Origin of the sequence: Immundisolibacter sp., assembly GCF_050250495.1 — a bacterium.
Taxonomy (GTDB): Bacteria; Pseudomonadota; Gammaproteobacteria; order Immundisolibacterales; family Immundisolibacteraceae; genus Immundisolibacter.
On sequence record NZ_JBFWOM010000008.1, the window covers coordinates 1 to 113,535 of the forward strand.

At 69.9% G+C, this 113,535-nt stretch carries 97 protein-coding genes and 2 tRNA genes (1 of these 99 only partly in view); 47 read left to right on the forward strand and 52 right to left on the reverse strand.

What is annotated here, in order from left to right:
- The first annotated feature begins 206 nt into the window (after positions 1-206).
- The gene (locus tag AB7F93_RS07445; RefSeq protein ID WP_428302263.1) at positions 207-1,178 is read left to right on the forward strand and encodes an IS481 family transposase; all 972 of its coding nucleotides are present in this window, start codon (positions 207-209) and stop codon (positions 1,176-1,178) included.
- Positions 1,179-1,333: 155 nt separating this feature from the next.
- On the opposite strand, the gene AB7F93_RS07450 is transcribed toward AB7F93_RS07445, so the two are convergent.
- Together AB7F93_RS07450 and AB7F93_RS07455 are read right to left on the reverse strand one after the other, a co-directional pair.
- Positions 1,334-1,717: a hypothetical protein gene (locus tag AB7F93_RS07450; protein ID WP_428302264.1), complete on the reverse strand. Its 384-nt coding sequence runs from the start codon at positions 1,715-1,717 to the stop codon at positions 1,334-1,336.
- Positions 1,718-1,782: 65 nt separating this feature from the next.
- Positions 1,783-3,072, reverse strand: coding sequence for a Rieske 2Fe-2S domain-containing protein (locus AB7F93_RS07455; protein WP_428302265.1), 1,290 nt, complete (start codon positions 3,070-3,072; stop codon positions 1,783-1,785).
- A gap of 202 nt (positions 3,073-3,274) precedes the next feature.
- Between AB7F93_RS07455 and AB7F93_RS07460 the strand changes: the two genes are divergently transcribed.
- Complete coding sequence (locus AB7F93_RS07460) at positions 3,275-3,556, forward strand: DUF427 domain-containing protein (protein ID WP_428302266.1); 282 nt, start codon at positions 3,275-3,277, stop codon at positions 3,554-3,556.
- A gap of 108 nt (positions 3,557-3,664) precedes the next feature.
- On the opposite strand, the gene AB7F93_RS07465 is transcribed toward AB7F93_RS07460, so the two are convergent.
- Both AB7F93_RS07465 and plsY read right to left on the reverse strand, forming a co-directional pair.
- On the reverse strand, positions 3,665-4,126 hold the full coding sequence (locus tag AB7F93_RS07465; protein WP_428302267.1) for an EVE domain-containing protein: 462 nt from the start codon (positions 4,124-4,126) through the stop codon (positions 3,665-3,667).
- A complete protein-coding gene (plsY, locus tag AB7F93_RS07470; protein WP_428302268.1) occupies positions 4,123-4,728 on the reverse strand; it encodes a glycerol-3-phosphate 1-O-acyltransferase PlsY in 606 nt (201 codons plus the stop codon). Before plsY ends, AB7F93_RS07465 begins: the two co-directional genes overlap by 4 nt.
- A 71-nt stretch (positions 4,729-4,799) precedes the next feature.
- On the opposite strand from plsY, the gene AB7F93_RS07475 reads away from it, so the two are divergent.
- The 9 genes from AB7F93_RS07475 to AB7F93_RS07515 all read left to right on the forward strand — a co-directional run bounded on the left by AB7F93_RS07475 (position 4,800) and on the right by AB7F93_RS07515 (position 13,557).
- Entirely contained in the window at positions 4,800-5,954 is a 1,155-nt protein-coding gene (locus AB7F93_RS07475) for a class I SAM-dependent methyltransferase (RefSeq protein WP_428302269.1), read from the forward strand.
- 173 nt (positions 5,955-6,127) lie between these two features.
- A complete protein-coding gene (locus AB7F93_RS07480) occupies positions 6,128-7,375 on the forward strand; it encodes an aromatic ring-hydroxylating oxygenase subunit alpha (protein ID WP_428302270.1) in 1,248 nt (415 codons plus the stop codon).
- 10 nt (positions 7,376-7,385) lie between these two features.
- A complete protein-coding gene (locus AB7F93_RS07485) occupies positions 7,386-7,895 on the forward strand; it encodes an aromatic-ring-hydroxylating dioxygenase subunit beta (RefSeq protein ID WP_428302271.1) in 510 nt (169 codons plus the stop codon).
- 121 nt (positions 7,896-8,016) lie between these two features.
- Entirely contained in the window at positions 8,017-9,192 is a 1,176-nt protein-coding gene (locus AB7F93_RS07490) for a thiolase family protein (RefSeq protein WP_428302272.1), read from the forward strand.
- Positions 9,193-9,202: 10 nt separating this feature from the next.
- Positions 9,203-9,622, forward strand: a complete 420-nt coding sequence (locus AB7F93_RS07495; RefSeq protein ID WP_428302273.1) for a Zn-ribbon domain-containing OB-fold protein — start codon at positions 9,203-9,205, stop codon at positions 9,620-9,622.
- A gap of 76 nt (positions 9,623-9,698) precedes the next feature.
- Positions 9,699-11,270, forward strand: a complete 1,572-nt coding sequence (locus tag AB7F93_RS07500) for a class I adenylate-forming enzyme family protein (RefSeq protein WP_428302274.1) — start codon at positions 9,699-9,701, stop codon at positions 11,268-11,270.
- Positions 11,271-11,346: 76 nt separating this feature from the next.
- A complete protein-coding gene (locus AB7F93_RS07505) occupies positions 11,347-12,546 on the forward strand; it encodes an aromatic ring-hydroxylating oxygenase subunit alpha (protein ID WP_428302275.1) in 1,200 nt (399 codons plus the stop codon).
- Positions 12,543-12,872 (forward strand): hypothetical protein, encoded by a 330-nt coding sequence (locus tag AB7F93_RS07510; RefSeq protein WP_428302276.1) that lies wholly within the window; start codon positions 12,543-12,545, stop codon positions 12,870-12,872. Before AB7F93_RS07505 ends, AB7F93_RS07510 begins: the two co-directional genes overlap by 4 nt.
- 67 nt (positions 12,873-12,939) lie before the next feature.
- On the forward strand, positions 12,940-13,557 hold the full coding sequence (locus AB7F93_RS07515) for a cysteine hydrolase family protein (RefSeq protein WP_428302277.1): 618 nt from the start codon (positions 12,940-12,942) through the stop codon (positions 13,555-13,557).
- A gap of 75 nt (positions 13,558-13,632) precedes the next feature.
- Here AB7F93_RS07515 and hrpA read toward each other — a convergent pair whose 3' ends face one another.
- Positions 13,633-17,544 carry an ATP-dependent RNA helicase HrpA gene (hrpA, locus tag AB7F93_RS07520; RefSeq protein WP_428302278.1) on the reverse strand — a complete coding sequence of 1,304 codons (3,912 nt, stop codon included), beginning with the start codon at positions 17,542-17,544 and terminating at the stop codon, positions 13,633-13,635.
- A gap of 76 nt (positions 17,545-17,620) precedes the next feature.
- Here hrpA and AB7F93_RS07525 point away from each other — a divergent pair, with 76 nt between their 5' ends.
- Both AB7F93_RS07525 and AB7F93_RS07530 read left to right on the forward strand, forming a co-directional pair.
- Positions 17,621-18,658 carry an SEL1-like repeat protein gene (locus AB7F93_RS07525; protein WP_428302279.1) on the forward strand — a complete coding sequence of 346 codons (1,038 nt, stop codon included), beginning with the start codon at positions 17,621-17,623 and terminating at the stop codon, positions 18,656-18,658.
- Positions 18,659-18,741: 83 nt separating this feature from the next.
- The gene (locus AB7F93_RS07530; RefSeq protein ID WP_428302280.1) at positions 18,742-20,454 is read left to right on the forward strand and encodes an N-acyl-D-amino-acid deacylase family protein; all 1,713 of its coding nucleotides are present in this window, start codon (positions 18,742-18,744) and stop codon (positions 20,452-20,454) included.
- Between the two features lie 7 nt (positions 20,455-20,461).
- Here AB7F93_RS07530 and AB7F93_RS07535 read toward each other — a convergent pair whose 3' ends face one another.
- A complete protein-coding gene (locus AB7F93_RS07535) occupies positions 20,462-21,715 on the reverse strand; it encodes an MFS transporter (RefSeq protein ID WP_428302281.1) in 1,254 nt (417 codons plus the stop codon).
- A gap of 95 nt (positions 21,716-21,810) precedes the next feature.
- On the opposite strand from AB7F93_RS07535, the gene AB7F93_RS07540 reads away from it, so the two are divergent.
- The 3 genes from AB7F93_RS07540 to AB7F93_RS07550 all read left to right on the forward strand — a co-directional run bounded on the left by AB7F93_RS07540 (position 21,811) and on the right by AB7F93_RS07550 (position 24,280).
- Positions 21,811-22,656, forward strand: a complete 846-nt coding sequence (locus AB7F93_RS07540; RefSeq protein ID WP_428302282.1) for an alpha/beta fold hydrolase — start codon at positions 21,811-21,813, stop codon at positions 22,654-22,656.
- 4 nt (positions 22,657-22,660) lie between these two features.
- Complete coding sequence (gene hpaH, locus AB7F93_RS07545) at positions 22,661-23,479, forward strand: 2-oxo-hept-4-ene-1,7-dioate hydratase (RefSeq protein WP_428302283.1); 819 nt, start codon at positions 22,661-22,663, stop codon at positions 23,477-23,479.
- Positions 23,480-23,833: 354 nt separating this feature from the next.
- Entirely contained in the window at positions 23,834-24,280 is a 447-nt protein-coding gene (locus AB7F93_RS07550) for a hypothetical protein (protein ID WP_428302284.1), read from the forward strand.
- Between the two features lie 542 nt (positions 24,281-24,822).
- On the opposite strand, the gene AB7F93_RS07555 is transcribed toward AB7F93_RS07550, so the two are convergent.
- From AB7F93_RS07555 to AB7F93_RS07565, 3 genes are all read right to left on the reverse strand, one after another.
- Entirely contained in the window at positions 24,823-27,738 is a 2,916-nt protein-coding gene (locus tag AB7F93_RS07555) for an insulinase family protein (RefSeq protein WP_428302285.1), read from the reverse strand.
- A 147-nt stretch (positions 27,739-27,885) separates the two neighbouring features.
- Positions 27,886-28,305, reverse strand: a complete 420-nt coding sequence (locus AB7F93_RS07560; RefSeq protein WP_428302286.1) for a hypothetical protein — start codon at positions 28,303-28,305, stop codon at positions 27,886-27,888.
- 264 nt (positions 28,306-28,569) lie between these two features.
- Positions 28,570-28,656 (reverse strand) — tRNA-Leu (locus AB7F93_RS07565).
- Between the two features lie 80 nt (positions 28,657-28,736).
- On the opposite strand from AB7F93_RS07565, the gene queA reads away from it, so the two are divergent.
- From queA to secF, 5 genes are read left to right on the forward strand one after another with little or no spacing between them, the layout of a single operon-like run.
- Entirely contained in the window at positions 28,737-29,765 is a 1,029-nt protein-coding gene (gene queA, locus AB7F93_RS07570) for a tRNA preQ1(34) S-adenosylmethionine ribosyltransferase-isomerase QueA (protein WP_428302287.1), read from the forward strand.
- Positions 29,762-30,877 (forward strand): tRNA guanosine(34) transglycosylase Tgt, encoded by a 1,116-nt coding sequence (gene tgt, locus AB7F93_RS07575; protein WP_428302288.1) that lies wholly within the window; start codon positions 29,762-29,764, stop codon positions 30,875-30,877. The genes queA and tgt overlap by 4 nt, the downstream gene beginning before the upstream one ends.
- Positions 30,878-30,925: 48 nt before the next feature.
- Positions 30,926-31,258 carry a preprotein translocase subunit YajC gene (gene yajC, locus AB7F93_RS07580; RefSeq protein ID WP_428302365.1) on the forward strand — a complete coding sequence of 111 codons (333 nt, stop codon included), beginning with the start codon at positions 30,926-30,928 and terminating at the stop codon, positions 31,256-31,258.
- Between the two features lie 25 nt (positions 31,259-31,283).
- A complete protein-coding gene (secD, locus tag AB7F93_RS07585; RefSeq protein ID WP_428302289.1) occupies positions 31,284-33,155 on the forward strand; it encodes a protein translocase subunit SecD in 1,872 nt (623 codons plus the stop codon).
- 3 nt (positions 33,156-33,158) lie between these two features.
- Positions 33,159-34,082 carry a protein translocase subunit SecF gene (gene secF / locus AB7F93_RS07590; protein WP_428302290.1) on the forward strand — a complete coding sequence of 308 codons (924 nt, stop codon included), beginning with the start codon at positions 33,159-33,161 and terminating at the stop codon, positions 34,080-34,082.
- 157 nt (positions 34,083-34,239) lie between these two features.
- Here the strand turns inward: secF and AB7F93_RS07595 are convergent, their stop codons facing one another.
- The gene (locus tag AB7F93_RS07595) at positions 34,240-34,971 is read right to left on the reverse strand and encodes a UDP-2,3-diacylglucosamine diphosphatase (RefSeq protein WP_428302291.1); all 732 of its coding nucleotides are present in this window, start codon (positions 34,969-34,971) and stop codon (positions 34,240-34,242) included.
- On the reverse strand, positions 34,968-35,480 hold the full coding sequence (locus tag AB7F93_RS07600; protein ID WP_428302292.1) for a peptidylprolyl isomerase: 513 nt from the start codon (positions 35,478-35,480) through the stop codon (positions 34,968-34,970). The genes AB7F93_RS07595 and AB7F93_RS07600 overlap by 4 nt, the downstream gene beginning before the upstream one ends.
- Before the next feature lie 199 nt (positions 35,481-35,679).
- Here AB7F93_RS07600 and cysS point away from each other — a divergent pair, with 199 nt between their 5' ends.
- Entirely contained in the window at positions 35,680-37,056 is a 1,377-nt protein-coding gene (gene cysS / locus AB7F93_RS07605) for a cysteine--tRNA ligase (RefSeq protein WP_428302293.1), read from the forward strand.
- Positions 37,057-37,091: 35 nt separating this feature from the next.
- Here the strand turns inward: cysS and AB7F93_RS07610 are convergent, their stop codons facing one another.
- The 8 genes from AB7F93_RS07610 to AB7F93_RS07645 form a co-directional block, all read right to left on the reverse strand.
- Positions 37,092-38,030 carry a class I SAM-dependent methyltransferase gene (locus AB7F93_RS07610; protein ID WP_428302294.1) on the reverse strand — a complete coding sequence of 313 codons (939 nt, stop codon included), beginning with the start codon at positions 38,028-38,030 and terminating at the stop codon, positions 37,092-37,094.
- Between the two features lie 147 nt (positions 38,031-38,177).
- Positions 38,178-39,314 carry a CaiB/BaiF CoA transferase family protein gene (locus AB7F93_RS07615; protein WP_428302295.1) on the reverse strand — a complete coding sequence of 379 codons (1,137 nt, stop codon included), beginning with the start codon at positions 39,312-39,314 and terminating at the stop codon, positions 38,178-38,180.
- A gap of 27 nt (positions 39,315-39,341) precedes the next feature.
- Positions 39,342-39,644, reverse strand: a complete 303-nt coding sequence (locus tag AB7F93_RS07620; RefSeq protein WP_428302296.1) for a 4Fe-4S dicluster domain-containing protein — start codon at positions 39,642-39,644, stop codon at positions 39,342-39,344.
- Between the two features lie 27 nt (positions 39,645-39,671).
- The gene (locus AB7F93_RS07625) at positions 39,672-40,655 is read right to left on the reverse strand and encodes an NAD(P)H-dependent flavin oxidoreductase (RefSeq protein WP_428302297.1); all 984 of its coding nucleotides are present in this window, start codon (positions 40,653-40,655) and stop codon (positions 39,672-39,674) included.
- Between the two features lie 95 nt (positions 40,656-40,750).
- Complete coding sequence (locus tag AB7F93_RS07630) at positions 40,751-41,920, reverse strand: trans-sulfuration enzyme family protein (protein WP_428302298.1); 1,170 nt, start codon at positions 41,918-41,920, stop codon at positions 40,751-40,753.
- Between the two features lie 90 nt (positions 41,921-42,010).
- Positions 42,011-44,641 carry a glycosyltransferase gene (locus AB7F93_RS07635; RefSeq protein ID WP_428302299.1) on the reverse strand — a complete coding sequence of 877 codons (2,631 nt, stop codon included), beginning with the start codon at positions 44,639-44,641 and terminating at the stop codon, positions 42,011-42,013.
- 57 nt (positions 44,642-44,698) lie between these two features.
- Entirely contained in the window at positions 44,699-46,666 is a 1,968-nt protein-coding gene (locus AB7F93_RS07640) for a beta (1-6) glucans synthase (protein ID WP_428302300.1), read from the reverse strand.
- 142 nt (positions 46,667-46,808) lie between these two features.
- Positions 46,809-46,899 (reverse strand) — tRNA-Ser (locus AB7F93_RS07645).
- A gap of 261 nt (positions 46,900-47,160) precedes the next feature.
- Between AB7F93_RS07645 and AB7F93_RS07650 the strand changes: the two genes are divergently transcribed.
- Complete coding sequence (locus AB7F93_RS07650) at positions 47,161-48,465, forward strand: transglycosylase SLT domain-containing protein (protein WP_428302301.1); 1,305 nt, start codon at positions 47,161-47,163, stop codon at positions 48,463-48,465.
- On the opposite strand, the gene pssA is transcribed toward AB7F93_RS07650, so the two are convergent.
- From pssA to AB7F93_RS07670, 4 genes are read right to left on the reverse strand one after another with little or no spacing between them, the layout of a single operon-like run.
- Positions 48,377-49,120 carry a CDP-diacylglycerol--serine O-phosphatidyltransferase gene (pssA, locus tag AB7F93_RS07655; RefSeq protein WP_428302302.1) on the reverse strand — a complete coding sequence of 248 codons (744 nt, stop codon included), beginning with the start codon at positions 49,118-49,120 and terminating at the stop codon, positions 48,377-48,379. The two genes, AB7F93_RS07650 and pssA, sit on opposite strands and share 89 nt — an antisense overlap.
- Positions 49,121-49,133: 13 nt before the next feature.
- A complete protein-coding gene (gene ilvC, locus AB7F93_RS07660) occupies positions 49,134-50,150 on the reverse strand; it encodes a ketol-acid reductoisomerase (RefSeq protein ID WP_428302303.1) in 1,017 nt (338 codons plus the stop codon).
- A 29-nt stretch (positions 50,151-50,179) separates the two neighbouring features.
- The gene (ilvN, locus tag AB7F93_RS07665; RefSeq protein ID WP_428302304.1) at positions 50,180-50,674 is read right to left on the reverse strand and encodes an acetolactate synthase small subunit; all 495 of its coding nucleotides are present in this window, start codon (positions 50,672-50,674) and stop codon (positions 50,180-50,182) included.
- A complete protein-coding gene (locus tag AB7F93_RS07670; protein ID WP_428302305.1) occupies positions 50,674-52,404 on the reverse strand; it encodes an acetolactate synthase 3 large subunit in 1,731 nt (576 codons plus the stop codon). Before AB7F93_RS07670 ends, ilvN begins: the two co-directional genes overlap by 1 nt.
- A 331-nt stretch (positions 52,405-52,735) precedes the next feature.
- Between AB7F93_RS07670 and AB7F93_RS07675 the strand changes: the two genes are divergently transcribed.
- From AB7F93_RS07675 to mce, 5 genes are all read left to right on the forward strand, one after another.
- Positions 52,736-54,028 (forward strand): citrate synthase, encoded by a 1,293-nt coding sequence (locus AB7F93_RS07675; protein WP_428302306.1) that lies wholly within the window; start codon positions 52,736-52,738, stop codon positions 54,026-54,028.
- A gap of 85 nt (positions 54,029-54,113) precedes the next feature.
- Positions 54,114-55,661, forward strand: a complete 1,548-nt coding sequence (locus tag AB7F93_RS07680; RefSeq protein ID WP_428302307.1) for an acyl-CoA carboxylase subunit beta — start codon at positions 54,114-54,116, stop codon at positions 55,659-55,661.
- A gap of 15 nt (positions 55,662-55,676) precedes the next feature.
- Positions 55,677-57,179 carry an acetyl-CoA carboxylase biotin carboxylase subunit gene (gene accC, locus AB7F93_RS07685; RefSeq protein WP_428302308.1) on the forward strand — a complete coding sequence of 501 codons (1,503 nt, stop codon included), beginning with the start codon at positions 55,677-55,679 and terminating at the stop codon, positions 57,177-57,179.
- Between the two features lie 3 nt (positions 57,180-57,182).
- Complete coding sequence (locus AB7F93_RS07690) at positions 57,183-57,725, forward strand: biotin/lipoyl-containing protein (protein WP_428302309.1); 543 nt, start codon at positions 57,183-57,185, stop codon at positions 57,723-57,725.
- Complete coding sequence (mce, locus tag AB7F93_RS07695) at positions 57,722-58,141, forward strand: methylmalonyl-CoA epimerase (protein ID WP_428302310.1); 420 nt, start codon at positions 57,722-57,724, stop codon at positions 58,139-58,141. Before AB7F93_RS07690 ends, mce begins: the two co-directional genes overlap by 4 nt.
- A 23-nt stretch (positions 58,142-58,164) precedes the next feature.
- Here the strand turns inward: mce and AB7F93_RS07700 are convergent, their stop codons facing one another.
- From AB7F93_RS07700 to AB7F93_RS07745, 10 genes are all read right to left on the reverse strand, one after another.
- Positions 58,165-59,292: an ABC transporter permease gene (locus AB7F93_RS07700; RefSeq protein WP_428302311.1), complete on the reverse strand. Its 1,128-nt coding sequence runs from the start codon at positions 59,290-59,292 to the stop codon at positions 58,165-58,167.
- The gene (locus AB7F93_RS07705; RefSeq protein WP_428302312.1) at positions 59,292-60,386 is read right to left on the reverse strand and encodes an ABC transporter permease; all 1,095 of its coding nucleotides are present in this window, start codon (positions 60,384-60,386) and stop codon (positions 59,292-59,294) included. The genes AB7F93_RS07700 and AB7F93_RS07705 overlap by 1 nt, the downstream gene beginning before the upstream one ends.
- Positions 60,387-60,564: 178 nt before the next feature.
- Positions 60,565-62,520 (reverse strand): ATP-binding cassette domain-containing protein, encoded by a 1,956-nt coding sequence (locus tag AB7F93_RS07710; RefSeq protein ID WP_428302313.1) that lies wholly within the window; start codon positions 62,518-62,520, stop codon positions 60,565-60,567.
- Positions 62,517-63,629: an HlyD family secretion protein gene (locus AB7F93_RS07715; RefSeq protein WP_428302314.1), complete on the reverse strand. Its 1,113-nt coding sequence runs from the start codon at positions 63,627-63,629 to the stop codon at positions 62,517-62,519. The genes AB7F93_RS07710 and AB7F93_RS07715 overlap by 4 nt, the downstream gene beginning before the upstream one ends.
- A 163-nt stretch (positions 63,630-63,792) precedes the next feature.
- Entirely contained in the window at positions 63,793-64,533 is a 741-nt protein-coding gene (locus tag AB7F93_RS07720; RefSeq protein ID WP_428302315.1) for a 16S rRNA (uracil(1498)-N(3))-methyltransferase, read from the reverse strand.
- 156 nt (positions 64,534-64,689) lie between these two features.
- Positions 64,690-65,457 carry a 16S rRNA (adenine(1518)-N(6)/adenine(1519)-N(6))-dimethyltransferase RsmA gene (gene rsmA / locus AB7F93_RS07725; protein ID WP_428302316.1) on the reverse strand — a complete coding sequence of 256 codons (768 nt, stop codon included), beginning with the start codon at positions 65,455-65,457 and terminating at the stop codon, positions 64,690-64,692.
- Positions 65,457-66,443, reverse strand: a complete 987-nt coding sequence (pdxA, locus tag AB7F93_RS07730) for a 4-hydroxythreonine-4-phosphate dehydrogenase PdxA (protein ID WP_428302317.1) — start codon at positions 66,441-66,443, stop codon at positions 65,457-65,459. The genes rsmA and pdxA overlap by 1 nt, the downstream gene beginning before the upstream one ends.
- 108 nt (positions 66,444-66,551) lie before the next feature.
- Entirely contained in the window at positions 66,552-67,814 is a 1,263-nt protein-coding gene (locus AB7F93_RS07735; protein ID WP_428302318.1) for a peptidylprolyl isomerase, read from the reverse strand.
- Position 67,815: 1 nt separating this feature from the next.
- Positions 67,816-70,053 (reverse strand): LPS-assembly protein LptD, encoded by a 2,238-nt coding sequence (locus AB7F93_RS07740; protein ID WP_428302319.1) that lies wholly within the window; start codon positions 70,051-70,053, stop codon positions 67,816-67,818.
- Between the two features lie 183 nt (positions 70,054-70,236).
- Positions 70,237-71,034: an HAD family hydrolase gene (locus AB7F93_RS07745; protein ID WP_428302320.1), complete on the reverse strand. Its 798-nt coding sequence runs from the start codon at positions 71,032-71,034 to the stop codon at positions 70,237-70,239.
- A gap of 11 nt (positions 71,035-71,045) precedes the next feature.
- Here AB7F93_RS07745 and AB7F93_RS07750 point away from each other — a divergent pair, with 11 nt between their 5' ends.
- From AB7F93_RS07750 to AB7F93_RS07765, 4 genes are all read left to right on the forward strand, one after another.
- Positions 71,046-71,543, forward strand: a complete 498-nt coding sequence (locus AB7F93_RS07750) for an RNA pyrophosphohydrolase (protein WP_428302321.1) — start codon at positions 71,046-71,048, stop codon at positions 71,541-71,543.
- A 112-nt stretch (positions 71,544-71,655) separates the two neighbouring features.
- The gene (locus tag AB7F93_RS07755) at positions 71,656-72,555 is read left to right on the forward strand and encodes a uroporphyrinogen-III C-methyltransferase (protein WP_428302322.1); all 900 of its coding nucleotides are present in this window, start codon (positions 71,656-71,658) and stop codon (positions 72,553-72,555) included.
- Positions 72,552-73,805, forward strand: a complete 1,254-nt coding sequence (locus tag AB7F93_RS07760; RefSeq protein WP_428302323.1) for a heme biosynthesis HemY N-terminal domain-containing protein — start codon at positions 72,552-72,554, stop codon at positions 73,803-73,805. The genes AB7F93_RS07755 and AB7F93_RS07760 overlap by 4 nt, the downstream gene beginning before the upstream one ends.
- A gap of 6 nt (positions 73,806-73,811) precedes the next feature.
- Positions 73,812-75,080, forward strand: coding sequence for an HlyC/CorC family transporter (locus AB7F93_RS07765; protein WP_428302324.1), 1,269 nt, complete (start codon positions 73,812-73,814; stop codon positions 75,078-75,080).
- 1 nt (position 75,081) lies between these two features.
- On the opposite strand, the gene AB7F93_RS07770 is transcribed toward AB7F93_RS07765, so the two are convergent.
- From AB7F93_RS07770 to AB7F93_RS07780, 3 genes are read right to left on the reverse strand one after another with little or no spacing between them, the layout of a single operon-like run.
- Complete coding sequence (locus AB7F93_RS07770) at positions 75,082-75,513, reverse strand: hypothetical protein (protein ID WP_428302325.1); 432 nt, start codon at positions 75,511-75,513, stop codon at positions 75,082-75,084.
- 59 nt (positions 75,514-75,572) lie between these two features.
- Positions 75,573-76,430 (reverse strand): FAD:protein FMN transferase, encoded by an 858-nt coding sequence (locus tag AB7F93_RS07775; RefSeq protein ID WP_428302326.1) that lies wholly within the window; start codon positions 76,428-76,430, stop codon positions 75,573-75,575.
- A complete protein-coding gene (locus AB7F93_RS07780) occupies positions 76,427-76,975 on the reverse strand; it encodes an FMN-binding protein (protein WP_428302327.1) in 549 nt (182 codons plus the stop codon). The genes AB7F93_RS07775 and AB7F93_RS07780 overlap by 4 nt, the downstream gene beginning before the upstream one ends.
- A 161-nt stretch (positions 76,976-77,136) precedes the next feature.
- Here AB7F93_RS07780 and AB7F93_RS07785 point away from each other — a divergent pair, with 161 nt between their 5' ends.
- The 3 genes from AB7F93_RS07785 to ccmI are packed head-to-tail and all read left to right on the forward strand — an operon-like array spanning position 77,137 to position 79,084.
- Positions 77,137-77,661: a DsbE family thiol:disulfide interchange protein gene (locus AB7F93_RS07785; RefSeq protein ID WP_428302328.1), complete on the forward strand. Its 525-nt coding sequence runs from the start codon at positions 77,137-77,139 to the stop codon at positions 77,659-77,661.
- The gene (locus tag AB7F93_RS07790) at positions 77,661-78,047 is read left to right on the forward strand and encodes a cytochrome c-type biogenesis protein (RefSeq protein ID WP_428302329.1); all 387 of its coding nucleotides are present in this window, start codon (positions 77,661-77,663) and stop codon (positions 78,045-78,047) included. The genes AB7F93_RS07785 and AB7F93_RS07790 overlap by 1 nt, the downstream gene beginning before the upstream one ends.
- Positions 78,044-79,084 (forward strand): c-type cytochrome biogenesis protein CcmI, encoded by a 1,041-nt coding sequence (ccmI, locus tag AB7F93_RS07795; protein WP_428302330.1) that lies wholly within the window; start codon positions 78,044-78,046, stop codon positions 79,082-79,084. Before AB7F93_RS07790 ends, ccmI begins: the two co-directional genes overlap by 4 nt.
- A gap of 50 nt (positions 79,085-79,134) precedes the next feature.
- Here the strand turns inward: ccmI and AB7F93_RS07800 are convergent, their stop codons facing one another.
- The gene (locus AB7F93_RS07800) at positions 79,135-79,968 is read right to left on the reverse strand and encodes an SMP-30/gluconolactonase/LRE family protein (protein ID WP_428302331.1); all 834 of its coding nucleotides are present in this window, start codon (positions 79,966-79,968) and stop codon (positions 79,135-79,137) included.
- A 266-nt stretch (positions 79,969-80,234) separates the two neighbouring features.
- On the opposite strand from AB7F93_RS07800, the gene AB7F93_RS07805 reads away from it, so the two are divergent.
- A complete protein-coding gene (locus tag AB7F93_RS07805; RefSeq protein ID WP_428302332.1) occupies positions 80,235-80,546 on the forward strand; it encodes a hypothetical protein in 312 nt (103 codons plus the stop codon).
- A 308-nt stretch (positions 80,547-80,854) separates the two neighbouring features.
- On the opposite strand, the gene AB7F93_RS07810 is transcribed toward AB7F93_RS07805, so the two are convergent.
- From AB7F93_RS07810 to AB7F93_RS07840, 7 genes are all read right to left on the reverse strand, one after another.
- Positions 80,855-81,763, reverse strand: coding sequence for a catechol 2,3-dioxygenase (locus AB7F93_RS07810; protein ID WP_428302333.1), 909 nt, complete (start codon positions 81,761-81,763; stop codon positions 80,855-80,857).
- Positions 81,764-81,911: 148 nt separating this feature from the next.
- Positions 81,912-84,125 (reverse strand): EAL domain-containing protein, encoded by a 2,214-nt coding sequence (locus tag AB7F93_RS07815; RefSeq protein WP_428302366.1) that lies wholly within the window; start codon positions 84,123-84,125, stop codon positions 81,912-81,914.
- Positions 84,110-85,465: a PhnD/SsuA/transferrin family substrate-binding protein gene (locus AB7F93_RS07820; protein ID WP_428302334.1), complete on the reverse strand. Its 1,356-nt coding sequence runs from the start codon at positions 85,463-85,465 to the stop codon at positions 84,110-84,112. Before AB7F93_RS07820 ends, AB7F93_RS07815 begins: the two co-directional genes overlap by 16 nt.
- Complete coding sequence (locus AB7F93_RS07825) at positions 85,465-86,436, reverse strand: ABC transporter substrate-binding protein (protein ID WP_428302335.1); 972 nt, start codon at positions 86,434-86,436, stop codon at positions 85,465-85,467. Before AB7F93_RS07825 ends, AB7F93_RS07820 begins: the two co-directional genes overlap by 1 nt.
- Before the next feature lie 102 nt (positions 86,437-86,538).
- Positions 86,539-87,039 carry an aromatic-ring-hydroxylating dioxygenase subunit beta gene (locus AB7F93_RS07830; protein WP_428302336.1) on the reverse strand — a complete coding sequence of 167 codons (501 nt, stop codon included), beginning with the start codon at positions 87,037-87,039 and terminating at the stop codon, positions 86,539-86,541.
- Complete coding sequence (locus AB7F93_RS07835; RefSeq protein WP_428302337.1) at positions 87,036-88,346, reverse strand: aromatic ring-hydroxylating oxygenase subunit alpha; 1,311 nt, start codon at positions 88,344-88,346, stop codon at positions 87,036-87,038. Before AB7F93_RS07835 ends, AB7F93_RS07830 begins: the two co-directional genes overlap by 4 nt.
- 48 nt (positions 88,347-88,394) lie before the next feature.
- Positions 88,395-89,534: a WD40/YVTN/BNR-like repeat-containing protein gene (locus tag AB7F93_RS07840; protein ID WP_428302338.1), complete on the reverse strand. Its 1,140-nt coding sequence runs from the start codon at positions 89,532-89,534 to the stop codon at positions 88,395-88,397.
- A 228-nt stretch (positions 89,535-89,762) separates the two neighbouring features.
- On the opposite strand from AB7F93_RS07840, the gene AB7F93_RS07845 reads away from it, so the two are divergent.
- A complete protein-coding gene (locus AB7F93_RS07845) occupies positions 89,763-92,540 on the forward strand; it encodes a choice-of-anchor I domain-containing protein (protein ID WP_428302339.1) in 2,778 nt (925 codons plus the stop codon).
- A gap of 276 nt (positions 92,541-92,816) precedes the next feature.
- Here the strand turns inward: AB7F93_RS07845 and AB7F93_RS07850 are convergent, their stop codons facing one another.
- From AB7F93_RS07850 to AB7F93_RS07860, 3 genes are all read right to left on the reverse strand, one after another.
- Positions 92,817-96,887 carry a DEAD/DEAH box helicase gene (locus AB7F93_RS07850; RefSeq protein ID WP_428302340.1) on the reverse strand — a complete coding sequence of 1,357 codons (4,071 nt, stop codon included), beginning with the start codon at positions 96,885-96,887 and terminating at the stop codon, positions 92,817-92,819.
- A 150-nt stretch (positions 96,888-97,037) separates the two neighbouring features.
- Positions 97,038-97,520 (reverse strand): universal stress protein, encoded by a 483-nt coding sequence (locus AB7F93_RS07855; protein WP_428302341.1) that lies wholly within the window; start codon positions 97,518-97,520, stop codon positions 97,038-97,040.
- 103 nt (positions 97,521-97,623) lie between these two features.
- Complete coding sequence (locus tag AB7F93_RS07860; protein WP_428302342.1) at positions 97,624-98,229, reverse strand: HNH endonuclease; 606 nt, start codon at positions 98,227-98,229, stop codon at positions 97,624-97,626.
- Positions 98,230-98,394: 165 nt separating this feature from the next.
- Here AB7F93_RS07860 and AB7F93_RS07865 point away from each other — a divergent pair, with 165 nt between their 5' ends.
- Together AB7F93_RS07865 and AB7F93_RS07870 are read left to right on the forward strand one after the other, a co-directional pair.
- Positions 98,395-99,597, forward strand: a complete 1,203-nt coding sequence (locus AB7F93_RS07865) for a RuBisCO large subunit C-terminal-like domain-containing protein (protein WP_428302343.1) — start codon at positions 98,395-98,397, stop codon at positions 99,595-99,597.
- 32 nt (positions 99,598-99,629) lie between these two features.
- Positions 99,630-100,052, forward strand: a complete 423-nt coding sequence (locus tag AB7F93_RS07870) for a cupin domain-containing protein (RefSeq protein ID WP_428302344.1) — start codon at positions 99,630-99,632, stop codon at positions 100,050-100,052.
- 102 nt (positions 100,053-100,154) lie between these two features.
- On the opposite strand, the gene AB7F93_RS07875 is transcribed toward AB7F93_RS07870, so the two are convergent.
- Together AB7F93_RS07875 and AB7F93_RS07880 are read right to left on the reverse strand one after the other, a co-directional pair.
- Positions 100,155-101,105 carry an SH3 domain-containing protein gene (locus tag AB7F93_RS07875; RefSeq protein ID WP_428302345.1) on the reverse strand — a complete coding sequence of 317 codons (951 nt, stop codon included), beginning with the start codon at positions 101,103-101,105 and terminating at the stop codon, positions 100,155-100,157.
- A 90-nt stretch (positions 101,106-101,195) separates the two neighbouring features.
- Positions 101,196-102,203, reverse strand: coding sequence for a zinc-dependent alcohol dehydrogenase family protein (locus tag AB7F93_RS07880; protein WP_428302346.1), 1,008 nt, complete (start codon positions 102,201-102,203; stop codon positions 101,196-101,198).
- Between the two features lie 171 nt (positions 102,204-102,374).
- Here AB7F93_RS07880 and AB7F93_RS07885 point away from each other — a divergent pair, with 171 nt between their 5' ends.
- From AB7F93_RS07885 to AB7F93_RS07905, 5 genes are read left to right on the forward strand one after another with little or no spacing between them, the layout of a single operon-like run.
- A complete protein-coding gene (locus AB7F93_RS07885; protein WP_428302347.1) occupies positions 102,375-103,070 on the forward strand; it encodes a lipid-binding SYLF domain-containing protein in 696 nt (231 codons plus the stop codon).
- A 6-nt stretch (positions 103,071-103,076) separates the two neighbouring features.
- The gene (locus AB7F93_RS07890) at positions 103,077-104,168 is read left to right on the forward strand and encodes an ABC transporter permease (protein ID WP_428302348.1); all 1,092 of its coding nucleotides are present in this window, start codon (positions 103,077-103,079) and stop codon (positions 104,166-104,168) included.
- Positions 104,165-104,941: an ABC transporter ATP-binding protein gene (locus AB7F93_RS07895; RefSeq protein WP_428302349.1), complete on the forward strand. Its 777-nt coding sequence runs from the start codon at positions 104,165-104,167 to the stop codon at positions 104,939-104,941. The genes AB7F93_RS07890 and AB7F93_RS07895 overlap by 4 nt, the downstream gene beginning before the upstream one ends.
- Complete coding sequence (locus AB7F93_RS07900) at positions 104,926-105,852, forward strand: MlaD family protein (protein ID WP_428302350.1); 927 nt, start codon at positions 104,926-104,928, stop codon at positions 105,850-105,852. The genes AB7F93_RS07895 and AB7F93_RS07900 overlap by 16 nt, the downstream gene beginning before the upstream one ends.
- 8 nt (positions 105,853-105,860) lie before the next feature.
- On the forward strand, positions 105,861-106,451 hold the full coding sequence (locus tag AB7F93_RS07905) for an ABC-type transport auxiliary lipoprotein family protein (protein ID WP_428302351.1): 591 nt from the start codon (positions 105,861-105,863) through the stop codon (positions 106,449-106,451).
- A gap of 164 nt (positions 106,452-106,615) precedes the next feature.
- On the opposite strand, the gene AB7F93_RS07910 is transcribed toward AB7F93_RS07905, so the two are convergent.
- From AB7F93_RS07910 to AB7F93_RS07920, 3 genes are read right to left on the reverse strand one after another with little or no spacing between them, the layout of a single operon-like run.
- Entirely contained in the window at positions 106,616-107,941 is a 1,326-nt protein-coding gene (locus AB7F93_RS07910) for a sigma-54-dependent transcriptional regulator (protein ID WP_428302352.1), read from the reverse strand.
- Positions 107,938-109,548 carry an ATP-binding protein gene (locus AB7F93_RS07915; protein WP_428302353.1) on the reverse strand — a complete coding sequence of 537 codons (1,611 nt, stop codon included), beginning with the start codon at positions 109,546-109,548 and terminating at the stop codon, positions 107,938-107,940. Before AB7F93_RS07915 ends, AB7F93_RS07910 begins: the two co-directional genes overlap by 4 nt.
- Positions 109,541-110,800: a CinA family nicotinamide mononucleotide deamidase-related protein gene (locus AB7F93_RS07920; protein WP_428302354.1), complete on the reverse strand. Its 1,260-nt coding sequence runs from the start codon at positions 110,798-110,800 to the stop codon at positions 109,541-109,543. The genes AB7F93_RS07915 and AB7F93_RS07920 overlap by 8 nt, the downstream gene beginning before the upstream one ends.
- A 131-nt stretch (positions 110,801-110,931) precedes the next feature.
- Here AB7F93_RS07920 and miaA point away from each other — a divergent pair, with 131 nt between their 5' ends.
- The 3 genes from miaA to hflX all read left to right on the forward strand — a co-directional run.
- The gene (gene miaA, locus AB7F93_RS07925) at positions 110,932-111,858 is read left to right on the forward strand and encodes a tRNA (adenosine(37)-N6)-dimethylallyltransferase MiaA (protein WP_428302355.1); all 927 of its coding nucleotides are present in this window, start codon (positions 110,932-110,934) and stop codon (positions 111,856-111,858) included.
- 127 nt (positions 111,859-111,985) lie between these two features.
- Positions 111,986-112,240 carry an RNA chaperone Hfq gene (gene hfq / locus AB7F93_RS07930; RefSeq protein WP_428302356.1) on the forward strand — a complete coding sequence of 85 codons (255 nt, stop codon included), beginning with the start codon at positions 111,986-111,988 and terminating at the stop codon, positions 112,238-112,240.
- 82 nt (positions 112,241-112,322) lie between these two features.
- A protein-coding gene (hflX, locus tag AB7F93_RS07935) for a ribosome rescue GTPase HflX (protein ID WP_428302367.1) crosses the window boundary here: on the forward strand, positions 112,323-113,535 show its 5' portion. 41 nt of this gene lie beyond the right edge of the window; 1,213 of the gene's 1,254 nt are visible here — the first part of the coding sequence; the start codon lies at positions 112,323-112,325; the stop codon falls past the right edge of the window.

A 113,535-nucleotide genomic window follows, 5' to 3' on the forward strand; every position in this document is an offset into this window, starting at 1 on the left:
TTAGTTAACTAACATCACGGCCGCTTCAATTGCTGCGCTAGAGTAAGTTTCAACTCCTTTTTCGCTTTTTTTCGTACGACCTCAAGCTCTTGCACGAGCGCATCTATCGCTGCATCCACCTCTAGGTGTCGCATCCCGGACGTTTCCCTTCTCGGTGTTCGGGGTGGTTTACTGACGGCCCGCGAGGCGCTGCGTGAGGTCCTGGGATGAACATCAAGCTGCACAAGAACGCGACGACCACACCCCGCATCCGGGCGCTGATCCAGGCCAGCGACGCGCCGATGACGGCGCTGGCGCGCCGTTTCGGCGTCGGCGTGGAGACCATCGCCCGCTGGAAACACCGCGACTTCGTCGAGGACCGCTCGCACACCGCGCACCGCCTGCAGACCACGCTCACGCCGGGCCAGGAGGTGATCGTGGTCTATTTGCGTAAAACCCTGCTGCTGTCGCTGGACGATCTGCTGGCGGTCACGCGCGAGTTCCTGTGCGCCGAGGTGTCGCGGTCGGGTCTGGACCGGTGCCTGCGCCGGCACGGCGTGGGCAACCTGCGCCAGCTGCGCCCGGCACCTGCCAAGGCGCCCGTGAAGACCTTCAAGGACTACGTGCCGGGTTTCGTGCACGTCGACGTGAAGTACCTGCCGCAGCTGGCCGACGAGGACCGGCGCCGTTACCTGTTCGTGGCCATCGACCGGGCCACGCGCTGGGTCTACGTGGCCCTCAAGCCCGACAAGAGCGCCCGAGCGGCGAAGGCGTTCCTGACCGCCGTGGCCAAGGCGGCGCCGTTTCGGATCACGACCCTGCTCACCGACAACGGCACGGAATTCACCGACCGCTTTGTCACCGCCGGCGAGCGCACGCCGACCGGGCAGCACGTGTTCGACCAACTGTGCGCGGCGCTTGGCATCGAGCACCGCCTGACGCGGCCCCGGCGGCCGCAGACCAACGGCATGGTCGAGCGCTTCAACGGCCGCATCGCCGACCTGCTGCGCACGCACCACTTCCGCTCCCGCGACGACCTCGAACAGACCCTGCACCGCTACGTGACGCTCTACAACCACCACCTGCCCCAGCAGGCCCTGAACGCCCAGACCCCGGCGCAGACACTCCAGGGCTGGCACCAATCACACCCCGAACTCTTTCATCGAAGACCATCTAATCGGCCGGGACGGGACATCTAGGTCAGTCATGAGTTGGTGGCTGATACGTATTCGCCCATCATCGTCAGCGGAGGACGAGATACATTCCACATATACTGATGGCGAAATGGGATAGTCACCCTTTTGCCATTTCTCAAGAGGATTGAATACGTCGAAGTACATAATGCCACTCCATGCTATTGGTATTTTATCGCCACTCCGCGTATAACTGGCACCCTGCCGCCGGGCAGAGTCTGGTATCCGCCGAGCCACGGGTTGTACATCAGTCCTTGCGGAGCCTGTTCGCTCGCATCCTGCGCTGGAATTACCGCATCTGCTCCTATCGCCATGCCTTTCTTTCTCATGCTTTCAAGCAAATCCGTAAGCGGCGTACCCACCGGCCCTCTCGATTCCAAGACGGCTATCTCTTTGTATGGTTTGTCTGGGTGCTTCATGAGAATCTGCGTATTTGTCACAGACTCATAGGTCTTGTTTCCATCCACCATAACAGCGCTCGTCTGGGCACAACCAGCGAGTACCGCAAGAAACAGGCTCCCACAGACAACTGATATGTATCGCATGATTCTCCCTTGTTGCAGATTGGCTGCGATTGCCGGCCAAGCGCTAAGTATGCCGCACGCCGGCCTCAGCGCACGATCCCCGAACGCACCCCCGCCACCACCGCATCCCGCGGCACATCCGCAAGCCGCTCCTGCGGCACGATGACGGACGCCGCGCGGCAGCGGTGCGAGAGCGGGTCCAACCCCGGCACAGCGCCGCCGGTCTGGTTGGCGCGGGCGGCGTCGAGCAGCAGGCGGCGTGCAGCGATGATGCCGTTGTCGCTCGACACCAGGCGCTCACGGGTGCGGTCGGCGATGCGGCCCTGGCTCTCCTGCACGGCGGTGTCCTGCATGGCGACGCCGGGGACGCCGGAAAAGCTCTTGTGCGCCACCTGCAGCGCCCGGTCGCGGCCGTAGTCGTTGCCGCGATGGCCGGTGCCCTGCCGGCTGCCGGGCACGAATTCCACGTGCAGGCCGGCGCCGCGCGCCATCGCGTCCCGCTCTTGCGCAGTCAGCGGCCGGTCGACGTGGTAGTTCACCGCCCAGGACCAGCAGTTCTCGTCATCCGCCGGCACCCAGGCCTGGGCGTTCAGGCTCAGCTCTCCGGTCGGCGCCACCAGGTTGAAGCACGGCAGCAGGAACTGCGTGATGCGCCAGTAGTACTCGCCCGGCCCGGCGCGGCGGCGGGCGCCGAGCAGCAGGCCGGCGTCGGTCGGCGCCACTTCGTAGCGGGGGTTCGGGTCGGCGCCGATGATCTCCAGAATGCGCGAACGCCCGCCGGCGCCGGTGCCGAGCACCGGATCGTCCTGCAGCGTCCAGCGGTGCAGCCAGGACAGGTGGCTCGAATCGAGCCCGCCTTCCATTACTTGCAAGTAGTTGCACTCCTGCAGGCGGCGGGAGACGAACAGATGGCTGTCCGGCAGCAGCGCCCATTCGAGCTCCGGCGGCGCCGGCTGTTTGGCCGGGTCGCCCATGTACACCCACACCACGCCGCCTCGCTCGATGGTGGGGTAGGCGCGGATGCGCACCTGCTCGGCAAACCCGCTGTTGGCCGGCTCGGACGGGATGTCGAGGCAGCGGCCGTGGCGGTCGAACTGCCAGCCGTGGTAGGCGCAGCGGATGCCGCCGTCCTCGCAGCGGCCGAAGTAGAGCGATGCCTGGCGGTGCGGGCAGGCTTCCTCGACGATGCTGACGTGGCCCGCACTGTCGCGAAACGCCACCAGGCGCTCGCCGAGCAGCGGCAGGCGCAGCGGCGCGCCGTCGGGCTCCGGCAGCTCGTCAGACGCCAGCGCCGGCAGCCAGAAGCGCCGGAACAGTGCGCCCATCGGCGTGCCGGCATCGGTGCGGGTGAGCGTTTCGTTGTCTTCGGCGCGCATGTCGCCTCCTCCTCGGTGCCCTCGCGCGGCCATCATCAACGGGCGCGGACAGCCCCGCAAGCCAGCCGCCAGTGTGTGCGCGGCCGGTCACGGCGCTGACGTCGGTGCTGCGCGGGCCCATGCAACCGAACTCGCGTATGTTGATGAACAGGCGGCGAGTCGTGCGCCATCGCTTGCTGCCCCAACGCCGAGGAGCGCCATCATGAAAGCTGTCTGGAACGGTGTCGTCATTGCGGAATCCACGGACACCGTGGTCGTCGAGGGCAATCACTACTTCCCCGCTGCCGCGCTGGACCGGCGCCTGCTGCGCGATAGCGCCACCACCACGCAGTGCCCATGGAAGGGCACGGCGCACTACTACACCGTGCAGGTGGGCGAGGCCCGCAACGAGGACGCCGCCTGGTACTACCCCGACCCGAAACCCGCGGCGGCAGAAATCGCCGGCCACGTGGCCTTCTGGAAGGGCGTGCAGATTACGGATTGACGCCCCACCAGCTGCCAGGCGACAGACTGGCGGCGGCTTCGACCTATCGATAAGGTGACCGCCCAGAACGCACGACGCGCTGGGACGCTTCGATAACCGTTGCGGTCGTCAGTCGCCCGCCATGCTGATGATGTGCCGCCAGGCCGGTTCCGGCACCGGCATTACCGACAGGCGGGTGCCGCGGCGGACCAGCGGCAGCTCGATCAACGCCGGGTCGTCGCGCAGTTCGGCCAGCGACACCAGCCGCGGCAGCTTGCGCACGAGGCGCACGTCGACCATGAACCAGCGCGGGTTGTCGGGCGTGGCGGCGGGGTCGTGGTATTTGCTTTCCGGGTCCTGCGCGGTGTGGTCCGGGTAGGCCTCGCGCACCACTTCCACGATGCCGACGATGCCCGGCGGATCGCAGTTCGAGTGGTAGAAAAAAGCCTGATCGCCCACCTTCATCTGCCGCATGAAGTTGCGGGCCTGGTAGTTGCGCACGCCGTCCCAATGCTCGGTGGCGTTGGGCCGGGCGGCGAGATGGTCGATGCCGAACACGTCCGGTTCGGACTTGAACAGCCAGTGGTTCATTCGGCGGCCTTTTTCCGGCCGATGCGGCTTTCCGTGCCGGCGCGCAGGCGCGCGATGTTCTCGCGGTGCCGCCAGGTCAGGATCACGGCGATCAGGGCCGTGGCGACGGTCAGCGACGGCTGGCGCGTCCACAGCAGCGTGTAGACGGGCGTCACGCCCACCGCCACCAGCGCGGCGAGCGAGGAGTAGCGCGTCGCGGCCGCGATGCCGAGCCAGGTAACGCAGGTGGCGAGCCCGACCGGCAGGCTCATGGCCAGCACCACGCCGAGCGTGGTGGCCACACCCTTGCCGCCGGTGAAGCCAAAATAGAGCGGAAAGAGGTGCCCCAGAAAGGCCGCGAACATCACCGCGGCGAGGCCCCACGGCGGCAGGTGCAGCGCGTGCGCGGCCAGCACCGGCAGCACGCCCTTGAGCACATCGCCGGCCAGCGTGAGAAACGCCGGCCACTTGCCGCCGATGCGCAGCACGTTGGTGGCGCCAGGGTTGCGCGAGCCCTCGGTGCGGGGATCCGGCAGGCCGAGCAGGCGGCACACCACAATGGCCGCCGACAGCGAGCCCATGAGATAGGCAACAACGGTGAGACCGAGCGACACAAGCGACATGCGGATGACCGGGAAAGGTGCGGTGCGGCTGGGCACCGGGCGATGGCCGCGGAGTGTAACGGGGGCGAACCGTGCCTGAGTTGCCGCCGCCGGAGCCAGACGCATTGGCCTTGTCCGCGCGGCTCGAAGCACGTATCCGGGACGCCATCGCCGCCGCCGGCGGGTGCATCGGCTTCGACGCCTTTATGCAGATGGCACTGTATGAGCCGGGGCTCGGTTATTACGTGAACGGTCTTCGCAAGTTCGGGCCGGGCGGGGATTTCACCACCGCGCCGGAGCGGTCGCCGCTGTTCGCGCGCACGCTGGCGCGGCAGGTGGCGCAGGTGCTGCGCGCCGTGCCGGGCGGCGAGGTGCTGGAATTCGGCCCCGGCAGCGGCGCGCTCGCGGCGGAGCTGCTGGCGGAACTCGACGCGCTCGGCTGCGCACCCGCGCGCTACTGCCTGCTGGAACTGAGCGCCGACCTGCAACAGCGTCAGCGTGAGGCCATCGCCGCGCGCGTGCCGCATCTCATGGACCGCGTGGTCTGGCTCACGCAGTTGCCGGAGCGCTTTGCCGGCGCCGCCATTGCCAACGAGGTGCTGGACGCCATGCCGGTGCGGCGGTTCTGTGTGTTGGACGGCGGCCTTGCCGAGCAGTACGTGGCGGCTTCCCGCGACGGCCTGGCGTGGGTGCAGGGCCCGCCGCAGGACGCGCGGCTGGCCGCGCGCGTCGCCGGCTTCGATCTGCCCGCCGGCTACGTGTCGGAGGTCAACCTCGCCGCCGAGGCTTGGGTGCGCAGCGTGTGCGAGCGGCTCGACGCCGGCCTGCTGCTGCTGATCGACTACGGCTACCCGCGCGCCGAGTACTACCACCCGCAGCGCGTCACCGGCACGCTGCGTTGCCACTACCGCCAGCAGGCGCACGACGACGCGCTGCGCTGGCCGGGCCTGCAGGACATCACCGCGCACGTCGACTTCACGGCCATCGCCGAGGCCGCGCACGCTGCCGGTGCGACGGTGGCGGGCTTTACCACCCAGGCGCAGTTCCTCATCAATTGCGGGCTGCCGGGTTTGCTGGAGGCGATCGATCCGGCGTCGCCGGACTACCTCGACCTCGCCTTGCAGGCACGGCAATTGCTGCTTCCGCAGGCGATGGGGGAAGCCTTCAAGGTGCTGGGGCTCACGCGCGGGCTGGGCAATCTGGCGCCGCTCGGCTTCGCGCAGGGAGACCGGCGGCATCGGCTGTGACCGTTGCCGCGCCGTGCGCGGGGTTGACGCAGGTCACGGCGCGGTAAACGGAATCGGTAAAGATCGCAAACGACCGTTAAACTTGCGGTCACTAGCGCAACACGCCGACGCGCCACCCAACGGGCGGCACAGCCCGCGGGCTTTCGCGGCGGCATCACGCAGGAGCAAGGGGCATGCGTATCGAACGACTCTCGCCAGCCAGTTACCGCGAGCTGATCCAGCCGGACCGCGTCCACGGCTCGCTCTACACCGAGCCGTACGTGTTCGAGGACGAGCTCGACAAGATTTTTCACCGCGGCTGGGTATTCGTGGCCCACGACAGCGAGCTGCCGAACCCCGGTGACTACATCACCCGCACCGTCGGGCGCCAGCATTACCTGGTGGTGCGCGGTCAGGACGGTGCGGTCAACGTGTTCTTCAACCGCTGCCAGCACCGGGGCAACCTGCTGTGCAACAAGCCGTCCGGCAGCGCCAAGTCCTTCGCCTGCCCGTACCACGGCTGGACCTTCGGCATCGGCGGCGAACTGCTGGACGTGCCGCACGCCGGGGGGTTCGAGAAGGACTGGTCCAAGCAGGGGCTCGAAGTGCCGCGTAGCGGCAGCTACCGCGGCTTCATCTTCGCGAGCGCCGCCAAGGACGGTGTGAGCCTCGACGAGCACCTCGGCCGCGCCAAGGAACTGATCGACCGCGCCTGCGACCTGTCGCCGACCGGCAAACTGCGCCTCACAGCCGGCTGGGTGCGTCACGAGTACGGCGCCAACTGGAAGATGCTGCCCGAGAACGACACCGACGGTTACCACGTCGGCTTCACGCATCAGTCGTTCGTGCGCGCCATCCGCTCGCAGTACGACAGCTTCGTGTCGGACGAGAAGGCCATCAAGGGTGTGATCCGCGACTGGGGCAATGGCCACACCGAGATCGATTTCGCCGGGGGCTACACCAAGCCGCTGGAGTGGCTCGGCACCACGCCGGAGAAGGTGCCGGAGTACATCGCGGCGCTGGAGCAGGCCAACGGCAAGGAGCGCGCCGCGCAGTTGATGCATCTTGGCCCGCCGCACGCCTGCATCTGGCCGAACCTGTTCCTGGCCGAGATGAACATCGTCATCTTCCAGCCCATCGCGGTGAACAAGAGCGTGCAGTGGCACACGCCGATGCTGCTGGAAGGCGCTGACAGCCTCGATTTCCGCCTCATGCGCCAGAGCGAGGGCGCGCTAGGACCGGCCTCGTTCCTGGTGGCGGACGACGCGTCGATCGCCGAGCGCACGCAGCAGGCGCTGGAAGCCGGCGACCCGTGGTGTGACTTGAGCCGCGGCCTGAACCGCGAGGAGGTCGACGAGCGCGGCGTGCGTACCTCGCACATGACCGACGAGACCTCGAATCGCGGCTTCTGGCAGCACTACCTGCGCGTGATGGGCGGCTGAGGACAGAACGATGAGCACGATGACGCTTGAAGAACCCACCGTCAGCGCCGCCGAACAGCGCGAGGTGACCGAGTTCGTCTACCGCGAGGCGCGCCTGGCCGACGAGGCCCGCTACGCCGACTGGGAGGCGCTGTGGACTGATGATGCCGTGTACTGGGTGCCGCGCGCCGAAGGCCACGACCCGAACACGCACGTGTCGCACATCTACGACAACCGCACGCGGCTCGCCACGCGCGTGCGTCAGTTGGCGACCGGGTACCGGTTCAGCCAGGAGCCGGCCTCGCCGATGCGCCGGCTGCTGTCCAACGTGGAGATCAACCGCACCGACGACGGCTACGAGGTTGGCTCGAACTTCATCCTGACCGAGATCGTGGCGCAGTCCACGCACGCCATGCGCGTGTGGGCCGGGCGCACCACGCACCGCCTGCGGCGCGTGGACGGCGCGCTCCGGCTGGCGTCGAAAAAGGTGGTGCTGGTCAACGGCGACGAGGCCATCCCGACGCTGGCGTTTCTGATCTGATCGACTGCCGGCGGCTGGCCGCCGCCGCGTCGTGCGGACCGCCCGGTTAGTCCCGGGCGGTTTTGCTTTCAAGGCCATGGACCGGCCGCCACCCGCAGCGAACAACACAGAGGAGAAACCCATGGCCAGCAAGAAACCGCTGGCGGCCATCCGTGGCTTTGCCATGTCGGATTTGAGCCGTCAGTACATCGGCGAGACCTGGCAGCTCGCCGTGACCGCCATCCACCGCGCCATCGCCGACGCGGGTCTGAAAAAGTCCGACATCGACGGCCTGCTCATCAACAAGAGCCCGGTCGCGACGCTGATGGACCTGCCGATGGACCTGCTCGACTACGCGGGCCTGAAGAACCTCACCCTGTGCTCGGTGGTGGAGGCGGAGGGCTCGTCCGGCGTGCAGATGGTGCAGCAGGCGGCGCTGGCGGTGCAGGCCGGCATGGCCAAGGCGGTGGTGTGCGTGTTCTCGGACGCGCCGATCCGGCCCGGCGTCAGCACCCAGCAGGCGTTCGGCATGCCGCTGCCGCTGATGGGCAAGCTCGGTTCCGAGGCACCGACCGGCCTGTTCGGCCCGGTGGCGGCCTACGCGCTCGCCGCCCGGCGCTACATGCACAAGAACAAGCTCACCGAGGATCACCTGGGCGCGGTGGCCGTCGCTTGCCGGCAATGGGCGCTCAAGAACCCGCACGCCATGATGAAAAAGCCGCTCACCATGGAAGAGCACCACGCGTCGGCCTACGTGGTGGAGCCGTTTCACCTGTTCGACTGCTCGTTCCCGGTGAACGGCGCCGTCGCCGTGGTGGTGACCAGTGCCGAGCGCGCCGCGGACGGCCCGCAGCCGGCCGTGTACATCCACGGCATGGGGCAGGGGCACCGGGGCGTAACCAATCGGCGCGGCTTCGAGAACGAGATCGAGATCGGCGCCAAACTGGCTGGCGAGGGTGCCTATGCGATGGCCGGCGTGGGCCCCAAGGACATCGACTGCGCGCAGGTGTACGACGCGTTCACCTACTGCATCCTGCTGCAACTGGAGCAGTACGGCTTCGTCGCGCCGGGTGGGGCGGGTGAATTCGCGCTCGCCGGGCAGACGGCGCCGGGCGGCAGCTTCCCGGTCAACACGGGTGGCGGGCAGTTGTCGGGCTACTACCTGCAGGGCGGCACGCCGCTGTCGGAGGGCGTGATGCAGGCACGCGGCACCGCCGGCGAGCGGCAGGTGAAGCACGATCTGGTACTCACCGCCGCCTACGGCGGACGCATGATGTACCACGCCTGCATGATCACGAGTCCCCACGCCAGCCTGTAAGGAGGCCGCCATGTACGACATCACGCGCACGCTCGGCTGGCCGATGCCGGTCCTGAATGACCTCAACCGCCCGCACTTCGAGGGCATGGCCGACGGCAAGGTCATGGTCCAGCACTGCCCCGACTGCGACACCTGGCTCGCGCCGGGCGCCTTCCTGTGCGAGAACTGCGGCTCGACGGCCGTGCAGTGGCGCCAGGCGTCCGGGCAGGGCGAGATCTACAGCTACGTGATCATGAACCGCACGTTCGACCCGGCCTTCGAGGCCATGGTCCCGTATAACGTGTGCCTGATCGAGCTCGCCGAAGGCCCGCGCCTGTTGGCCAACGTCACCGGCATCGCCAACAGCGACCTCAGCATCGGCCGCGCCGTGCGTGCTACCTTCGAGAAGGTCGGCGAGGGGCTGCCGCTGCTGAAGTTCGCGCCCGCCTGACCGCATTGTCGGGAGGCGCTGTCCGCGCGGCGCCTCCCGCCTTTCCCCCACATTTTCGCGAGGAGGAGCGGCAGCCATGCTGCCCCGTGACTACATCGCCCGCTGCGCGGCGCACTACCCCGACCGGATCGCCTACCACGACGGCGATCGCAACCTCACCTGGCGGCGCATCCATGAGCGCTCGGACCGCCTCTCGGCGGCCCTGCAGGGGCTCGGCTTCAAGCCGGGCGACGTCGCCGCCATCCTGAGCCACGAGCACCTCGAGGTCTACGAGCACCTCTACGCCTGCTACAAGACGGGTCTCGTGCGCTGCGGCATCAACTGGCGCTACGCGCCGCGCGAGATGCTGCACGTCATCCGCGACAGCAACGCGCGGGTGATCCTGGTGCAGGCCAACTGCGTGCCGCTGCTGGCGCCGATCCTGGACGACATCCGCGCCGACGGCCGGCGGCTGATCGGCTACGGCGGCGAGCACGGGCTCGAACTCGACTACGAGACGCTGATCGCCGCCGCGCCCGCGCAGCCCGCGCTGCCGGCGCTGGCCGAGGACGACCTGATCGTGCTCAGCTACACCTCCGGCACCACGGGCCTGCCGAAGGGCGTGATGATCGGCCAGGGCGCCATGCGCGACTCGATGGTCTACACGGTGCTGTCGATTGGTCTGCGCTACGAGGACGTGTGGTTCCCGCCGACGGCGTCGGGCTGGATCACGTTCATCCTCGGTTCGTTCAACCTCGTGAACGGCATGAGCGTGGTGCTGCCGAACGGCGATTTCGATACCGTGCGGTTTCTCGACTTCGTCGGCCGTTATCGGGTCACGTCCACCATCATCGTGCCGCTGATGATGCAGCGCCTGCTGGACGAGTACGACCGCGGCGGCTACGACCTGTCCTCGCTGCGCCTGGTGACCTACGGCTCCTCGCCGGCGCGCCCGGCGCTGATCCGCCGCACCATGGACACCTTCGGCTGCGAGCTGATGCAGCTGTACGGAATCACCGAATGCACTGGCGGCTGGGTGAGCTTTCTGCACCACGACGACCACCTGCGCGGCCTCAGCGAGCGGCCGGAACTGCTCACCTCCTGCGGGCGCGCTGGCGTGCACATGGAGCTGTCGATCCGCGACGAGCACGGCCGCCCGCTGCCGCCGGGCGAGCAGGGCGAGGTGTGGATCCGCTCCAGCACCAACATGCTGGGGTATCTGAACCTGCCCGAGCAGACCGCGCAGGCGCTTGCGGACGGCTGGCTGCGCACGCACGATCTCGGCCGTCTCGACGCCGACGGGTATCTCTACCTCACCGACCGCAAGAACTTCCTCATCATCTCCGGCGCCGCCAACGTCTACCCGAGCGTGGTGGAAACCGTGCTCGCCGAGCACCCGGCGGTGCGCGAGGTGGCCGTGATCGGTGCGCCGCACCCCGAATGGGGCGAGGCGGTGGTGGCGACCGTGAGCCTGCGGGACGGCGCGAAGGTCAGCGCCGCTGAACTGCTGGAATTTTGCCGGCCGCGCCTTGCCAAGTACGAAGTGCCCAAGCACATCGAGGTCGTGGACGATTTGCCCAAGGGCCTCACCGGCAAGATTCTCAAGAAAAACATCCAGGGCTGGTACAAGGATGACCCGGCCCGCCTGCCGTGGAAGCCGGTCGATTGATCGATCGGTAATTGGCTTACCATTCCGGGCCGCACAAGACGGGCCTTGACCCGCCGTACCGCAGGAGAAACGCCACATGACCAAGCCGGGCGAGAAATTCCACACCGACATCACCACCCAGATGCCGGACATGGGCACCGCGCCGCTGCCCGTCGAGCCGTACATCTCGGCCGCTTTCTTCGAGCAGGAGCGCGAGAAGATCTTCCGCCGGGCCTGGCTCGAAGTCGCGCGCGTCGAGGAACTGCCGAACCCCGGCGACTACGTGGTGCGCGAGATCGAGGTGCTGAAGACCTCGGTGCTGCTGGTCCGCGGCAAGGACGGGCAGGTGCGCGGCTTCCACAACGTGTGCACGCACCGCGGCATGGCGGTCGCCATCTGCGACAAGGGCAACGCGCAGGGCTTCATCTGCAACTTCCACGGCTGGACCTTCGACATCGACGGGCGCCTGAAAGGCGTGCCGGGCGAGGAGTACTTCAGCAATCTCAACCGCGCCGACTACGGCCTGCGGCCGGTGGCGACCGACACCTGGAATGGCTTCATCTTCGTGCACTGGGAACCGCAGCCGAAGGTCGGCCTGCGCGAGTTCCTGGGCGGGCTCGCGACGCAGCTCGACGATTATCCGTTTGCCCGCTTCAACCACATCGCCCGCTACAGCGCGCGCGTCAAGGCCAACTGGAAGACCTTCATCGACGCCTTCCACGAGGCCTACCACGTGATGATGGTGCACCGCCACACGGTGCCGGACGCCTGCGCCGGGCAGGAAAACCCCTACGGCCTGCTGAGCTCGGCGCGCATCTACGGCCCGCACCACTCGGGCTCGGTGTGGGTGAACCCGGCCCACACGCCGACGCCGTCCGAGACGCTGGCCTGGAAGTACGGCATGAGCTTCGCGCCGGGCGACATGGTCGACCTGCCGGGTCTGAATCCCGACAAGAGCGCCAACTGGTGGTTCGACATCAACGTGTTCTTCCCGAACTTCTTTATTGACGTCGGCCCCGGCTGGTACTTCACCTACAACTTCTGGCCGGTGTCGGTGGACGAGTCGACCTGGGAGATGAACATCTACCAGCTCGACGCCGAAACCGCCGGGCAGAAATTCGCCCAGGAGCACACCAAGGTGCTGCTGCGCGACATCCTGTACGAGGACCTGTCCACGCTGGAATTCGCGCAGAAGGCGATGGCGTCCGGCGTGCTCAAACACCTGCCGATCAGCGAGATGGAAATCGCCGTCCGCCACCAGTTGCACACCGTGCAGGAATGGGTGAACCGGCCATGAGCGAGACGGTTTTCGCCCTGCCCAAGGGCTACGAGGATCTGGCCTGGCTCGCCGACTGGGCGCTGCCCACCGAGCGGGCGCGGCACAGCAAGCGCATTGGCACGCCGCTCGACCAAATACAGCGCGTGTACGACGCACTGCTGCCGCGCATCGAGCCGGCGATTGCCTATCTCGACCAGTTCCCCATCAAGAACCTGCCGCCCGCCGAGGCCAACCTGATGCTGCTGACGCTCGTCTTTGTCGAGGTGTCGCCGTCGGTGGAGTTGCTGCACTCGCCGACCGTGCCGGACGGCTTCGAGCCGAGCCGGTTCGAGGTGCATTTCTGAGGGTGCATTTCCAACCTGGGCGCCGCCGGGCGCCCGATGTTTCCGATCAACCAACAAGGAGCGTGAGATGGCTATCGAAATCGATGTGAAGAAGACAGCCCTGCTGTCGATGGACTTCCAGAACGACATCATCCACCCGGACGCCAAGCTGGCGCAGGCCGCCGGCTTTGCCAAGATGGTGCAGGAAACCGGCATCCTGCCGCGCAGCGCCAAGGTGCTGGACGCCGCCCGCAAGGCCGGCATGAAGGTCATCCACATCGTCGTGGAATTCGGCCCGGATGCCGCGCCCATGCCTAGCCGCGGCGCCTTCTTCCGCATGCTGGGCGCCGGCGGTCCGACGCTGCAGCCGGGTACCTGGGGCGCGCAGATTCACGACGACGTGGCGCCGAAGCCCGGTGACGAGGTGGTCAAGAAGGCCATGATCAGCGCCTTCGTCGGCTCGAACCTGGAAGAGGTGCTCAAGAAGAACGGCATCACCGACATCGCCATGATCGGCGTCGCCACCACCTTCGTGGTGGAAGGCTCCGTCTGGAGTGCGGTGGACAAGGGCATCAACTGCATCGTCATCGAAGACTGCGTGTGCGCCGGCAGCAAGGAGGCGCACGACGCCGCCATCCAGACCTCGCTGACGTATCTCACGGACCTGTGCAAGGCCGACGAATTCATCGCGGCGATCCAGAAGTAAGACCGCCACGGACGCGGCAAGAGCCCGCCTGCGCTCCGGCGCAGGCGGGCTTTTTTGTGCCCGGCGCATTTGTGCTCAGGCAGTGGCGGCATCCAGCAATCGGGACAGGCGCGCGATCGATACCGGCTGCACCGTACCGAGCGCCGGCGCGAACAGGTCCACGCGCAGTTCCTCCAGCAGCCAGCGCAGTTCCTGCCAGGCCTGGTCCGCGGCGTGCGCATCGTGTGTTTGCCAGAACGCCTGCCACAGCGGCAGCAGCGCCTGCCGCTGGGTGCGATCGACGGCCGGGTTGGCCAGCGCGCGCTCCAGGCGCAGCGCGGCGGCCTTCAGATAACGCGGCAGCTCCGGCAGCCACTGCCGCGGCGTGTGTGCGACGAAGCCCGGATACACCAGCCGGCCGAGCTGATCGCGCAGATCGGCGGCCAGTTCCAGCAGCGGCAGCGTGGTGGCCCGGTCGAGTTGTTTTTCGACATCCCGCCACAGGCGCAGCGTGTCGGTCACGGTGGCCGTAAGCGATGCCGTTGCCGCCTGCACCGGCGCCGTGAGCGCGTGCGTCAGTGCAGCGAATTCATCCGCCGCGCGCGGCGCCGTGGGCTCGGTCCACACGCTGTCGATGACCGCGTGGCGAAGATCTGCGAGCAGCGCTTCGGGTGTGCCGAGCCGGCGGTAGAGCGCAGCGAGCGGCGCCACGTCGGCGGCGGTTGGCAGCCGATCCGCCAGCGCCAGGGACAGCAGCGCGCGAACGCCGCCGCGGTGGGCCACGGTGGCGACGGACTCGTCATCGAACAGGCGCAGCGTGCAGCTGTCGCCGGCGTCTACCAATGCCGGAAAGCGCAGCAGCAGCGCGCCGCCCGGGCCGGGGGTGGTGATCTGCGGTGGCACGGCGCCGAAGTCCCAGGCGGTGATGCCGTCGCGTTCCAGCGGATGGGCGGGGGAGGGCGCGGGCGCCGGCGCGTGCGCGGCACCGAAGCGCGCCTTGAGCTGCGGCAGATCACGTCCGGTGGCCAGTGGCGTGCCGTGGTCGTCGACGATCTCGACGCGCATCCGCAGGTGCCGTTCGAGCCGCCGCAGGTCGAACGCCGACGCCGGGCAGTCCGCACCGGCAAGTTCGGTGAGTGCCGCGGCGAGCACCGGCAGCAACGGCCCCGCGCCCGGCTGCATTCTGTCGATGGCCCGCCGCGCCACGTCCGGCGCCGGCACGAACTGCCGGCGCAGCGCCCCCGGCAGGCTGCGGATCAGCGCCGCGCACTTATCGGCAAGCCAGCCCGGGATCAGCCAGTCGAACGCGTCGTCGTCGACGCGCGCCAGCAGCGCCCGCGGCACGCGCACGGTGACGCCGTCGTCGTCCTGGCCGGGCTCGAAGCGGTAACGCAGCGCCAGCAGCGCGCCACCGGCGGCGAGGCGGTCTGGATACGCCTCGGCGGACACGGTTTCCGCCGGCGCCGTGGTGAGCAAGGCATCGTCGAGGCGCAGCGCGTCCGCCGGCTGGCGGCGCAGCCAGTGCGCGAGGCGGTGCGCGTCCCACACGTCGGCCGGCAGGCGCGCGTCGTAGAGCGCAAACAGCGCGTCCTCGTCGATCAGCAGCGGCCGGCGCAGCTTGGCTTCCAGCGTTTCGAGCGCGGTGAGGCGGCGGCGGTTGTCGGCCAGCGCCGGGCAGTCGGCGTCGAGCGCACCGTCGATGATCGCCTCGCGGATGAAGATGGCGCGCGCGTGGGCTGGATCGATGTTTCCGTAGGCCACCTGGCGCCGGCTGACCAGCGTCAGGCCGTACAGGGTGACGCGCTCGAAGGCCACCGGGCGGCGACCGCCGGCATCCCAGTGCGGCTCGCTGTAGTCGCGGCGCAGCAGATGACCCGCCGCGGCCTCCACCCAGTGCGGCTCGATGGCGGCCACGGTGCGCGCGTACAGGCGCCCGGTGTCGACCAGTTCTGCGGCCATCAGCCAGCGCGGCGGTTTCCTGGCCAGCGGCGAGCCCGGAAATACCGCCAGCTGCGTGCCGCGGGCGCCATCCAGCGTGCGCGGCTGACGGCTGCGTTTCTGGCCCGCGGGCGCGTCCTGCCGGCGCGCGATGCGCCCGAGCAGACCCGCGAGCAGCGCACGGTGGATGGCGGCGTAGTCGGCGTCGATGGTGGACGCGCGAAGGCCCATGCCGTTGGCCAGTTCCGTGAGCTGCCCGGTCACGTCGCGCCACTCGCGAAGGCGCAGGTACGACAGGAAATGCTCGCGGCACCAGGCGCGCAGCTTGGCCTGCGAGCGGTGGCGCGCGGCCTCCTCGAAGGCGCGCTGGATGTTCACCAGCGTGAGGAAGTCCGAGCGCTCGTCGGCGAACTGGCGGTGCACCTGGTCGGCGTGCTGGCGCTGGTCGAGCGGCCGTTCGCGCGGGTCCTGCACGGCGAGCGCGGCGGCGATCACCCGCACCTCGCGCAGCGCGCCGGTGCGGCCCGCCTCGATCAGCATGCGCCCGAGCGTCGGGTCGAGCGGAAAGCGCGCGAGCTGGCGACCGATGGGCGTGAGCGTGCCCCCGTTGTCAATCGCATCCAGCGCGCCGAGTTCGAACAGCGCCTGCTCGGCGGCGCGCAGTTGCCGGCGCGGCGGTGGGTCCATGAAGGGGAAATCCGCCGCCTCGCCGAGTTGCAACGCGTGCATGCGCAGCAGCACGCCGGTCAGACTCGCGCGCTGGATTTCGGGGTCCGTGTGCGGCGCGCGGTTGGCGTAGTCGTCCTCGGCATACAGACGAACGCACACGCCGGGGCCGAGCCGTCCGCAGCGCCCGGCGCGCTGGTCGGCGCTGGCCTGCGAGATCTTCTCGATGCCCAGGCGCTGCACGTGGCCGCGCACGCCGTAGCGGCTGACGCGCGCGAGCCCGCTGTCGATCACATACCGGATGCCGGGCACGGTGAGCGAGGTCTCGGCCACGTTGGTGGCCAGCACCACGCGCCGCCGGCGGCCGGGCGCGAACACGCGGTCCTGCTCGGCGCGCGACAGGCGGGCGTAGAGCGGCAGCAGTTCGATGTCGGCCGTGCCGTGGGCGCGGATGGCGTCCGTCACGTCGCGAATCTCCCGCTCGCCGGGCAGGAACACCAGGATGTCGCCAGGCCCCTCGGCGCTGAGTTCCGCGACGGCGGTGACGATGCCTTCGGCGAGCGTGCGGTCGGCCTCGTCCGGGTCGGGCGAGACGAGCGGCCGATAGCGCGTTTCGACCGGGTAGCCGCGGCCGGAGACCTCGATGATGGGCGCGTCGCCGAAGTGCCGCGCAAAGCGCTGCGGGTCGATGGTGGCGGACGTGATGACCAGACGCAGGTCCGGCCGGCGCGGCAGCAGTCGGTGCAGGTAGCCGAGCAGAAAATCGATGTTGAGGCTGCGCTCGTGCGCCTCGTCGATGATCAGCGTGTCGTAGGCGAGCAGGTCGGGATCGGATTCCGTGCGCGCCAGCAGCAGGCCGTCGGTCATAACCTGGATGGCCGCGCCGTCGGCGACGGTGTCGTCGAAACGCACGCTGTAGCCGACCGCGCGCGGCGTGCCCAGCTCCACGGCCAGCCGCGCCGCCACCGCGCGGGCGGCGATGCGCCGCGGCTGGGTGTGGCCGATGCGCCCGTGCAGGCCGCGGCCAAGATGCAGGCACAGCTTGGCGAGCTGCGTGGTCTTGCCGGAGCCGGTCTCGCCGCACACCACCAGCACCTGATGCTGCGCGAGCGCGGCGGCGATGTCCGGCAGATGCGCCGTGATCGGCAGCTCGGACGGAAAGTCGATGCTCGCCGGCCGCGCCGCGCGGCGCGCGGCGACGACCGCCTGGGACCGGGCGAGTTGCGCTTCGATGTCCACCTGCAGGCGGTCGGCTGGCTGGCCGGCGGCGAGGCGGCGTTGCAACGCGGCGAGGCGTTTTCCGAGCGCCGGCCGGTCCGCGAGCAGGGCGTCGTCCAGCACCGCCGAAAGCCGCGCGAACAGCTCGGCCGGGTCGGTTTCAGGCGGGGTTTCGGGGGCGTTCACGGGCGGGGGCGCGGTGGCGTCGGCAGCGTACCATAGCGCTCCCGCGCCGCCTGTCGGCCCGTCGCCGGCCTTGCCCATGCTCCGTATTTCGCTCGTCGTTGCGCTGTTCGGCGCGCTTGTTCTTGGCGCCTCAACCACGCGGGCGGCCGATCTTGAATCCGCCGCCAGCACGGCGCCTGCCGCGACTCCGGCGTCGTCGGTGGAAGCTGACACCGCCGCCGCCAAGTCCGGTGACGCGCGCGGGCAGTACGCGCTAGGCGTGCGCTACGCGAAGGGCGAGGGCGTGGCCAAGGACGACGCGCTCGCTGCCAAGTGGTTTGGCGCCGCCGCCGCACAGGGCCACGTGCAGGCCGCCTACAACCTCGGCGTGCTGCTGGTGAATGGCCGCGGCGTGGCGCGCGATTACGCCGCCGCCCGCGGGCAGTTTGAGAAGGCTGCCGCGAGCGTGCCGTCCGCCGCGTACAACCTCGGCGTGCTGTACGACCAGGGGCTCGGCATCGCGCCCGACGCCGCGCAGGCGCTGGCCTGGTACCGCAAGGCCGCCGATGCCGGCCACGCCGGTGCCCAGTACACGCTGGGGCAGATGTACTACGAGGGCATCGGTGTGGAGGCCAGCGACGCGCAGGCGCTGCACTGGTTCACGCTCGCCGCCAATCAGGGCCACCGCGAGGCGCAGTACAACCTGGGTGTGATGGCCCAGGTGGGTGCCGGCATGGCGGCCGACTTCAAGCAGGCGGCCGACTGGTACACCAGGGCGGCCGGGCAGGGCGACCCGCTCGCCGCCTTCAACCTCGGGCGCATGTACCACCAGGGCGAGGGCGTGCCGCAGGACGATGCGCAGTCCGTTCGCTGGTACCGGCAGGCGGCGGCCAAGGGCGACGCCTTTGCGCTCAACAACCTCGGCTTCATGGCCTTCAACGGGCTTGGCATGCCGGCTGATCCGGCGCGTGCCTACGCGCTGTTCACGCTCGCGGCGCAACGCAAGAACAGCAACGCGGAGCGCGCGCTGGAACTGCTGAAACCGAAGCTCGGCAACGAGGAAGTCGCCCGTGGCGACAAGCTCGCCGCCGACTGGGACGCGGCGCTCAAGGCGGGGCAGGTGCCGGCGTTCTGAGGCAATCGCCCGCCGGGCCGGGCCTGTTTGATTACGACGAAGCGTGACGGCCCCGACCGATCGCGCCACACGGAGGAGACGCCATGCACGACTTGTTGATCCGTAACGGCCGCATCGTGGACGGCAGCGGCGGCGCGCCATACGAGGCCGACATCGCCGTCGCGGGCGGCCACATCGCCGCCATCGGCCGCGATCTTGGCCCGGCCCGGCGCAGCGTTGACGCCGCCGGCCGGCTGGTACTGCCGGGCTGGGTGGACATCCACACCCATTACGACGGCCAGGCCACCTGGGATGCGGAACTCGCGCCGTCGTCCTGGCACGGCGCCACCACCGCCGTGTTCGGCAACTGCGGCGTGGGTTTTGCGCCGCTGCGGCCGGGCACGGCGCCGTACCTCATCAACCTCATGGAGGGCGTGGAGGACATCCCCGGCACGGTGCTGGCGCAGGGCATCGACTTTCGCTGGGAGAGCTTTCCCGAGTACCTCGACGCGCTCGCCGCCACGCCGCGCAGCATGGACATCGCCGCCCAGGTGCCGCACGGCGCGCTGCGCTTTTACGTGATGGGCGAGCGCGGCGCGGATCACGCGCAGCGCCCGGACGCGGCCGAGATCGCCACCATGGGCCGCCTGCTGGAGGAGGCACTGCGCGCCGGCGCTTTTGGCCTCAGCACGTCGCGCACCACCAAGCACCGCGCCGCCGACGGCCGCCCGACGCCGTCGCTGTCCGCCGACGAGCCGGAGCTGCACGGCCTGGCGCTGGCGCTCGCCCGCGCCGGGCGCGGCGTGCTGCAGGTGAACTCGGACTTCGGCCCCGGCGAGTTCGAGATCCTGCGCGACGCCGCAGCACTCGCCGGCCGGCCGCTGTCGGTGCTGCTGTTGCAGACCGACCACCAGCCGAATCTGTGGCGGCAGACGCTGGCGCAGATTCACGCCGCGCGGCGCGACGGCATTGCCGTGAACGGCCAGATCGGCAGCCGGCCGATCGGTCTTGTGATGGGCCTCGAAACCAGCATGCACCCGCTGGCGAGCCGGCCAGCGTGGCGCGAGATCGCGGACCTCGCGCCGGCCGAGCGCGTGGCGCGGCTGCGCACCGATGCGGCGCTGCGCGAGCGGTTGATCCACGAGCCGCCGGTGCTCGACGGCATCGTCGCGCAGATGATCGAGCGCGCGCTGCCGAAGACCTTTCGCCTGGCCGAGCCGGTGAACTACGAGCCGCATCCGGACGACGCGCTGGTGGCGCAGGCGGCGCGGCGCGGCATACCGCCGCTGGCGCTGGCGCTCGACTGGATGCTGGATGACGACGGCAAGGGCCTGCTGCTGTACCCGTTCGAGAACTACCACGCCGGCAACCTCGACGTGGTGCGCGAGATGCTGCTCGATGACACCACCGTGTGTGGTCTTTCTGACGGCGGCGCGCACGTCGGCCTGATCTGCGACGCCAGCTCGCCGACCACGCTGCTGACGCACTGGGCGCGCGACCGCCAGCGCGGCCCCGGCCTGCCGCTGGAATTTCTGGTCAAGAAGCAGACCCGCGACACGGCGCTCGCCTACGGCCTCGCCGACCGCGGCCTGCTGGCGCCGGGCCTGCGCGCGGACATCAACGTGATCGACTTCGAGCGCCTTCGCGTGCGCCGCCCGCAGGTGGTGTACGACCTGCCGGCGGGGGGCAAGCGCGTGCTGCAACGCGCCGATGGCTACGACCACACCTTCGTGGCCGGCGTCGAGACCTTTTGCGGCGGCGAGCCGACCGGCGCACGGCCGGGGCATCTGCTGCGCGGCGCCCCGCAGGTGGCCTGACGCGCAGTTAGCGCCGGTCCGCCGGCACCGTCAGCAGCAGCGCAAGGCCCGCCAGCCACAGCGCCGGGATCACCGCCATGCCGACGCGCTGGCTGCCGGCGGCGAGCGTCACCATGCCGACCAGCAGCGGCCCCAGAAACGCCGTCGCCTTGCCGGACAGCGTGAACAGGCCGAACAGCTGATTGCGCTGATCCTCCGGCGCCATGCGCGCCAGCAGCGAGCGGCTCGCCGCCTGTGCCGGGCCGACGAACACGCCAAGCGCGAGGCCCGCGATCCAGAACGCCGTCGCGTTCGGCGCCAGCAGCGCGCCCGCGCCGCACACCAGCAGCGCCAGCAGCGCGATGACGATGGTGGCCCGGCTGCCGATGCGGTCGTCGAGCTGCGCAAACGCCACCGCACCCAGGCCGGCCGTCACGTTAAGGCCGATGCCGAACGCGAGCACCTGCGCTTCGCTCATCGCAAACGTGCCGGCCGCGTACACGCCGCCGAAGGCGAACAGGGTGGCGAGCCCGTCCGTGTACAGCATCCGCGCGATCAGGAACCGCAGCAGCGGACCTTGTTTTGGCAGCCCGCGCAGCGTGCGGCCAAGGTCGCGCAGGCTCGCGCCGAGCTCGACGCGGCCGTTACTTTCCCAGCCCGGCAGGCGGCCCGTCAGCAGCGGCAGCGCGAACAGCGCGAACCACACCGCCGTCAGCACAAACGTGGCGCGCACGTGGCTCGCGTCGTCCCGCGGCAGCGCCAGCCAGGCGCCGTCCCGCACGAGGCCGAACAGCGCGAGCACCAGACACAGCAGCCCGCCCGCGTAGCCAAGCCCCCAGCCCCAGCCGGACCAGCGGCCGATCTGCGCTGGCGGCGCCAGGCGCGGCAGCAGCGCGTTGTAGAACACGCTGGCGAGCTCCATGCCGACGGTCGCCACGCCCACCAGCAGCAGCGCGCCCAGCACCTGCGGCGCGTGCGGCGTTACCCACCACAGCGCGGCGGTCGGCAGCACGCACAGCGCCGTCGCGGCGGCCAGCCAGCGCCGCTGCCCGCCGCCGTGGTCGGCGATGGCGCCCACCACCGGCCCCAGCAGCGCCACCGCCAAGCCGGCGAGCCCCACCGCCAGGCCCCATTGCGCCGCGCCGGTCACAGGATCCGCCGCCACCTGGCGCGTGAAATAGGCCGCGAACACGAAGGTCTCGATCACGGTCGGGAACGCGCTGTTGGCAAAGTCGTACGACGCCCACCGCCACAGCAGGCCGTTGCCCGCCGCTCGGCTCACCGGCCCCGCTCCGGTCCCGCCTGCGGCCGCGCCGCTATCATTGCGGCGTCGTGCCAACCGACACACGCAGAACTGACCACCGCGAGGAGCCTCCCGTGAGCACAACCGTCGTCGAAAAGAAGATTCAGTCCGGCGCCATCGCCAGCCATGTGCTGCTGGCCGGCGACCCGAAAAACCCGCCCGCCATCCTGCTGCACGGCGCGGGCCCGGGCGCCACCGCGGCGTCCAACTGGCTGCGCTGCGCGCCGGATCTGGCCAAGCACTATTACGTGATCGCGCCGGACCTGGTCGGCTTCGGCCAGACCGAGCTGCCGGCCGAGCTGCCGACGCACATTCTGGGCTGGATCGGCGCCCGCGTGGAGCAGATGCTGGGCGTGATGGACACGCTGGGTGTCGAGCGCGCGCACGTGGTCGGCAACTCCATGGGCGGCGCGCTCACCCTGCACGCCCTGGTGCAGGCGCCGGAACGCTTCGACAAGGTGCTGCTGATGGGTGCCATCGGCGCGCCGTTCGAGTACACGTGGGAGATGAAGCGCCTGCTGATGTTCTACAAGGACCCGCGCCCGTCCCGCTACAAGGAAGTCATCGAGAGCTTTGTGCACGACCCGTCGCAGGTGCCGGGCCTGGACGACATCATCACGCAGCGCTACTCGGTGGCGATGGACCCCAAGACGCGCGAGATGACCAACATGCTGTTCGAGGCGCAGGCCGCCGGCATGAACGATCTGACCGTGCCGGAGAGCCAGCTCTCGCGGCTGCCGCACGAAGTGCTCCTGATCCACGGCCGGCAGGACCGCATCGTGCCGCTCGACACCAGCCTCTACTTCATGCAGCACCTGAAAAAGGCCGAGCTGGTGGTGCTGGACCGCTGCGGCCACTGGGCGCAGACCCAGCGCTGGGACGCCATGTACCCGCTGATCGTCAAGCACTTCGGCGGCTGAGGCGGTGGCGCGGACCCTGGATGAGGCGGCGGTACAAGGCATCGCCGCCGAGCTCGAAGCGGCCGAGCGGACGCGCCGGCCGCGCCGGCAACTGAAGCGCGACTTCCCCGACATCACCGTCGACGACAGCTACGCCATCCAGGCCGCCTGGATGGCGCACAAGGCAACATCCGGGCGGCGCCTGCTGGGGCGCAAGATCGGCCTCACCTCGCGCGCCATGCAGCAGGCGTTCGGCATCACCGAGCCCGACTACGGCACCCTGCTCGACGACATGCTGTTCGCCGACGGCGCCGTGATTCCGGGCGACCGCTTCATCGTGCCGATGGTGGAAGTGGAACTCGCCTTCATCCTCGGCCGGCCGCTGGCGGGCGAAACCGTGAGCGTCACCGACGTGCTGGCCGCCACCGACTGGGTGCAGCCCGCCATCGAGATCATCGACGCCCGCACCGAGCGCGTGGACGCGGAAACCGGCGCCCGCCGCGGCGTGCTCGACACCATCGCCGACAACGCCGCGAGCGCCGGCGTGGTGCTGGCCGGCCGCCCCGTGCGCCCGCAGGACATCGACCTGCGCTGGGCCGGCGCCGTGCTGTACCGCAACGGCGTGGTCGAGGAAACCGGCCTCGCCGCCGGCGTGCTCGGCCATCCCGCCGCCGGCATCGCCTGGCTCGCCCAGCGTTTCGCCCGCCACGGCGTGGCGCTGGAAGCGGGGCAGGTGATCCTGGCCGGCTCGTTCACCCGAGCCATGCCGGTGACGCCGGGGGATGTCTTTCACGGGGATTACGGTCGGCTTGGGAGCTTCGGGTTTTCGTTTGGGCGGGGGTGATCTTCGGTAGCTGAGCAACCGCCCGTATATTGAGATATCGTCGGATTATTTTTGTCGAACGCGGAAGGCGGATCGCGATCCGCCCTACACGAGCTGGAGATACGTAAGATGCTGACTGCGTCTGCATTGCGCTGCGGCATGCAACGCGCCAATAAATAGACACGCGGAAGGCGGAGTGCGATCCGCCTACGCGGGCTACCAACGTGAGAGCGAAAAGCAGAAAATCGCCTAACATGGCGCTCGAGAGGGGCGCGCCAAAAACCGCGCCCCCTCAATGTTGCATTAGACGCTTGGAGGATAAGAGTGCTCCTTGACACGCTAACGACAGCTGCATCGGCACTTGCGGGGGGGTTCATGGGTGCATACTTTACTCGGCAGACGCAGCATCATAAGTGGCTGCTAGAGCGCCGGTCCGAGGCATTCGCCAAGTTCCTTCAACTACTCGACGATGCACATCGCAAAGCGACCGATTTCCTGTTCGATCGCCAACTTGAGGAAGCTGAGCGCGGGCTAAAGGTTCTTGATGCGTACCAACCGGCGCTTAATCAGGCTCGTATCGCGCGGCTCTATCTGCCTACCAGCGTCCGTAACGAGTTTTATGATCTCGCAAAATCTTATTGGGCGCTTCATACTCAACCCAGCCTCGGAGACTCGCGCTTCTTGACTATGGGAAAGCACTCCGAGCGTATCCAGGAAATCTTTGAGCAGGAATTGTCTTCCCATTTTTGGCTTCGTCCGGTGGGGCGCCTTTGGAAACGCCTAACACGGCGCCCAAACCGACGCGCTGAGGCGCGCCGGTGAGCTTGTCTCGTTAGGCTGCACCCATGTCTACGACTCTACTCCTTAAACGCGATGGCGAGACGATCGCAATTGCCACACCGCATTGGGCCGATTCCCTCGCGTTGGCGCTTCGGTACGGTTGGAACCCACTTGGCCCCACCGCCGCATATTTGGCTTCGGGCTTCAAGGTCTCACTGGCAGATGCCTCGGCGCTCGCTGCCGCATTTGATCGCATTTTCGAGAGCGCCCTACAGGATCCTATGCGCTTCCATCCGGTTCGGGTTGATTTGAGCGAACTCTCCCTAGTCAATGACTTTGTCCGTGAAGGTGCATTTGAAGTTTGGGATGCATAGGTCCCCGCCATCCAATGCAGCACGTAGCCCGCGTAGGGCAGATTAGCGAAGCGTAATCTGCCTTTCGCGTTTTCATGGCTGACGTCTTGGGATATGGCCGTGGGAGCGGTGCCCTCGCCGCGAATGGGTGCGACCCCGATTCGGCCCGAGGGCGGGCCTCCCACAGTCCGTATCGAGCGCGCCGAGTGATCGGCGGCCCGGGCGGGGGCGTTACAGCCGCACGGCTGTGAGGCCGAGATCGCCCGCCTTGTCGAGCGTGGCCTGGCTGGTCACCACGGCCGTGCTGGCGCGCTCGGGCTTGAGGTAGGTGGCGGCGACGCGACGCAGGTCGTCCAGCGTCACGCCCAGCACCGCCAGACGATACAGGCGCCGTGCCTCGGCGCTGCGGCCGAACAGGTTGGCGTGAAACGCCCGGCGCGCTTCGCCGGCCGGTGAGGCCGGCCGGTCGATGCCGCCGATGACGCCGAGGATGGCTTCTTCCACCGCCCGCGGCGGGTGGTCGTCGCCGTGCAGCCAGTCGAGCGCGCGGTCGAAGTCGGCCAGCGTGTCGGCCAGACGCGGGTCGCGGTAGCTGTAGAAGCGGAACGCGCCGCTGTCGGCGTCGAAGCCCGCGCCGCCGCCGTAGGCGCCGCCTTTCTCGCGGATGGCGCTGTGCAGAAAGCCGTTACGCAGGTACCCGCCCAGCACCGACAGCGCCGGGGCATCCGGATGGCTCCAGGCAACGGTGGGGTAGGCGCGGGCGCAGAAGTTGACCTGCGTGTTGGTGGTCCAGGCTTCCGCCACCCGGCCGCCGGCCGGCGCGAGCGCCAGGCGTGCGTCGCTCGCGGCGGGCAGCGCGTGGGTTTCCAGCCACACCTGCGCGAGACGCACGGCGATGTCGGGCTGTTGCTCGTCCTCGGCGACAATCATGAACTGCAGCGGCGCCGCGGCGAGGCGTGCGCGCAGCGCGGCGAGGCGCTCGGCGAGGTGTTCGAGCGCGGCGCGGTCGTCGAGCCCATCGTCGAGTGCCTTGATGGCCTTGATGCCGGCCAGCCCCGACCACTGGTGCGACAGGCGCGCGACCGGGCTCATGCCGGCGCTGGCGGCGGCCATGGCGAGCGCGTGGCCATTGCCGGTGACGGAGTTCTCGTCGCCCATGCGGATTTGCGCGACGAGCTCGCGCAGGCGGTCGAGCTCGTCGAAGCGCGCCGTGTGCAGCGTCTCGTGCAGCAGCTTCGACAGCGCGCCGTGGTTGCGCGCCAGCGCCTTGCCGGATACCACAAACAAACCGCGGCTTTGCTGGTTGTCCGCCGCGAGCGCGCCCACGCTGGGGCTGGCGCCGATGCCGCCGGTGAGCGCGGCGTGTAGGGCCTGCGTCTGCGTGTAATCGCGCCCGGCGGCGCCGACTTCGCTGATGGTCTCGGCGAGCAGCGGCAGCAGGTTGAGTTCGTCGTCGCTGAGCGCCGGCAGGTCGATGACGATCTGCTGATAGACGAGGCCGTTGGTCGGCTGGTCGTACCAGGTGGTGGGCAGGCCGGCGATGGGTTCCTGCACGGCCTGCGGGATCTTGAGCGCGACCGGCACGTCGTCCAGCGTCACGCGCGGCAGGATGTCGGGGTCGTCCTGATGCGCCTGGCGGGCTTCGAGCGCCTGCGCCTGGTCCACGATGCGTTGACGCTCGGCCTCGTCGAGCTCGGCCTGGATGGCGGCCAGACGCGCCTGTTCCGCGGCGCGCTCGCGCTCGGCCTGCGTGGTGTCGGGCCGCATGGTCAGGCGCACGCGGTGCGGGTTGTCGAGCAGCCAGCGGCGCACCTCGTTCTGCACGAAGCCGGGCTCCGCCGCCGCGGCGCGCAGGCGCTCCAGCGCGGCGTCGATGGCGAGCGCCTGCACCGGGTCGCCGTGGTGCACAGCCTGCGGCAGCGCGTTCATGATCAGTTGCAGGCCGTACGGGTAGCGGTCGCCGCCGATCTCGCGCCGGCCAAGCTCGATCTGGTGCAGCATCGCCTCCACCTGATCGGCCGGCACGCCGGTGTCGGCCACCTCGGCGAGCACGTCCAGCACCAGCTTTTCGACCGCTGCGGCGTGCTCGGGCTCAGAGCCTTCCACGCCAGCCGCGAACAGCAACTCGCGGGCGGAGTCGTCCAGCCCGCATAGCGGCGAGGGCGCGCTGCCGAGCGTGGTGGTTTCGAGCGCGTGCATGAGTGGCGAGGACGAGTTGTCGAGCAGCAGCCGCGACAGCAGGTTCAGGCGCAGCACCTGGTCGATGTCGGTCATGTCGCCGAGCAGCCAGCCGAGCACGGTGTGCGTCTTGCGCGCGGTGTCGCCGTCCTCTGCGGCGTAGGTTTCCTCCACCACGCGCGGGGCCGCGTAGCGCTGCTCGGGCGGCACGCGCAGATCAATGTCGAGCCGTTCGAAGTGCCGCAGCACGCGGTCTTCCATGATGGCCTGGTGCTCGGCGGCCGGGATGTCGCCGTAGGTGAAGAACGTGGCGTTGCTCGGGTGGTAGTGCCGCGCGTGGAAGGCCTTGAGCTGTTCGTAGCTCAGGTCCGGGATGCGCTGCGGGTCGCCACCGGAGTTGTGGTGGTAGGTGGTGGTCGGGTAGACCTCGCGCGCCAGCGCCTGCCACAGCGCGGACACGGGCGCGCTCATGGCGCCCTTCATCTCGTTGAATACCACGCCCTTGAAGGTGAGTTCCGAGGCGGGATTGCCGGCCTCGGCAAACTCCAGCCGATGGCCTTCCTGGGCGAAGTCGAGCGGGTCGAGCGTCGGGAAGAACGCCGCGTCCAGGTACACGTCCAGCAGGTTGAAGAAGTCCTTGCGGTTCTGGCTGGCGAACGGGTAGGCGGTCCAGTCGCTCGCCGTCATGGCGTTCATGAAGGTGTTCAGCGACCGGCGCAGCATCAGAAAGAACGGGTCGCGCACCGGGTAGTGGCGGCTGCCGCACAGGGCTGTGTGCTCCAGGATGTGGGCGACGCCCGTCGAGTCCTGCGGCACGGTGAGAAAGGCCACCAGAAAGGCGTTGTTGTCGTCCGCGGCGGCGAGATGAATGTGCCGCGCGCCGGTGACGCGGTGGCGGTATTCCTCGACGGTCAGGTTGAGCGCAGACACGCGCTCGCTGCGGACGGGTTCGAAAGCGGGGTGGGTCATGCGTTTTCGTTGCGTGGAAGAGCCTGACCCGAGTTTAACAAGGCCGCAGCCGCGTCTTTGAGATACCGCGAGTGCCGGGGCGGGCAATCCTCAGCCCCGGCCGGGTAAGCAAATCCTCACCCGGCCGGGCCGGTCGCTTGTGTCCGGCTACTGCAGCGGCTGCGTCGCGTAGCTGCGCACGAACGCGGTTGTCTCAAAGCTGCCGTCGGAGCGCTGCGGCGGCGTCTGCGTCGCCTCCACGGTAAACGGCAGCCTACCGCCCGGCGGAATGGTCTCGGCCAGCGGGTAGGCGTCGATCCAGCCTGGATCGTCCGTTCCGGGCTTCGTTTCATTCGCCCACAGCCAGCGGTGACGGACCACGAGTTCGGCGCCGACCACGTTGTCGCCCGTGTTGTTGACGACCTCGCCCTGCACCGTCGTGCCGCTGGCCTGCACGTTCTGCACGGTGACCTCGGCGGCCTTTGCCGTCGTGAGCTCGGTTTCCGCGTGGGTCGGTGTCACGGTGCACCCGAGTGCCAGCAATGCCGCAAAGGCGATGCCTTGACCGGTCTGTTGAAAGTTGCGCATGGCGTTCTCCTTTTTTGCCTTGACCGCGCTCGGTTTGACCGGTCCTTGCGCGCGGGAGTTCGCGCGGTGAATCTGGGGGCGGATGCCAACCTCGGCAGGGGGGCGCGAAATCGCGGGTGCGTACGTTCCGCCGGCTGTCGTCGCCTGCCGCGCGCCGCTGCGGTCGACACTCGATGAAGACCCCACCGTGCGCGCCGAGTCGCGACAGATCGAAGCGAGAACCCGCGCTGGCGGTCCAAGAGGCTACGGCGAGTGGTGAGGATTTGGTGCCGGGAGAGAGAATCGAACTCTCACGAGGTTTCCCCCACCAGATTTTGAGTCTGGCGCGTCTACCGGTTTCGCCATCCCGGCCGGGAAGGGGCGGCTAGTATGGCCATCCGCGCGGCTCGGCTCAAGCCGCCGCGGGGCGCTCTGCTACCATCCGCCGCCCCATGCGCCGCCAGGATTTCACCTACACGCTGCCGCCGGCGCTGATCGCCCAGCAGCCGCTTGCCGAGCGCAGTGCGAGTCGCCTGCTGTACCTGCCGGCCACAGGGCCGCGTGAGGATCGGCGCTTCACCGATCTGCCGTCGCTGTTGCGGCCGGGTGACCTGCTGGTCGTGAACGACACGCGCGTGATCCCGGCCCGGCTGCGGGGTCGGCGGGACACGGGTGGACAGGTCGAGGCGCTGATCGAGCGCCTGCTGGGTGAACGCGACGCGCTGGCGCAACTGCGTGCCAGCAAGGCGCTCAAGCCCGGGGCGCGGATCGAGTTCGCAGGCGGCGGGCAGCAGGTGGGCGCCACCGTGGGCGGGCGGCAGGGCGAGTTCTTCGAGCTGCGCTTCGATCGGCCGATTGCCGAGTGGCTGGACGCGGTCGGCGCGCTGCCGCTGCCGCCGTACATCGCCCGGCCGGCCGATGCCGACGACGCGCAGCGTTACCAGACCATCTACGGCCGGCAGCCGGGCGCCGTGGCGGCGTCGACCGCGGGATTGCATTTCGACGAGGCCTTGCTCGATCAACTGCGCGGCATGGGCGTCGAGGTCGGCACCGTTACCCTGCACGTCGGGGCCGGCACCTTCAAGCCGGTGCGCGTGGATGACCTTGCCGAGCACCGCATGCATGCCGAGCGGGCGCACGTGCCGGACGCGGTGTGCGCGCACGTGGCGGCCGCGCGCGCGCGCGGCGGGCGGGTGGTGGCGGTCGGCACGACGGTGGTGCGCTCGCTCGAAAGCGCGGCGGCCGGCGGCGCGCTTGCGCCCTTCGAGGGTGAGACGCGGCTTTTCATTACGCCCGGTTATGAATTCCGGGTGGTGGACGTGCTGATCACCAATTTCCACTTGCCGGAGTCGACGCTGCTGATGCTGGTGTGTGCCTTTGGCGGCTACGAGACGGTGATGGCCGCCTACCGGCATGCGGTCGAGCAGGGCTATCGCTTTTTCAGCTACGGCGATGCCATGCTGCTGGAGCGCGCGCCGTGAACTTCGATCTGCTGGCGAGCGATGGCGCGGCGCGGCGCGGGCGGCTCACGTTCGAGCGCGGCGCGGTGGACACGCCGGCCTTCATGCCGGTCGGCACGCAGGGCACGGTGAAGTCGCTGACCACGCAGGAGGTGGCGGACACCGGCGCGCAGATCCTGCTCGGCAACACGTTTCACCTGATGCTGCGGCCGGGTGTCGACATCGTGCGCCGGCACGGCAGCCTGCACGATTTCATGGCCTGGCCGGGGCCGATCCTGACCGACTCCGGCGGCTTTCAGGTGTACAGCCTGAAGACGCTGCGCAAGATCAGCGAGCAGGGCGTGTGGTTCCGCTCGCCGGTCGACGGCAGCCGCGTGTTCCTGGGGCCGGAGGAGGCGATCGCCGTCCAGCACGGTTTGGGCAGCGACGTGGTGATGATCTTCGACGAGTGCACGCCGTACCCGGCCGACCACGCCACGGCGCGGCGCTCCATGGAACTGTCGCTGCGCTGGGCGGCGCGCAGCCGCGTGGCGCACGGCGACCATCCGGGCGCGCTGTTCGGCATCGTGCAGGGCGGGGTGCACGAGGACCTGCGCGCGGCCTCGCTTGCCGGCCTGCTCGACATCGGCTTCGACGGCTACGCCGTAGGTGGGTTGTCGGTGGGCGAGCCGCGGGACGAGATGCTGCGCGTGCTGGAGTTTATCGGGCCGCGCCTGCCGGCCGCACGGCCGCGGTACCTGATGGGCGTCGGCACGCCGCAGGACATCGTGGAAGCCGTGCGCCGTGGCATCGACATGTTCGACTGCGTGATGCCGACCCGCCACGCCCGCCACGCCTACCTGTTCACGGCGGACGGCGTGCTGCGGCTGCGTAATGCCCGCTACCGGGACGACACCCGGCCGGTGGAGGAGGGTTGCGCCTGCTACACCTGCCAGCACCACAGCCGGTCCTACCTGCGGCATCTCGACCAGGCCGGCGAGCTGCTCGGCATGCGGCTCAACACCCTGCACAACCTGCATTACTACCAGGTGCTGATGCAGGGCCTGCGGGGCGCCATCGAGCTCGGCACGCTCGACACCTTCGTCGCCGACTTCTACGGCCGCCAGGGGCTGCCGGTGCCCCCTGTGCCATAATCCGCCGCCATTTTTTGGGCCTGAAATCGCAGGAAAAACCGCATGTCGATGTTCATCAAGGACGCCCTCGCCGAGCAGGCGCCAGCCGCCGCGGCCGCCGCCCCGCCCGGCTTCGAGAGCATGTTCTTCGTGCTGGCGCTGTTCGTGGTGTTCTACCTGATGATGATCCGGCCGCAGATGAAGCGGCAGAAGGAGCACCGCAAGCTGATCAGCGAGATCAAGGCCGGCGACGAGGTGGTCGTGGCGGGCGGTATCGCCGGGCAGGTGGTGCGGGTGACCGATCAGTTCCTCGCGGTCGAGATCGCGTCCGGGGTCGAGGTGAAGGTGCAGAAGCACGCGGTCGCCCAGGTGTTGCCCAAGGGAACGCTGAAGTCCATCTGAGCCTGCCCCAGCCGAGCCGCGCCGCATGAACCGCTACCCCTGGTGGGCCAATCTGCTGATTGCGCTCGTTCTGGCGCTGGGCGCCCTTTACGCCTTGCCGAACCTTTACGGCACCGATCCGGCCCTGCAGATCTCCGGCCAGCGCGGCCGGGTGGTGGATGACGGCACCGCGCGGCAGGTCATCGCCGCGCTGAAGGCCGCCGGGGTGCCGGAGAAGGCGAGCGCGCTCGCCGACGGCAGCCTCACGCTGCGCTTTGCGGACACCGACCAGCAGCTCAAGGCGCAGGACGCCGTGCGGGACGCGCTGGGGCAGGACTACACGGTGGCGCTGAACCTGGTGCCGGCGGCGCCGGGGTGGCTGACGGCACTGCGCGCGCAACCGATGTTTCTGGGTCTCGATCTTCGCGGCGGCGTGCATTTCCTGATGGAAGTGGACACCGCGTCCGCGGTGCGCGCGGCGGAAGAGCGCCTGGTTGATGACCTGCGCCAGCTGCTGCGTGAGGAAAAGCTGCGCTACGAGTGGGTGCGCCGCGTCGCCGAGGGCGAGGCAAGCGGCGTTGAACTGCGGCTGCGCAACGCGGACGACGTCGCCAAGGCGCGTGCGCTGATCGCCCGCACGCACGCCGAGCTGGTGGTCGACACGGTGGGCGAGGACGGTCAGCGCCTCATCGGGCGCCTCGGCGATCCCTACCGCATCGAGCTGCGGCGCATGGCGCTGCAGCAGAACATCACCACGCTGCGCAACCGCGTGAACGAGCTCGGCGTGGCCGAGCCGATCGTGCAGCAGCAGGGCGACAGCCGCATCATCGTGCAGCTGCCGGGCGTGCAGGACACCGCGCGCGCCAAGGAAGTGCTGGGCGCCACCGCCACGCTGGAGTTCAAGCTGGTGGACGAGGAGCACGACCTCGCGGGCGCGCTGGCCGGCCGCGTGCCGCCAGGTTCGCGGCTGTATCCGCTGCGCGCCGGCGGGCAGATCCTCATCAAGGACCGCGCCATCCTGACCGGCGAGTACATCACCGATGCCGCCTCGGGTTTCGACCAGCAGTCGGGCGGGGCGGTGGTGCACGTGTCGCTCGACGCGCGCGGCGCCGGCATCTTCGAGCGCGTCACCGGCGAGAACGTCGGCCGCCGCCTGGCGGTGGTGTTCATCGAGAACAAGACCGACACCGTGCGCAAGCCCGACGGCAGCGTCGAGCGGCGCAACCGCCGCACCGAGGAAGTGATCACCGCGCCGGTGATCCAGGATCGTCTCGGTCGGCGATTCCAGATCACCGGCATGGACAACGCCCGCGAGGCGCGCGATCTCGCGCTGCTGCTGCGGGCGGGCTCGCTCGCGGCGCCGCTCGCCATCGTCGAGGAGCGCACCGTCGGCCCCAGCCTTGGCAAGGAGAACATCGACAAGGGCGTGCGCGCGGTGATCGCCGCGCTGGCGCTGGTGGTGCTGTTCATGGCCGTGCGCTACCGCACGCTCGGCCTGATCGCGAACCTCGCGCTGGTCGGCAACCTGCTGCTGATCCTCGCTCTGATGTCGTTGCTGCAGGCGACGCTCACGCTGCCCGGCATCGCCGGCATCGTGCTCACGCTCGGCATGGCGGTGGACGCCAACGTGCTGATCAACGAGCGCATCCGCGAGGAGCGGCGCAACGGCAATTCGCCGCAGGCGAGCATCGCCGCCGGCTACGAACGCGCCTTCGGCACGATTCTGGATGCCAACATCACCACGCTGCTGGCGGGCCTGCTGTTGTTCATCTTCGGCTCGGGCCCGGTCAAGGGCTTCGCCGTCACGCTGTCGATCGGCATCGTCACCACCGTGTTCACGGCCGTGTTCGTGACGCGTGCCATGGTCAACCTCATCCAGCCGCGCGCGCGCCGCGCGACGGCTGCCGCACGGAGCTGAGCCATGGCGCAGCCGACGTTCAAGATCGATTTCATGCGCTACGCGCCGGTCATGCTGGCGCTGTCCGGGATGCTGGTGCTGATCTCGGTGATCGCGCTCGCCACGCGCGGGCTCAACTTCGGTGTGGATTTCACCGGCGGCACGCTGGTCGAGGTGCAGTACCCGGCGCCGGTGGAGCTCGATCAGGTGCAGGCCGCGCTCGCCGGGCGCGGGCTCGACAAGGCCATCGTGCAGTACTTCGGCACGCGCAGCGAGGTGCTGGTGCGCATCCCGGCGGGCGCCGCCGGGTCGACCGGCGAGCTCAGCACGCGCGTGCTGGAGGCGCTGGATGCCGGCCACCAGGGCCAGGTGGCGTTAAAGCGCGTGGAATTCGTCGGCCCGCAGGTGGGTGACGAGCTGGTCACCAACGCCTCGCTCGCGTTGCTGTACGCCATCCTCGCCATCGGCGCCTACGTGGCGTTCCGCTTCGAGTACCGGTTCGCGTTCGGCGCCATCGTGTCGCTGGCGCACGACGCCATCATCACGGTCGGTTTCTGTGCGCTGCTCGGCATCGAGTTCGACCTGACGGTTGTGGCGGCGGTGCTGACCGTGATCGGCTACTCGATCAACGACACCGTGGTCATCTACGACCGCATCCGCGAGAACTTCCCGCGCATGCGCAAGGCCACCACGCGCGAGGTCATCAACCGGTCCGTCAACGAGACCATGACGCGCACCATCGCCACCACCGCCACCGTGGTGCTGGCGCTGCTGCCGCTGGTGTTGTTCGGCGGCGATGCGATCCACGGCTTTTCGCTGGCCATGCTGATCGGCGTGCTGGCTGGCGTCTACTCGACGATTTACGTCGCGAGCTGGTCGCTGCTGCCGACGGGCTTGTCGTCGCGGGACATGATCCCGCCGCCGAAGGAGAACGCGCAGACGCCTTGATTGAGGGGCCGGATCGGTCCGTCCCGGACCGCCCGGCCCTCGCTAACCGAAAAGCGTGGTTTTCGGTTAGCTCCGTCTTCAACGCGGTGCGTTGAAGACGCGCGGCACATCCTTGTGCCGCGGGTGGTGCCCTGGCGCGGCGTTTTCGCTGATTCGCTTAATCGATCAGATCGCGTGCGTCGCAGCCCATGTTGATGGGTTGCGGTGGGCCGTCCGTGGGCCACACGAGCGCGCTTTCGCCGCCGTACCACGTGCCTAGCACCACGCGCTTTCCGGCCGCCAGGCGATGGACGCCTGGCCGGTGGGTGTGGCCGTGCAGCAGGATGTCGGCGCCGGTGTCCTTGAGCGCCGCGTTGGCCGCGTCCGCGTCCACTTCCATCACGTCGGCGCTCTTGGCGGCGGTGGCGCTGCGGCTGGCGTCCTGAAAGCCGCGCGCGATCTGCACGCGTTCTGCCGGCGGTTTGGCCAGAAACTCGGTCACGAACGCCGGCGCCCGGATGCGCGCCCGAAACGCCTGGTAGTCGACATCCGCCGTGCACAGCGCATCGCCGTGTGTCAGCAGCAGGCGATGGCCGGCGTGCTCGATGACGGTCGGATCGGCCAGCGCGCGCGCGCCGCTGTGTGCGAAAAACGCCGCGCCGAACAGAAAGTCGTGGTTGCCCACCATGACGTGCGCCGCGCCGCCGCGCGCGCCATAGGCGGCGAGCGCGTCCACCACCGGCGCAAAGCGGGGCAGGTCGACATCGTCACCGAGCCACAGATCAAACAGATCGCCCAGCACGTACAGCTCGCTGCCGGCGCCGAAGCGTTCGAGAAAGGCGCCAAAGCGCGCCTGGTCGGCCGCCTCGGCGCGCAGGTGCAGGTCGGCGATGAAGACGCGCAGCGTCACTGGGCGTCGATCACCCGCGCCGATTCGATGATGGCGGCCTGCTTGGGCACGTCCGAGCCGAACGGTCCCGCGGCGCCGGTCGGCAGCGCCACGATGGCGTCCACCACGTCCATGCCGGCCGTCACCTTGCCGAACACCGCATAGCCCCAGCCCTGACGGGTGGGCGCGGTGAAGTTCAGGAACGCGTTGTCGGCCACGTTGATGAAGAACTGCGCCGTGGCCGAGTGCGGCTCGCCGGTGCGCGCCATGGCGATGGTGCCGCGGTCGTTCTTGAGGCCGTTGTCGGCCTCGTTGGTGATCGGCGCGTTGACGGGCTTCTGCGACAGGTCCGCCGTGAAGCCGCCGCCCTGCGCCATGAAGCCCGGAATCACGCGGTGGAACACGGTGCCGTTGTACTGGCCGGCGCGCACGTAGTCGGTGAAGTTGGCGACGGTCTTCGGCGCCTGGTCGGGGTACAGCTCAAGCGTGATTGGGCCGTGGTTGGTCTCGAACACGACGGTGACGGGCATGGTCGGGGTCTCCTGGGCTTGGGCGGGAGCGGCGAGCGGCAGCAGGGCAAGCGCCAGGGCACGGAGCAGGCGATACGGCATGGCACGCAGCGGGGTTGTGAAAAGGAGCGCTACTTTACCAGCGGGCAGCGGGTCAGCCGGGCGGCCTGCGCGCCGGGCGGTATCATCCCGCCGCTGATTTTTGCCCCAAGGCCCGCCCATGCTGATCCACAACACCCTCACCGGCGACAAGCAGCCGCTGCGCCCCCTCGTGCCCGGCAAGGTGCGCATGTACGTGTGCGGCGCCACGGTGTACGACCTGTGCCACGTGGGCCACGCGCGGGTGTTCGTGGTGTTCGACGTGGTGGTGCGGTACCTGCGCCATCTCGGGCTCGACGTGCACTACGTGCGCAACATCACCGACATCGACGACAAGATCATCCGCCGCGCCGCCGAGAACGGCGAGACCACCACGGCGCTGACCGAACGCACCATCGCCGCCATGCACGAGGACCTCGCGCGGCTTGGCGTGCTGCCGCCGGACGACGAGCCGCGCGCCAGCGGCCACATCGGCGCCATCATCGGCATGGTCGAGACGCTGATCGCCAAGGGCTACGCGTATGCGGCGCCGAACGGCGACGTGTATTACGCCGTGCAGCGCTTCGAGCGCTACGGGCGCCTCTCGCACCGGGTGATCGAGGAGCTGCGCGCCGGCGAGCGGGTGGAGGTCAACGAGGCCAAGGCCGACCCGCTCGACTTTGCGCTGTGGAAGGCCGCCAAGCCGGGCGAGCCGGCCTGGCCGTCGCCGTGGGGAGACGGCCGGCCGGGCTGGCACATCGAGTGCTCGGCCATGTCCACGCAGTGCCTGGGCAACCACTTCGACATCCACGGCGGCGGCTACGACCTGATCTTTCCGCACCACGAGAACGAGATCGCCCAGTCCGAGGCGGCCACCGGCGAGCCGTACGTGAACGTGTGGATGCACAACGGCTTCGTGCGCATCGACGACGAGAAGATGTCGAAGTCGCTCGGCAACTTCTTCACCATCCGCGACGTGCTGGCGCGCTACCAGCCGGAGGTGCTGCGGTTTTTCCTGCTGGGCAGCCACTACCGCAGCGCGCTGAACTACTCCGACGCCGCGCTCGACGCCGCGCGCGAGGGCCTGACGCGGTTTTATCTGGCGCTGGACCGCGCCGGGGCGGGTGCCGATTCCGCGCCGGACGGCGAGTTCGTGGCGCGCTTCGACGCTGCCATGCAGGACGACTTCAACACGCCGGGCGCGATTGCCGTGCTGTTCGAGCTGGTGCGCGAGCTGAATCGCGCCGAAGCGCCGGGCCGCGTGGCCACGCTGGCGGCGACGCTGCGGCATCTCGGTGGCGTGCTCGGCCTGTTGCAGGACGACCCGCAGGCGTTCCTGAAGGGCGGCGCCGCGGGCGAGGGACCGTCCGACGCCGACATCGATGCCCTGGTGCAGGCGCGGCTCGACGCCCGGAACGCCCGCGACTTTGCCCGTGCCGACGCCATCCGCGCCGAGCTGACGGACGCCGGCATCGTGCTGGAGGACGGCGCCGGCGGCACCACCTGGCGGCGGCGCTGAGCGCGTGCTGGGGCGTCCCGCCGCGCCCCGTCTGATCAGGGGGCAGCCGGCGCCGCGGGCTTGCGAAACCGCAGCGTCATGCGGTCGGACTCGCCGATGGCGAGGTACTTCTCGCGGTCCTTGTCGCCCAGGCGCAGCGACGGCGGCAGGCTCCACACGCCGGCCTCGTGGTCTTTGGTGTCGGCGGGGTTGGCGTTGATCTCGCTGCTGGCCTCGAACGCGAAGCCGGCGGCCTGCGCCAGCCCGATCACCTGCTCCTGCCCCACGTAACCGGACTTGTCGCCGGGCGGCACGTCGCCCGCGGCGCGGTGCTCGACCACGCCGAGCACACCGCCCGGTTTGAGCACCGCGTAAAAGCCCTTGAACATGGCCTGCGCCTGGCCGGCCATGAGCCAGTTGTGCACGTTGCGGAACGTGAGCACGGTGTCGATGGAGCCCGCCGGGCCGAAGTCCGGCCGGGCGCCGTCGATCTGGCGCAGTTCGACCGTGCCGTACACGTCCGCCCGGGCGGCGAGCTTGGCGCGCAGGTCGGCATTGGACTTGGTGAAGTAGTCACGCATGCGCTCGTCGGGCGCGGCGGCGGGGTCCGACACGGCGCCGACGTAGTGGCCGCGCTCGCGCAGCAGCGGCACCAGAATCTCCGTGTACCAGCCGCGGCCGGGCGAGATTTCGAGCACGCGCTGGTCGGGCGTGACGCCAAAAAAGCCGAGCGTTTCCTTGGGGTGGCGCCAGATGTCGCGCGCGACGTTGGCCGGGTCGCGCCAGTCGCCGGCGAGGATGGCGTCGAGATCGGTGGCGGGCAGCGGTGCCTGCGGTGCTGCGGCCACAGGGGTTTCGGGAGGGGTGGGCGGTGTCGCCGTGGGCGCCGGTGCAGCAGGCGGGGTGGCGGTGAGGGCGGTGGACTCGGCGTTATCGCGGCCGCAGGCGGCCAGGGCGAGCGTCAGAACGAGGGCGGCGTACGGGCGTAGCGGCATGGTCGATCCTCCTCGGGGAGCCGGCTGGAGCGGCAGGGCACGGTCGGGGGCGGCGCCGTGTGCCGCGGGGCAGGATGCTCCCGACCGGGCGAGGGTGTAAACGTCAGCCCCCTCGGTACGGGCAGGGATAACCGGCTGGCGAGGCAATCAACGGCCGAGTTCCGCCAGGATTTGCGCCGTGTGCTCGCCGAGCGTGGGCGGCGGGCGGCGCACCTGCCCCGGCGTGCGGTTCAGGTGCAGCGGAATGCCGGGCACGGTGAGCGGGCCGTGTGCGCCGTGCGTTACCGGCACGAACAGGGCGTTGTGCAGCAGCTGCGGGTCGGCGGCGGCGGCCGGGTAGTCGTTGACCGGCGCCGCCACCACGTCCGCCTGTTCGAGCCGCACCATCAATTCGGCGCGCCCCAGGCGCGCGCAGCGGGCGGCGATTTCCGCATCCAGCGCCTGGCGGTTTTCGAGCCGCGCGGCGGCGCTTGCAAAGCGTGCGTCCTCGGCCAGCTCCGGCGCGGCGAGCGCCCGGCACAGGTTGCGATAGAACTTGTCGTTGAAGGCGGCCAGATGCACCTCGCCGCCGTCCGCGCAGCGATAACTGTTGTAGGGCGCATAGAACGGGCTGCGGTTGCCGACCCGCGGCGGCGGCTGCCCGGTGAGCAGGTACTCGCCAAGCTGCACGCCTTGCAGGTGCACCACGCCATCGATCAGCGCGACTTCCGCCGCCTGGCCCTGGCCGTCCCGCGCCCGGGCCCACAGCGCCAGCATGGCGGCGTAGGACACCAGCGTGGCGGCGGTGACGTCCGCCACCGCGGCGCCGGCCTTAAGCGCCGGCCCGCCGGGTTCGCCGGTGGCGGCCATCAGGCCGGCCAGCGCCTGCGCCGAGGGGTCGATGCCAGGCCGGCCGGCGTAGGGGCCGCGCTCGCCGTAGGTGCTGACGGTGATCAGAATGACGTCCGGCCGCACGGCGGCGAGCGCCGCGTAGTCGAGGCCGAGCTTCTCGCGCGCCGGACTGCGCACGTTGTGGATGACGATGTCGGCCGTCGCCACGAGGCGCCGCAGCACGTCCTGCCCGTCCGGGGTGGTCAGATCCAGCACCATGCCGCGCTTGTTGCGGTTGACGCCGACGTACAGGCCCGTGTCGTCGCCGCGGCGCGGGCCGATGCGCCGGCCTTCCTCGCCGCCGGGCGGCTCGATCTTGATCACGTCGGCGCCCATGTCGCCGAGCAGCGTGGCGCCGAGCGGCGCCGCCACCATGCTGCCCAGATCGAGCACGCGGATGCCGGTCAGCGGCATGGGCGGACGCCTTCTCTGGTCAGATCGTCAGCGCGCCACCACCTGGATGGCGTCCTCCGGGCAGGCGGCCACGCAGCGCAGGCAGTGCCGGCAGTCCTGCTCGTTGTCGGCAAATGCCTGCCGGCGGCCGTGCACGCGGACTTTCAGGCGCGGCAAGAAGCCCTTGACGTGGGTCTCGAACTCCTCGTCGGTCAGGCGGCGGATGCTGAACACGCCCTCCGGGCACACCTGCGCGCACTTTTCCTTGCCCTCGCAGCGGTTGCGATCGATCAGCACCCGCCACTTGCCGGCCACGTCCTCGCACTGGTCGAGCGCGCTTGCCACGGTCATGGTTGTTCTCCTCGCGTTGTAGGTGATTCAGCAAAACCGGCCGAGCGTTGCCCGCGCCTCGGCCACGATGCGCCGCACGATCTCGCCGGCCGGCAGCACCTCGCGGATCATGCCCGATACCTGCCCCGCCGGCAGGCCGCCGTCCTCGACCGCGCCGTCGTAGCGTGCGTGGCGCGCGGCGTCGCGGCCGACCGCGATGTGCTGGGCGGGGAAGGGCAGGATGTCCTGCGGGCGGGCGTCCCAGTGGTCGGTGAAGGCGTTTCGGACCAGCCGGCACGGCTTGCCGCTGTGGGCGCGGGTGACGACGGTGCCTTCTTCGTCGATGGTGACGATCTTCTGTTTGTACGCGTCGTGCGCGTAGGCCTCGGCGGCCGCTACGAAGCGCGTGCCGAGCCACACGCCACAGGCACCGAGCGCGAGCGCGGCCACCAGGCCTCGGCCGTCGCCGATGCCGCCCGCCGCCAGTACCGGCACGTCCACGGCATCCACCACCTGCGGCAGCAGCGTGAAGGTGCCGATGCGGCCGGTGTGGCCGCCGGCCTCGTGGCCCTGGGCGATCAGCAGATCCACGCCCGCCGCGGCCAAACGCCTGGCCTGACGCACGTTGCCGATCACCGACATCACGGTGATGCCGCGCGCGTGGGCGGCGTCAAGCACGCCGGCCGGGGATCCCAGGCCCGAGATCAGCACCGGCACGCGGTGCTCCAGCACCACGTCGATCTGCCGCTGCACTTCCGCGGTGTACTCGACGACCGCGTCGCTGCGCTCGCTCTTGACCTGCCCGAACAGGATGTCGACGCCGAAAGGGCGGTCGGTGAGGGCGCGCACGGCGGCGATTTCAGCGGCGAGTTCGTCGGCCGTCAGGCCCTCGGCGCCGATCACGCCGAGCCCGCCCGCAGCGGATACCGCACCGGCGAGGGCGCCGCGGGCGATGAAGCCCATGCCGGCCTGACAGACCGGGTAGGCGATGCCGAGGCGCTCCGTCAGCGCGGTCGAGAGCGGGTTTGGCATGGAGCGGCCGGCGCGTGGGGCGGGGCCGCAAGCATAACGGGCGTTCAGGCTGGCGTGCGCCGGCCTGGACGCGTTGCCGTCACACCGTGTCGGTGCTAGACGCCAGCCAGGGCCTGGCGCATGTCGTCGATCAGGTCCTGCGCGTCCTCGATGCCGACCGACACGCGCGTCAGGCCCGGGCCGATGCCGGCCGCGGCCTGCGCTTCGGGCGTCATGGCGGCGTGGCTCATGCTGACCGGGTGCTCGATCAGGCTCTCGACGCCGCCGAGCGATTCCGCGAAGGCGTACAGCTTCAGGCGTTCGACCAGACGAAACACGGCCTGCTCGCCGCCTTCGAGGTCGAAGCTCAGCATGGCGCCGAAGCCATGCTGCTGGCGTCTGGCGAGCGCGTGGTCGGCATGGGTTTCGAGACCGGGGTAGTAGACGCGGCTGACCTGCGGCTGGGCGTCCAGAAATTGCGCCAGCGCGGCGGCGTTCTTCTCGTGCGCCTGCATGCGCAGCGGCAGCGTCTTCACGCCGCGCAGCACGAGCCACGCGTCGTACGGCGAGCAGGTGGTGCCGAGCGCGTTGGCGGTGGCGGCCACGCGGGTGGCGAGCTCTACGGTGGCCGACACGATGGCCCCGCCGACCACGTCGCTGTGGCCGTTCAGGTACTTGGTGGTGGAGTGCAGCGCCAGATCCGCGCCAAGCTCCAGCGGGCGTTGCAGGTACGGGCTGAGGAACGTGTTGTCGGCGCAGGTGAGGATGCCGCGCGGGCGGGCCAGCGCGCACACGGCGGCGATGTCGGTCAGGCGCAGCAGCGGGTTACTCGGGGTCTCGATCCAGATGAGCGCGGTGTCCTTTTCGATGGCCGCCTCGATGGCGGCAAGGTCGCCCATGTCGACCAGCGAGAAGCGCAGCCCGCGCGCCGGCAGCACGTTGGCGAACAGCCGATAGGTGCCGCCGTAGATGTCGTTGCCGGCGATCACGTGCGCGTCCGCCGGCAGCAGGTGCAGCACGGTGGTGATGGCCGCCATGCCGGTGGCAACAGCCGTGGCGCCGGCGCCGCCTTCAAGGCTCGCGAGGTTCTCTTCAAGCGCGTCGCGGGTCGGGTTCCTGGTGCGCGTGTAGTCGTAGCCGGTGGTCTGCCGCGGGCCTTCGAAATAGAACGTCGACGACGGGTAGATGGGCGTGACGACGGAGTTGTACTGCGCGTCCTTGTAGACGCCGCCGTGCACGCAGCGGGTGGCGAATTGCAGGTCGTCGAGGGGAATGGTGCGCTTCATCGCTGGCGGGGGCCGGGATTCAAGGAGGGCGGGGCGCTAGTTTACCCGCCCCCCACGCTGCTTCTCCCCCTGGCGCTTCTCCCGCCGGCGCTACGGTGCCGTTGCCGACGTGTTCGTGAGCAGGTGGTCGGCCTCCTCCTGCATGGGCTTGCTCTTGCCGATCAGGCCCGCGGGCAGGCGCGGCACGGCGCTGATCAGCGACAGCAGCAGCGAACAGGCGTACGGGATCGCCTGCATCATCAGCATGATCGCCCACACCAGCAGATCCAGCGATTCGGTGCCCAGGCGCGTGACCACGGCCCACGCGGTGAAGGTGAGCGCCGCCAGCATCAGCGTTTCTTCCCGCGCGGCGTTGATGGCGGCGAGCAGGGCCTGCGTGTCGGCCCGCTTGGGGGTGCGGAAGAACGGCTTTTCCTTGATGACGAGCCCGGTCAACACGGCGACACCGATGGTGTGCGTGAGCGCCAGACCCGCCACCGCCGCGGCGATGGTCTGGCGGATGCTGGTGCCGACACGCGTGCGGTAGAGGTAAACGAGCTTGCCGAGCTTGAACACGAACAGCGTCAGCGGCAGGGCGGAGAAGATCAGCAGCGGCGGGTCGACGGTGCGCGGCGCCCACAGCATGCCGGCAGACCAGGCGAGCGCCGCGAGGTTGAAGATCACGTTGACGCCGTCGGCAAGCCACGGCAGCCAGCCGGCGACGAAGTGATAGCGCTGCCCGAGCGTCAGGCGCGAGCCGCCCTTGAGCAGCGACGACAGGTGGCGACGCATGATCTGCACCGCGCCGAACGCCCAGCGGAAGCGCTGCTTCTTGAAGTCGGTGAACGTGTCCGGCATCACGCCCTGGCCGTAGCTGGTGGGGATGTAGGTGGCGCCGAGCCCGTGCTCGAACACGCGCAGACCCAGCTCGGCGTCCTCGGTGATGCACCACTCGGCCCAGCCGTCCAGGCGCTGCAGCACGTCCTTGCGCACCATGGTCATGGTGCCGTGCTGGATGATGGCGTTGCGCTCGTTGCGGGTGACCATGCCGATGTAGAAAAAGCCCCGGTACTCGGCATAGATCATGGCCTTGAAGGCGTTCTCGTCGGCGTCGCGATAGTCCTGCGGCGCCTGCACGATGGCGACCCGGTCCTTCAGCAGGTCGGGGACGAGATCCTTCAGCCAGCGCCGGCCGACCGTGTAGTCGCTGTCGATCACCGCCACCACGTAGGCGGCGGGTGAGGTTTCGCGCAGCGCGAAGTTCAGGGCCCCGGCCTTGAAGCCGGCGAGCGGCGACACGTGGAAGAAGCGGAAGCGGCTGCCGAGCGTGCGGCAGTGCGCCTCGACCGGCTGCCAGACGGCCGGATCCCTGGTGTTGTTGTCGATTACCAGCACTTCAAAGCGCGGGTAGTCCAGCCGCGCCAGCGCGTCGAGCGTCTCGATCATCATCTGTGGCGGCTCGTTGTACGCCGGCACGTGGATCGACACGAACGGCAGCAGCGAGTCGTCGAGGTGGGTCGGCGTCAGCAGGCGGCGGTGCTGCTTCAGCCACAGCGCCTCGGCCCACTCGTGCGCCTCGGCGAACAGGATCACGATGACGCCGATCATGCCGAGCACCAGCAGCACGCCCACCACCACCGAGGTGATCGTCATGTACTGGTTGGCGTAGTCGTAGATGATCCACACCACCGCGGTCGCGGCCGAGTAGGCGACCACGGCCAGAAAACTGCGGCCGCGCCGTCGCATCAGGCGGCTGTCGATCAGCAGCAGGCCGAACACGACCAGCGCCACCAGGATCGAAATGCCGGCGAGGATCGGCCAGTCGGGAATCTCGACGATGGGGGCCGAGAACGGGAACTTCGGCGCGCGCTTCGCGTCGTACACACCCCAGTAGGCGCCGACACCGCTTTCCACGCCGTGCTTCCAGGGCTGGTCGAACGCCTCCATCAGGTAGTAGGTGACCTTCTCGGCGTTGGCGCGGATCAGGAACTGGCGCAGGAAAATCGCCTCGTTCGCGGTCGAGGCGACCGCGCCCTGGCGCGTGCGCCCGTTACTCGGCCAGCCGACTTCGCCGATGATGACATCCTTATCCGGAAACGCCTTTTTCACCTCGTCCAGGCGCTGGAACACATAGTCGACTGCCATCTCCATCGGCACGCCTTCCCAGTACGGCAGCATGTGCACGGTGATGAAATCGACGTGCTCGGCGAGCTTCGGGTTGCTCAGCCAGATGTGCCACGGCTCGGCCGTGCTGACCGGAATGTCGGTTTTTTTCTGGATGTCGTCGATGTAGGCGATCAGGTCGTCCACGCTGACGTCGCCGCGCAGCACCGCCTCGTTGCCGACCATCAGCCGCACGACGTTGGACGATCGCGAGGCGATGTCGATCATCCGCTTCATCTCGCGCCGGTTGTTTTCTAGATCCCCGCTGATCCAGCCGCCGAGCGTGACGTTGAGCTTGTGCTTCTTGGCGAGATCCGGAATCTCGCCAAGACTCTCCTGCACGCTGTAGGTGCGCACCGCGTGCGTGCGGCCGGCCAGCAGCGCGAGGTCGGCATCGATTTCTTCAAGGCTCGGGTAGCGTTCCTCGGTCGGGTCCTGGTCGGCGCGGAACGGCGCGAACGAGAAGCCCTGGATCACCTTCGGCCAGGCCGGCTCGTTGGTCGGCCGGTTCATGCCGGCCCAGAACATGATGGTGAGCGCCGCGACGGCGATGGCGATCAGAAAGCTTTCTTTGTGCATGGCGTCTGGCGGCTTGGCCGCATACGGGTGGCCGGACGGAAGGGCAGTCGGGATTGTCTACGCTGAACGGGTTGGACAGTGCGCCACCGCAGTGCGTGCGACCGCGACCGTCACCACCGCAAACGCCACGATGCCGAGGTTGGCGTTGTAAAGAACCAGGCCGCCGGTGGCGAGAATGACGGCCGCGATGCGCAGTCCCGCGCGTCCGGTCGCCAGGGCGGCGATGGCGGCGACAAGCCCGAGCCAGCCGAACACCCGAAAGTGGATCATGAGACCGATGGCGCTGCGCAGCGTGCACAGCGCGTCGCCGGCCTGCCCGCTGCAGCGCCCGACGAACTGGGGGGCTTCCATCAGCCCGTAGCGCACGGCCGCCGCGGCGGCATAGGCGCCCACCGCGGCCGCCAGCAGTGCCCATAGGCGGGGGGCGCGGCTGCCGCTCGCATTGCGCCACAGGGACCACGCAAACAGCGCGCACAGCAGCGCCCACAGGTCGGCCTCAAGGTTGAGCGGTGTTTCCTGAAACAGGATGACGGCCGCGGCTGCGACGAGCATTCCGGCTAACGGACGCTCGATGGCCGGTGATGGTCGCTCGCCGGCCCGCTCGGTGAACACGCCGAAGTACGCAAGCGCCGGCAGCACGAAAGCCAGCGTGTTGAAGTCCCGGTAACGGGCGTCGAACACCAGGCCCGCCGTTTCGCCGGCCAGACACAGCACCAGGCCGGCGTGAACCATGCCGCCAAGCGTCGCGAGGCCGGGCTCGCGTGCCCAGGCACGCGGGTCGAAAACGACCGCCAGCGGCGCCGGCGCGTCGCGCCGACCGCCGGCGAGTGCGTGCACGGTGAGCCCGTAGCAGGCCAGGCCGAGCAGCAGCAGCACGCCCGCGTAGGCCCAGGCGAGGCCAGTGTTGGCGGTGACCGTGAACTGTTCGAGTTGCAAACCGAGCAGCACCGCGCCGGCCGGGATCGCCGTTGCGACCAGAACCGTGCGGCCGATGCCCGCCAACCGGGCGCGTGCCAGCAGCGGCCACGTCGCCAGCGCCAGCGCGGCGGATACGAGGCCGAACAGCCAGGCACGCGGGTGCGGGTACACCGGGCCCGCCAGCACGCCCTTGTCCGCCCGGTGCGTGTCGTAAAGCCCCCAGGCGCCGCCGACTGTGCCCTCGTTGGCGCGCTTCCAGGGTTGGTCGAAGGCTTCGATCAGGTTGTACTGCCAGTGCTCCTGCCCGGCGAGGTGCACGAAGCCGCGAATGAAGCGCGCCTGGTTTTCGATGCCCGGCCGAGCGCCCTCGCGCGGGCGGCCGGCGGACGGCCAGCCCGTCTCGCCGATCAAAATGTCCTTGCCAGGAATCTTGCGCGCGATGCTGCGGTACACGGCGCGGACGTGGGCCAGCGCATCGCCGATGGCGGTGGGCTCATCCTCCCAGTACGGCAGGATGTGGATGGTGATGAAGTCGGTAGCGGGCGCCACCTGCGGGTGTTTCAGCCAGAACTCCCACACGTCGGCGTAAGTGACGGGCACGCCCGGCAGCGCCTGTTTGACCTGACCGATATAGCCCGCGAGCTGCTCGCCGGTGACCTCCTTGCGCAGCAGCGCCTCGTTGCCGACGACCACGGCGCGCACCACCGACGGGTGACGGCGCGCGAGCTCGATCAGGCCCTTGATTTCCCGCTGCGTGGCGAGCGGATCGGCGCTGACCCAGGCGCCGAGCAGGACCTTGAGCCCCAGTGTCTCGGCCACCGCCGGCACCGCCTCCAGCCCCGTAACCGAATAGGTGCGCACGCACTCGAAAGTTCGCGCGAGCAAGGCGAGGTCGTCTTCGATGTTAGCGCGCGGGATGGTCAGGCCAGCGTCAAGCGCGTACGGCGATTGCCCGTCCCGAAACGGTGTGTACGAGACGCACTGGAGCTTCCTGCCGGCGGGCAATGTCGGCGCCTCCACCGCCTGCGGACGGGCCAGGGCGGCCCACACGGCGCCAATCACCAGCACAACCGCGGCGTACAGGAGGACGGTTCGGGCCCGCGTCATGCTGCCGATCGCGGGGGGAGGTGCGCGGACTCGCGCAGCGAGCGCTGCACGCTGCGAGCGGGGCGCAAGGCGCACGGCGCAGCGTGCCGGTTCGACGACGGCAAACGAGTCGCGTTCAAACGCTGGCAGGGATGGTGGAGGATGGCGGAGAGGGTGGGATTCGAACCCACGTGGAGCTTACGCCCCCAACGGATTTCGAGTCCGCGCCGGTATGGCCACTTCGGTACCTCTCCGCGAGATGGCCGCTGGGGCCTGAAGTTTGCCGGGGTGCGCGCCTAATATACCATCGCCGCTCCGCCCGACGCGGCGCCCGGCCAAGTCCGGACCGTCCGCGGCCTCACGAGGAAACTGCCCTGCGATATGGACTCCCCGAGTGGTGGGGTGCCAGTCTGGTGGCCTTCCTGCTGCTCTTGTTGGCGTACTGGCCTGACCTGGCGCAGCGCTACCCGCCGCCGTCGCGCCTGGACCGCGTGCAGCGTTCCGGCACGCTGCGCGTGGCGGTGCCGGTCGACCTCGGCATCGATCAATCGGCATTTCAGGACCTGCATCATGTGCTGATGCGCGAGTTTGCGAACCGACTCGACGTGACGGTCAGTCTCGTGGAGGTCGAGTCGCAGGCGCGGATGTTCGACCTGCTGGTGCGCGATGAGGTCGACCTGGCGGTGCCCGGCCGGCCACTGCCGCCGCGGCTGCCCGGTCACCTGTACGCCGGGCCAGGCTATGCGGACAGTCAGACCCGCGTGGTCTGCAACACCCGCGCGAGCGCGGCGCAGGATTTGCCGCAGCTGGTCCAGCAGCGGGCCTTGCGGGTGTCGGCGAGCGACGGGTACCTCGCCCGCTTCACCGAGCCCTGGGACAGGCAGCTCCGGCTCGCGCCACGGACCCGGCTGGGTACTGCCCCCATGATGGAGCGCGTGGCAGCGCGGGAAATCGGCTGTACCTTGGCCCAGGCAGAGGAAATTGCCCGGGCGCGTCAACGCCTGCCGAACCTGCGCGCCGGGCAAGCCGTGGGGGCGCCCGGTACGGTGCGGTGGGTGCTGCGGAACACGCGCGACGCGTCGCTGGTGCAGCAGGTGGACCGGTTTTTCCTCGCCGCGCGCAAGAGCGGCCTGTTGGCGCAGTTGCGCGAGCAGGAGCGGGGCCTCATGCGGCGTTTCGAGGTGGTCGACGTCGAGGGTTTTCGGCTCGCGCTGGCGACGAAGTTGCCGCGTTTCGAGGCGGCCTTCCGGCGCGCCGGGGCCGAGTATGGCATCGACTGGCGCCTGTTGGCGGCGCTTTCGTATCAGGAGTCGCGCTGGAATCCGGGCGCCGAATCGCCGCGTGGGGCCGGTGGGCTGATGATGCTCGTGGCCGGCACGGCCCGGGAGATGGGGTGCACGGATCGCTTCGACGCGGGCGATTCAATCGCGGCCGCCGCCCGCTACGTGGCGACCCTGCGCGATGGTCTGGCGGGCGAGGTGGACGAACCGCACCGCACGTGGATGACGCTCGCGGCCTACAACCTGGGTCCGCAGGGCCTGGAGCGGGCGCGCCGGCAGGTGGCGGCACAAGGTGGCGATCCCGGCCGATGGCCCGAGGTGCGCCGCGTGTTGCCGACCCTGCAGCGCGGCGCACGCGCCTGGGAGCCGGTGTTTCACGTCGAGAGCGTGCGGCGGTATTTCGCGCTGCTGACCCTGGATACGGCGCCGAGCGCTCGCGCCAGCGCGCCGATCAGGCCGCGTGGCGACTCTGCCGCAGGCGGCGACGTCGGTGCAGGGTCAGGATCGGACCGGACACGGCGTAGCTCGCGAACAGGATGAACAGCACCGTCGGCGGATCGGTCGACACCACGGCCACCCCGACGGCGATCAGCACCGCCGCGAAGAAGGGTATCCGTCCGCGCGGGTCGAATTCCTTGAAGCTGTGGTAGCGGAAGTTGCTGACCATGAGCCCACCGCCGGCCACCGCCACCAGCACCGCGAGCGGCGTGCCCGCCCAGACCGGAAACCCGTACTGGTGTCCCGCCCACACGGCGCTGGTCACCAGTGCCGCGGCGGACGGACTCGGCAGACCCTGAAAGTACTTCTTGCCGTAGACCTGCGGCTGGGTGTTGAAGCGCGCCAGGCGCAGCGCCGCTGCGGCGGCGTAGAAGAACGCCAGCAGCCAGCCGAGCTTGCCGAGGGGGCGCAGCGCCCAGTGGTAGACCAGCAGCGCCGGCGCGACGCCGAACGCGACCATGTCGCTGAGCGAGTCGTACTCGGCGCCAAAATCGGTCTCGGTGCCCGTCAGCCGCGCCACGCGGCCATCGAGACCGTCCGTGATGATCGACACCAGCACGGCGATGCAGGCCGGCCCGAACTGGCCCTGCCCGGCGGCGACGATGGAGTAGAAGCCGGCAAACAGCCCGAGCGTGGTGAACAGGTTCGGCAGCACATAAATGCCGCGCCGCCGGCGCCGTTCGGGCGAGGGCTGCATGCCGGCGCGCCGGTCAGTTGCGCGAGCGGTCCACGGCGCGGTTGGCCTTGATCCACGGCATCATGTCGCGCAGGCGGCTGCCGACCTGCTCGATCGGGTGCTCCTGGCCCAGACGGCGCATGGCCTTGAGCACCGGCGCGCCGGCGCGGTTCTCGGCGATGAACTCGCGCGCGAACTGGCCGGTCTGGATTTCCTTCAGGATGCGCCGCATCTCGGCCTTGGTCTCGTCGGTCACCACGCGCGGGCCGCGCGTGAAGTCGCCGTACTCGGCCGTGTTCGAGATCGAGTAGCGCATGTTGGCAATGCCGCCCTCGTACATCAGGTCGACGATCAATTTCAGCTCGTGCAGGCACTCGAAGTAGGCCATCTCGGGCGCGTAGCCGGCCTCGACCAGCGTCTCGAAACCGGCCATCACCAGCGCGCTGGCGCCGCCGCACAGCACCGCCTGCTCGCCGAACAGGTCGGTTTCGGTTTCCTCGCGGAAGTTGGTCTCGATGACGCCGGCGCGCCCGCCGCCGATGGCGGACGCGTAGGCCAGCGCCACGTCGCGCGCGGTGCCGGACACGTTCTGGTGGATGGCGATCAGGCACGGCACGCCGCCGCCCTGGGTGTAGGTGGTGCGCACCAGGTGCCCCGGGCCCTTGGGCGCGATCATGATCACGTCCAGATCCGCGCGCGGCTCGATGGCGCCGAAGTGGATGTTGAAGCCGTGCGCAAAGGCGAGCGCGCCGCCCTGCTTGAGGTTGGGCGCGATCACGTCGGTGTACAGCTGCGCCTGGTGCTCGTCCGGCACCAGCACCATCACCAGATCCGCCGCCTTGACCGCGTCCGCGGGCGCCAGCACGGTCAGGCCCGCATTTTTGGCCTTGGCCACCGAGGTCGAGCCGTCGCGCAGGCCCACGCACACGTCGACGCCGGATTCCTTGAGGTTCAGCGCGTGGGCGTGGCCCTGCGAGCCGTAGCCGAGGATGGCGACCTTCTTGCCCTGGATGAGCGACAGGTCGGCGTCTTTGTCGTAGTAGATGTTCATGCTGCTTACCGGATGGGTCAGAAAAAAACTCAGGAACGCAGCGCCTTGGCGCCGCGCGAGATGGCCGAGGGACCGCTGCGCACCAGCTCGATGATGCTGGCAGGATCGAGCGCCGCGATGAACGCGGCCAGCTTGTCGCCGCTGCCGGTCACTTCCACCACGTAGCTGCTGCGCGTGATGTCGACCACCTGGCCGCGAAACGCGGACGTGAGACGCGCGATCTCGTCGCGCGCCGCGGCGGTGGCGGCCTTCACCTTCACCATCAGCAGCTCGCGCTCGATGCAGGCGCCCTCGGACACGTCCATCAGCTTGACCACGTCCACCAGCTTGTTCAGCTGCTTGGTGATCTGCTCGATGATGGCGTCGTCGCCGCTGGTGACCAGCGTCATGCGCGACAGGCTGGCGTCGTCCGTCGGGGCGACGCTCAGCGACTCGATGTTATAGCCGCGGGCCGAGATCAGGCCCGCCACGCGCGACAGGGCGCCCGGCTCGTTTTCGAGCAGCAGGGACAGGATGTGTCGCATCAGGCCAGTTCCCGGTCGCGCAGGGCGGCCTGAAACGGCGACACGCGCATCTCGTGCTGGCCCTTGCCGGCCTCGACCATCGGGTAGACGTTCTCACCAGGGTCGGTGATGAAATCCATGAACACCAGCCGGTCCTTCAGGGCAAACGCCTCGCGCAGCGCGCCTTCCACGTCGCCCGGCTTTTCGATGCGCAGGCCGACGTGGCCGTACGCCTCGGCCAGCTTCACGAAGTCGGGCAGGGCGTCCATGTACGAGTGCGAGTAGCGGCTCTTGTACTGGAACTCCTGCCACTGGCGCACCATGCCCATGTAGCGGTTGTTGAGGTTGACGATCTTGATCGGCAGCTCGTACTGCTTGGCCATGGCCAGTTCCTGGATGCACATCTGGATGCTGGCGTCGCCGGTCACGCACACGACGTCCGCGTCCCGGTACGCGAGCTTCACCCCGAGCGCCGCCGGCAGACCGAAACCCATCGTGCCCAGGCCGCCCGAGTTGATCCAGCGGTTCGGCTGGTTGAAGCGGTAGAACTGCGCCGTCCACATCTGGTGCTGGCCGACGTCCGACGCGATGTACGCATTGCCGCCGGTGATGCGGTGCAGCGCCTCAAGCACCGCCTGCGGCTTGATGAGGTCGCCGGTCTTGTCGTAGGCCAGGCACTGCTGCGCACGCCAGGCGTCGATGCGCGCCCACCAGGCCTTCAGCGACTCGCCGTCCGGCGGCTGGCCGATCTCGTCGAGCGCGGCCGTGAGGTCTTCCAGCACCGAGGTCACGGTGCCGACGATCGGCACGTCCACCTTCACGTTCTTGGCAATGGAGGCCGGGTCGATGTCGACGTGAATGATCCGCGCGTACGGACAGAAGCTCGACAGATCGCCCGTGACCCGGTCATCGAAGCGCGCGCCCACCGCCAGCAGCACGTCGCACTCGTGCATGGCCATGTTGGCCTCGATGGTGCCGTGCATGCCGAGCATGCCCAGGAACTGCGGGTCGTCGGCCGGGTAGGCGCCCAGGCCCATCAGCGTGTTGGTGATCGGGAAACCGAGCCGGCGCGTGAGTTGCGTCAGCTGCGCCGAGCCCTTGCCGAGCACCACGCCGCCGCCGGTGTAGATCATCGGCTGCTTGGCCTTGAGGAGCAGCTGCGCGGCCTTGCGGATCTGCCCCGGGTGGCCCTTGAGCACCGGGTTGTAGGAGCGCATCTCGACCTGCTCCGGGTACACGTAGCGCGTGCGGTGGGCGGTCACGTCCTTCGGCACGTCCACCACCACCGGGCCGGGCCGGCCGGTGGTGGCGATGTGGAAGGCCTTGCGCAGCGTGAGCGCCAGATCCGCCACGTCCTTGACCAGGAAGTTGTGTTTCACGCACGGGCGCGTGATGCCGACGATGTCGGCTTCCTGGAAGGCGTCGTTGCCGATCAGGTGCGTGGCCACCTGGCCGGTGATCACCACCATCGGGATCGAGTCCATATAGGCGGTGGCGATGCCGGTCACGGCGTTGGTGGCGCCGGGGCCGGAGGTGACCAGCACCACGCCCGGCTCGCCGGTGGCGCGCGCGTAGCCGTCGGCGGCGTGCGTGGCGGCCTGCTCGTGGCGCACCAGGATGTGCTCGACCTCCTGCTGGCCGTAGAGCGCGTCGTAGATGTGCAACACCGCGCCGCCCGGGTAGCCGAATACGTACCGCACGCCCTGATCGCGCAGGAAACGGACGATGATTTCGGCGCCGGTGAGTTCCACGTGGCCTCCGGTTGCGGCGGGGTGGGCGAGGGGTGAGCCGACCGACGAAAACGTCGGGGCAGACTCAAAAAAAGGGGCGGAAGGATAGCAGATTCGGCCGCGGCGTCGGCCGCGACCGCAGGCGCATTGTTGGGCTTTGGACCGCGCTGCTAGAATCGCCGCCACCACGTCGCCGCACCGCGCCGTGGAGCGGCTTACGGGCAGCGTCGCCCTTGTATCGAGCCCCGGCGCGGCCGTCGGGACGGCTCAGGCCCCCAGATCACCGAACAGATATCGAACCGATATCGAACCCAGAATCGAACCCGCACGAACCTCGCAATCAGGAATCACGATGGCCGACAGCGTCAAGCTCGAAATCGAAGGACAGGTCCACGAATTCCCGGTACTGGTCGGGTCGGAAGGCGAGAAGGCCATCGACATCAGCGATCTGCGCGCCCGCACCGGCTACATCACCATGGACCCGGCGTACATGAACACCGGCGCCACCACCAGCGCCATCACGTTCCTGGACGGCGAGCAGGGCATCCTGCGCTACCGCGGCATCCCGATCGAGCAGGTGGCCGAGCAGTCCTCGTTCACCGAGACGGCCTACCTGCTGATCTACGGCCACCTGCCGACCCGGATCGAACTCCTCGCCTTCCGGGCCCAGATCACCCGTCACTCGATGATCCACGAGGGCCTCAAGGAGCTCATCGACCGCTTCCCGCCGGGCGCGCATCCGATGGCCATCCTGTCGTCGGCGGTGTGCGCCATGTCGGCGTACTACCCCGAACTGACCGAGATGGACCAGACCCCGGACGAGGTGGAGCTGTCCATCGTGCGGTTGATGGCCAAGATCACCACCATTGCCGCCTACGCCTACAAGCAATCCATCGGCCACCCGCTATTGTACCCGGACAACAGCCTGGGGTATTGCGCCAACTTCCTGCGCATGATGTTCGGCGTGCCGTGCGAGCCCTACGTGGTCGACGACGACCTCGTGAAGGCGCTGAAGGTGCTGCTGATTCTGCACGCCGACCACGAGCAGAACTGTTCCACGTCCACCGTGCGTCTGGTGGGATCCTCGCGCGCCAACCTGTTCGCGGCGGTATCGGCCGGCATCCTCGCCCTGTGGGGGCCGCTGCATGGCGGCGCCAACCAGGAAGTGCTGGAGATGCTGGAGGAAATCGCCGCGGACGGCGGCGACGTGCAGAAGTTCATTCTCAAGGCCAAGGATCCGAAGGACCCGTTCCGCTTGATGGGTTTTGGCCACCGCGTGTACAAGAACTACGACCCTCGCGCCACCATCATCAAGCGGACCGCCGACACTGTGCTCGCCAAGCTCGGCAAGCAGGACGAGCCGCTGCTGAAGATCGCCAAGGAACTGGAAACCGCCGCGCGTCTGGACAGCTACTTCGTCGATCGCAAGCTGTATCCGAACGTGGATTTCTACTCCGGCATCATCTACCACGCGATGGGCATCCCGACCAACATGTTCACGGTGATGTTCGCCATCGGCCGTCTGCCGGGCTGGATCGCGCAGTGGAAGGAAATGCTGGAGCAGAAGTCCAAGATCGGCCGCCCGCGCCAGATCTACACCGGTGCCACCAAGACCGACTACGTGCCGCTCGACGCGCGCGGCTGACAGGCGCCCGCGGGTGCCGGCATGACAGGCCGTCCGGCGCGTGCCGGACGGCCGTTTTCGTTTCTGAACCGGGAGGGGGCAGCCCGTGAGCGGCAGCATTCTTGAACGTCTGGATTCCACGCGCGCGGCAGCCCGGCTTGGCGGCGGCGCCGACCGCATCGCCGCCCAGCACGCCAAGGGCAAGCTGACCGCCCGCGAGCGCATCGAGCTGCTGCTGGACGCGGGCTCGTTCTGCGAGCTCGACACGCTCAAGGCCCACCGCTGCCAGGACTTCGGCATGGCCGACAAGCAGTTCCCGGGCGACGGCGTGGTCACCGGCTACGGCACCATCAACGGCCGCCTGACGTTTGTCTTCTCGCAGGACTTCACCGTCTTCGGTGGCGCGCTGTCGGAAACCCACGCCGAGAAAATCTGCAAGGTCATGGACCGCGCGGTCGAGGTCGGCGCGCCGGTGATCGGGCTGAACGACTCCGGCGGCGCGCGCATCCAGGAAGGTGTGGCCTCGCTCGGCGGGTATGCGGAAATCTTCTGGCGCAACGTGCAGGCCTCGGGCGTGGTGCCGCAGCTGTCGGTGATCATGGGCCCCTGTGCCGGCGGCGCCGTGTACTCGCCGGCCATGACGGACTTCATCTTCATGGTGAAGGACACGTCCTACATGTTCGTGACCGGCCCCAACGTGGTGAAGACGGTCACGCACGAGGACGTGACGTCCGAGGATCTCGGCGGCGCCAGCACGCACACGGCCAAGTCCGGCGTGGCCGATCTCGCCTTCGAGAACGACGTCGAGGCGATGGCGCAGACGCGCCGGCTGTTCGATTTTCTGCCGCTCAACAACCTCGAAACGCCGCCGAGTTACCCGAGCGATGACCCGTTCGACCGCGCCGAGCCGGCGCTCGACAGCCTGGTGCCGGAAAACGCCACCCAGCCCTACGACATCAAGGAGCTGATCGACAAGATCGCCGACCACCGCGATTTCTTCGAGGTGCAGCCGGATTACGCCAAGAACATCGTGACCGGCTTCGCGCGCCTGGAAGGCCGCACGGTCGGCATCGTCGCCAACAACCCCAAGGTGCTGGCCGGCGTGCTCGACATCGACTCGTCGCGCAAGGCGGCGCGCTTCGTGCGCTTTTGCGACTGCTTCAACATTCCCCTCGTGACGCTGGTGGACGTGCCGGGCTTCCTGCCGGGCACCACCCAGGAGCGCGGCGCCATCATCAAGCACGGCGCCAAGTTGCTGTACGCCTACGCCGAAGCCACGGTGCCGAAGCTCACCGTCATCACGCGCAAGGCCTACGGCGGTGCGTATGACGTGATGAGCAGCAAGCACATCCGCGGCGACATCAACTACGCCTGGCCCACGGCCGAGATCGCCGTGATGGGGCCCAAGGGCGCGGTCGAGGTCATGTACCGGCGCCAGATCGACCAGTCGGCCGACCCGGCCGCCGAGACGGCGCGCCTGGAGCAGGAATACCGCGAGCGCTTCGCGAACCCGTTCGTGGCCGCCGAGCGTGGCTTCATCGACGACGTGATCACGCCGTCGCGCACTCGCGAGCACCTGTGCCGGGCGCTGCGCATGCTGGCCAACAAGAGCGTGCAGCGGCCGTTCAAGAAGCACGGCAACATCCCGCTTTAAGGTGCGAAGAAAACCATGCCGCTGTTCAACAAGATTCTGATCGCCAACCGGGGCGAGATTGCCTGCCGGGTGATCCGCACCTGCCGGCGCCTGGGCATCGCCACCGTCGCCATTTACTCCGAAGCCGACAGGAATGCGCTGCACGTGCGCATGGCGGACGAGGCCTGGCCGGTCGGCCCGGCGCCGAGCGCGCAGTCCTACCTCAACGTCGACCGCATCCTCGAGGTCATTGCCGCGACCGGGGCCGAGGCCGTGCACCCGGGCTACGGCTTTCTGTCCGAGAACGCCGAGTTCGCGCGCCGGCTGGAGGAAGCCGGCGTGGTGTTCATCGGCCCGCCGCAGGGCGCCGTGCGCGCCATGGGCGACAAGATCGAGTCGAAAAAGCTCGCCGTGCAGGCGGGCGTGAGCACCGTGCCGGGCTACGTCGGCATCATCGACACGCCCGACGAGGCGGTGCGCATCGCCGAGGACATCGGCTTTCCGGTGATGATCAAGGCCACCGCCGGCGGCGGCGGCAAGGGCATGCGCGTGGTGAACCGGCGGGACGAGATGGCCGAGGGCTTTCGCGCCGCGGCGTCCGAGGCACGCTCCAGCTTCGGCGACGACCGCGTGTTCATCGAGAAGTACATCGTCAAGCCGCGCCACATCGAGATTCAGGTGCTCGGCGACCGGCAGGGCAACATCGTGTATCTGGGCGAGCGCGAGTGCTCCATCCAGCGCCGCCACCAGAAGGTGATCGAGGAAGCGCCGAGCCTGTTCCTGACGCCGCAGGTGCGCCGCGCCATGGGCGAGCAGGCGGTGGCGCTGGCCCGCGCGGTCGGCTACTTCTCGGCCGGCACGGTCGAGTTCATCGTCGACCAGCAGCGCAATTTCTATTTCCTGGAGATGAACACGCGCCTGCAGGTCGAGCACCCGGTCACGGAACTGGTGACGGGCATCGATCTTGTGGAACAGATGATCCGCGTCGCCGCCGGCGAGCCGCTCGCGCTGCGCCAGGACGAGGTCACGCTCACCGGCTGGGCCATCGAGGCGCGCGTGTACGCGGAGGACGCGCGGCGCGGCTTTCTGCCGTCCATCGGCCGCCTCACCGATTACCAGGAGCCGGCCGGCGCCGGCATCCGCGTCGACTCGGGCACCTACGAGGGCGGCGAGATTTCCATGTACTACGACCCGATGATCGCGAAGCTGATCGCCTACGGCGACGACCGCGCCGAGGCCACCGCGCGCCTGATCGACGCGCTCGACGGCTACGACATCCGCGGCGTGACCACCAACCTCGATTTCCTGGGCAGCCTGCTGAGCCACCCGCGCTTCGCGAGCGGCGACATCTCCACCAACTTCATCGCCGAGGAATACCCGGACGGCTACGTGGAGCCGCCGGTCGACGCGCGCGAGCGCGAGCTGTTCGCGGTGATCGCCGCCTACGCGCGGGCGCAGCAGGAGGCGCGCGCGCGGCACGTGCACGCGGGCGACGCCGACAGCCCGTGGAAGTTGCTCAAGCGCGGGCGGGGGGGCTGAATCATGGCCGGTCAGGACAAGTCGTTTTTCGTCACCGTGCAGGGCGAGCCGGTGCGGCTCGACGTGGTCGAGGTCACCGACAGCGGCGCGCAGTTTCGCGTCGGCGAGCACATCCGCGCGGTGCGCGGCGAGCTCAAGCCCGGGCAGGCGTTGCAGGAACTCACTATCGACGGCTACCCGGTGCGGTTTCGCATCGACCACCGCGGCGGCCAGCTCACCCTCACGCGCCGCGGCAAGCAGGTCAGCACCCGCGCGCTGACGGCGCTGGAGCACGATCTTTACGCGCTGATGCCGGTCAAGCAGGCGGCCGATACCTCGAATCTGATCCTCTCGCCCATGCCGGGCAAGGTGATCGCGGTCTATGTCGAGGCCGGGCAGGCGGTGAAGGCCGGCGAGGCGCTGTGCGTGCTCGAAGCCATGAAGATGGAAAACGTGCTCTACGCCGAGCGCGACGGCACGGTGGCCAAGCTCGACATCGCCGCCGGGCAGACGGTGGACGCCGACCAGTTGCTGATCGAGTTCGAGCGGCCGGAGGCGGGCGCGTGATCGGGCGCCTGAACCACATCGCCATCGCGACGCCGGATCTGGCAGCCGCCGCCGCGCGCTACCGCGACTCGCTGGCCACGCCGGCCAAGGTGTCGGCGCCGCAGGCGCTGCCCGAGCACGGCGTCACCACCGTGTTCGTCGACACCGGCAACACCAAGCTCGAACTGCTGGAGCCGCTCGGTGCGAACTCGCCGATCGCGAAGTTTCTGGAGAAGAACCCCGACGGCGGCCTGCATCACCTGTGCTTCGAGGTGCCGAACCTGGCCGCCGCCATTGCCACGGTGAAGGCCGCCGGCGTGCGCGTCCTGGGCGAGCCGCGTACCGGTGCCCACGGCCTGCCGGTGGTGTTCCTGCACCCGAAGGACTGCGGCGGCGTGCTGATGGAGCTGGAAGAGACGGCTCCCGGGCACGGCTGAACCGTTTTTTTGTAACCCGGCTCTTACCCCAGCAGGCGCCGAAAGCGCGCCACCGAAAAACCGAACATCAGCCCGCCCAGCACCAGCATGCCCAGGATGTCGTGCCAGACGTAGGCGAGGCCGTTGCCCTTGAACAGCACCTGGTAGCCGAAGTCGATGTAGTAGCGCATCGGCGAGATGAGCGTCGCGTAGCGCATCCACGGCGCCATGCTCTCCGGCGGCGTGGTGGCGCCGGACAGGAACAGCATCGGGAACAGGATCAGGAACAGCATCATCATCGCCTGGGCGAGATTTCGCGCCAGCATGGCGATGTAGATGCCAAGGCTCGCCACCGACGTGATGTACAGCACCGACACGGCGTAGAAGAACAGCACGCTGCCGCGCAGTGGCGTGCCGAACACGCCGCCGACGATACCGAACAGCGACAGCGGCGACAGCAGCAGGATCACCACCACGGTCGGGATGATCTTGGCCGCGAACAGCTCCGCCGGGCGCAGCGGGCTGACCAGCAGTTGTTCCAGCGTGCCCTGTTCCTTCTCGCGCACCATGGCGGCGGCGGTCAGCAGCATCGAGATCATGGTGATCATGTTCAGCATTTCGAGCAGGCTCGAGAACCACGCCGAGGTGATGTTGGGGTTGAACTCCACGCGCGGCCGGGCGTCCACCTGCGGCAGGCGCGCCAGCAAACGCTCGGAGGGCCCAAGGCGCCGCTCCAGCAGCTCGATCGAGTATCCGCCCGCGAGCTGCGTGATGTAGCCGCCGGCGAGCGTCGCCATCTGCGACTGCGTGCCGTCCGAGATGACCTGAAAGCGCCCGGCGCCGGCCTGCACGTCGCGCGAGAACGTCGGCGGGATCACCACCGCGAGGCTGGTGCGCCCGCGGTCGAGCGCGTCCGTGAGTGCGGCGTCGCTTTCAAGCTGCGCAACCACCTTGAACCACGGCGCGCGCAGGCGCGCGATCAGCTCGCGGCTCTCGGGGCTGCGCGACAGGTCCAGCACCGCTACCGGGTAGTTGTTGATGTCCATGCTGATGGCGCGACCGGCGATGAACACCGCGCCCGAAAAGCCCCACAGCAGGATGAACAGGATCGGCAGGTCGCCGAGCAGCTGACGGAACTCCTTGAGCACCATGGCCGCAAGGCGCGCCCACATCAGCCGATCCTCTTTTTGAGAAACGCCCAGCACAGGGCGTAAACCACCACCGTGTACACGGCGAGTGCGGCGAGCTGCGGCCAGTAGAAGTCGAGCCCGAGGCCCTTCAGATAACTGCCGCGCACCACGCTCATGAAATGTGTGGCCGGAATGAGCTGGGCGATCCACTGCCCCAGGCGATCCATGGCGCCGACCGGCGTGATGAAGCCCGAGTAGTTGAAGGCGGGCGTCACGGTGGCGAGAAACGTCACCAGCATGGCGGCGAGCTGGCTGCGCGTGAGGATGGAGATCAGCAGCCCGATGCCGATGGTGCACACCGAGTACAGCAGCGCGCCGAGACTGAGCACGAACACGCTGCCGACGAAGCGCACGCGGAACACCAGCAGGCTCAGCACAAAGATCAGCAGGTAATCCAGCAGCGCGACGGCCAGGTACGGCAGCAGTTTGCCGAGGATGATTTCGCCGCGGCGCACGGGCGACGCGTAGAAGTTGAAGATGGTGCCCGATTCCTTCTCCCGCACCACCAGCAGGGCGCCCAGGATGGCCGGGAACAGCATCAGGATCAGCACCAGCAGGCCGGGCACGATGGCGTTCTTGCTTTCGAGCGAGGGGTTGTACCAGACCGACAAATCCATCTGCACCGGCAGCACCGTGCCTTCGCCACGCACCTGCTGCAGCAGACGCTGGTTGTAGAGCGCGTTCACGGCCGCGACGTAGCCGTTGATGACGCCGGCGCGGGTCGGGAACGAACCGTCGATGGTGACGCCGACTTCGGTCGGCTGGCCGCTTGCGATCTGCCGGCCGAAATCGGGCGGGATGTCGATGATGACGCGCGCGGTGCCGGACCGCAGCAGCCGCTCCAGGCGCGCCGGGTCGGTGTCGACCGCGATCAGGTTGAAGTACTCGGAGTGCACGTAACCGTCGATGTAATCGCGGCTGTACGGCGAGCGGTCGTGGTCGGCGAACACCAGCGGCAGGTTCTTGACGTCCAGCGACAGCCCGAAGCCGAACAGCAGGATCATCACGAGCGGAATCACGAACGATAGCCCGAGGTACACCGGGTCGCGGAGCAGCTCGCGCGTTTCCTTGACCACGATGGCGGCCAGACGGCTGGGTCGATCGGAGCGCCGAAAAATTCCGTCCCTGGAATTTTTCGGCTCGCTGCGGCGCGGTACGGGCCCGCGCCACGCTCCCTGTATCGATGGCCGACGCCATCGATACAGGCCGGGACGTCCTGTCCCGGAGAAAAGCGTCGAAACCTTCTGCGCCTTCCTAGCCACGATTCGCCCCCGCGTGGCTCACGAAGTGCACGAACGCCTCCTCCATGCTGAGCCCGAGCCGCCGCAGGTGCCCGTCGAGCTGCGCTTCGCCAAGCAGCGCCTGTGCCCGGGCGGCGTCGGCGTCGGCGGTCGCCGTCTGCCACTGGATGCGCCGCCCGTAAAGCATGGCGGCCGGGAAGGCGTCGCGCAGCGCCTGGTAGGCGGCGGCGAAGTCGTGCGCGTCCACGGCCACCACCGGGCCGCCTTCCTGTTCGGCGCGCGTGCGAAGTTCGCTGGGCGCACCGACCGCAATCAACCGACCCTGGTGCATCAGGCCCAGGCGATCGCAGTGCTCAGCCTCGTCCATGTAGTGCGTCGAGACCAGCACCGTGATGCGGCTGCGCCGCGCGAGCAGGTGCACCAGGTCCCAGAACTCGCGCCGTGCCAGCGGGTCGACCCCCGACGTCGGCTCGTCCAGGAACAGCAGCTTCGGTTCGTGCAGCAGGGCGGCCGCGAGCGACACCCGCTGGCGTAGGCCGGACGGCAGGTCGCGCGTCGGCCGCTGCGCGTGCCCGGCCAGCTCCAGCCCACCCAGCAGCGCGTCGATGCGCCGGTCGCGCTCGCTGCGCGGCAGGGCGTAGAGACCGGCGTAAAGGTCGAGATTGGCGCGTACGGTCAGATCCCGGTACAGCGAGAAGCGCTGCGACATGTAACCGATGCGCGCGCGAAGGCGCCGGCGGTCCCGGCCGCGCGCAAGATCGATGTCCAGCACCTGGGCGCGCCCGTCGCTCGGCCGCAGCAGGCCACACAGCATCTTGATGAGCGTGGTCTTGCCGGCGCCGTTCGGGCCGAGCAGGCCAAAGATCTCGCCCGTCTCGACGGTCAGCCCCACCGCGTCCACGGCCGTGAAATCGCCAAAGCGGCAGGTCAGCGCCTCGGTGCGCACCGGCGCGGTGCCGGTGTCCTCGTCCGGCGCGGCGGCGAGCACCTCGGCCGGGTCGGCGTGCGCGGTGCCAGTGGTGCCAGTGGCGCCGCTGCGCGTGAGACGCTGCACGAACACGTCTTCGAGCCCGGGCGCGATGTCCTGCACCTGCACGTTATCGAGCCCTGCGCTGGCCAGACGCCCGGCCACGTCCACGCCGCCATCGTCGAGCAGCACGTGCAGCTCGCGCCCGAACAGCGCCGTCGCGAGGGTTTCGGGCCAGGCGGCGAGCTGCGGCAGCAGGGCCTGCGGCGCCGCGCCGGCCACGCTGACGAGACGACCGGGCAGGGCGGCGCACAGCTCCTGCGGCGTGCCCTCCGCGATCAGCCGGCCGCGGTCCATGAGGCCGACGTAGGTGCAGCGCTCGGCCTCGTCCATGTAGGAGGTGGTCAGCAGCACCGTCACACCGCGCGTGGCGACCAGATCCTGGATGATGGTCCAGAAGTCGCGCCGCGAGATCGGATCGACGCCCGTGGTCGGCTCGTCGAGCAGCAGGATGTCCGGCAGGTGGATCAGCGTGCAGATCAGCGCGAGCTTCTGGCGCATGCCGCCCGACAGCTTGCCGGCCGGGCGGTCCAGAAACGGCGCCAGACGCGTCATCGCCAGCAGGCGCTCCACGTTCTCGCGATAGCGCTCTTCCGGCACCTGCCGCAGCGCGCGGAAGAACTCGATGTTCTCGCCGACCGACAGCGTGTCGTAGAGGTTCAGCCCCAGCCCCTGCGGCATGTAGCCGATCAGCGGCTTCACCGCCTCCGGCCGGCGGCGCACGTCGATGCCGGCCACCTCGGCGTGACCAGCATCCGCCGACAGCACGCCGGCCAGCACCTGCAGCACGGAGGTCTTGCCGCTGCCATCCGGGCCGATCAGCCCGTACACGCGGCCGGTGTGGACCTGGAACGACACGTCGTCCACCGCCCTGATGCGGCCGCGGGCGTAGGACTTGTGCAGAGCCTCGACGCGGACGAGCGCCGGGCGCCCGCCGTTCACGGCGCGCTGGCCTGGCCGGCCTGCCTTGCCTGCTCACCGCTTGCGGTGTGGATCACGCCGTCGGCCGGCATGCCCGGCTTGAGCACGCCGCCCGGGTTTTCGGCGAGCGACAGCTCGACCGCGAACACCAGCTTGACGCGCTCTTCCCGGGTCTCGACGTTCTTGGGCGTGAACTCGGCGGCGGTCGCCACCTTGGTGACGGTGGCGACGAACGCCCGGTCAGGGTAGGCATCCACGCGCACCTCGGCGCGCTGGCCGAGCGCCACGCGGCCGATCAGCGGCTCCGGCACGTAGACCTTGAGGTACAGCCGATTCAGGTCCACCAGCGAGAACAGCGGGCTGCCCGGAGCCACCTGCTCGCCAAGCTCCACGCTACGCGTCAGCACCACGCCGGCGAGCGGGCTCGGGATGTCGAGATAGCCAATCCGCGTATCGAGCTCGGCGAGCTGCGCCTTGGCCTGCTGCACCTGGCTTTCGAGCGCCGCCAGCGCCTGTGCCTGCGCGGCGAGTCGCTGATCGCCAAGCCGCGCGAGATCGAGGTTCCTGCTGGCCGCCTGCACGGCGGCCGTGGTGGCCAGCGCCGTCTTGCCGGCCACGTCGGCGCGCGAGCGGGCGGTCTCGGCCTGCTGTTCGGCCGCGAGCTTTTGCTCGGCGAGCGTGGTCAGGCGCCGCGCATCGGCACCAGCCTGCGCGCGGTCCGCCTGCGCGGCGGCAAGACGCGCCTGCGCCTCGTCGAGGGCCGCTCTGGCCTGCGCGATGCGCAGCGGCAACTCGCGTTGCGCCACCGCGTAGGCGGTGCGCTCGCTGGCGAGTCGGTGCTCAAGGGTGCTCTGCTGCTCCTGCACGGCGCGGCGGCGCTCGCGCAGGGTCGGTTCGTCGAGCCGCGCCAGGCGCGCGCCCACCGTGACGGACATGCCCTCGTCCACCGGCAACTCGGCGACGGTGCCGGACACCTTCGGCGTGACCTGCGTGATGCGGCCCTCGATGCGGCCGCTGGCCATGATGCGGTTGTCTGGGGATTGCGCTGTCAGCAGTCGCCAGGCGACAGCAGCAACGATGGCCACGATGAACGCGGCGGCGAGCGTGATGGCGAACGTCTTGCGAGACATGGGGGGAGCTGTCCGGTGATTCGCCCGGGGCGCCGTGCGCGGCGTCCGACCGATGCATGAACAGGGTGGCGCGCCCGTCGACCGCCCGTCAACGCTGAAACACGGCGTGGTTGATGAAGGTCAACCGGTGCCCTGCCGTCACGTCGCGGGACGCGCCGAACCTTCAGCCGCCGATGTCCCCGGCCAGCGCCTGCAGGAGCGAGAGCGCCACCACGGCGGCCGTTTCCGTGCGCAGCACCCGCGGGCCCATCCGCACCGGTCGGTAGCCGGCCGCCTGAGCGAGCTGCCGCTCGGCCGCCGACAGGCCGCCCTCGGGGCCGATCAGCACGCTGACCGGGCCGCGCAGGTCCTGAAGCGTGGCCAGCGCCTGCGCGGCGCTTGGGTCCAGCAACAGGCCCGTGCCCGCCGCGGCGTCGTACCGGGCCAGGTACTCCTCCAGCCCGCACGGCTCGGCCACCGGCGGCACGCGCGTGCGCCCGCTCTGCTCGCAGGCGGCGAGCACCACGCCGCGCCAGTGCGCGAGGCGCCGTGCGGCGCGCTCGCCGGCCAGACGCAGCACCGTGCGCTCGGTGGTCACCGGCACGATGTCGCTCACGCCAAGCTCCACCGCCTTTTGCAGCGTGTAGTCCATGCGCTCGCCGCGCGAGATGCCCTGCACCAGGCGCAGGTGCAGCGGTGACTCGCAGCGATCCGGCGTGAACTCGCCCACCTGCGCCCTGAGTTCGCCGCCCGGTGCGCGCACGAGCCGGGCAGCGAACTCGCCCCCGCTGCCGTTGAACAAACACACCCCGTCGCCGTCCCGCAGGCGCAGCACCTTCACGGCATGATCGAGCGCGCGTTGGCCCAGCGCGCACTCGGCGCCGCTGGCGAGCGGCTGGTCGACGAAAAGACGCGGCACGCGCATGGGTCAGGGAAACGCCGACCTGTTGGGCGTTTCCCGTCCGGGGCAGGATGCCCCGGCCTGAATCAAGGGCTTCAACCCTTGATTCAGGGAGCCCGGCGCGGGCTTGCCCCGTGCCGCGGCGAGCTGAAAAAATCCAGGGATGGCGTTTTTCAGCATTTACTCGCCATCCGCCAGGCGCACGAAATCCGCTACCGACAGTACCTCCGGCCGCAGGCCGGGATCGATGCCGGCGGCCGCGAACTGCGCCTCGCTCACCACGCCGGCCAGGCTGTTGCGCAGCGTCTTGCGCCGCTGGGCGAAGGCGCGCTGGACGAGCTCCGCAAACCGCCGCTCGTCGGCGGCCGGGTGCGGCAGCGTCGCGTAGGGCGTGAGCTGCACGATGCGCGACTGCACCTTGGGCGCCGGCGAGAACGCCCCCGGCGGCACCACGAACAGCGCCTCGACCTCACAGGCGTACTGCAACATCACGCTGAGGCGACCGTAGTCGTCGTCGCCCGGGGCGGCGGCCATGCGGTCCACCACCTCGCGTTGCAGCATGAACAGCATGTCCTTGATCACCGCGCGCTGGGCGAGCAGGTGAAACAGCAGCGGCGTCGAGATGTTGTAGGGCAGGTTGCCGAACACGCGAAGACGCCCGCCCGGCGGCGCCAGCGCCCGAAAGTCAAAGCGCAGCGCGTCGGCGCTGATCAGCGCAAGCCCTCGCGGCGCAAAGCGCTCCGTCAGCTCGTCGGCCAGATCGCGGTCGAGTTCGATCGCCGTGAGCGCGCCCGCGCGCTCCAGCACCGGGCCGGTCAGCGCGCCGTGGCCGGGGCCGATCTCGACCAGCGCCTGCCCGGCCGCGGGTGCCAGCGTGGCGACGATGCGCGCGATCACGCCCGGGCTGTGCAGGAAGTTCTGCCCGAAGCGTTTTCTGGCCGGCTGCATCAGCGTCCTGCCCTGGCCATTTCGACCGCCAGCGCGACCGCAGCGCGCAGGCTGCCGGCGTCGGCGCGGCCGGTGCCAGCGAGGTCGTAAGCCGTGCCGTGGTCGACCGAGGTGCGGATGATGGGCAGCCCGAGCGTCACGTTCACCGCGCGCCCGAAGCCGGCGTACTTGAGCACCGGCAGGCCCTGGTCGTGGTACATGGCGAGCACGGCGTCGAACGGCGCGAGCCGCGCCGGCGTGAGCAGCGTGTCGGCCGGCAGCGGACCCGTGACGTCGAGCCCCGCGGCCCGTGCGACCGCGATGGCGGGCGCGATCACGTCGATCTCCTCGCGTCCGAGATGCCCGCGCTCGCCCGCGTGGGGGTTGAGGCCGCACACCGCGATCCGCGGCCGGGGCAGGCCGAACCGCTGGCGAAGGTCATGGTCAAGGATGCGCAGCGTGCCGGCGATGCCGTCCACCGTCAGCGCATCAGCCACCTCCCGCAGCGGCAGGTGGGTGGTGGCGAGCGCCACCCGCAGGCGGTCCGCTACCAGCAGCATCACCACCTGCGCGGTCCCGCAGCGGGCGGCGAGGTACTCGGTGTGGCCGCTGAAGGGGATGCCGGCGTCGTTGATGACGCCCTTGTCGAGCGGGGCGGTGACCATCGCGTCGAAGCGGCCTTCGAGGCAGCCCCGGACGGCGTGATCGAGCCCTTCCAGCAGCGCCAGCGCGTTGGCGGGGTCGGGCTTACCCGGCGGCGGCCGGCGCGGCAGGTCGACGTGCAGCACCGGCGCGGTGCCCGGGGTTGGCGGGGCGGCCGGCTCGCCTGGCTCGAACGGAACCAGCCGCAGCGCATGCCCGAGTGCCGCGGCGCGTTCGGCCAGCAGGTGCCGGTCGCCGATGAGGACGAGCTCGATCTGCGGCTCCGGCGCGGCGCGGACGAGGTCAAGACAGATGTCCGGCCCGATGCCGGCCGGCTCGCCGACGGTGAGCGCGAGACGAATCATGGCCGTCCGGGACAGGGCGCCCCGGCGTGAATTGCAGGGTGCAGTGTGGGCGTGAGCCGCATTGCCGCGAGCCGAAGCATTTCGCGGATGGAAACGGTCGGCATGTCCCTAGGGACGCAGCTCCACGTAGGCCTCGTCGCGCAGGCGCTGCAGCCAGGCCTGCGTCATTTCCTCGGCCTTGCGCGCGCGCAGCGTGTCGCGGGCATGGGCGCGGCGGTAGGCCTCGGTGTCGTCCTGGCTGCGGCGGCCGAGCACGCGGATCAGGTGAAAGCCGAAGGAGGACCGCACGGGCTCGCTCAGTTCGCCCTCCGGCAGGCCCTGCATGGCGCTCGCGAACGCCGGCACGACGTCCTGCGCCTGCACCCAGCCGAGGTCGCCGCCCTTGACTGCCGACCCGGGATCATCCGAATGGGAGCGGGCAAGCGCCTGAAAATCCTCGCCGGCCAGGATGCGCTGGCGCAGCGATTCCACGCGCGCCAGAGCTTCGTCCTCGCGCCCGGACTCGGCCTTGACCAGGATGTGTTCGACGTGGGTCTGTTCGACGACGTGCCGACCGCCGCTGGCGTCCGCTTCGAGCAGCTTCAGGATGTGGAAGCCGTTCGAGCTCGGGATGATGTCGCTGATGCCGCCGGGGGAGAGGTTCTGTACGGCCGCCACGAACGGCGGCGGCAGCTCGTCGGCGTTGCGCCAGCCAAGGTCGCCGCCTTCCAGCGCCTGCTGGCCCTTGGACACCGCCACCGCGGTGCTGGCGAAATCGGCGCCGGCGGCGAGCTCGTCGTGCACGCGCCGCGCCTGCGCCTCGGTGTCGCGCAGTTGCGCCGGCGTGGGGTCGGGCGGCAGCGCGATCAGGATGTGCGCCAGGTGGTAGCGCGCGCTCGCCGCCGCGCCGCCTTCGGCCAGAAAGCGTTCCACTTCCGCGTCGGACACGTTGATGCGGGCGATGACCTCTTGCTGGCGCAGCTGCGTCAGGCGCATCTCGCTGCGGACCTCGTCGCGAAAGGCCTCGAAGCTGCCGCCGTCCGCGATCACCGCGTCGCGCATCTGCGAGAGTGTCAGTTGGTTGCGCGCGGCGATGTTTTCGAGCGCGAGGTTCAGCTCGTCGTCGCTGATGTTGATGCCGGCCACGTCGGCCAGCTGCATCTGCAGCTGCCGCGCCACCAGGTGTTCGAGCACCTGCCGCTCGAATTCGGTCGGCGGTGGCGTCGTGGTGCCGCGCCGGCGCAGGTCCGCCACGATGCGCTGCACCTCGCGCTCCAGCTCGCTTTGCACGATGACGTCCTTGTTCACCACCGCGACCACCCGGTCGAGGTTGGCCGCCATTGCCAAGGCCGGCGCCAGCAAGGCACACAGCAGAACCAGCAGTCGTTTCACGTCAGAATCCGCGCGTAGGGGTCGATCCGAAGCCGTAGGCGTCGCGGTTGTAGCCGAACACGCCCTCGGTGAGCAGGTTTTCCACCTTGTTGCCGATGTTGGTCAGGCCCTTCAGCTCCAGCTCGAACAGGATGGCGCTGGTGGTGTCGCCGCCCAGGTCGCGCACGTAGCGGCGGGTGACCACGCGGGCGCCCCAGCAGCAGCTCTCGTAGCCGACGCCGACGAAGCTCTCGATGATCTTCGACTCCGGCAGCGAGTAATAGGACCGCCCCACCAGTTGCCAGTTGCGCCCGAGCGGCACCACGCCGGACAGGTCGATCTGCTCCATGCTCTCGGTGAGTCCGGGCGCCGACAGGTTCGGCAGCTCGCGCCGCATGCGGTAGGAAGCATTCAGCAGCAGGCCGTTCTGCGGCCGGTAATAGAGGCCGAACACGGACCGCTGCGTGCTGCCGGAGTCCGGATCCCATTCAAGATCGCCGCGCGCCAGCAGCGCGCGCGTGAGCCGCGCCCACAGCTCGCCGACGATGGCCGACTCGTTCGCCTCCACCGCCGGCCCCGCCCGCAGCGCCACCTGCCGGTCGTGCAGATAGCGCACCTGGCCAATGCTGCCGCGGAACAGCTCGGTGCCGCTGGTGGTACTGAGGAAGCGCGACGTGACGGCGGCCGTCACCTGATTGGCGTCGCCCTGCCGGTCCGGACCCGAGAAGCGGTTGGAGCGGAACAGCGACTGGAAGCTGAAGTCGGTGTCGCCGGTGTCGAAGATCGGGATGTCGTCCTGGTCGCGGTTCGGCACGTACAGGTAATACAGGCGCGGTTCGAGCGTCTGCATGGCGCTCACGCCCCACAGGTCGAGGTCGCGCTCGAAGAACAGGCCGCTGTCCAGGCTCACTATCGGCACCGAACGGCTCGGCGCGTCGTCTTGCCCCGGCAACTGGTTGTTCAGGTCGTACTGGGTATAGCGAAAACCGACGCGCGGCTCGATGCGAAACGCCGCCCGCTCCCACGGCAGGCTGAGGCTCGGGTACAGGTCGAGCCGCGCGCCGTCCACCTGGTCCGGGTGGTCGTACAGCGTGTACTCGCTGTCGAGCGCGTAACTGAGGCCGCCCGGCGCAAAGCCCGAGGTGTTGAACATGAGCTGCGGCAGGCGGCGGTAGGGCTGGCTGCCGGTCAGCGTCTGATACGTCTCCACCTGGCCCTTGAGGCGCCAGTTGTCGCCGTTGTAGCTGGTGGTGGCCAGACGCTGCAGGTGGGTGGTGCTGACGTCGTTGATGCCCTTGCCGAAGTCCTCGAAGTAGGCGTCGTCGGACACGCGGTTGAAGGTGAGGTAGTGCGTCCAGCGCGGCGTGAAAGTGCCGCTTTGCATGAAGCTCACCGAATTGCGGTCCCGGCCCGCTTCGCTGTCGGAGGGCAGATACGTGCCGCCGATCTCGCCCTGGAAATCCGTGAACAGGTAGCGGCCCAGGCCCTCCATCATCAGGCCGCGCTTGCTCATGTAGCGCGGCGTGAGGGTGGCGTCGTAGTTCGGGGCGAGGTTCAGGTAGTACGGTGCGCGCAGCTCGAAACCAAGCTCGTCGCTGGTGCCGGCGCTCGGTGCCAGGAAGCCCGACTTGCGCTCGTCGGACAGCGGAAAGCTGAAATACGGGCTGTACAGGATCGGGATGCCCTTGAAGTCCAGCACCACGTTGCGCGCCGAGCCCTCGCCCTTGTCGAAGTCGAGATCGACCTTCGACGAGCGCAACGCCCAGTCGCGCTTGCCGGGCGGACAGGTGGTGTAGAAGGCGCCTTCCAGCGTGTGGCGGCTGGCGTCGCGGCGGATGATGCGCGTGGCGCGCCCGCGCGCCCGCTTCTCGCGCAGCGCGTAGCTGGCGTTCTCGATGGTGCCCTGGTCGGCGTCGATGTTGTATTCGAGGCTGCTGCCCTCCAGCATCATGCGGCTGTCGCCGAACACCACCGCGCCCGTGGCGACCGCCGCCTGCTGGTCGCGGTTGAAGGTCACCTCGTCCGCGTTGAGCTGCCGGTCGCCCTTGACGATCGCCGCCTGGCCACGCAGGCGAATTTCGCCGCCGGGTTCCGCTTCGGAGGAATCGGCCACCACGTAGATCGGCTGGCCGCTCGCCTTGGCACGGGCGGCGACGGCCGGGTCGGGGCCGATGAACTCGAACGCGCTGCCGCACTGGGCATCGCTTGGCTGGCTGACGGCGGCCGTCACCGGGGTGGCAAGACTACCGGCGAGGAGCACAGCACCGGTCGCGCGGAGGATTCGAAAAACCGCTGGATATGAATGGCGCAAGATGGTTACAGCCCAGGGCGCAGTTCGGTGTTCTGGTCGCCCCGGCGTGTGCGGGGCATGGCGTGCGGCGTGGCGCCGTCGCCGATGGCCCGGATCGGTGCCGTGGCGAGCGGCCGGGATGATAGCAGAGCCCTAGCCGTCCTCGGCCCGGGCGCAGTCTCCTGCCGAGCGCAGGCTGATGCGGGTCCAGCCGCGCGTGGCGGCGATGGCGGCGAGCTCGGGATCGGCGTCCACGGCGACCGGTACGTCCACCTGCTCCAGCAGCGGCAGGTCGTTGTGGGAGTCGCTGTAGAAATACCGGTAGGCGCCCTCGTAGCCGTAGCGCGTCTGCCAGCGCGCAAGGCAAGCCACCTTGCCGGCCCGAAAGCACGGCGGGTCGAGCGCCCGCCCCGTGAAGCCGCCGGCGTCGCGCTCGGGCTCGGTCGCGATCAGCGCCGGCACGCCGAGCAGCCCGGCGATGGGTCCGGTCACGAAACGGTTGGTGGCCGTGATGATGGCCAACTGGTGCCCCTCCCGGCGGTGGCGGTCGATGAACGGCCGGGCGCCCGGCGCCACGCGCGGGGCGATCCACTCGGCCACGAACCGGTCGCGCAGTTCCAGCAGGCGCGCCAGCGGCAGGTCACGCAGCGGGCGCAGCGCAAAGGCGAGGAACTCGTGGATGTCGAGACCACCCGCCTTGTACAGCTCGTAGTAGCGGGCATTCTCGGCCTCGTAGGCGTCGCCGTCGACCAGGCCCGCATCGGCCAGACAGCGGCCCCACAGGTAATCGCTGTCGTCGGTCAGCAGCGTGTTGTCAAGATCGAACAGGGCAAGCGTGCGGGCCATGTGCGGCCGCTCCAGGTAGGGCTGCGTGCTAACATCGATGGCGATTTTACAGCGCTCGACAGCCGGCTTCAGCGGTGTTCCGGGCGCCTGCGGCAGCCGTTTCAAGGACCGTTCCCATGATCGATGCGGAAGGCTTTCGGGCAAACGTCGGCATCATCCTGGTGAACGACGCCGGGCACGTGTTCTGGGGCCGGCGCGTAGGCCAGAACGCCTGGCAATTCCCGCAGGGCGGCATCAAGCACCACGAGACGCCGGAGCAGGCGCTGTTTCGCGAGTTGCAGGAGGAAGTCGGCCTGACCCGCGACCACGTCGAGCTGCTCGGCGCCACACAGGGCTGGCTGCGCTACCTGATCCCGCGCCGCTATTTGCGCCGCGACCGGCCGCCGTGCATCGGCCAGAAACAGCTCTGGTACCTGCTGCGCCTGACCGCCGGCGAGGAGCAGATTCGCCTGGACGCCGACGGCAGCCCGGAGTTCGACGCCTGGCGCTGGGTCGACTACTGGGCGCCGCTGACGCAGATCGTCACCTTCAAGCGCGAGGTGTATCGCCTGGCGCTCGAAGAGCTGGCCTGCCGGGTGCCGGGTCCGACCACCGCCGCCGAGCATCGTGCCTGACCCGGCGGCAGCGGGCGCGGGCCCGATCGCAGACGCGAAGCCCGGTCCGGCCAACGAAAAATCCACGCCCGTTCCGGGGCCCGGCACACGCCGCTGGGTGGTGCCGACGGCGGTGCTTGTCATTGCCCTGGCGTTGGCAGGTGCGGGCGCCTGGTGGTGGTTGTGGACGCCCCTGCAGGCGCGGCTCGCGCAGGATGCTGCGCGCGCCGAAGAGCACGGTCGTCAGATCGACGCGCTGGATGCCTGGCGCAGCACCGCGAGCGAGGATCTGGCGGCCTTCGAAAGCCGCCTGCGTGCGCTCACGCAGCGCGTCGATCAGCTCGGTCCCGAGCGCCTTGCCGCCTGGTCGCTGGCGGAAGCGGACTACCTGCTGCGCAGCGCCAGCCGCGCGGCCACGTTTGACTACGATCCGGCGCGCGCGGCGCTTGCCCTGCAACTGGCGAGCGCCACACTCGCGCCAATCCCGGGCAGCGACGCGCTGCGGCGTGCCATCGACGGCGCCCGCAGCGCGCTCGACACGGTGCGCGTTCCCGATGTGGCGGCGCTTGGCGGTGAACTCGCGCAAGCCGGCGAGGTGCTCCGGGAGGCGGGCCTGCGCGAGCCCGGCGTGGCGCCGACGACGCCAGCAAGTCCGGGCTGGCGCGGCACCGTGCAGCAGGCCTGGCAGCAGCTCAGCGAGGTGATCGTCGTGCAGCGCGTCGGCACGCCGGTGCAGCCCTTGCTGCGACCGCACGAGACCCAGTACCTGCACGAGCAGCTGGCGCTGAAGCTCGCGGCGGCCGAGCTTGCCCTGCGGCGGCGCGACGACGCGGCCCTGCGGCGCGACATCGCCGATCTCACCGACTGGGCCAACGCGTATCTCGACACCGGGCCTGCGACGACGGCCGCGGCGCTCGCAACGCTGAAGCGGCTGGCGGACACCGACCTGCGCCCGCCGCTGCCGGATCTGACCGGGCTCGGCGAGCAGCTCGACGCCTTGCGCCGACGCGCCGACTCGGATCCGATGCCATGAGGCGATTGCTCTGGCTGCTGCTGGCCGCCGCGCTCGGTGTGCTGGTAGCGAGCCTGGTAGCCGCGCAGCCCGGGTACGTGCTCCTCGCCTGGGGGGACTGGCGGGTCGAGATTCGCAGCCTGCTGGTGGCACTGCTGCTGGCGGTGGGCGTTTTTTTAGTGCTGCACTGGCTGCTCGGCAGCGCCGCGCGCGCGCGTCAGGCGCTGTGGCGACGGGCGGTGCTGCGGCGCCTGCGCCGCCGTGACCAGTCCGAGCGCGACCTGGCGGGCGGCGTGCTGGCGGTACTGGAAGGCCACTACGCGCAAGCCGAGAAGCTGCTGCAGCGCAGCCGGCGGGCCGCCGCGGCACCGGTGTTGCAGGCACTGGCGCTGGCTCATCTCGCCCGCCTGCGAGGGGAAACGGCACGTCGGGAGCGCGAGTTCGCCGCCGCCCGCGCCGCGGCGCCGCAGGCGAAACGCGCGATCGCCTGCCTGCAGGCGCAGGCCCAGATCGACGCCGGTGACACGACGTCGGCGGCCTTGACGCTCAAGGGGGCGGCCGAGGAAAGCAGCCCGCGCCTGCTGGAACTCGAAGTCCGTCTGGCGCGCGCGCGCCAGGACTGGCAGGCGATGCAGGATCTGCTGCCACGCCTGCGCCGGGCGGGCGTGATCGATGCCGCCCGCGCGGCAACCGAAGAAGCGGCGATAGCCGGCGCACGCCTGGCGAGCAGCGAGGTGCCCGATCTGCTGTGGCCGCAGTTATCGCGTCGCCTGCGTCGGGACGGCGCGGTGCGCCTGGCGTATGCGCTCGCGCTGCGTCGGGCCGGTCAGCTCGATGCCGCGCAGGACCAGCTCGGCGAGCTGCTGCGGGATGAGTGGGGCGCGGCGGCCGTCGAGGCCTTCGGCGGTCATTCGGGCGCAGACCCGGAGCGTCACCTGGCGCAGGCCGAAGGGTGGCTGGCGGCGCATCCGGACGACCCGGCCCTGCTGCTCGCGGCCGGTCGACTGGCGCGGCGCGCCCGGCGATTCGCCAAAGCGCAGACCTACCTCGAAAGCAGCCTGCGCCTGTCGCCGAACCCGCTGGGTCACCTTGAACTCGCGCAGTTGCTGGACGAGATCGGTGACCGCAGCGCCGCCGCGGACCACTACCGGGCCGGTTTGCGGCTGGCGGTGGCGCCGGCGGCGGCCAGCCCGGGCACGCCGCCGCTTGCCTTGACAGTCGCGACGCCGACTGCCGATGATCGCGGGCAACTGTTGCCGCGCGAGGCCTGATCCCGATTGGACGACGACTTACCGCTGGCGCTGCTGATTGCGGCGCTGATCGGGCTGGTGCTGGTGTCGGGGCTGTTTGCGGCGGCCGAAACGGCGCTGCTGTCGCTCAATCGGTATCGGTTGCGGCACCTCGTGCGGGCCGGTCACCCGGGCGCCCGGCGCGCCGATGCGCTGCTGCGCCAGCCGGATCGGTTCATTGGTCTCGTGCAGCTCGGCAACAACTTCTGCGACATCCTCGCTTCCAGCGCCGCCACGCTGATCGCGCTGCAGGTGTGGGGCGACCAGGCGATCGCGCTTATGGCCGGCGTGCTCACCATCTTCGCGCTAATCTTCGGCGAGGTGGCGCCCAAGACACTCGCCGCGCTGCACCCGGAGCGGGTGGCGTTTCCGGCCGCCTACGCCCTGTCGGCGCTGATGGCGGTGCTGCTGCCCTTGGTAGTCGGCGTCAACTGGGTCGCCAACGGCGTGCTGCGGCTGCTGGGCGTGCGCACGGATCAGTCCGCGTCCGACGCGCTCGGTCGCGAGGAACTGCGCAGCCTGCTGTTCGAGGCCGGGCATCACTTCTCGCCGCGCCACCGCGGCATGCTGCTGCGCATCCTGGACCTCGAAAGCGTGGTGGTAGAGGACGTGATGGTCCACCGCAACGAGGTGCGGTACGTCGACCTCGACGACGCCTGGCCGGACATCCTCACCCAGCTGCGCGCCAGCACCCACACGCGTCTGCCGGTGTGCCGCGGCTCGCTTGACCAGGTGCTCGGCATCCTGCACCTGCGGCGGGTGACGCACCAGTTGGCCGATGGCGACTTCGACGCCGAGCGCTTGCAGGCACTGCTTCAGGAGCCCTACTACGTGCCCGAGGGCACCGCGCTCACGCAGCAACTGCTGCAGTTTCAGTCCGGCCACGAGCGTCTGGCGCTGGTGGTCAACGAGTACGGCGACACGGTCGGCCTGATCACCGTCGAGGATATCCTCGGCGAGATCATTGGCGAGTTCGCCGGCACGCCGGCGGTGGTGCGAAGCGACGTACACCCGCAGCCGGACGGCACGTGTCTGGTGTCCGGTAGCGCCAGCGTTCGGGAACTGAACCGCACCATGGGTTGGAGCCTGCCCGTGAGCGAAGCCAAGACGCTGAACGGCGCCATCCTTGAACATCTGGAGGACATCCCGACGCCGGCCACCAGCCTGCTGCTCGGCGACTATCCGGTCGAGATCGTGCAGACGCAGGGCAACGTGGTGCGCGTGGCGCGCATCGGAGCCCGGCTGAAGCGCGGCTGATTCACAGTCCCGGCGGGCGCCGCGCGGCGTGCTCGCCTGCCCGTCGCTCGCGTCTGGCGCCGACGATGTGCGCCAGCAGCAGCACCGGCAGCGCGAGGCCCAGCACCCAATGTGTTACCGATACCCAGCCCCGAACGGCGTCGTCCGCCACGTAGTAGAGCGCCCAGCCGCCGAGCGCCAGCGCGGCGCAGGCGCTGAGCAGTGCAACACCGCTGGTGCGGCGCAAACGCGGTCGCCAGGCCGGCCACACGTGCGCTGGCAGCAGCGCGCCCACTCCCACCAACGCCGGCAGCGCGAGCAGGCCGTGCAGGCGCATGAGCCAGGCTTCGAGCGGGTGGTGTTCCGGGCCGAAGGCGCCTTCCACGCGCACCCACGTGTGCAGCATCAGCCACGCCGCGCCGCTGCCAAGCAGCAGCAGGCCGAGTGCGTACACGGCCCGGCGGCTGCGGGGCCCGAGTCGCGGCCCGAGCACCAAGTAGCGCGGGCCGGGTTTCATGCCGCGGGCAGGACGAGCGCGCGGGCGCGCAGGCGCCGCAGCACGGATTCGCAGGTGCTTGGGTCGAGCGCCACCGGCTTGGTGAGTGCGTCGGCGGTGAGGCACGTGCGCGCCAGCACCGTGACGCTGTCGGCGCGCGCAAAGGCCCGACCGCTGCGGGGATCGACCAGCGGCGAGCGCCAGGTGCCCGCAAGTTCCTGGCGCGTGTCCGCCACGCAGGTCGTGGCGATGGCGCCCTCCCGCATCGGCGCCAGCAGGCGCAGGCCGCCGGCCGGGTCGCGCACGGCGATCTGCCGCGGCTCGCGGCCGTAAAAACGCAGATCGCCGCCGGCGTTGACGCTGGCCCGCGGCACGCCCGCGCGGCGCAGCGTGGCGATGGCCAGGTCCACCGCGTAACCCTTGGCGATGCCGCCAAGATCGACGTGCAGCGGGCGGGCGAACGCCACCGTGTGGTCGGCATGAAGGCGGATGTCGCGCCAGTTGCCGGGCGAGGCGGGCAGGGCCCGCGTGCGCGGCAGGTAGCCCCAGCGCGCCAGCGTTGGCGCGATCGTGACGTCGAAGAGGCCGTCCGTCAGCACGCTCATCCGGCAGGCGGCGCGCAGCACCCGCCACAGGTGGCCGCTCACGCGCACCGGGCCGGCGTGCGCGCGCCGGTTGAGCCGCGACAGCTCGCTGCCCGGTTCGTGAACGCTCATGGCCCGATGCACGCGTGCCACGGCGGCGAAGGCGCGGTCCACGGCCCGCGCGAGCGGTTCGGCAGGCAGGCCAGCGGCCTCGATGCCGACCAACGTGCCGAGCCACGGCTGGGCGCGTCGCAGCGTGCCCGCAAGCGGCTGCTTGAAGGGCGCGTTCACGGCGCGCCGGCGAGCAGCGCGCGGTGTGTCGCCAGCAATCGGCGCACGCCATCGGTCAGGTGCCGGCACGACAGTGTGGCGCCGCTGATGTTCTGGATATCCCGCCCGAGCTTGACCGCGTCGTCCGCGTCCTTGCCCAGGAACTGCGCCCGCCAGCGCGGCAGGCGCACCTGGTCGCCGTGGGTTTCGCGGTAGTCGAGGATTTCCACGCCAGCCACCTGGCCGTCGGCGGTGATGCCGAGCGCGTAGGTGATCAGCTCGTGCTTGCCGTACACCTGATCCACGAACACGTGCCCGAGCAGGGTGTCGCCGGCCTGCGCGCGCCACGCCCGGGGCTTGCGGTTCACCACCCGGGTGCCGCTCGCCTGTTCGATGGTCTTCAGTTGCTCCGGGGTGATTTCGAGCACGGCCGGCGAGTATGCGGTGGCGGTCGGGAACAGCACCCGCTGCGCCTGCTCGACGCTGAGGTACTGCGTGGCCTGTACCAGCAGCGGCGTTGCGAGCAGCGGGGCGGCGAGCCACGGGGAGGCGAGGGGGCGGGACATGGCCGCTATGCTGCCCGTGATGCGAATGACTCGCAACGTGCCCCGCTTGATGGTGGTCAACCCTGCCCGGCGCGCGCGGCCGGTTGGCCGTCGCCGGCATAATCACGCCCCGGCCCGGTCACCGTCCCGCCTCGACTTCACGCCTTCCAAGACGACGCAGCATGAAACTCTGGCGCCTGCTTCTCCTGCCCGCCCTGGCCCTGTTGATCGGCGCGCTCGCGCTCGGCCTGCGGCACGATCCGAAGCAGATTCCCTCGCCGTTGATCGGCAAACCGCTGGCGTCGATCCCCGGCGAGACCCTGGACGGGCAGCCGGTCGATCTGGCCAAGGCCGGGCAGGGCGGGCCGATGCTGATCAACGTCTGGGCCTCGTGGTGCGAATCCTGCGCCGTGGAGCACCCGGTGGTGGTGGAGGGCGCGCAGCGGTTCGGCGACCGGGTCGCCTTCATCGGGCTCAATTACCGCGACCGGCGGGAACTTGGCGCAGCCTGGCTCGCCGAGCGCGGCAACGCCTACCGCTGGTCGTTCTTCGACCCCGAGGGCCGCGCCGGCATCGAGCTTGGCGTGTACGGCGTGCCGGAGACGTTTTTCGTGGCCGCCGACGGCACGCTGCTCGCCAAGCACGTGGGGCCGCTCGACGCGGACAGCCTGCGCGGCTACCTCAAGCGCCTGTTCGGGGTGAGCTGATGCGTGAATTGTTGATGGCGCTGCTGTTGCTGGCGCCGCTGGCTCGGGCCGACGTGGTCGGCGAGGACCCGCAGCAGCGGCAGATGCTGGAGATCGCGCAGAAGCTGCGCTGCGCGGTGTGCCAGAACCAGTCAGTGGCGGAGTCGAACGCGGAACTCGCGCAGGACATGCGTCGGCTGATCGGCGAGCAGCTCGCCGCCGGCCGCAGTGAGGCCGAGATCGTCGACTATTTCCGCGCCCGCTACGGCGATTTCGTGCTCATGCGTCCGCCCCGGCAGGGCAGCGGCGCGCCGCTGTGGTGGGCGCCGCTGGTGATCCTGGCGCTGGCCGGCGGCGGGGCATTCGTTTACCTGCGAAGGCGTCTTCGCGACCAGGAGCGCCCATGACCACGCTGGTGTTGATCGCACTCGGTGCCGTGCTGGCGGTAGCGACGCTGGTGCTGCGCCTGCGCGCGCCGGTGCCGGTGGGCGACACCGCCGCCGTGCGCCGTGCGCAGTTGCAGGCGAGCCTCGCGGAGCTGGCGCGCGCCCGCGACGAGGGCGTGCTGGACGCGGCGAGCTACGCCGACGAGCGACAACGCATCGAGGCCGACCTCGCCGCCCTGGCGCCAGCGCAGGTGCCGGTCGTGCCGGCGGATGCCCGCACGTCATGGCCCTTTGCGCTGGCGGTGATGGCGCTGCTGCCGGCGGCGGCGATTGGGCTGTACGTAACCCTGCAGGGCGGGTTCTGGCAGCAGCTTGAGGCAAACCCCGCTGCCAGCGGCGCCCCGCCGGTCGACCCCGCCGCCATGGTGGCGCGGCTCGAAGCGCGGCTCGCCAAGGACGGCGGCGATGCCGAGGGCTGGCGACGTCTGGGCCGGGCCTACGTGGTGCTCGGCCGTCCGGCCGACGCGCGCCAAGCCTACGGCCGGGCGGCAGAGTTGGCGCCGGATGATCTGACGCTGCTCGAAGGCTATGCCGACGCGCGCGAGGCGGGCGTGCCGCCGCCGGCCGGCATCGCCGCCATGCTGGCGCGCGTCGAGCAGGGCATCGTCGACACGCCGGACGACCCGCGCGCCTGGGTGCGCGCCGGTTTTGCGCGCAGCCTGCAGGATGACCGCCGTGGTGGTCGCGACGCCTACGCCCGCGCCTACGCGCTCGACCCGACGCGCCCGGAGGTGCTGGCCGCCTACGCCGCCAGCGAGTACGCGCTCGACCCGCAGCGGCCGAGCGGGCGCGCCGTGGAGCTGTACGAGCAGGTGCTCAAGATCAACCCCAGCAATGGCTCGGCGCTGTGGGTGCTGGGGCAGGCGGCGCAGCTCGCCGGCGACTCGACGCAGGCGCGCGACTACTGGCAGCGCCTGCTGGCGTTGCTGCCCGAGGATTCCGCCATGCGCGCGCAGGTGCAGCGCGCCATCGATCAGGCCGCGGGCCCGGCGCGTTGAGCGGACGCTGACAAGCGTTTCCTGACGGGCTGTCGGCAGGCGCCGACCGCTCAGCGCGGCTTCAGGTGCAGCACGCGGTTGGCGCGCGTCTCGGCCAGGTACACGCTGCCGTCCGGCGCCAGCGCGATGCCTTGGGGCTCGCGCAGGCGGCTCATGACGACGCGCCGGTGGCCGTCCTTGATGCGCACCAGCCGGCCGCTGCGCACGGCGCTTTGCACCGCCCACAGGCTGCCGTCGGCGCCGCAGGCAATCTGGTCGACGCCGTCGAGGTCGTCCGCCAGCACCTCGGTGCCAGCCGGCCCGTGCGCGAGGATGCGGCCTCTGCCGCTCTCGGCAATGCCGATGCGCCCGTCCGGCAGCCGGCACAACCCCTCCGGCTGGTCGAGGCCATCGACCAGGGTGCGCGTGCTGCCGTCGTCGGCGATCTCGATCAGCTTGCCGCCCGGCATGTCCTGCGCCACCACCAGCCGGCCGTCCGGCTGGCGCAGCAGGCCCTCGGCGTGATCGATGCGCGCCAGCACGCGCAGCCGCGCGGAGGCGAAGTGGTACAGCAGCACCCGCCCGCCGGTGTCTTCCTCGCTCACCACGATGGCGTCGTCGAGCAGCAGCGTGCCGTCCGGCTCGCCAAAATCGCCGAACACCGTCTTTGGGCCGTCCGGCGTCAGTTCCACCAGGAAGCCCGGGATGGTTTCGAGCGTCACGTACCTGAGGCGACCGTCCGGCCCGAGCGACAGGCTGTCCGGTCGCGACAGGCGAATCCTGTCGACCACCTGCCAGTCGCGGTGCAGCTGGCGCGGCCAGCGGATGCCGTAATAAATGCCGTAGGCCAGCGCCGCCACCAGCAGCGCCGTGAGCAGCGTGAGGACTTGCGAGCGCCGGCGCATCAGCCGGCCACGCCGAAAAGGCGCTCTGCCGGCCCGCGGTGCGCGGCCTGCACGGGTGAGTTGAAACGAGTCTGTCGGACCACGGAAACGAGAGGTTGGAAAGTGGTGCGAAGGTGCACAGAGGACATTCTGATCGGTGCCCGGGGCCTGCGGCCGCGACGTGTCGGAGCCAGGATCGCCAGAACATGGTAGCCGGCCTGCGCCCGCCCTTGCATGCGCCCGCTCGGCTACCATCACCGGCGACGCACACAACCGGGAGATCGGCAATGCGCTTCATAGTGTTTGTGACAGGGGTGTTGGCGGCTGTGCTGTCGGCTGCGCTGGCGGCTCCCGCGGCCGCGCACGAGTGCGTGGCGGGCGGTCATTACGCGCAGTGCAGCGACGGCACCACTTACACCTACCAGGGTGGGGCGGTGGTCGGCTCGGACGGCACCACCATCATCCGCACGCCCGACGGCGTGTACGTCGGCCACCAGCATCCGGTCGGCCCGCGCTACGCGCCGGCGCGCGACCCACGCCTGGGCGACGAGGCGCACCCTGGCTGCAAGAAGGTGAACGGTCGCGAGGTGTGCGGCTGAGGCAGTCGGCGGAATGCGTTATGCAGCGGCGTCTCGCCGCGAAGGACCGCGTCGCGGGGCCGGCGCATCGGGCGGCCGGGCGACAAGCAAGGCGGCAATAAAAAAGGTGGCGTCCCCGCTCCCCCACAGATAGAGGACGCCACCCCATCCCTGGACCGCGGCGCGGCCGATCGGGATACCGGTCACCGTCACCGATGCGGTGGCGGTTGGGTGGTGGCCGGCAGCGCCACCACCCGAAAGCGATGCCATCGTTTCACGCCCGCTGCGCGGCGGGCTTGACCGGCGTCAAGCGGCGCCGGTGGCGAAACTCACGTCAGCGCCTGGCCGAAGCTCGGGATCATCTCGCGGCCGTGGAAGAAGATGGCGCGCGCTGCCTCGTCCTCGGTCCAGGTCACCACGTCGTTGTCGTAGTACGGGAAGGTGCCGCCGGCATAGGTCTCGTTGCGGTTGCCGGACGGGTCGAAGAAGTACGTGGTGAGGCCGCGCGTGAGGCCGTGGCGGGACGGCGTCAGTTCCGTGCGCACGCGGTGGCGTGATTGCAGGTCCGCCGCGCGCAGCACGTCGTCCCAGGTCTCCACATAGAAGCCGACGTGGTGCAGCTTGCCGTTCGGGCCCTTGATGAAGGCGATGTCGTGCGCCTTGTTGGTGACGTGCATGAAGGTGGCCAGCAGGCCGCCTTCCTTGTTGATGAGGCGCTCGCTCTGGTGGAAGTCGAGCCCTTCCACGAAAAAGCGCGTTACGCCTTCGAGATCCTCACCCGTCAGCAGCACGTGGTCGAAGCGGTTCACGCCGATGCCGCGGCGGTCGTCCGGCCACGGCTCCGGATTGGTGTTGCCGACGGCGACGCCGACGCGCTCCATCTGCTGGTAGAACTCGATGCGGTGGCCGGTCGGCAGCGTGGTGGCGAGGGCCTCGCCCTCACCGATGCGGCTGCCGGCCGATACCCGCTCGACCGGAAAGCCGAACCGCTCGCAGGCGGCCTCCACGCGCGCGAGATCGTCCGCAAAGCGCACCTTGAAGGCCAGGTGATCGATGCCGGCCCGGTCGGCTTCCTTCAGGATGATGCTGTGGTGGTCGTACTCGTCCCAGCCCTTGAAGTACGCCGTGCCGGGGGCGCTCGCGGTTTCGGTCAGGCCCAGGAAGTCGCCGTAGTGGCGGCGTGCTTCGGCGAGATCCAGCACGTTGATGGCGACTTTTCCGATACGCAGGATGCTCATGACGGGAACCTCGGCGGGGGCTTGCGTGGCAAGCGGACGGCCGCCATTGTTGGCAGCCATGCGGGGGGAGGGGTTGACGGGTATCAAGCCGCGCTGCCGCAGCGGCAGGTGCTGGAGTTGTTCCAGCCCTGGCAGCGGCTTGCGCGTGTCAGTGGGTGGCGGGGGCGCGGGCAGGGGCCTGCGCCGACCCGGTGTCGTCGTCGCTGACCTGCAGGGTGTCGCCGTCGTCGGCGCGGATGACGAATCCGCCAAACTGCCCACGCATGCGGTCGAGCAGCGCCCACAGCTCCGGCAGCCGGGCGATGGCGTCTTGCGCGCGGCCGGTGCCCTGGAGCGCGGTCAGGTCGTCCGCCAGGTCGTGCATCTGCCGGTGAATGCTGTCGACGGCGGTAAATGCCGGCACGTGGCCATACAGGGCGCGCCCCTCGCGCCTCAGCCACGCGCCGAAGCGGCCGCCCCCGGCGGCGACTGTCGCCGGTTCCGGGCGCGCGCCGTGCAGCCAGTCCGCCATGGCCTGAATCCAGGCGCGGTGCTCAACGTCGCCCATCAGCAACGGCAGGCGCTCCCGGTCGACGCGAAACGTGTGTTGCCAGGCCGCGGGCGTCTCCCAGCCGGCCATCCAGGCGGGCAGGTCGGCCGCCGGCATGGGCCGCGCTATGGCGTAGCCCTGGCCGAGCTCGCAGCCGAGCTGCAGCAGGATGCTGCCCTGTTCGACAGTCTCCACGCCCTCGGCCACCGCCTGGCGACCGAGGCCGCGCGCCAGGGTCAGCACCCCTTCCAGGATCGGCAGGTTGTCCGCGTCCTGCAGCAGATGGCGCACGAAGCGGTGATCGATCTTGAGCGTACCGGCCGGCAGGTGCTTCAGGTACAGCAGCGACGAGTAGCCGGTGCCGAAGTCGTCGAGCGCGAACGAGACGCCAAGTTCCGCGCAGTTGCGCATCACCCGCGCCACGTGATCGAGGTCGGCGAGAGCGCTCGTCTCCAGGATTTCGATGCCGAGCCAGCCGGGCGGAACCGCCGGATGCGCCTGCAACCGCGCTGCCAGGCGTTGCACGAAATCGGGCTGCTGCAGGTGATCGGCGCTGACGTTCACGCTGACCGGCAGCTGCACGCCGAGCGCGCACCAGTGCGCCATCTGGCCGAGCGCGGCGTCGATCACCCATTCGCCCAGTTCGATGCCGAGCGGGTGGTTCTCTACCACCGGCAGGAATACGCCCGGTGCCAGCAGGCCGCGCGTGGGGTGCTGCCAGCGCAGCAGCGCCTCGGCGCCGATGACCTCGCCCGTGCGCAGGTTCACCTTGGGCTGGTAGTGCAGCACGAACTGCCCGTCGTGCAGGGCGGCGCGGATTTCCTGCAGCGCCTCGTGCCGCGACCGCACGGCCTGATCGCGCGCCGCGTCGTACACGTGGTAGCGGTTCTTGCCGGCGAGCTTGGCCTGATACAGCGCGTGGTCCGCCTGACGCAGCAGCTGGTCGGCGTCGGTCGCCTCGACCTGCGGGAAGAACGCCACGCCCATGCTGGCCGACACGCGACCCTCACCCGCCGCCAGCGGCACCGGTTCGCTCGCAGCCGCCAGCAGGCGCTTCAGCGACGGCTCGACGTCGTCGGCGCCGCGCAGGTCACCCAGCACCGCCACGAACTCGTCACCGCCGATGCGGGCGAGGGTGTCCTCCAGCCGTAACGCGTCACGCATGCGCCGGGCCACGGTGACCAGCAGCGCGTCGCCCTGGTCGTGGCCGTGGCTGTCGTTCACGGCCTTGAAGCCGTCGAGGTCCACATACACCACCGCTACCTGCCGCTGGTGCCGGCTGGCGCGGGCCATAGCCTGCTGCAGGCGATCGGCCAGCAGCGTGCGGTTTGGCAGCCCGGTCAGGGCGTCGTGGTAGGCGATGCGCTCCAGTTCGTTCTGCTGCGCCTTCAGTTGCGTGATGTCGGTGAGGATGGCGACGTTGTGCGTCGCGTTGCCGGCGTCGTCGCGCACCACGTTCACGTTCAGTGCCGCCACGTAGCGCTCGCCGGATGGCCGCTCGCCGCGCAGTTCGCCCTCCCAGGTGCCGTAGCGGTCCAGGCTCTCACGCAGCGTGGCAAACGATTCGTTCTGCTCGTAGACGATGCGCAGGTCGCGCGTGTACGTGCCGATCAGGGGGTCGTCATCGGCGTAACCGACGATGGTCCGGAACGCCTGGTTGACGGCCAGGATGCGGCTGTCAGGGCCGGAAATCAGCACGCCCTCGCCGGCGTGCGTGAACACGCTGGCGGCGATGCGCAGCTCGCGCTCGGCCTGGCGCTCGGCGGTGATGTTGCGCACCTGGATGGCGAAGCGCTGCGGGTTGCCGGAGCCGGCGATCACGCCCGCCGACATCGAAAACCAGCGCTCGCCGTCCGCGGCGGGCAGCGTGAACTGCACCCCCTGCGCGCGGCCCGTGCGGCTGGCTTCGGCGAGGCCGCGCAGCAGGCTGTCGGCCGCCGGCCGGGGCAGCGCCTCGGACACGAGGTGCCCCACCAACTGTTCGGGCGCGAGGGTGGTGGTGGGGCATTGGGCGCCCAGCTGCGCAGGATGCGGCCCTCGGCATCGACCTCGAACATCGGCTCCGGTGTTGCCGCCAGCAGCGCCTGCAGCTCGGCCACCAGCCGCGACCGGGCCGCCTCGCCCTCGCGCAGCCGTCGGTTGTTGATCGCTGACAGCACCAGCAGGCCGATTACGGTGGCGGCACCGAGCGCGGCCGCGACCGCCTGCCCCCGATGTTGCAGGATGAACTCGCGCCAAGTGAGCGAAGGTACGGAGTCGTAAGGCGGCAGACGCAGGGTTCTTGCCAGCTCCTCGACGCCGGAATAGTCGGCCGGCGGAGCGAAGCCGGCGAGGTCGGCTGCCTGCACGGCCGGGTGGTCGGGTTCGAGCGCCATCAGCGCGGCCGTGATGCGCCGGGTGAGCGTGGGGTCGAGCGTCGGCAGCGCGGCGAGGGGCCAGTCCGGGTAAAGACGCGTCGATGCCGCCCACGGAAAGTCACCCAGGCGCTGGCGGTTCAGCACGCGCAGGCGCGACAGGTCAAGTTCGCCCGTAGCCGCCAGTGCCTCGATGCTGCCGGTGCGCAGAAAGCCCGCGTCGACGTCGCCACCGAGCACGGCTTTGATGATCGCCTCGTCGGTCTTGAGAATACGCAGCTCGATGCGTGAGGGCGTCTTGGCCGTGGCGCCCGCCACGCGTGAGGTCCGCGGCTCGATATCGACCCCCACGGCGCGCAGTTCGAGCGCTGGCGCCTGAAATCCGCCGAGTGCCGCCAGCGTCGGCACGCCGATGCGCCGGCCGCGCAAATCCTGGAGGCGCTGAAGGTCGTTGCGGTCCGCGGCCACCACGACGACGCCGCCCATCGCCTGGGTGACATGCCCGCCCTGCTGGCGGGCCAGCGTGGCGAGTGCGCCCGTCAGGCTGTTGTCGCTGCGCAGCGCCAGGTACTGAGTTGGCGTGGTCAGAACGAGATCGACGCGATGGTTGGCCACCGCCCCGGCGAGCGTGGGCGCGTCGAGCACCTCAAGCCGGACCGGGGTGCCGCCCAGTTGCGCCGACAGATAATCGAGCAGCGGGCGGTACTTGACCGCCAGCGTCTCGGGCGCGTGATAGGCCAGCACGCCGAGCGTGACGGCCTGCGCTGCGCTGGCCAGCCCCGGCAGCGCCAGCAACCCGACCAGCAGCCAGCGCGCCATCACGGCGCGGCCGCCCGCGGCAGGGGCAGAAACTCCGCACTGAACAGGCCGTCGAGGGAATCCGGCCGGGCCAGCATGCCGCGCTCGGTCATCAGGCGATACACGCGCCGGGCGGCGTCGTCGAAGCGCGAGCCCGCCTGCAGCGCGTAGCGATTGCCGGCGACCTCCGGCACCGTCACGCCGGCCATCGCGCGGCGCACGTCGGCGGCCGTGACGCCCTGGTGCGCCGCGATCCGGTAAACCGCATCGTCGCGATGCCGGATGATGTAGGCACGCATCTCGAAGTGCGTTTCGATCGCCGCCCGCAAAGCCGCCTTACGGCCGTCGAGGCGATCGGTCCGCATCGCCAGCACGTCGAAGATGGTGTCCGGCATCTGCCGGCTGTCGAACAGGCGCTCGGCCCCTTCGGCCTGCAACTGGGCGGCGGTCGGCTCGTAGGTGACGATGGCGTTGACGCGACCCTCGCGCCATGCAGAAAGATGCTCCGTCAGGGGCAGTTCGACGCGCGTGATGGCGGCTTCGGCAAGGCCCGCCTGCGCGAGCACCTCGCCGAGTACCAGCGCGCCGACGGTGGTGGGCTCGTAGCCGATGCGCTTGCCGGCAAGATCGGCCAGCTGCCGAAGCTGTGGCCGCGCCAGCAGCACGTCGGCCCCGCTCGAACTGTCGAAGATCAGCACCGCCATCAGCGGCGTGCCGGCGGCGCGCGCCGTGAGCATTTCGTCGAGCGTCAGCATGCCGGCATCGACGGTGCCGGCGCGCAGCGCGGCCAGGGTGTCCGCCGCTCGTTGCCCGTGCCGGAGCGTGACGGCCTGGGGCAGAACGCCACGATCCTGCGCCAGGCACAGTGTTTCGTAGCCCACCCAGGGATGGGTCGCGATGCGCAGCGGCTGGCTCTGGCGCGAGCAGGCGGCGAGCACGATCGCGAGGCCGACGAGGCAGAGCAACCGCGGCAGGGGAAAGACGTGGGGCATCGTGAATCCGAGGAAGGCCGGCTGGGGCATTTTCGACCAACCGCCGCGGTCCTTGAACGGCGGCTCCCTTCATCGGCGCGCCACGCTGGCGCGTCGGCTTGACTATAGAAAAATCGACAGCTGCGGCAACTCCTCGTCGTTGTTGAGCAGCAGCACCTTCTTGAGCGCGATCTGAAAACCGTCCCCGGCCGGCAGCAGGTGGTGGATGGTGTGGCCGGTCCAGACGACCTGCGTGCTGGTGCTGGAGCGCAGTTCGTTCAGGTGGAAGTTGGAGTGCACTTCCAGTCGGTCGTCCGTGACCGACTCCATCTCGATGTTCGACAGCACCCGGCGCAGGCGCGAGCGCGGCTCCTGCGTCCACGCCATGCCGCTTTGGATGCGCGCGATGCGCAGTTCCAGCCGCTGGCGGTCGTCATAGATCAGCGACAGTTCGCGCCGCGGGTCCACGTCGTCGTGGTTCACCGGCACCCAGTACAGGCTGTGCGGCGCCCACAGGGCGAGCCAGTCGTCGAGCCGCCACTCGTCGGCCAGGCGCGCCTCGCGGAACAGGAACTGCTGCACGCGCTCGTACAGGCTCTCCGGGTGCCAGGTTGGCGTGCTCATCGGTCGGCCTGCATCAGCTGGCGGTAGTGCGCCCACTGGGCGCGGATGGTGAGCTCGGACAGGTCCGCCTGCGTCGGCACGCCTTCCTCGTCCGCCGTCACGGGCAATCCGACGCCGCGCGACATGTCGATCCACTCGTCTGCGCGCGCCGCGAGGCCGCGGAAGTTGCGCTCCCATACTTCGAGGTCGTCGGCGAGCTGAAAGCCGGCCGGGCCGTAGGCGCCTTCCTCGCGCCGCAGGCGCAGCTGGTTGATCTCGTCGGGCGCGCCGGGCAGCACGGTGCCGGCGTAGTACAGATAGGTTTCGTTCACGCTGACCGGCACGCACCAGCGGATGTCCTGAAAGATCAGGAACAGGTTCGGAAACACCACCGCGTGCGCCGGGCCGTCGACGAGCACCTGCGCCGCGCGCTCCTTGCCAAGGCGCGCCTCGACCCCGTCGGTGTAGGCGCGCTGCGCGGCTTCCGGCACGCCCTGTGACCAGTCGGAGGAATACGTCATGCCGGTGATGCGCCGCTGCGGGCGCATGTCGAGCTCCGAGTGCCCACGCCCGAGATCGCGCATGCGGATCACGCTGAACACGCCCTTGCCGGCGGCGGCGGTGCGCTGCTTGAGCGCCTGGTTCTCGGTCATCTGCGCCATGTAGAAGTTCGACGCGTGCGTGGACGGCACGTGGTAGCCGTCGACCGAGTTCTCGATCCACATCTTCCAGTTGGTCTTCACCTTCATGCGGAACACGCCGACGTTCATTGCCACCTCGCCGCTCGGCGAGATGTCGCAGTAGCGGTCGATCAGCGTGGTGGCAAGACCCAGGTGCTCGCGCAGGCTCGGGCCGTCCGCCGCGAGGCTCGCGAACAGGAAGCCGCGGTAGCTGTCCACGCGCGGCACTTCCAGCAGGCTGCGGTCCTGCTTGTTGAAGTGCGGGCCGTAGTCGTCGTGGAAGGGCACGCCCTGCAGGTGGCCATCGATCGAGTAGGTCCAGCCGTGGTAGCAGCACGTCAGCGTCATGGCGTGGCCGCGGCGCTTCTCGCACACCGTGTTGGCGCGGTGCCGGCAGCGGTTCAAGTACACGCGGATACGGTGCTGGCTGTCGCGGGCAATGATGATCGGCTGCAGCCCGATGCGCTCGGTGCGGTAGTCGCCGGGGTTCGGGAACTCGCTCTCGTGGCCGATGAACACCCACTGCCGGTACCAGATCTTCTCCAGCTCGTCGGCAAAGATGTCGGGGTCGTAGTAGACGCGGCCGTGCACGCGGTCTTCGCGGACGAGATCGGCGTAGTCGATGCGGGGGCGGGCGGTGGCGAGCATGGCGTGGCTCCTGTCGCTGTCTGGCGATACTGAACTCGACGCCGCGCGTCAGGCCGTGCGCTGCACCATCTGCTCCATCAGCGCGCGGATCTCGTCCGGGATGCGCACCTCGGTCAGGTCGAGCTTGCCGTGGATGAGATCGGCGTGAAAGCACTTGCTGACCGGCGGCAGGCCGGTCGCGATCTGCCGCCATTGCCGGCCCTCGTTTTCGGTGAGCCACACCTCGCCGTCGGTGTTGCCGATGAACACCCGGCACGCTGTGCCCACCGCCTCCAGCGACATCGCCTCGACGGACGGCTTGAACTCGGCCGGCAGGCCGCCGCGCGCGTAGTGCCAGGTGTCGCCGCCGTCGCCCGTGCGGGCGATGCTGACGTTGGCGCTGCCTTTGACCCAGGTGTCCGGCGTCGCGAACGCGCCGGCCACGAACATCGTCTCCGGCCGGCGCGGGTGGTAGACCAGCGGGTCGGCGTAGCCGATTTTCTGCGTCTGCTCCTTCATCTCGAACCAGGTTCGGCCGCCGTCGTCCGAGCGGTTGAAGAAAAAGCCGTTCGCCAGGAACAGCCGCCCCGGCCGGGTGGGGTGCAGCAGCACGCGGTGGGCGTCGTTCGGCATGCCGGCGGTGTGCTCGGTCCAGCTCTGCCCGGCGTCCGCGCTGCTGTACAGGCCGCCCTGTTCCACGCACACGTAGATGAGGTCGGCGTCCTGCGGGTGGATGGCGATCTGCTTGATGTGCGCGATGAACGGCGGCGCCGGGAACATCCAGGTCTCGTGCCCGGTGGCGTCGTTCAGGGCCGCGAGACGCTTCCACGACTGGCCGAAGTCGCGGCTCTCGAACAGCGCCGCCGGCTCCGTGCCGGCGTACAGCCGCACCGAGCCGTCCGGCCGGCGCACGCTCGCCAGGCTGAACACGTTGCTCTCGTCCATGCCGGGCCCGGCCGGCTGCCAGTGCGCGCCGTCCGGGCTCACGAACACGCCGGCGTCGTGCGTGCCGGCGTAGTAATTGCCGCTCACCGGCTCGCCGATCAGCGCACACACGTGGTGGCCGACGAGGCCGCGGCCGGCCTCGCGCCAGCCGGCGGGGGTTTCTTCGAGTGCGATCACGCCGTCCTGCGTGCCGACCAGCAGTCGGCCGGACCGGGACGGATGGTCATAGACGGCATTGCCGCCGGGGGAGAGGCAGGTGTGCATGGCGTTTCTCCTCGCGAGTTGCTTGTGTGTTTCGCGTGCCGCGGCACGTCGGTCGGAACCGATGCCTGAACGGCCAGCGTAGCGCAGCGTTGCCCGGCGCGACAGCGGCCCCGGAACCCCTGCGGCGGCGTCGGCTGGGGGCTGTCACAGAACCGACATCTTGCCTTCCCACCATGCGCCGCTGCCCGCGCCATCCGGCGTGTGGTTCCCCCTGCCGGAGTGACGACAGTGCCGTTTCGCAAACCGCTGCTGCTAGGCCTTTCCCTGCCGCTGCTGACGCTCGCCGCAGGCGCGCAGGCACTGTCGCTGGAGCCGCTCGGCCGCTACGAGACGGGCCTCGCCACAGACGGCCAGACTGCCGGCGAGACCGCCGCACTGCGCGGCGACAAGCTGTACGTAACCAACGCGGACGACGTGTCGGTGGACATCGTGGATGTGTCGAACCCGACGCTGCCGCGCCTGCTGCGCCGCGTGTCGCTGGCCGAGTACGGCGCCAGCGTCACCAGCGTGGCGGTGTCGTCCAAGAATCTCATTGCGGTGGCCGTGGTGGCGCCGCGCAAGACCGATCCCGGCACCGTGGTGTTCCTGACCCCGGCCGGCGAGGTGGTGCGCACGGCGAAGGTCGGCGCCCTGCCGGACATGCTCACCTTCACCCCGGACGGGCGCACGCTGCTGGTGGCGAACGAGGGCGAGCCGGACTGCTACGGCGCCGGCTGCACGGACCCGGTGGGCTCGGTCAGCATCGTCGCGGTGGTGCCGATGAAGCCGCAGCTGCCGGTGACGACCGTCGGCTTCGAGGGCGTGTCGCTGCCGGACGGCGTGCGCGTGTTCGGCCCCGGCGCCACGCCGGCGCAGGACCTTGAACCCGAATACATCAGCGTCGATCCGGCCGGCACCCCGGCCTACGTGACGCTGCAGGAGAACAACGCCATCGCCGAGATCGACATCGCGACCGCCCGCGTCACGCGCGTGCGGGCGCTCGGCGTGAAGGACTTCGACGCGGCGCCGACCACGTCCACGTTCGAGGTGCGGAATCTGCCCGGCATCGGCGCCACGGCGGCCGGCCAGGCGCTGTCGCTCGGCGGCTTCTCGGGCCTGTTCTTCGAGGGCCGGACCGACGACGGCAAACTCAAGTTCGTGACCCACACCGACCGTGGCCCGAACGGCGAGCCGACCGGCGACCGGCGGCCCTTCCTGCTGCCGGGCTTCGTGCCGCAACTGGTGCGGTTGCAGCTCGACCCGGCCACCGGCGAGGTCGCGATCACCCAGCAGATCACCCTCACCCGCGCGGACGGCAGCGCGCTCAGCGGCCTGCCCAACACCGCCATCGCCGGCGCCACCGCCAGCACGCCGTATCAGGACGAGGTGCCGGTGGACCTGAACGACACCGTGCTGCCGACCGACCCGCTCGGCGCGGACCTCGAAGGCGTGGTGGTGGACGGCGACGGCCACTTCTGGATGGCGGACGAGTACCGCCCGGCCATCTACCACTTCGACCCGAGCGGCCGTCTTGTCGAGCGCCTGGTGCCCATCGGCACCGCCGCCGCGGCCGGTGCGGCGGCGGGCACGTTTGGCAGCGAAGTGCTGCCGCCGGTGCTCGCGCAGCGCCGGCAGAACCGCGGCTTCGAGGCGATCGCGCTGCAGGACGGCAAGCTGTACGCCTTCGTGCAGAGCCCGCTGCGCAATCCGGCCACGCTCGCCAACTCGGCGCTGAACGCCATGCGCAACGTGCGTGTGGTGGAGTTCGACCCGGCCACGCGCGCCACGCGCCAGTTCCTGTACGCGATGGACAACCCGGCCTCAGTCAACGCCGACGACAGCCGTGCCGACAAGATCGGCGATGCGGTGGCCTTGCCGGGCGGCGGCTTTCTGGTGGTGGAACGCGACGACGACGCGGCGCCGGCTGACCTGCCGGCGCAGATCACCAAGCGTGTCTACGCGTTCAACCTCACCGGCGCCACCGACATCACCGCCAGGGACATGCTCTACAACGGCAAGTCGCTGGACCAGATGACGACGGCGGAACTCGCCGCCGCAGGCGTGACGCCGCTCGCCAAGGTGCTGCACGTGGACCTCGCCCGCGCCGGCTACGACCGCGTGCAGAAAGTGGAGGGCCTCGCGTACGTGGACGCGGGCACCCTCGCCGTGGTCAACGACAACGACTTCGGCGTCGCCGGCATCAGCATCGACACCACCACCGGCCGCTTCGAGCTGCTGCCGGGTTACACGCCGGAGCCGACGCTGCTGGGCCTGGTCAAGACGGCGGGCCTGGACGCCTCCGACCGCGACAATGTGGTGAACATCCGCGACTGGCCGGTGTACGGCATGTACCAGCCGGACGCGCTCGCCAGCTACGCGGCCGGCGGCAGCACGTATCTGGTCACCGCCAACGAGGGCGACGCGCGCGACTACGATGGCTTTGCCGAGGAAGTGCGCGCCCGCAGCGTGCGCAGCAGCTACCCGGCGGCCATCCAGCCGGTGCTGAACGACAACCTGCAGCTTGGCCGCCTGACCATCACCAACGCGCCGCCGGGCGGCGACTACTCGCGCCCGTACGTGTTCGGCGCGCGCTCGTTCACCATCTGGAACGCCGCCACCGGCGCGCCGGTGTGGGACTCCGGCGCCGATCTTGAAGTGCGCACCGCCGCCGCCTTCCCGCGCAACTTCAACAGCAACAACGACGAAAACACCTTCGACGACCGCTCCGACAACAAGGGGCCGGAGCCGGAAGGCGTGGCCGTCGGCAACGTCGCCGGCCGCACGTATGCCTTCGTGGGCCTGGAGCGGCAGGGCGGCGTAATGGTGTACGACGTCACCGACCCGGCGGCGCCGCAGTTCGTGGATTACAAGAACACGCGCAGCTTCGAGGGTGATGCCGTGGGGCCGGATAGTGGGCCGGAAGTGCTGCGCTTCATCGACGCCAAGGACAGCCCGACCGGCACGCCGATGCTGGTGGTGGCGAACGAGGTGACGGGCACCGTCAACCTGTGGCGCCTCGCCCCCTGATGATGGCCTGACGTAAGCGTGGCGGATGTGGGAGCGGCGCCCTCGCCGCGGATCGGTGCAGTGCCGCGATTCGGCCCGGGGGCGGGCCTCCCACAGTCAGGAGCGCGGCATCCTGGGTGAGCAAGCCCGCCCGCGGCCGGCAGCAGCCAGGTCGCCTCGGACGAGCCACGACGATTCAGTCGTGATGTGGGAGCGGCGCCCTCGCCGCGAATGATTGTTCTCGCGCCATTCGGCCTGAGGACGGGCCTCCCGCAGCCGGCAGCGCAACCGGTGCGTTCAGGCGGGCAGGGCGGCTACCGCCGAATCAGCGCCAATAACCGCGGCGTGCCCCTTGCGCAGCAGCGCCACGGCGTCCGGCAGCGCGAACTGCTCGCCGGCGAAGCGCTCGACGAAACGCCCGCCGCGCAACTCGCCGCGGGCCTCCAGCCGCCGGTAGACGTACAGCAGCTCCCGCCACGGCGGGGCGCAGTTCTCATGGTCGAGCGCGGCCCGGAAGACCACGCCGTGTCGCTCCAGCAGCGCCTGCGCGGCGTGCGCCACGGCGGCATCGCGCGCCGCGGCATCGGCGGGTGTCAGCGCCGGCAGCAGCGACCAGCGCCCGGCGGCGCCGACGCCCGACACGCGCGGGCGCGGGCTGCGGTGCCGACGCGGCGCGAAGCTCGGCCTTTGACTCGCCGGCGCGATCAGCGTGCGCAGGCCGGAGAAGCTGTCGGACGTGACCAGACCCAGCGCCACCAGTTCCGCGAGCGCCGCCTCCACCTGCGTGCGCAGCAGGCCCGTGTGGGCGACCAGATCCGCAAAGAACGACGCACCCTGCGCGGCCAGCGCATCGCGCACGCGGGCGGCGATCGAACTCAGCTCCAGCTCCGGCGCGGCCGGCGCGAGGCGCCGCCACAGCGCCGCGTGTTCGCGCGGCACGAGCGCGATCGGCGTGCTGCGCACGGGCGTCGAGACGCGCCGCCGCTCGCCGCTCACGCGCGGCGGCAGCAGGCGCAGCCAGGCCACGCGCCCTTCGGCGCACAGTTGATCGAGCCAGAACGGCTGGTAGCCGTGCAGGCGTGCCGGCAGGACTTCCGCCTCCCACGCCGCGGCGGGCTGCGACAGACCGGCCAGTTGTTCGATGACGGCAAACAGCGCCTCCGGCCCCTCGCCGGGGTCGTCGAGGCCCTGCCAGGCGCGCTGAAAGCGCCGGAACTCGGCCTCGCTGACCGGCGCGATTTCGCGCCGCCGAGACCCTAGGCTGTAGCGGTGGATGCGTGCGAGCAGGCCACGCTCGCACCATTCCTCGTGCGCCGTGCCCGGCGTGTAGCGCCCGCGCAGGACGAAGCCTTCGCCTTCGAGCGCGAGCAGCGCCGCGTCGATGGCGGTGGGCTTAAGGCCGAGCGGCGCGCCGAGCCGCGCCGCGGTAATCGGCCCCAGGCCTTCGAGCCGCCCGCGCAGCAGCTCGACCAGCGCGGCCTCGGCGCTGTCGGGCGGTTCGCCCACGGTGGCAATCGGCGGCTGCGCAGTCGCCGCCGGCAACACGGCCTGCGCTTCGGCCAGCCGCTCGGCCGCCACCCACAGCCGGCCATCCAGGCAACACGCGCGCCGGTCGCCAGCCAGCGCCTGCAACAACTCAGGCCAGCGCGGCTCGCGCGCCGCCTCGTCGGCGGTGATGAAGCCGAGCAGCAGCAGCGCGTCGTGCAGCTCGTCGGCGTCGCGCGCCTGCGGCCAGGCTTCGCCGCGCACCCGATCAATCGCGTCCTGTTGCAGCACGCCGAGCGAGGCACTCGCCGACAGATCGGCCGGCGCCGGGCGCACGGCGAGCGTGCGCCGCTCCTCGGCCGGCACGTCGTCCAGAAACGCGTACGGCCGGGCATTCAGGATTTCTTCGGCGAGCGGGGAGGGGGCGGTGAGGTCGCACGTCAGAATCTGGATCGCCCCGCTCTCGATGCCGCGCAGCACGGCGAGAAACCCTTCCACGTCCATGGACTCGGTCAGGCAGTCGGCGATTACCTGCCGCACCAGCGGGTGGTCCGGCACCTCGCGCTCGCCGTTCAGGTTCTCGGCGCAGGCGATCTGGTCCGGGAACACGGCGGCGATCAAGTCCTGCGCGTCGTTGCGCTGCCACTGCGGCGGCGTGCGCTTGCCAGCACGCTGACGCAGGATGGCCAGCGCCGAGGTCGCCACCCAGCGCCAGCGCGCCTCGAACAGCGGCGCCATGATCACGGCCTGGATCAGCACCTCGCGCGCCGTGGCGGACTTCAGATACCCGGCCGGCTCGTGCAGCGGAAAGCTGTGCACGGAGCCGAGCGAGATGACGATGCTGTCCTCCAGCGCCGCCGCCTGCAGTTCGAAGTTGAAGCGCCGGCAGAAGCGCTTTCGCAGCGCGAGTCCCCAGGCCCTGTTGATGCGCGAGCCGAACGGCGCGTGGATGACCAGATGCTGGTCGCCGGTGTCGTCGAAAAAGCGCTCGAAGATCACCGCGTCCTGCGTCGGCAGCGCGCCGAGCGCCGCGTGGGCGGCGGCGAGATAGTCGATGAGTTGGTGAGCCGCAGCGTCCGGCAGCGGCAGGCGCTCCAGCAGGCGCTCCCGGGCGTGCCCGGCGCCGCCTTCGCTGAGCCAGTCCGCCACGTCCTGGCGCAGACGCGACACCGCGACCGACAACTCCGCCGTGCGCCCCGGCGCCTCGCCGAACCAGAACGGAATGTTTGGCGGCTGGCCGTGGGCGTCCTGCACGAACATCCGCCCCGTTTCCACTTTGAGGATGCGGTAGGAGGTGTTGCCGAGCTGGAAGATGTCGCCCGGCAGGCTCTCGAAGGCGAAGTCCTCGTTCACGCTGCCGATGCGCAGGTTCTCCGGCGTCAGCAGCACGTCGCAGTCGAACTGGTCCGGGATCACCCCGCCCGAGGTCACGGCCGCCAGCGCCGCGCCGCGCCGCGCGCGCAGCCGCCCGTGCACGCCGTCGCGGTGCAGCCAGGCGCCGCGCCGGCCGCGGCGGGTGGTATAGCCCTCGGCCAGCATGCGCACCACGGCGTCGTAATCGGCACGGGCAAGCTCGCGGTAGGGATGGGCGCGGCGGAAGTGCTCGTAGAGCGCCGTCTCGTCCCACTCGCGCGCGGCTGTTTCGGCCACGATCTGCTGCGCCAGCACGTCGAGCGGCGCCTGCGGCATGACGATGGCGTCGAGCTCGTCGCGCCGCACGGCGTCGAGCAGCGCGGTGCACTCGACCAGATCGTCCCTTGAGAGCGGAAACAGCCGCCCGTGCGGCACGGCGCCGACGGCGTGTCCGGAGCGCCCGACGCGCTGCAGGAAGGTGGCGATGGCCTTCGGTGAACCGAGCTGGCACACGAGGTCCACGTCGCCGATGTCGATGCCAAGCTCCAGCGACGCCGTGCACACCAGCGCCGTGAGTTGCCCGGCCTTCAGGCGCTGCTCGGCATCCAGGCGATGCCGCCGCGCGAGGCTGCCGTGGTGCGAGGTGACGTGTTCTTCCCCGAGCCGCTCGGCCAGATGCCGCGCCACGCGCTCGGCCATGCGCCGCGTGTTCACGAACACAAGCGTGGTGCGGTGCGCGCGGGCGAGGTCGGCGAGGCGGTCGTACAGCTCGGTCCACACCTCGCCCGCCATCACGGCGGCCAGCGGCGCGCTCGGCACCTCGATGGCGAGGGTGCGCTCACGCACGTGGCCGGTGTCGATCACCGCGCACGGCGCGCCGCCGGTGAGGTAATCGGCGATGCGCTCGATGGGTTTTTGCGTGGCCGACAGGCCAATCCGCTGCACCGGCCGCCCGGTGAGCGCCGCCAGCCGCTCCAGCGACAGCATCAGATGCGCGCCGCGCTTGCTGCCGGCGAGCGCATGAATCTCGTCCACGATCACCGTGCGTACGTCGCCCAGCATGGCCCGGCCGGACTTGGACGTGAGCAGGATGTACAGCGATTCCGGCGTCGTCACCAGAATGTGCGGCGGCGTCCGGCGCTGGCGCTCGCGCTCGGCCTGCGGCGTGTCGCCCGTGCGCACGGCGGCGCGGATGGGGACGTCGGGCAGGCCGCTGGCGACGAGTTCCGCTCGAATGCCGGCGAGCGGCGCTTCGAGGTTGCGCTCGATGTCCGCCGACAGCGCCTTCAGCGGCGATACGTACAGCACCTGCACCGCGTCCGGCAGCGGCGCGGTGAGGCCGGCGCGGACCAGGTCGTCGATGGCCGTGAGGAATGCCGCCAGCGTCTTGCCGCTGCCGGTGGGCGCCGCCAGCAGCGTGTGCTGCACTGCGCGAATGGCCGGCCACGCCGCCGCCTGCGCCGCAGTCGGCACCGGAAACTGGCGGCCGAACCAGGCCGCGACGGCGGAGTGGAAGTCAGTCAGGGGCATGGCGCGAGGAACCCGCGGCAAACGGGTGCGCCCACTATGCCGCAGCGATGTGGGCTTTCACAGTCGCGCCGCGCGGGCCACACCAACGCGTTCGCGCTGCGAACGCGTGCGTCAGCCCATCGCCCGGGGATGGCGGGCGCTTCGTCCCGATCAGACGGCGGTCGCCAGACCGGCGCCGGCCTCGACGGGCTCCTCGTTTCGCCCGTAATGAGTCACCAGCACCGGACGCGTGGCAAGGCGCACGACTTTTTCCGTGACGCTACCGACCAGGTGCTTGAGGCCGGAGCGTCCGTGTGTGGCCATGATGATGAGGTCGACCTGTTCGTCGCGCGCGGCGGCGACGATTTCCGCCGCCGGCCGGCCGAAACGCACCAGGGCGCGGGTCTTCATGCCCTTGTCGAGATACTCCTGCGTCAACGCCTGCAGGTGCTCGCGACCGTGGGCGGTGATCCTTTCCTCGTAGCCGTGCGAGTCGCTGAGGTCGGGCGCGAACGGCGGCGGCTCGGCCACGTACAGCAGCAGCAGTTCGGCGCCGAAGGTGTGGCCGAGTCCGGCCGCGTAGGCGAGGGCGCTGCGGGCCGGATCGGAAAAGTCGAGCGGGATGAGGATGCGGTTCAGGGTGACCTGTTGCATGGCGGGTACTCCTGTCGGATGCACGACACGACGACCGTTGGTGACCCAGTCTGTGCCGCTGCCGGCTGCGCGGCAAGCGACGTGGCTGACCGCCGTCAGGCACTCAGCACATTTGCGCGCGCAACCGGGCCTGCAGCGGGCTGGAGCGCGGGAAGTGCGCGAGCAGGAACTCCATCTGGTCGGCCAGGATTCGCCGCCCGCGCAGGTACACGTACTCGGCGTGCGTGGGCACGAACGGGATCGCCAGCAGCTGCATGCGGGCCTGTTCGGGGGTACGGTTCGCCTTGTGGTTGTTGCAGCGCTTGCAGGCGGTCACGACGTTGGCCCAGGCGTCCGCGCCGCCGGTGCTGAGCGGGCGCACGTGGTCGCGCGACAGATCCCGCGCCTGGAACGGGTGCCCGCAGTACAGACACGTGTGCGCGTCGCGCTTGAACAGCGCCGGGTTGTTCAATGGCGGGGAGTAGGTCTCGCGGCTGTGGCGCAGCGCGGACTGATCTCCGGTGGTGGCGATGATCGAGTTCACCTCGATCAGGGTGCGCCGGCCGCTCGCCGCGTTGGTGCCGCCGCGCACCTGGTACAACGGCGTGCCGCAGGTGTAGGCCACGTGGCCGAAGTGGTACAGGCGCACGGCGGTCTGGTAGTCCACCCATTCGAGCGGCATGCCGGACACGTCGGTGCGCAGCACCTGTTGGGCAAGCGGTTGCGTCATGTGCGTCCCCGTCGGGTCTGACCCGACGCAAAAAACAACCATTCGACAAGCCTGGACCGCGCTTGTGTAACTGGTATTTCGGGCCTCGGCAAGCGGTCAGCGCCGTTCGGTGAGGGCGTTGAGCGGTGGGATAAAATCACCGGCCCGCCCCTTGATCGAGTTCCCATGTCCGCTATCCCCAGTTGGCGCGTCGGCGCCACGGTCGGTGCGCGCACCCCGGCGCTTGCGCCGGACGCCGAGGCGCAGCCGGGCCTGCGCGCGGATGGCCGGCTCGGCGTGCACTACGCGCTGACCCTGGCGCGCGGCGAGGACGCTGCCCTGAAGGCCGCCCTGATTGGCCTTGAGCAAACCGTGGAGCTGCCCCGGGCGCTGCTGGAGGCGGACCTAGCCGAGCGGATGACCGGCCGTGTCGAGGCGGTGTGCCAGACGGGTTCTCGGGCCGCCCGGGTGACGCTGTCGTACCCCATCGGGGCTATCGGCGCCGACCTGCCGCAGTGTCTCAACCTGCTGTTCGGCAACATTTCGCTGAAACCCGGCATCCGCATTGTCGGCATCGACTGGCCAGCGGCGCTGCTCGACGCGTTCGGTGGCCCGGGTCACGGCGCGTCTGGCCTGCGTGAGCTCACCGGGGCGCACGGTCGGCCGTTGCTGTGCACGGCGCTGAAGCCGATGGGCCTCACCGCGCGCGAGCTCGCGCGGCGCTGCGAGGCGTTCGCGCGCGGCGGCATCGACATCATCAAGGACGATCACGGCCTCGCCGATCAGCCCGCGGCACCGTTTGCGGAGCGCCTGGCGCGCTGCCGGGAGGCGGTCGAGCGGGCCAACGCCGGCGCCGGCACCCGGGCGCTGTACTTTCCAAACGTGACCGCGCCGGCTCGTGAGCTGCCGCATCGGCTCGACGCGGCCAAGGCGGCCGGTTGCCGCGGCGTGCTGATCAGCCCGTGGCTGGTCGGGCTGGATACGTTGCGCTTTATTCGCGACGACTACGGGCTCGCCATGCTCGCCCATCCGGCGCTGACCGGCAGCCTGTTCGGGCGCGGCGCCGGCATGGCGCCGGAGCTGGTGCTGGGCGATCTGTTTCGCCTCGCCGGCGCGGACGCCGTCATCTACCCGAACACCGGCGGCCGGTTCGATTTTTCCGGCGCCGTTTGTGCGCGCCTGAATCGGCACCTGCGCCGGCCGCTCGGCGCGCTGCGGGCCAGCCTGCCGACGCCCGCGGGCGGCATGAGCGTGCAGTCGGCGGCCGAGTGGGCGCGGCGGTACGGGCCGGACACGATGCTGCTGATTGGCGGCAGCCTGTACGCGCAGGGTGACCTTGCCGCCGGTGCGGCTGCCCTGCGCCGGGCGGTCGAGGAGGCCGCGCCGTGAGTCACGCATCGCGCGTCGTCCGAGGCGAGGGCTTGACCTGGCCCGACGTGCCGCTGCTGGCCTACAAGAACGATGGCAGTCCGTTTCGCGACATCACGCGCCGCACCCTGATGGGCGACGCGCCCAGGGAGGCGGAGCTCGACTTTTTGGTGCGCTACTTCGAGGTGCAGGCCGGCGGTTACTCCACCCTCGAACGGCACCAGCATCCCCACGCGGTGGTCATCCTGCGCGGGCGGGGCACCGTCATCCTGGGTGATCGGCTGCACGCCGTTGAAGCCGGCGACTGTGTGTACGTGGCGCCGCAGTGTTTCCACCAGTTCCACGCCGACGCCGGTGAGTCGCTCGGTTTTCTGTGCGTGGTGAGTCGCGAGCGCGACCGGCCGGTGCTGCCCAGTGACGAAGAGCTGGCGCGGCTTCGCGAGGTGCCCGAGGTGGCGCGACTGCTGCGGGTGTGAGGGCCGGCCGGGCCGATCACGGCGCCGGCAAAAAAAAGCCCGCCAGGTTTGCCGGCGGGCTTTTTTGTTGGGCAAGCGCGGGCATTGCGGCCCGCGTCGCGATCAGCGCGTGATGTAGTCGCTGTGGATCCAGCCGCTGCGGCCGTTCGCTTCCACACCCCACCAGGCGCCCTGCTTCTCGCCGTTGGGCGACACCGGCGTGCCCTTGGGCACCAGCATCACGACCGGTGACTGCGTGGACGGCCCCGAGCGCATGTTGACGTCTTGCAGCGTCATGTAGTTCGACGCCGACGGACGGGTCGCGGCCGGCTGCGTGGCCTGAACCTGCGCCACCAGCTTGTTGTGGGCGTCCAGGAACGCAGCGGACACGATCTTGCCGATGTCGGTGCTGGCGTAGGCACCGCCACCGGCGCCGACCAGCCCGCCGAAGGCAAGCCCGCCGAAGCCAAGATCACGCTTGCTGGCGCTGCCCTCGGCGGCGGCTTCCTGCACGCCGGTGCGCACGTTGGTCAGGAACAGCGTGACCTGGGACTCCATGTTGGTCCAGCGGATGCCGCCGGCGATGGCGCCACCGATGCCGGGGATCAGCGCTCCGAGACCCGCGCCGCCGCCGCCGGCGTTGGCGTCCTTGAACACCACGTTCGGCGTGATCAGGAAGTCGGCCGCCTTCATCTGGCCGGCGCCCATGTTGCTGCCGCTTTGCAGCTCCCCGGCGGAAGCCATGGCGCGCTCGCGTTGCAGGGCCTCGCTGGCCTGGCCGCGGTCCACCACCTGGAAGCAGTTGCTCTGCGCCATCATGATGCGCAGCAGCGGGATCGGGCTGGTGAGGCCGGCCTGCGCCAGCATCGGGTTGTCCTGCTCGATCAGTGCGGCGGTACCGATCGGCGAGGCGCAGCGCGTCAGCTGCGGTGCCGAGCCCTGCGCGCCAGCGGCGCCGGCCGAGCCGGTGACCATGCTGCCGCCGGTGCCGAGCTGGGTCTGCGTCGATGCACAGCCGGCGACCGACAGCGCGGCCAGGCCGACAAGAGTGGTCGCTAGCTTGTTATTGATCATTGAAGGCTCCCTGGGCGTGGTGTTTGAAAGGGCGTGCCGGAACGGGTCGAGACTGTGGCCGAGTCCACGGCTCCCGTGTTGCGGACAGGTTCACATCCGCACCACGATCTTACCGAAGTGCCGTCCGGAGGCCATGTGCTCGAAGGCGTCGCGAATCTGCTCGCGCTCGAACACGCGGTCGATCACGGGCTCGATGCGGTGCGTGGTGATGGCGCGGTTCATGGCCTCGAACATCTCGCGCGGGCCGACGAACACGCCGTGCAGGCGCAGGCCCTTCATCAGCACCGGGCGCAGGTCCATTTCAGTCGCGTTGCCGGCCAGCACGCCGATGATGGTGATGGTCCCGCCCAGGCGCGCCACGTTGATGGACTTGCCAATCGTGCCGGCGCCGCCGACCTCGACCACCTGATCCACGCCCGCCTTGTCGGTGAGCGCCAGCACGGCCTTGTCCCAGTCGGGGTCGGTCGCGTAGTTCACGCCGTGATCGGCGCCGAGCGCCTTGGCGCGGGCGAGCTTCTCGTCGCTGCTCGAGGTGATGATGACCCGCGCGCCGGCCGCCTTGGCGAATTGCAGCGCGAACAGCGACACGCCGCCGGTGCCGAGCGCGAGCACGGTGTCGCCGGGCTTGACCTGCCCTTGCACGACGACGGCGTTCCAGGCCGTGACGCCGGCGCAGGGCAGCGTGGCCGCCTGCTCGAACGATAGATGCTCCGGAATCGCCAACAGGCCGTCCTCGTCGAGCGCCACCAGTTCCGCCGCCATGCCGTCGCCGGGGCCGCCGAGCGTCGAGCCGCGCGCGGCCGGCGTTGCCTCGCCACCCAGCCACTTCTGCGCAAAGATCGCCGCCACGCGGTCGCCGGGCTTGAAGCGGCGCACGCCGGCACCGACCGCCACCACTTCCCCGGCGCCATCCGACAGCGGGATCAGCGGCAGTCTCTGGCGCGGGTTGTACTGGCCCTGCACGGTCATCAGGTCCCGAAAATTCAGCGACACCGCGCGCACGCGCACCAGCACCTGGCCCGGGCCGGGCTGCGGGTCGGGGCGCTCCACGACGGCCAGCCTGGCCACGCCAAATTCGGAAATCTCGATCGCCTTCATGGAGCATCTCCTCGGGGTTGATTCGGTGCCTGAACGGGCGTCAGGCCAGGCAGCGATTATAGGCGCAGCGTTTCGGGGCGCCGGCTGGCGTGTGCCATCATTGCCGCCGCCATCGGCAGCGGCCACAACGCCGCCGACGTGCCGTTTCAATTCCTGCGCAGGGGTGACCGAATGAACCGACGTTTCTTGCAACTGTTTGCACTGCTGCTGTTTCTGCCGCTGGTGCTGACGGGCGTCGTGAGCGCCGGGCAGGCGGAGGATGACCGCCTGCGCTCGGCGACCGACGTGCTGCACCAGATCAGCGAGATCCCCGAGAACGCCATTCCGCCGGAACTGCTGGCGGACGCCTACGGTATTGCCGTGATCCCCGGCGTCATCAAGGCCGGCTTCGTGGTCGGCGGGCGCTGGGGCAAGGGCGTGATCGCCGTGCGCCAGGACAGCGGCTGGAGCAATCCGGCGTTCATCACCCTTGCCGGCGGCAGCATAGGCTGGCAGATCGGCGCCCAGTCGACGGACATCATCCTGGTATTCAAGACCCGTCGCGGCGTGGAGAACCTCGCTTCCGGCAAGGTCACGCTTGGCGCCGATGCGGCGATCGCCGCGGGCCCGGTCGGCCGCCAGGCCTCGGCCGCCACCGACGCGCAGCTCAAGGCGGAGATCTATTCCTACTCGCGCAGCCGCGGCCTGTTCGCCGGTCTGGCGCTCGAAGGGGCGGTGCTGCAACCCGACGACGACGCCAGTGCCGCGGCGTACGGCGGCCACGTGTCGTCCTGGGACGTGTTCGAGAACCGCGTGTTCAGCACTCCGCCGGCGGTGCAGCAGTTCCGGCAGGCGCTGGCCGAGTACGCGCCACCGCCGCACCGCTGAGTCGCCGTGCCGGCGCCGGCCAGCCTGGTGGCTGACCCGGCAGCGCACGTGCTGCGCGCCGCGGGGGACTGGACGGTGTGCTCAGTGGACGCGCTTGAGGCGCACTGGCAAAGCTGGCCGCACGTCGGCAACTGGACGCTCGACACGACGGCCGTGGGGCGCCTGGATACTGCCGGGGCCTGGGCGCTGCACCGCCTCGCACAGGCCGCCGACCGCGCCGGGTCGCGGCTTGATCTGGCCGCGCTCGCGCCACCCCACGCCGCCCTGTTGGAACTGGTGCGCGCCCGCCTGCCGGCAGGTCCGTCGCGGCCGGCCCACGCCCGTGGCTGGCTGGACACCCTCGGCCGAACGGTGGTCGGGCGCCTGGCGGAAACGCGGCATTTTCTCGACTTCGTCGGCCGCCTGGTGGCCGAGCGGCGCCGGCGCATGCGCTGGGCGCGCCTGGTGCAGGAAATCGACGCCGCCGGCGTGCGGGCGCTGCCGATCCTCGGCCTGCTGGCGTTTCTGATGGGCGTGGTCATCACCTACCAGGCCGGTGAGCCGCTCAGGGCCTTCGGCGCCAACGTGCTGGTGGTGAACCTGGTCGCGGTCACCATGCTGCGCGAGATGGGGCCGCTGCTTGCGGCCATCATCGTCGCCGGCCGCACGGGCTCGGCCTACACGGCCGAGATCGGCACCATGCGCATCACCGAGGAACTCGACGCGCTGCGCAGCATCGGCATCGCGCCGATCGAGATGCTGGTCATTCCCAAGCTGATCGGGCTGGTGATCGCGCTGCCGCTGCTGACGCTGTATTCGTCGGCGATGGGGATCGCTGGCGGCATGGTGGTGGCGGACGGCCTGTACGGGGTCGGTTATCGAGATTTCCTGACCCGTCTGCCGGACACGTTTGCGCCGAGCACGTTCTGGGTGGGTCTCATCAAGGCGCCGGTGTTCGCACTCATCGTCGCGGCCGTGGCCTGTCACCGGGGCTTTCAGGTTGGCCACAGCGCCGAAAGCATCGGCCGCGAGACGACGGTCAGCGTGGTGCAGAGCATTTTTCTCGTGATCGTCGCGGACGCCGTGTTCTCGGTGCTGTTTCAGGTGGTGGGGCTATGAGCGGCGCCGCCGCCATCGAGGCGCAGGGGCTCGCCACGCTGGCCGGCACCCGCGTGCTGCATCGCGATCTTGCGCTTTGCGTGCGGCGCGGCGAGGTGCTGGCGCTGGTCGGTGGCAGTGGCTCCGGCAAGACCGTGCTGCTGCGCACGCTGAGCCTGCTGCAGGCGCCGGCGGCGGGGCAGTTGACGGTGCTCGGTGAGGACGCGGCGACGCTCGATGCGGCCGGTCTGCGCGCGCTGCGCCGGCGCATCGGCATCCTGTTTCAGCACGGCGCGCTGTTCACGGGCCTGAGCGTGCTCGACAACATCTGCCTGCCGCTGGCCGAGTACACGGCGCTCGATCCGTCCAGCCGGCGGGAACTCGCCATGCTGCGCGTTGGTCTCGCGGGCCTGCCGGCCGAGGCGGCGCACAAGTTTCCGGGTGAGCTCAGCGGCGGCATGATCAAGCGCGCTGCGCTGGCCCGTGCGCTGGCGCTGGACCCGGAGCTGCTGTTTCTGGACGAACCGTCGGCGGGTCTGGACCCGGTCACGTCGGCGGGGCTCGACGACCTGCTGGCCGGGCTGCGCGAGCTGATGGGCCTGACCGTGGTGATGGTGACGCACGACCTCGATTCCATCGCGCGCGTCAGCGATCGGGTGGCGTTCCTGGGTCGCGGTGCACTGCTGGCAGTCGCGCCCGTGGCGCAGCTTGCGCAGTCCGATCAGCCCGAAATTCGCGCTTATTTCGCCGCCGCGCCGCGTGACTACGGAGGTTCCCCATGCAGGCCCGCGTAGGCTACGCCGCGGTCGGCGCGTTTGTGCTGGTGCTGGGTGCGGCGCTGCTCGTGCTCGGGCTGTGGCTCGGTTCCGGGCGCGAGCGGGGCGAGTTTCAGCTTTACCACGCCTACACCGAGGAGTCGGTGGCGGCGCTCGGCCTGTCGTCGGCCGTGACCTACCGTGGCGTCGACGTCGGCCGCGTGGCCGGCATCGAGCTCGACCCGGACGACCCCACGCGCGTGCGCCTGACGCTGCGCATCCGTGCCGAGGCGCCCATCAAGACCGACACCGTCGCCACCATCGCCATGCAGGGTCTGACCGGGCTCGGCTCGCTGGAGCTGACCGGCGGCAGCCGGGACGCCCCGGCGCTGGAGCACACGCCCGGCAGCCGCTACCCGGTGATTGCGATGCAGCCGTCCCTCATGAACCGCCTCGACACGGCGCTGAGCCTGGCGATGAAGACGCTCGATCAGGCGAGCCAGCGCCTGCTGGTGATCCTGAACGAGGACAACGCCCACGCCATCGGCGCCATTCTGGCCAATACCGAGCAGATCACCGGCAACCTCGCCGCGCAGAGCGCGCGCCTCGATGGCGCGATCGGCAACCTTGAGCGCATGGCGGCGAGCGGCGCCCAGGCCGCCGAGGCGTTGCCGCAGCTCGCGCCGCGGGTCGAGGCGGTGCTCGACCGCACCGACCAGCTGCTCAGCACCCTGCAACGCACCGGCGAGGAGGTGGGCAGCACCGCCCGCGACAGCCGCCGCCAGCTCGAATACACCGCCGGCGTGCTGCTGCCGCAGGTGGAGCGGCTGGTGGACGATCTGGGCGGCGCGGCCGGCAGTCTCGGCGATCTTGGCGCGCGCCTTAACGCCAACCCGCAAATGCTGCTGCTCGGCCCGCCGCGGCGCGAGCCCGGCCCAGGCGAGGAATGATGAAAAGAATGAAGCGTCTTTGCATGGTCGCGAGCCTGCTGCTGGCCGGCTGCTCCCTGCCGGTGTCCGCACCGCCGGAGGATGTGACCCACACGCTCGCGCTGCCGGCGCAGGTGTCCGTGCCGGTACCGCTGCCGGCCGCACGTACGCTGCAAGTCGCGGCGCCGACCGCCGCGCCGGGTTACGGCAGTCCCGCCATGGCCTACCGCACCACGGCGCACGAGCTGCGCTACTTCGCCCGTCAGCGCTGGGTGGACCGCCCCGCGCGGCTCATCGAGCAGGCGCTGCTGGATGGCCTCGCGGCGGGCGGCGCAAGCCTGGTCGCACCTGGCAGCGGGGCCAGACCGGACTACCGGCTGCTGACTGACCTGGTCCGTTTCGAGCAGGATTTCACCGGCGCGCCGAGCCGCGTGCGCCTGGTGCTGCGCGTGCAGTTGGTGGACGTGCGCGAGCGCCGGCTGCTGGGCAGCGAAACGCTGCGTCTGGAGCAGGCCGCGCCGAGCGAGGACGCGGCGGGCGGCGTGTTGGCCGCAAACGCGCTGCTGGAGCAGGCCGTGGTGCAGGTGGCGTCGTTCTGCCGTCGCGCCGCGGGCGTTTAGGCGGGTCAGCGCGCCGCCACCGGGACGGTGCTTGGGGGCGGGATTCGCGGCGAGGGCGCCGCTCCCACAGTGAATCGATCTTGCGGGAGGCCCGCCCTCGGGCCGAATGAGGATTGAAATCGAGCGCTTGCGGGAGCGATTCGCGGCGGGGCTTCGCGCCCTGCTCAGCCCAGGCCGAGCTTGGCCATGCGGTAACGCAACTGGCGCAGCGTGAGACCGAGACGCGCGGCGGCGGCGGTGCGGTTGTAGCGGGTGGCTTCCAGCGCCGCCGCGATGTGCGCGCGCTCCACGCCGTCGAGTTCGGCGTCCAGATCGTCGCCATTGCCGTTGGGCGTCGAGGCGGCGTCGTTGCCCGATGGCAGGTGCAGATCCCCCGCGTCGATGTGCGTGCCGTCGCACAGCGCCGCTGCCCGTTCCAGGATGTTTTCGAGCTCACGCACGTTGCCCGGGAACGGGTAGTCGGCCAGCGCCGCGAGCGCCGCCGGCGTCAGCGTCAGGCGCTCGCCGCCAGCGATGCGCGCCAGCAGATCGGCCGCCAGCGCCGGGATGTCGCCGGCGCGCTCGCGCAGCGGCGGCACTGTTACTTCGATGACATTGATGCGGTAGTAGAAGTCCTGCCGCACGCGCCCGTCGCGCAGCAGGGCGGCCAGGTCCTCGTGCGTGGCGCTCAGCACGCGCACGTCCACCGGCGACTCCTGGCGCGCGCCGACCGGGCGCACGGCGCGTTCCTGGAGCGCCCGCAGCAGCTTGACCTGCATGGCCGGCGGCACGGCGCCGATTTCGTCCAGGAACAGCGTGCCGCCGGCGGCGCTCTGGAACAGGCCTTCGCGGTCGTGCGTGGCGCCCGTGAAGCTGCCCTTGACGTGTCCGAACAGCTCGCTTTCGAGCAGATGTTCCGGGATGGCGCCGCAGTTGACCGGCACGAACGGCCCACTGGCGCGCGGTCCCTGGGCGTGGATCAGCCGCGCCACGCGCTCCTTGCCGACGCCGGACTCGCCGCGGATGAACACCGGCGCCTGGCTGCGCGCCAGCTTGGCGACCGTGGTGCGCAGCGCCTGCATGGCCGGCGAGTCGCCGATCAGCGTCGGCAGGCCGGCCGGTTCGGCGCGCACCCGCGACAGGCGCAGCGCCGTGTCGATCAGGCCGCGCAGCGTGTGCACGTTGACGGGTTTGTTCACGAAGTCGAAGGCGCCCGCCTTCATCGCCGCCACGGCGGCGCCGACATCGCCGTGGGCGGTGATCATGGCCACCGGCAGCTGCCCCTGCGTGCGCTGGATGTGTTCGATCAGTTCGAGCCCGCTGCCGTCCGGCAGGCGCAGATCGCACAGGCACAGGCGGTACGTGCCGGCCGCCAGCGCCCGCTTGGCATCGGCCAGGTTGCCGGCGCTGTCGCTCGCCAGGTCCATGCCGCGCAGGGTGATGGCGAGCAGTTCGCACAGGTCGGGCTCGTCGTCGACGATCAGCACCCGCGGTTCGGTGTTGGCGTTCATGTCAATTGTCGGCGGCGGCGGTCGGCCAGCAGGATGCGAAAGCCCGCCCCGCCGGCCGCCGGTTCGTAATACTCGATGTGCGCCTGATTGGCGGCGCACAGCTCGCGCGCCATGAACAGGCCAAGCCCGGTGCCGTCGGCACGGCTGGTGTGAAAGGGCTCGAACAGCTTGTCGCGCTCGGCTGCCGGCACGCCGGGGCCGCGGTCTTCGATCTCGATGATCGGCCGTTCGCGCGTGGCCGAGGCACGGGCGCGCACGGTCACCTTGGGCGCCGGGGCCCGCCTGGAGTGACGCAGTGCATTGTCGAGCACGTTGTCGATCACCTGCTGCAACTGGCCCGGCGCGGCGCGGGTGGCGAGATCCGGCGCCATCTCTCTACGGATGATCTCGGGCGCCACACCGTGACTGGAGCAATGGGCGTCGATGACCTTCTCAAGCCACGGCTTCAAATCCAGCACTTCGGTATCCACAGTCTGCGGGCGGCCGAGTGCCAGCACCTCCTCGATGATGCGGTTCACCCTGTCGCTCTGGCGCAGCAGGATGGACGTCAGCTGCTTGTGCTCGGATGAAAGCGCGGCGTCTTCCGCCAGCAACTGGGCGGCATGACTGATGGCGCCGAGCGGGTTTCGCACCTGGTGGGCGATGCTCGCGACGAGGCGGCCGAGCGACGCCAGCTTAAGCAACTGCGCCTGCTGGTTCAGCGCTCCAGTGTCGTCGAGAAAGACCAGCAGATCCGCCTCTGCTCCGCGTCCCAATGGCGCAAACCGCGGCGTCCAAAGGTCGGCGGCGGCGGGGCCTGGTTCCCAGCCCGCCTGCCAGCGCAGCAGGACGTCATGCAGCGTCGGGGCCACCTGGTGCAACTGGTCACCGGGGGCGAGCCGGCGGCCGAGCAGCCGCGCCGCTGAGCCATTGACGAGCCGGATGCGCTGCTGGGGGTCGACCACCAGCACGCCGGTTTGCATGCGCTGGATGATTTCGGTGTTCAGGCGCGCCAGCGCCATGATCTCGCTGCGCCGGCTGCTGGCGAGCGCCGTGCCGCGGCGGGCCCGGCGCGCCATCTCGAACGCCATGCCCGCCGTCGCGAAGCAGGCCGCGCCAAGCAGGCCGGCCTGTGTGTAGGTAGGCATCTGCATGGCAACGTTGACGCGGTACACGCTCTCCGCCAGCAGCGCGAGGCTCGCCATCGCCGCGTAAAGAAACGCAAGGCGTCCCGACACCAGCAGGCTGCCACCGGCCACTACAACGACCAGCAGGATGCCAAGCCCGCTGACGAGGCCACCGCTGGCGTGCACCAGTACGGTGATGGCCCCCACGTCGGTCAGCACGGCGAGTGTGGTTTGCAGATTGAAGCGCGGCCGGCGCAGCGTGAGCAGAGCGACGCCGACCGCTGCGCCGATCAGGTACGCAACCGCGCCGCGCCAGTAAAGCTCCGGATCGGCAGTGCCAAACCAGCGCAGCGGACGTTCGAGCTGCGTCAGGCCGAACAGCACACAGGCGCTGGCCACGCGCAGAACGGTGAACCACAGCAACGGCCGCCAGGTAAGCCGCTCGGTCGGGTCGTCCTCCAGCAGCCCGCCCAGCACATCCGCGGACGCGGACTCAGCCACTGTCGATGGCCGCCCGCCAGCGGGTCTGGAGCCAATCCGCCATCAGCCAGCGCAGGCCGTCGTGGGCTGCGAAGGTACGCACCCACTCGCGCCCGCGCACGAACTGCCGGTGCCGGCCGACGCTGCCGGCGCCGTCCGCCCGGCCCAGCCAGACGGTGCCGACCGGCTTGGCATCGCTGCCGCCGCCGGGGCCGGCGATGCCGGTGATGGCGAGCCCGAGATCCGCCCCGAAGCGCTCGCGCACGCCGGCCGCCATCTGCTGAGCGACCGCCTCACTGACCGCGCCGTGCTCGGCGAGGGTGGCTTCATCCACGCCCAGCAGATCGTGCTTGGCGCTGTTGGCGTAGCTGACGACACCGCCCAGGAAATACGCCGACGCGCCCGGCAGGTCGGTGATGATCTTGCCGACCAGGCCGCCGGTGCAGGATTCGGCCACCGCCAGCGTCTGGCCGGTTTCAGTCAGGTACTGCGCGCACAGCTCGGGCGTGCTCAGGGCGCTGAAGTCGACCAGCACGTCGGCGAAGCGGTCCAGCACGAAGCGCCGCAGCGCGTCGATCTGCGCCGCGCTCGCGTCGTAGAGCTTCAGTTCGAGCTCCGGAAAGATGGCCCGGTAGCCGAGTTCGAGGCCGTGTTGCTCGGCCCAGGGGCGCATCACGTTCGCAAGACTCGACTCGCCGATGCCCAGGAAGCGGATGAAGCTGTGCGTGGCTTTTCGCGCCTGCGGCAGGCCGGCCAGTAGCGCGCGCAGCATGGGCTGCATTTCGCGCGGTGGCCCCGGAAGCGCTACCACCTGCCGCTGCGCGCCGGCCAGATGCACCGTGGCGACGAAGCCGGGCGCGGTGCCGTTCGGGTTCTCCAGAATCCGCGCCCCGGCCGGGAACAGCGCCTGCTTGCGGTTGTTGTCGGTGAGCGGGATGCCGAACTCGGCAAAGCGGCGCTCGATGTGCTGCCAGCTCGGCAGGTCGAATTCGAGCGCGACGCCGGCGAGCTGCGCCACCACCTCGGCGGTGAGGTCGTCCTCGGTCGGGCCGAGACCGCCCGTCATGAACACCCAGTCGGCGCGCGCGAGCGACGTGCGCAGCACGAAGTCGAGATCGCCGCGCCGATCGCCGGCGGTCAGCATGAGCTGAATGTCGAAGCCGGCCTCGCCGAGCTGGCGGGCGATTTCGGCGCTGTTGCTGTCGACAAGTTCACCCCGCAGCACCTCCTCACCGGTGCTGACGATGCAGGCGGTTGGTCTTGAATCGCTCACGCGGGTGCTCGCTGGGGCTGGGCTGGGGGCGTTGGCAGTATGCCGTGCAGTGTTGGCAATTGCCGCAAAAATCCAGCCAGGATTGCCGAGTCGCGCCGTACACTGCGCGCCCCGCCGCCCATCCGCCCGCCATGCCCGCCGTTTTCCTGCAGGGTCCGACCGCCGCCGGCAAGTCGGCGTTGGCGCTCGCCATCGCCGCACGCCTGCCGTGCGAGATCGTGAGCGTGGACTCGGGGCAGGTGTACCGCGGCATGGACATCGGCACCGCCAAGCCGACGCCGGCCGACCGCGCCGCCGTGCCGCACCATCTGATCGACATCCGCAATCCCGATGAGCCGTACTCGGCCGGGCAGTTCCGCGACGACGCGCGGCGCCTCGTCGCCGACATCGAAGCCCGCGGCCGCATCGCGCTGCTGGTCGGCGGCACGTTTCTGTACTTTCGGGCGCTCGAACGGGGCATCGCGGAACTGCCGACGGCCGACGCCACGACGCGAGAGGCGATCGAGGACGAAGCCGCCGCGCGCGGCTGGCCGGCGCTACACACGCAACTCGCCGGTTTCGATCCTGTCGTCGCGGCGCGCATCGCGCCGGCCGATCGACAGCGCATCAGCCGGGCGCTGGAGGTATACCGCTTGACGGGCCGGCCACTTGGCGCCTGGCAGGCCGAGGCAGACAGCGACGCGCACCCGCCGGCGCTGCGCCTGATCCTCGCTCCCGCCGAGCGGCAGACGCTGTACGTCGCGGTCGATGCACGCTTCACCGCCATGCTTCGGGCGGGTTTGCTGGATGAAGTCGCCGCGCTGCGGCAGGCCGGGTACGCGCGCGAGCTGCCGGCGCTGCGCGCGGTCGGCTACCGGCAGGCCTGCGCGCACCTGGCGGGCGAGATCGACTACCCGACGCTGGTCGACACCGGCCGCACGGCGAGCCGCCAGTACGCCAAGCGCCAGCTCACCTGGCTGCGCGGCGATGGACTCGGCGAGTGGCTCGATCCGGCAGACGCGAGGCTGCTTGAGCGCGTTCTTGCACTCATCGAAGCGGCGATGTCGGCGGGTGGTTGAACCGCCTCCATTGCGTCCGGTCGAAAGGAAGGGTCTGGGCCTTGAGTAAGCGGCCCTCGGCACCCATTTTGCTAAACTGAAAATGCCGGCCAAGCCGTCGCCGCCGGCACATCACGAGGACGACACAATGAAAAAATCCCAGGGCTTGCAGGATCCGTTCCTGAACCAGCTTCGCAAGGAGCACATTCCGGTTTCGATCTTCCTGGTCAACGGCATCAAGCTGCAGGGCCACGTCGAGGCATTCGACCAGTACGTGGTGGTGCTCAAGAACGCCGTCTCGCAGATGATCTACAAACACGCCATCTCGACCGTGGTGCCGGCCAAGCCGGTGCGCATACCGACCGTGGTGGAAGGCGAAGAAGCGGAGGCCGGCGATTCTTAAGCCGACCGAAGGATTCGATCTGGGGGCGGCGCCGGTCCCGAGCGCCGCCGCCCGCACCACTGCCGCGCCGCCGCAGCGCGCCATCGTGGTGGCGGTGGAGCTGCCGGGCGCGGATATCCCGCTGGAAGACGACCTCGCCGAGGCGCTGGAACTCACGCGCGCCACCGGCGGGCAGGTGGTCGGCACGCTCACCTGCCGTCGGGGGCAGGTTGACCCGGCGCTGTTCATCGGCAGCGGCAAGGCGGCGGAACTGGCGGAGCTGGTCGCCGCCACACAGGCCGATCTGGTCATCCTGAACCAGGCGCTGAGCCCCTCCCAGGAGCGCAACCTCGAACGCCTGCTGAAGTGCCAGGTGCTGGATCGCATCGGCCTGATTCTGGACATCTTCGCCCGCCGCGCCCGCTCCCACGAAGGCAAGCTGCAGGTGGAGCTGGCCCAGCTGCGACACCTGTCGACCCGTCTCGTGCGCGGCTGGACGCACCTCGAGCGCCAGAAGGGCGGCATTGGCCTGCGTGGCCCCGGCGAGAGCCAGCTCGAAACCGACCGCCGCCTGCTGCGCGTGCGGTTGCGCCAACTCGAAGCGCGTCTGGCGCGGGTGGTCGGCCAGCGCCAGAACAGCCGCCGCCAGCGCGAACGCAGCGACACACCCACCGTGGCGCTGGTCGGCTACACCAACAGCGGCAAGTCGACGCTGTTCAATGCGCTGACGGCGTCGGAGGTATTCGCCGCCGACCTGCTGTTCGCGACCCTCGACTCCACCCTGCGCCGGCTGGAACTGCCGGACTGCCCGTCGCTGGTGCTGGTGGACACGGTCGGCTTCGTGCGCCGCCTGCCACACGATCTGGTGGCGGCCTTCCGCTCCACGCTGGAGGAGGTGCGCAGCGCGAGCCTGCTGCTGCACGTGGTCGACAGTTCTCGTGACGATCAACGCCAGCTGATGCTGGAGCAGGTCAACACGGTGCTGCATGACATCGGCGCCGGCGACATTCCGCAGATCGAGGTCATGAACAAGATTGATCTTGCCGGCCGCGAACCCGCGCGCAGCCGCGGCGAGGCCGGCGGACCGGAGCGCGTGTGGCTGTCCGCACGCAGCGGTGCCGGGCTCCATCTGCTGCGCGCGGCCATCGGCGAGCGCTTCGCGGACGCGCTCACGCACCAGCACCTGCGCCTGCCGAGCTGCGACGGGCGCCTTCGCGCGCAGGTGTTCAGCCTGGGCCAGGTGCGGCACGAGCAGTTCGACGCCGACGGCGGCTGGCAGGTGGCGTTCGACATCCGCCGCCAGGACCTTGGCCGGC

Excerpts from the sequence above, each read along its gene's own strand:
- AB7F93_RS07505 (WP_428302275.1), top strand. The coding sequence starts at position 11,347 with ATGACCAAGCCGGGCGAGAAATTCCACACCGACATCACCACCCAGATG.
- AB7F93_RS07910 (WP_428302352.1), bottom strand. The coding sequence starts at position 107,941 with ATGAACGCCAACACCGAACCGCGGGTGCTGATCGTCGACGACGAGCCC.
- AB7F93_RS07800 (WP_428302331.1), bottom strand. The coding sequence starts at position 79,968 with ATGCGCCGGCGCTCGCAAGTCCTCACGCTGCTCACGGCGCTGCTGGTG.
- AB7F93_RS07785 (WP_428302328.1), top strand. The coding sequence starts at position 77,137 with ATGAAACTCTGGCGCCTGCTTCTCCTGCCCGCCCTGGCCCTGTTGATC.
- AB7F93_RS07465 (WP_428302267.1), bottom strand. The coding sequence starts at position 4,126 with ATGAACCACTGGCTGTTCAAGTCCGAACCGGACGTGTTCGGCATCGAC.
- AB7F93_RS07720 (WP_428302315.1), bottom strand. The coding sequence starts at position 64,533 with ATGCGCGTGCCGCGTCTTTTCGTCGACCAGCCGCTCGCCAGCGGCGCC.
- AB7F93_RS07850 (WP_428302340.1), bottom strand. The coding sequence starts at position 96,887 with ATGCCCCTGACTGACTTCCACTCCGCCGTCGCGGCCTGGTTCGGCCGC.
- AB7F93_RS07445 (WP_428302263.1), top strand. The coding sequence starts at position 207 with ATGAACATCAAGCTGCACAAGAACGCGACGACCACACCCCGCATCCGG.
- AB7F93_RS07495 (WP_428302273.1), top strand. The coding sequence starts at position 9,203 with ATGTACGACATCACGCGCACGCTCGGCTGGCCGATGCCGGTCCTGAAT.
- AB7F93_RS07510 (WP_428302276.1), top strand. The coding sequence starts at position 12,543 with ATGAGCGAGACGGTTTTCGCCCTGCCCAAGGGCTACGAGGATCTGGCC.
- secD (WP_428302289.1), top strand. The coding sequence starts at position 31,284 with ATGAACCGCTACCCCTGGTGGGCCAATCTGCTGATTGCGCTCGTTCTG.
- miaA (WP_428302355.1), top strand. The coding sequence starts at position 110,932 with ATGCCCGCCGTTTTCCTGCAGGGTCCGACCGCCGCCGGCAAGTCGGCG.
- queA (WP_428302287.1), top strand. The coding sequence starts at position 28,737 with ATGCGCCGCCAGGATTTCACCTACACGCTGCCGCCGGCGCTGATCGCC.
- pssA (WP_428302302.1), bottom strand. The coding sequence starts at position 49,120 with ATGCAGCCCTCGCCCGAACGGCGCCGGCGGCGCGGCATTTATGTGCTG.
- AB7F93_RS07880 (WP_428302346.1), bottom strand. The coding sequence starts at position 102,203 with ATGAAGGCGATCGAGATTTCCGAATTTGGCGTGGCCAGGCTGGCCGTC.
- AB7F93_RS07625 (WP_428302297.1), bottom strand. The coding sequence starts at position 40,655 with ATGCCAAACCCGCTCTCGACCGCGCTGACGGAGCGCCTCGGCATCGCC.
- AB7F93_RS07805 (WP_428302332.1), top strand. The coding sequence starts at position 80,235 with ATGCGCTTCATAGTGTTTGTGACAGGGGTGTTGGCGGCTGTGCTGTCG.
- ccmI (WP_428302330.1), top strand. The coding sequence starts at position 78,044 with ATGACCACGCTGGTGTTGATCGCACTCGGTGCCGTGCTGGCGGTAGCG.
- AB7F93_RS07810 (WP_428302333.1), bottom strand. The coding sequence starts at position 81,763 with ATGAGCATCCTGCGTATCGGAAAAGTCGCCATCAACGTGCTGGATCTC.
- AB7F93_RS07515 (WP_428302277.1), top strand. The coding sequence starts at position 12,940 with ATGGCTATCGAAATCGATGTGAAGAAGACAGCCCTGCTGTCGATGGAC.
- AB7F93_RS07675 (WP_428302306.1), top strand. The coding sequence starts at position 52,736 with ATGGCCGACAGCGTCAAGCTCGAAATCGAAGGACAGGTCCACGAATTC.
- AB7F93_RS07875 (WP_428302345.1), bottom strand. The coding sequence starts at position 101,105 with ATGATCAATAACAAGCTAGCGACCACTCTTGTCGGCCTGGCCGCGCTG.
- cysS (WP_428302293.1), top strand. The coding sequence starts at position 35,680 with ATGCTGATCCACAACACCCTCACCGGCGACAAGCAGCCGCTGCGCCCC.
- AB7F93_RS07630 (WP_428302298.1), bottom strand. The coding sequence starts at position 41,920 with ATGAAGCGCACCATTCCCCTCGACGACCTGCAATTCGCCACCCGCTGC.
- AB7F93_RS07760 (WP_428302323.1), top strand. The coding sequence starts at position 72,552 with ATGAGGCGATTGCTCTGGCTGCTGCTGGCCGCCGCGCTCGGTGTGCTG.
- AB7F93_RS07610 (WP_428302294.1), bottom strand. The coding sequence starts at position 38,030 with ATGCCGCTACGCCCGTACGCCGCCCTCGTTCTGACGCTCGCCCTGGCC.
- rsmA (WP_428302316.1), bottom strand. The coding sequence starts at position 65,457 with ATGCAGCCGGCCAGAAAACGCTTCGGGCAGAACTTCCTGCACAGCCCG.
- AB7F93_RS07615 (WP_428302295.1), bottom strand. The coding sequence starts at position 39,314 with ATGCCGCTGACCGGCATCCGCGTGCTCGATCTGGGCAGCATGGTGGCG.
- AB7F93_RS07865 (WP_428302343.1), top strand. The coding sequence starts at position 98,395 with ATGTCCGCTATCCCCAGTTGGCGCGTCGGCGCCACGGTCGGTGCGCGC.
- AB7F93_RS07830 (WP_428302336.1), bottom strand. The coding sequence starts at position 87,039 with ATGAGCACGCCAACCTGGCACCCGGAGAGCCTGTACGAGCGCGTGCAG.
- ilvC (WP_428302303.1), bottom strand. The coding sequence starts at position 50,150 with ATGAACATCTACTACGACAAAGACGCCGACCTGTCGCTCATCCAGGGC.
- secF (WP_428302290.1), top strand. The coding sequence starts at position 33,159 with ATGGCGCAGCCGACGTTCAAGATCGATTTCATGCGCTACGCGCCGGTC.
- accC (WP_428302308.1), top strand. The coding sequence starts at position 55,677 with ATGCCGCTGTTCAACAAGATTCTGATCGCCAACCGGGGCGAGATTGCC.
- AB7F93_RS07690 (WP_428302309.1), top strand. The coding sequence starts at position 57,183 with ATGGCCGGTCAGGACAAGTCGTTTTTCGTCACCGTGCAGGGCGAGCCG.
- AB7F93_RS07900 (WP_428302350.1), top strand. The coding sequence starts at position 104,926 with ATGCAGGCCCGCGTAGGCTACGCCGCGGTCGGCGCGTTTGTGCTGGTG.
- AB7F93_RS07815 (WP_428302366.1), bottom strand. The coding sequence starts at position 84,125 with ATGTCGGCGGGCGTGATCGCCGGCTCCGGCAACCCGCAGCGCTTCGCC.
- AB7F93_RS07480 (WP_428302270.1), top strand. The coding sequence starts at position 6,128 with ATGCGTATCGAACGACTCTCGCCAGCCAGTTACCGCGAGCTGATCCAG.
- AB7F93_RS07450 (WP_428302264.1), bottom strand. The coding sequence starts at position 1,717 with ATGCGATACATATCAGTTGTCTGTGGGAGCCTGTTTCTTGCGGTACTC.
- AB7F93_RS07620 (WP_428302296.1), bottom strand. The coding sequence starts at position 39,644 with ATGACCGTGGCAAGCGCGCTCGACCAGTGCGAGGACGTGGCCGGCAAG.
- AB7F93_RS07560 (WP_428302286.1), bottom strand. The coding sequence starts at position 28,305 with ATGCGCAACTTTCAACAGACCGGTCAAGGCATCGCCTTTGCGGCATTG.
- AB7F93_RS07750 (WP_428302321.1), top strand. The coding sequence starts at position 71,046 with ATGATCGATGCGGAAGGCTTTCGGGCAAACGTCGGCATCATCCTGGTG.
- AB7F93_RS07715 (WP_428302314.1), bottom strand. The coding sequence starts at position 63,629 with ATGTCTCGCAAGACGTTCGCCATCACGCTCGCCGCCGCGTTCATCGTG.
- pdxA (WP_428302317.1), bottom strand. The coding sequence starts at position 66,443 with ATGATTCGTCTCGCGCTCACCGTCGGCGAGCCGGCCGGCATCGGGCCG.
- AB7F93_RS07530 (WP_428302280.1), top strand. The coding sequence starts at position 18,742 with ATGCACGACTTGTTGATCCGTAACGGCCGCATCGTGGACGGCAGCGGC.
- plsY (WP_428302268.1), bottom strand. The coding sequence starts at position 4,728 with ATGTCGCTTGTGTCGCTCGGTCTCACCGTTGTTGCCTATCTCATGGGC.
- hfq (WP_428302356.1), top strand. The coding sequence starts at position 111,986 with ATGAAAAAATCCCAGGGCTTGCAGGATCCGTTCCTGAACCAGCTTCGC.
- AB7F93_RS07835 (WP_428302337.1), bottom strand. The coding sequence starts at position 88,346 with ATGCTCGCCACCGCCCGCCCCCGCATCGACTACGCCGATCTCGTCCGC.
- AB7F93_RS07550 (WP_428302284.1), top strand. The coding sequence starts at position 23,834 with ATGGGTGCATACTTTACTCGGCAGACGCAGCATCATAAGTGGCTGCTA.
- ilvN (WP_428302304.1), bottom strand. The coding sequence starts at position 50,674 with ATGCGACACATCCTGTCCCTGCTGCTCGAAAACGAGCCGGGCGCCCTG.
- AB7F93_RS07905 (WP_428302351.1), top strand. The coding sequence starts at position 105,861 with ATGAAGCGTCTTTGCATGGTCGCGAGCCTGCTGCTGGCCGGCTGCTCC.
- AB7F93_RS07855 (WP_428302341.1), bottom strand. The coding sequence starts at position 97,520 with ATGCAACAGGTCACCCTGAACCGCATCCTCATCCCGCTCGACTTTTCC.
- AB7F93_RS07555 (WP_428302285.1), bottom strand. The coding sequence starts at position 27,738 with ATGACCCACCCCGCTTTCGAACCCGTCCGCAGCGAGCGCGTGTCTGCG.
- AB7F93_RS07485 (WP_428302271.1), top strand. The coding sequence starts at position 7,386 with ATGAGCACGATGACGCTTGAAGAACCCACCGTCAGCGCCGCCGAACAG.
- AB7F93_RS07525 (WP_428302279.1), top strand. The coding sequence starts at position 17,621 with ATGCTCCGTATTTCGCTCGTCGTTGCGCTGTTCGGCGCGCTTGTTCTT.
- AB7F93_RS07635 (WP_428302299.1), bottom strand. The coding sequence starts at position 44,641 with ATGCACAAAGAAAGCTTTCTGATCGCCATCGCCGTCGCGGCGCTCACC.
- AB7F93_RS07500 (WP_428302274.1), top strand. The coding sequence starts at position 9,699 with ATGCTGCCCCGTGACTACATCGCCCGCTGCGCGGCGCACTACCCCGAC.
- AB7F93_RS07640 (WP_428302300.1), bottom strand. The coding sequence starts at position 46,666 with ATGACGCGGGCCCGAACCGTCCTCCTGTACGCCGCGGTTGTGCTGGTG.
- AB7F93_RS07460 (WP_428302266.1), top strand. The coding sequence starts at position 3,275 with ATGAAAGCTGTCTGGAACGGTGTCGTCATTGCGGAATCCACGGACACC.
- AB7F93_RS07490 (WP_428302272.1), top strand. The coding sequence starts at position 8,017 with ATGGCCAGCAAGAAACCGCTGGCGGCCATCCGTGGCTTTGCCATGTCG.
- AB7F93_RS07700 (WP_428302311.1), bottom strand. The coding sequence starts at position 59,292 with ATGTGGGCGCGCCTTGCGGCCATGGTGCTCAAGGAGTTCCGTCAGCTG.
- AB7F93_RS07860 (WP_428302342.1), bottom strand. The coding sequence starts at position 98,229 with ATGACGCAACCGCTTGCCCAACAGGTGCTGCGCACCGACGTGTCCGGC.
- yajC (WP_428302365.1), top strand. The coding sequence starts at position 30,926 with ATGTTCATCAAGGACGCCCTCGCCGAGCAGGCGCCAGCCGCCGCGGCC.
- AB7F93_RS07840 (WP_428302338.1), bottom strand. The coding sequence starts at position 89,534 with ATGCACACCTGCCTCTCCCCCGGCGGCAATGCCGTCTATGACCATCCG.
- AB7F93_RS07600 (WP_428302292.1), bottom strand. The coding sequence starts at position 35,480 with ATGCCCGTCACCGTCGTGTTCGAGACCAACCACGGCCCAATCACGCTT.
- AB7F93_RS07780 (WP_428302327.1), bottom strand. The coding sequence starts at position 76,975 with ATGTCCCGCCCCCTCGCCTCCCCGTGGCTCGCCGCCCCGCTGCTCGCA.
- AB7F93_RS07820 (WP_428302334.1), bottom strand. The coding sequence starts at position 85,465 with ATGGCGCGCTGGCTGCTGGTCGGGTTGCTGGCGCTGCCGGGGCTGGCC.
- AB7F93_RS07455 (WP_428302265.1), bottom strand. The coding sequence starts at position 3,072 with ATGCGCGCCGAAGACAACGAAACGCTCACCCGCACCGATGCCGGCACG.
- AB7F93_RS07825 (WP_428302335.1), bottom strand. The coding sequence starts at position 86,436 with ATGCCCCACGTCTTTCCCCTGCCGCGGTTGCTCTGCCTCGTCGGCCTC.
- AB7F93_RS07895 (WP_428302349.1), top strand. The coding sequence starts at position 104,165 with ATGAGCGGCGCCGCCGCCATCGAGGCGCAGGGGCTCGCCACGCTGGCC.
- AB7F93_RS07790 (WP_428302329.1), top strand. The coding sequence starts at position 77,661 with ATGCGTGAATTGTTGATGGCGCTGCTGTTGCTGGCGCCGCTGGCTCGG.
- AB7F93_RS07885 (WP_428302347.1), top strand. The coding sequence starts at position 102,375 with ATGAACCGACGTTTCTTGCAACTGTTTGCACTGCTGCTGTTTCTGCCG.